Here is a 115,343-nt window from a genome sequence, read left to right as displayed (position 1 = left end):
GCGGCGTCGATGGTGTGTTGCTGCCAGCTCGGGGACCATTCCGCTTGCCCGATGGTGGCTAGAGCGTGAGTCGTGAGTGATTCGTATCCGACGGATTGCGCATTCACCTCCAGCCGGTCGGCGACGTCCCGCATAGCAGTCATGGTGGCCGCATCATGCGTGGTGAAAGATGTCCAGGAAAAACTGAGCCCGTCCAGTTCCGTGCCCGCACTGAGCTGCCCGATGGCATCATAGATCGACCATCCGTTGTCGTATCGGCGGTGCAGGCTCTGAACGTACCCGTTCAATGCGCGGCGCAATTCAGCCAGATGTTCGGCCTGTGCTTGCCAGGCGCCAGTGTCGACCTTCCCGCGCGCCTCCCACGCAGAGTTCAGTTGGGCGAGGACGTCAGTTTTCCTAGCTTTGCTTGAATGCAGTTCGAGGCAGAAGTCACCGAGTTTTACTTCGCGCAGACGGCGATAGACGACATCGAGAGCCGCGATTTTTTCCGAAACGAACAACACGTGCTTTCCCTCGGCAACCGACTGCGCTATGAGATTGGCGATGGTCTGGCTCTTGCCGGTTCCCGGGGGTCCTATCAGGACGAAGTTCTTGCCGTGCGCAGCGGCCATGATGGCCGATAGTTGTGACGAATCAGCAGCCAATGGGCAAAAAACTTGGCTAGGGGGGAAGTCGCTGTCGAGACGGGTGGCTTCCGGGAAGGAGATGCTTGAGTCAAAGCGGTCGCGTGGTGTGTCGAGCAAATGGCGCACGACCGAGTTCTTTCGCAACTGATCCGTGCGTTCTGCCAGATCCTTCCACATCAAATATTTCGCGAAGGAGAACGTGGACAGCACGACTTCGCGGCTCACTTCCCAGCCTTTGATGTCCTTGATGGCGTGCTCGACGTTTTTCCATATCTTGTCGACATCGAGCCCCGCATCGTCCCGAGGCAGTTCCCCTTCTGCGATACCCAGCCCGAGTCGGAAATCCTGGCGAAGCATTTCAATCAGCGTGGGATTGAAGCGCGGTTCGTCGTCGTGGAGTACAAAGGTGAAACCGGAGCGCGCGCTATGCCGCTGTAAGGTCACGGGGAGCAAGATCAGAGGCGCGCGGTAGCGCCGGTCATCGCGGTCCTCGCGGGTCCACGACAGGAAGCCTAGTGCGACATACAACGTGTTGGCACCACCTTCCTGCAGCGAGGTGCGTGCAGTGCGGTATAGGTCAATCAGGCGGGCTTCGAGATCCTGCTGGGGGAGGCCGACGAAGACTTCGCGCCGCCTAAGAGCATCGAGTGCATGCTGGCGGCGTACGTTTTCGCGTTCACGTTCCTCGTATAGCGCCTGATCACGAGGATCGACGCCCGTCATGAGGTCGGGTCGTGGCAGAAGTTTCAACGTTTCGTTGGTTGCGAGAAGGTCTTCCAGTGCAGCAGGGTCCGGCACGTCGAGACGAAGCGCGCGTTTGCCCTCCTTGAAGTTAAGCAGGTTGTTGCGCAGCGAAAGGTCCAGGAGTTTGCGCTGCCAGCGCGCAAGACGATCTTTTGGGTTGAGTTCTGCCGGTTCAACGTCGACAGCCGCCGTGGACTCATCGGGTAGATCGGGAGCCTCTTCGATGCCGAGTTCGGTGTCAGATGTGTCGACAGCCACGCCTGTTGCCTGATGTGGTGCTGCTTCGGCACTTGCCAGTGGCTTGATACGCTGCATACGCGCACGGCGGACGTCCACCGCGAGTTCGAAGCTTTCGTCGTGGTTCTCGGCAATCAGCTGATCTGCGCGTTCGGTGGCGTAGGAGAACGATGGCACCGGGTGATGGGTGATCAGGGTGGTCTCGAATAGCACCAACTCCTTGAGTCGTACTCGTTTGCGCAGCGCGGTCACGTCGTCGACGACAGTTGTCGAGAACTGTTCGTTCTTGAGCCAGACCCCCGCGAACGCATGACCATGCGTGAACACCAGTAGCGGATTGAGTCCAGCCTGTTCCAATGCAGAGCAAAACAGCAGGGTCGAGTCCAGACAGGTGGCGAGCCCGGATTCGCCGATCTGCCAAGCGCCACGCACCTTTTGCCCTGAGTGTTCGAAGCTCGCCGGCGGCAGGGCGTAATCCAGTTTCATCGACGCCACGGCGCTCCAGATGGCGGAGGTCAACTCCCAGGCACGGCGCGCACCACCTGCATAGCCGTCCAATGCAGAGCTCTTGCCGCCCTTGCGCAGTACCTCTGCTGCTTGTTTGAGCAGACGTTCCACCGCTGGTTCGTTGGGCTGGACGAAGGCAGCCACTAGATCTGGAAGGCTTGACAGACCACCCCACTGATTGCGCGGCAACAATTCCAGTTTTACGTCGCATTGCGTCACTATGTTGGCTTCTGCACCGAGGGTGCGGAGCGCGAAGGAAACCGTCGCCGTCTCGGCTTCGGTCAGGCGGCTGAGCAGACTGCCGTCCAATGCGATATCCGGAATCGGGACTTGGTAGCGGCTGCGCGCGACCAGTTCATCGATTCGCCAGGTTTTCGGCTGAAAAAAAGTTGGCTCGGAGGTGACGCCCAATTCAAGATCGCTAATGCGGGCATCGGTGTCGTTGACGACTGCCAGACCAATGATCACTGGAACTGCGTTCTGAAATGCCGCCAGATTGAGCTTGGTGGCAAGAGTCGCTTCGATGCGAAGCGGTTCCTCATGAGGCGCCACACTTTCTTGCTGCTGCTCCTGCGTCATCCTTGCCCCCTCCTGGCTTCGATTCGCGTGCCTTGAATAGATGCATCGTGCGGCCAAGCTGCGGGAGCCTTGGTACTGTGCACAAGTAGCTGCCTGATGCCAAAGCAAACCTCATGCCACATATGGGTCTTAGTGGCTGAGGGATAAAGGCAGAACACGAGCATGCAGGAGTGTCGCATTTTCCCGTACGCAAACCGGTGCCGCTCTCGTTCTTCGTGGGTGTAGGCAGCTTGCCTTCGCTTCATCGACGACTGCGGCCTTGCTGACGGGCGAACCTGCCTAGCCCCCGTCACACGATTGCCCGCCGGTTGCCCCGGTTTTGCCCGCATCGACGCGGGCCGTCTTGTCAGACTCGCAACCTTCCACGTTTCACCCCGATACCAGGAAACCTCATGCAGCGACTCCCCGGACTGGACCTGCTGCGCAGCTGGGCGATCGTCTGGGTGATGCTGTTCCACTCCTACATCGTGGGCGGCGTCGGCGAGCATTTTTCCTGGCTGTCGAACTACGGCTGGATGGGCGTGGACCTGTTCTTCGTGCTCAGCGGCTACCTGATCGGCTACCAGTTGCTGGCGCCGCTGGCGCGCGGCGAGCCGCTGGCGTGGCGCGATTTCTACCGCCGCCGGGCGTTCCGCATCCTGCCGGCGTTCCTGGCGGTGCTGGCGGTCTACCTCGCCTTTCCGCTGCTGCGCGAAGCGCCCGGCCTGCAGCCGGCGTGGCAGTTCCTCAGCTTCACCCTCAACCTGCTGATCGACTACCAGCACAATCGGGCGTTCTCGCACGCGTGGTCGCTGTGCGTGGAGGAACATTTCTACCTGCTGTTCCCGTGGCTGGCCTTCTGGATGACCCGGCGACCCTCGATGGGCCGCGCGCTGGCGCTCGGTCTGGGCGTGGTCGCGTTCGGCATGATCGTGCGCGGCTACGTGTGGCTGCACGACATGGCGCCGCTGCGCGAGGTGGACGGGCCGGCGTTCGGCCTGCGTTTCGTCGAAGGCATCTACTACCCGACCTGGGCGCGGCTGGATGGCTTGCTGGCGGGCGTGGCGCTGGCGGCGCTGCGGGTCGGCCGGCCGCAGGCGTGGGCACGTTGGCAGGCGCATCGCGGCCGCCTGCTGCTGGCCGGCGCGGCACTGTTCGCGCTGGCGTGGTGGCTGTTCGGTGAGCGACTGGACTTCTGGCCCAGCGTGCTCGGCTACCCGCTGCTGTCATTGAGCTTGGCGATCTGGGTGCTGCTGGCCACCAGCTTGCCGGCGCGCTGGAAGCTGCCGGGCGCGGGCTGGCTGGCGCGGATCTCCTACAGCCTCTACCTCAGCCACAAGCTCGCGCTGCATGCGGTGGCGACGTGGCTCGTGCAGCCCTGGCAGATGCACGGAATGGCGGCGTTCGCCGTATATGCCATCGGCGTGCTGGCCGTGGGCGCCGCGCTGCATTACGTGGTGGAGCGACCGTTCCTGCGCTGGCGCGAGCGCATCGATGCCCGGCGGTCGACGCCCCTGCCGTCGGCTGCCGCGGCTCTCTGAATCGCGTCGGCGCAGCCCGCCAGGCCGTCGGATGCCCTGTCACGGCAAGCCGCTTCGGCGTCGGGCGGCCGTCCGTAAGGCGGCATAACGCTTCGTGACGGTTCGTAACGTGACATCGCATCGGGCTGGCCGAACCATCGGTTCATCGGCCACGGCGGCGACGCCCGTCAGGAGGACCTTGCGATGACCTGGATGAAATTCGCCGACGCCCGCCGGCAGGAGTGGTTCCTGCAGCAGGAGGGGCTGTGGCTGCTGTGCCAGCAATATGCGTACGCGCAGCTGCTGGACGAGCGGGCTCGCGTGGTGCCCGAGAAGACGCCCTGGTACTCGATCGGCCCGCATATCAGCAACGTCGAAATCGACTTCGCCAACTTCGATGCGGAGAAGACCCGGTGTGCCGAACAAGCCTACGATGGGCTTACCCGGGCGTCGCTGGAAGACGGGACGAGCGTCTTCAACCAGCTGATCCAGATGAAGGACGAGCTGGATCTGTACACCCGCAGGCTGGCCGCGAAGAAACACCGGGTGGCGCGGGACAACGCCAGCAGCATGGAGAGTCACGTCAATTTCTTCGGCGGCGCCGCCACCGTGGCCAGGTATGTGCGCGATGGGGCGGCGGCGGTCCTGCTGGTCACCGCTTCGGTGGCCACGGCTGGCACTGCCGCAGCGGCCGTGGCTGGTGCGGGCTCGGCCGGTGCCGCTGGCGCCGCGACGGCGGCTGGCGCCGGTGGCTGGCTATCGGCTGCCGGTGGCCTTGGTGTCACCGCGATGGGCTCGGGACTGAAGGGACTGGCCACTTACGAAGACTCGGTGCTGTCCAAGGGCGTTTCCTGGAGCGACGGGGGCAGCATCGGCGCCGGCCTGTTGCAGGCCACCGGAACCTTCATGGTCAACGCCATTCCGATCATGTCCAAACTCGCCCCCGGCGGCGCGGCGATGAGCAAGCCGGCGCTGCTGATGATCACCACGCCGTGGAATGCGTTCACCACCTTCGCCGTGGGCGTGGCCAAGGGCGACAGCCTGGGCAAGTCGTTGACCTCCACCGTCGTCGGTCTCGGCATGTCGGCCATCCCCCTGGGCGACCGGCTGGAAAAGCTGGCCATGCCGATCGCGGCCAGGCTGGTCGCAGCCCCCGCCGCGGAAATCGCCACCAAGGTCGGTGTCGGCATGGTGATGGACAAGATCACCGATGTGGCCAGCGATCGGGTGTACGACAAACTCGTGGCCAAGCCGAAGCCGCACGTCTCGAAACAGGTGCAGCACATGGTCGGGGTCACCACCCAGCTCGACCGTCCCATGTCCAGCGACGACTACATCTGCCGCACCGTGATGTTTCCCGCCTCCTATACACCGGCGCGATGAAGGCCAGGGGAACTCCGGTCGACCCGATGTTCATCGATTCAGACGTCTGGACGTCCATCCATGATTTCCCTGCGCTGTGAATCCTTTGTTCGCGGCCGATGCCGATCGGTCGGAGGGTTCGCCGAAGCCGCCGCCCGCCGTTTTCAAGACGGTGGATGCACCAGCAATTTCGTGGCGCAGGAAGTTTCGTGTCGCCCATGCGCGGACCGCGATACGGCCGAAAGTGTCGATCCGCTCACACAATTGGATGAGGCGAAGACGATCACCGTCCGGCGTGTGAAATGCATGCTGAACGAACGCCGCATGGTCGCTTGTGGGCCCGGATGCACAACGCGCAAGATGCGCGCAGAGACGCTGCCGGCAAGCGGGCCCGCACGTGCAGGGTCGATACCGGTGGCATGGAGGCCCCGCCGCATCGTCTCGCAAGGCATTCCGCCATCGTTGCATCCTTCGGAGCGATCCCATGAAATCCCGTCATTTCAAGTCCACGCTGATCTGCGTAGCGGTACTCGGCGCGCTGTCCGTCGCGCCAGTGATGGCGCAGACCGCCACGCCACCGGATACGTCCGTGTCCACCAGCAGCGCCAGTCACGAATCGACCCGGCTGAGCACGGCGTTCACCGGGTTCGCCGGTTCGGATGCCAATGCGCAGGCGCTGGTCAGCGGGCTGCGCGACGGCAGCGAGATCACGCTGGACGACGTGACCACGAACGCCGACGGCACCACGACCACGACGAGCACCACGTTCACGCCGGCCACCGGCCAGATGGGCTACGGCAACGTGAAGATCGCGCTGTCGCTGGCCGAAGCGACGCTCGCCAAAGACGGCATCACCGATCCGACCGCCACCGAAGTCGAGGCGGCGCTGAATGGAGGCACCCTGGTGCTGGCCGATGGCACCAGCATCGACATGAAGGGCGTGTTGGCCCAGCGTGCCGATGGCGCGGGCTGGGGTCAGATCGCCCAGGCCGAGGGTTTCAAGCTGGGCGAGGTGATGCGCTCGCCGAACGCGGTCGGCAGTGCCGCTGCGGACGGACACGCGCACGCCCATGTGGAAAAAGTCGAACTGGCCAAGGCCCATGGCGCCGATCGCCCGACCAGGCCAGAGCGAGTGGCCAAGGTCGATCGTCCTGATCGTCCGAGCCGGCCCGAGCGCCCTGAGCGCCCCGAGCGTCCCGATCACGCCGGTCGCCCGGGCGGCTGAGTCCGCTTCCCCCACGTGTCGCAAAGCATGCGGGCCCGGCGTGATGCCGGGCCTGCGGCCATTCTTTCTGCAGCCAAGGAAACCTCGTTACATGCACAACCCACACCATTGGATGATCGTCGGCGGACTGCTGTTGATCGGTGCGCCGGCGGCGCACGCCGCCACGGCCAGCGGCGGTCAGTTCAGTCTTGCCGCGGGTGCCGACTACAGCAGCGGCAAATACGGTACCGACACCACCACGGACATCTGGTCGCTACCGGTGACGGCGGCATACCAGACCGACCGCTGGACGTTCAAGCTCACTGTGCCGTACATCAACATCAGCGGCGCCGGCAACGTGATCCCCGGCGTGGGCAAGGTGAACAACGGCAACCCGAATGGGCGCGGCCGTGGCAATGGTGGCGTGATTCCCGCGCCGGGCAGCGCGGCCAGTGGCTCGGCCTCGGGCCTGGGCGACATCACCGCATCGGCCGGCTACGAGCTGTTCGGCAGTGCCGACCGCACATTCGGGCTGGATCTCACCGGCAAGGTGAAGTTTGGCACCGCCGACGAAAACAAGGGCCTGGGCACGGGCAAAAACGACTACGGCCTCTCGCTGGATACCTACAAGGTGAGCGGCAACTGGACCGCGTTCGGCGGCGTGGGCTGGATGAAGTACGGCAGTTCGCAGTACATCCAGCTGAAGAACGGCTTCAATGCAAACATCGGCGCTGCCTACAAGCTGAGTCCCAGCGACGACGTCGGTGCGTACTACTACTACCGCGAGCGGATTGCCGATACCGGCGCCCCGCAGAGCGAGGTCACGGCTTACTGGAACCACAAGTTCAACGAAAGTTTGCGGCTGCAGACCTACGCGCTCGCCGGCTTCGCCAACGGCAGCCCGGATTACGGCGTGGGTGCGTCGCTGAAGTACAGCTTCTGATCGACCGGGTTCCGCGCGACAGCGCGGAACCCGCACGCGGCATGCGTCATTTGCGCCGCGAGCCACGCAAGCTGTCGAGCGAGAACGTGGCCACTTCTCCGCCGGGAACGCGGCGTGGCTGGCCGATCGGCGGGCCCCAGGCGTGGGCGCTGACGACTTCCCAGGTGGCCGGGATGCGGCCTTCCACGCGCATCGTTTCGTAGGCGGCCAGCATGCGCTGGTAGCGCGCCTTGCCGGTGAGGCCGCGCGAGCGCGCGCGGTCGGCGTTGGTGGCGCCCAGGCCTTGCAGTTCTTCCAGCAGCTTGCGCGGTTCGCTGTAGGTGAGGGTGTAGCGGAACACGTCCAGCACGGGATCGCGCAGGCCAGCGGCGAGCATCGCGTCGCCGACGTCGTGCATGTCGAGGAAGCGGGCCACGTGCGGTTGCTGGTCGGCGTCGGCCCAGGCCGCGCGCAGTTCCTTCAGGGTATCCGGGCCGAAGCTGGAGAACGCCATGAAGCCGCCAGGCTTCAGCACGCGCATGCATTCGCCGAACAGCGCGGGCAGGTCGTCGACCCACTGGAAGCACAGGTTGGAATACAGCACGTCGACGCTGTGGTCGGCCAACGGCAGTTGGGTGGCCTCGGCGCAGACGCGGCGGAACGGCTTCAGCCAGCTGTTGTGCTGCCTGGCGGCGTGCAGCATCGGCAGCGCCAGGTCGATCGCGATCACCTCGGCCTTGGGATATTTCTGCTTCAGCAGCGCGGTGCCGCGGCCGGTGCCGGCACCGACGTCGACCACGCGCGCGGGTGTTTCCAGATAGAAGTCCAGACGTTCCAGCAGCGCCGACTGCACCTCGCGCTGCAGCGCGTCGTGCTGTTCGTAGCTGCTGGCGGCGTGGCCGAAGTTGCGGCGCACGCGCTGTTGATCGAGGTGGAAATCGCTCATCGAACCTGCTCAGGGGAAGAAGGGGCCAGCAGTGGCTGCAGCGCCTGCACCACCGCGTCGGAGTGGCCGAAGAACGGCGCGTGGCCGGCCTGCTGGATCTCGGTATACGTGCCGCCGCACTGGCTGGCCGACCATTGCATCGCCTGCGGCGGCACTAGCCGGTCGCGGCGGCCGCTGATCCACGCGCTGCGCACGCCGAGGTCGGGCAGGGCGGCGCGCCGGTCGCTGGTTTCCAGGATGCGGATGCCTTCCTGCAGCACGCGCAGGTCGGGTTCGCCCCGGGCGAACACCAGTTCGCGCAGGTGGCGCAGTTCGGCGCGCGGGTCGGCGCTGCCCATCGCCTCCAGCGCGAGGAAGCGCTCGAGCGTGGCGTGGTAGTCGGTTTCCAGATCGCTGGCCAGCTGATGCACCAGCTTGTCGTCGCTGCCGTGCGGCCAGCTCGCGTCGCGCACGAACTTCGGCGTGGCGCACAGCATCGCCAGGCCGCGCACCTGCCGCGGCAGCTCCAGCGCCGCGGTCAGCGCGATGATGCCGCCCAGCGACCAGCCCAGCCAGATCGCCGGCGGCGTGAGTTTCGCGATCGCCTCGGCGCAGGCACGCGGTTCCAGCGGCAGGCCGCAGTCACGCGAATGACCGTGGCCGGGCAGGTCGACCACATGCATCGTGCACTGTTCTTCCAGCGCCTCGACCAGCGGTTCCAGCACGCCGCCGTGCATCGCCCAGCCGTGCAGCAGCACCAGCGGCACGGGGCCGTGGCCGCGCTGGTCGATGTACAGGCTCATGCCTCGCCCTCATGAAGCATCGCGCTTGTTGCATTCGCCCCTTCTCCCCTTGGGGCGACCCTTGGGGAGTCCCCTTGCGGGTGAGAAGGTCGGGATGAGGGGCGCGTGCTCGCTGGGAAGTCGATCGAAGCCGGCTCTGAATCAGCTTCTTCCTCGGCGTGGCCCCTCACCCCAGCCCTCTCCCCGCGGGGGAGAGGGAGTGGTACGCGCTTCGAATCAGCCTTTTCCTCAGCGTGTTCCCTCTCGTCAATCGCAGGAAGAGGAGGCGAAGGCCGGAGCGCTTTATCCACGGCCACCCGGCCGTCGAACACGAAGCAATCGCCCTGCCAGTGCGTACCGTCAGTCTGTTCCAGGTACTTCAGGATGCCGCCTTCGAGCTGGTAGACGTGCTGCAGGCCCAGGTCCTGCATGTGCAGTGCGGCCTTCTCGCAACGGATGCCGCCGGTGCAGTACGAGACGATGGTCTTGCCGTCGTAGCGCGCGCGGTCGGCGGCGATGGCGGCGGGGAATTCGGTGAAGCTGGCGATGCGGTAGTCGACCGCCTGCGGGAATTTGCCGAGGTCGGTCTCGTAGTCGTTGCGGGTGTCGAGCAGCACCAGTTCGCGGCCGTCGTCGTCGTGGCCCTGGTCGAGCCAGCGCTGCAGCGTGGGCGCATCGACCGCCGGCGCGCGACCGCCTTCGGGGCGGATCGTGGGCAGGCGCATGGTGATGATCTCGCGCTTGATGCGCACGCGCAGGCGGCCGAACGGCACCTCGGCGGACAGCGACTCTTTCGGGGTGATGTCGGCGAAGCGGGAGTCGTCGTGCAGGCTGGCCATGAAGCCGTCGATCTGCGCGCGGCTGCCGGCGAGGAACAGGTTGATGCCTTCGGGCGCCAGCAGGATCGTGCCCTTCAGCGCCAGCGCCTCGCAGCACGCGAACAGCCGCTCGCGCAGCGCGGGCAGGTCGTCCAGGCTGATGAACTTGTAGGCGGAGATGTTGACGATCGACATGCGGGGGAATCGGCGGAGCAGGCGGCGATTATACGGGGTCGCCGCCGGCTGCCCGGGGTGCGGCAGGCAGACGCAGTGTTTCCAGCGCGGCCAGCAGCCGGTCGACGTGGGCCTCCTCGTGCGCCGCGGACAGCGTGATGCGCAGCCGCGCCTGGCCCGCGGACACGGTCGGCGGACGGATCGCGGTGACCAGCAGGCCTTGGCGTTCCAGCGTTTGCGCCGCGGCCAGCGCGGCGTCGGCGCTGCCCAGCAACAGCGGCTGGATCGCGCTGGGGGAGGCCGCCAGCGGCAGGCCGAGTTCGGCGGCGCCACGGCGGAAGCGAGCGATCAGCCGCAGGAGCTTCTCGCGTCGCCACGCTTCCTTCTGCGCCAGTTGCACCGCTTCCAGCGCCGCGGCGGCCAGCGCCGGCGGCATCGCGGTGGTGTAGATGTACGGTCGCGCGAACTGGACCAGCCCCTCGATCAGCGCGGCCGAGCCGGCCACGAAGGCGCCGCTGCAGCCGAGCGCCTTGCCCAGTGTGGCCATCAGCAGCGGCACCTCATGCTGGCCGAGGTTCGCGGCGCCGAGGCTGCCCGCGCCGTCGTCGCCAAGCACGCCGAAGCCGTGCGCATCGTCGACCAGCAAGGTGGCCTGCTCGCGCGCGCACAGCTGGGCCAGCTCGCGCAGCGGCGCGACGTCGCCATCCATGCTGAACACGCCGTCGGTGGCGAGCAGGGCGGCGGTGGTCGGGTGGGCGGCGAGTTGCCGCGCCGCGGCGTCCACGTCGGCGTGCGGATAGCGCTTCAGCTCGGCGCCGCTGAGTTTGGCGCCATCGAGCAGGCAGGCGTGGTTGAGCTTGTCCTGCACGCAGACGTCGCCGCGTGCGAGCAGCGCCTGCAGCACGCCGAGGTTGGCCATGTAGCCGGTGGAGAACAGCAGTGTGCGTTCGCGTCCGCTCCAGGCGGCGAGCGCTTCCTCCAGCTCGGCGTGTTCGCGGCGATGCCCGCAGATCAGATGCGCCGAGGTGCTGCCGACGCCTTCCTCGCGGGCGGCGCGGTTGAGCGCGGTGATCAGCTGCGGATGTTGTGCGAGGCCGAGGTAGTCGTTGCTGCAGAACGACAGCAGGCGCCGGCCGCCGATCTCCAGCCACGGGCCGTCGGCGCGGTCGATGGTGCGCAGGCGGCGGCGCAGCTTGGCGCTTTCGCGTTCGGCCGTCTGGACGGCCAGTCGATGCAGGAGGTCAGGGCGGGGCATGGGTCAGTGTACTGTGCAGGGTGAAGAGCACCCCCTCCCAACCTCCCCCTGCGATGCAGGGGGAGGAGCCAAGCCGGTGCTGCACGCTGTGCTCCCTCCCCTGCATGCCCCAAAGGGACTTCCTTCGGTCGCAGGGGAGGGTTGGGGTGGGGTGTTCTCAAGCCGCCGCACTGCAGCCGCAACCCTGCCCGCAGCTGGCGCCTTCGCCGATGTCCGCATGCACGGTGCCTGCACTCTCGACCACCTCCATCGGATGCAGGTCGAGCCGGCGGAACAGCGCGCGATCGGCTTCCACGTCCGGGTTGCCGGTGGTCAGCAACTTCTCGCCGTAGAAGATCGAGCCGGCGCCGGCGAAGAAGCACAGCGCCTGCACCGCGTCGTCCATCTGCTGGCGACCGGCGGACAGACGCACGATCGAGAGCGGCATCAGGATGCGCGCCACCGCGATCGCCCGCACGAACTCGAACGGATCCAGCGGCTCGGCATCGCCCAGCGGCGTGCCGGGCACCGGCACCAGCTGGTTGATCGGCACCGATTGCGGATGCTCGGGCAGGTTCGCCAGCGCCTGCAGCAGGCCGGCGCGCTGCTCGCGCGTCTCGCCCATGCCGACGATGCCGCCGCAGCAGGTCTTCAGGCCCGCGTCGCGCACCTGCTCCAGGGTGACCAGGCGATCCTGGTATTCGCGGGTGTGGATGATCTCGCCGTAGAACTCCGGCGCGGTGTCGATGTTGTGGTTGTAGTAGTCGAGGCCGGCGTCCTTGAGCTGCTGCGCGTGGCCGTCGCCGAGCAGGCCCAGGGTGGCGCAGGTTTCCAGGCCCAGGTCCTTCACCGCGCGCACGATCGCGGCGACCTTGGGGATGTCGCGATCCTTCGGGCCGCGCCATGCCGCACCCATGCAGAAGCGGCTGGCGCCGGCGGCCTTGGCGGCGCGGGCGCGTTCCAGCACATCGTCGACGTCCATCAGTTTCTGCGCGGTCACGCCGGTGTCGTAGCGCGCCGCCTGCGGGCAGTAGGCGCAGTCCTCGGGGCACCCGCCGGTCTTGATCGACAGCAGGGTGGACACCTGCACCGCGTTCGGGTCGTGGTGTTGGCGATGCACCGTATGCGCGCGATGCAGCAGTTCGTTGAACGGCAGCGCGAACAGCGCGGACACCTCGGCGCGGCTCCAGTCGTGACGGAGAACGGTTTCGGCCATGGAATACCACTCGCTGAGGAACAAGCGCGAGAGTGTGGGAGCCGCCCCGAGGCGTGTCAACCGAACGATATCAAGTGAAGTTGACGAGACTTGGGCGCTCCGCTCCCGCTACCATCGCGCCTTCGCGATACCAACTGGGGGCGGTCGGATGAGTGAAGGGCAAGGCAGTACGGGCAACGTGCTCGCGGCGATCTGCAGTTTTTTCATTCCCGGCCTGGGCCAGCTGGTGCAGGGGCGTCTGCTCAAGGCGATCATCATGTTCGTGCTGGCGGCGGTGTTGTGGATCGTGCTGCTGGGCTGGCTGATCCATCTGTGGTCGATCCTCGACGCAGCACTGTACAAGCCCGCGCGCTGAGCCCCCGGATGAACTTCCTGGCCACGCCGTGGCGAACCCTGCAGCGTTTCGTGCTGCCCCTGCGTTGCCTGCTGTGCAACGCCCGCGGCGAGCACGACATCGATCTGTGCAACGCCTGTGCCGCCGAATTGCCCCGCAACGGCAGTTGCTGCGCGCGCTGCGCACTGCCGCTGGCCACGCCGGCGGCGCTGTGCGGCGAATGCCAGCGCAGCCAGCCACCATGGGACAGCGCGTGGGCGCCCTTCCGCTACGGCTGGCCGCTGGATCGACTGGAATCGCGCTACAAGTTTTCTTCCGATCTCGCCGCCGGCCGCGTGCTGTCGATGCTGTGGCAGCGCGAACCGCAACCGCCCCGGCTGCCCCAGCTGCTGTTGACGGTGCCCCTGCATCGCAGCCGCCTGCGTCGGCGCGGCTACAACCAGGCGCTGGAGCTGGCCCGCCCGCTGGCCAGCAAGCTTGGCGTGCCGCTGTCGCACGATGCCCTGCTGCGCCGTCGCTCCACCACCGCGCAGACCGAACTCGACGCCGTCGCCCGTCGCCGCAACGTGCACGGCGCATTCGCGCTGCGCGAAGGCGTCACCCTGCCTGCGCACGTGGCGATCCTCGACGACGTGATGACCACCGGCGCCACCCTGGCCGAATGCACCCGCGTGCTGCGCCGCGCCGGCGTGCGGCAGGTCGACGTGTGGGCGCTGGCGCGGGCCGGCAACCGGTAAGAGCGGATCACTTCACCGCCAGCGCCAGCACGATGCCGATCCACACCGCCAGGCCGAGCCAGTTGTTGTGGCGGAAGGCGGCGAGGCAGGCGTCGCGGATGCGGTCGCGGATCAGCCAGTGCTGGTAGCCGAACAGGCCGGCCGCGACCAGCAGGCCCAGCCAGTACGGCCAGCCCAGCGCGGCGCGCTGGCCGATGAAGAACATGGCCAGCAGGAAGGTGCCCATCAGCATGCCGAGGATCGGCAGGTCGGCGTCGCCGAACAGGATCGCGGTGGACTTCGCGCCGACCTTGAGATCGTCCTCGCGGTCGACCATCGCGTACTCGGTGTCGTAGATCACCGACCACAGGATGTTGCCGATGAACAGCAGCCAGCCGATCGGCGGCACGTTGCCGGCGACCGCGGCGAACGCCATCGGGATCGACCAGCCGAACGCGGCGCCCAGCACCACCTGGGGCAGGTAGGTCCAGCGCTTGGTGAACGGGTAGATCCCCGCCAGCGCGGCGCCGGCGAACGACAGCTCGATGGTCAGCCGGTTGGTGAACAGCACCAGCACGAAGGCGAAAGCCAGCAGCGCGGCGAACACGATCAGCGCCTCGCGCGGGGTGACCCGCCCCGAGGCGATCGGCCGTCCGGCGGTGCGTTCCACCTGGGGGTCGAGCTTGCGGTCGGCGTAATCGTTGATCGCACAGCCGGCCGCGCGCATCGCGAACACGCCCAGGGTGAAGATGACCAGCGGCTTCCACGGCGGGAAGTCGCCCGCGGCCAGCCACAGCGCCCACCAGGTCGGCCACAGCAGCAGCAGCGCGCCGATCGGCCGATCCATGCGGGTCAGCACCAGGTAATCCAGCGCCTTCTCGCGATACTGCGCCGGCAGTTTCTGCAGCAGCCAGTTCAGCACCCGCGTAGCGCGGGTCGAACTGTCCGCTGGCTGCACCGGCCTGGGCGCGGCCTTCGCCGCGCCGGGTCGTGGCCGCACGGCAGGCGAGGGTGCGTTCTTGCGCCGCTGGCGTTTGCGAGGTGGAGGAGCCATCGACGCAGTTTAGCGTGAGCCGCGGCCGATCGTGGCGTGACGCCCTGCGCGAAACGGCAAGTCGCGCCGGCGATCTACTGACGCAGCAACAATCGGTACGCCGGATGCGCGCTCTCATCCACATGTGGATAGCCCAGCTTGGCGAGGAAACGCCGGAACAGCGGCAATTCGGCAGCGGGCACCTGGATGCCGACCAGGATGCGGCCGTGGTCGGCGCCGTGGTTGCGGTAGTGGAACAGGCTGATGTTCCAGTCCGGGTGCATGTGATCGAGGAAGCGGGTCAGCGCGCCGGGGCGCTCGGGGAATTCGAAGCGATACAACAGTTCGTCGCGGGCCAGCGGCGAGCGGCCGCCGATCATGTGGCGCAGGTGCAGCTTGGCCAGCTCGTCGTCGGTGAGGTCGAGCACGTCGAACTGCTGCGCGCGGAACGCCGCGGCCAGCGCCTCGCGCTCGTCGCGGCTGGCGATGCGCACGCCCACGAAGATGTGGGCGAGGCGGGCGTCGCCGATGCGGTAGTTGAATTCGGTGATGTCGTGCCGGCCCAGCGTGGCGCAGAAGCGGCGGAAGCTGCCGCGTTCCTCGGGGATGGTCACCGCGAACACCGCCTCGCGCTGCTCGCCGACCTCGGCGCGCTCGGCGACGAAGCGCAGGCGGTCGAAGTTCATGTTGGCGCCGGAGACGATCGCCACCAGGGCGCCATCGCCGCCACCGTGCGTGGCCACGTAGTGCTTCAGCCCGGCCAGCGCCAGCGCGCCGGACGGCTCGGCCACGCTGCGGGTGTCCTGGTGGATGTCGCGGATCGCGGCGCAGATCGCGTCGGTGTCGACGCGCAGCATCGCGTCGACATGCTGGCGGCACAGCGCGAAGGTCAGCGCGCCGACCTGCTTCACCGCAGTGCCGTCGGCGAACAGGCCGACCTCGTCCAGGGCGACGCGCGCGCCGGCTTCCAGCGAGCGCGCCATCGCATCCGAATCCGCCGCCTGCACGCCGATCACCTTCACCTCGGGCCGCAGCGCCTTGATGCACGCGGCGACGCCGGCGAGCAGGCCGCCGCCACCGACCGGCACGAACACCGCCTCGATCGGGCCGGGGTGCTGGCGCAGGATCTCCAGGCCGATGGTGCCCTGGCCGGCGATCACCGCGGGGTCGTCGAACGGATGCACGAATACTGCACCACGCTCGGCCTGCAACCGGGCAGCGGCGGCCTGGGCGTCGCTGTACGAATCGCCGGCCAGCACCAGCTCGACCATCGCGCCGCCGAAGCGGCGCACCGCGTCCACCTTCACCTGCGGCGCGGTCACCGGCATCACGATGGTGGCGCGGATGCCCAGCTTCGCCGCGGCCAGCGCCACGCCCTGCGCATGGTTGCCGGCCGAGGCGGCGACCACGCCGCGCCCGCGCTGCGCCGCATCCAGCTGCACCATGCGGTTGTACGCGCCGCGCAGCTTGAACGAGAACACGCTCTGCTGATCCTCGCGCTTGAGCAGCACGGGCCGGTCCAGCCGCTCGCCCAGCAGCGGCGCTACCTCCAGCGCGGATGCCTGCGCCACCTCGTAGACGCGCGCGGCACGGATCTGCGCCAGCAGGTCGGCTGCGTCGTCGGGCAGGGGCGCGACCGCATTCATGCGGCGAGCGCGGTGGCCGGATGTGCCACCTGCAGCACGTCGACCAGCTTGCGGGTCTGCTGCAGCAGTTGCGCGACACCGGCGTCGTCGCACTGCAGGCTCAGCGTGAGCCGCGACACGGCCGGATCGTGCGTGGCCGCCACGGTCAGCGTGTCGATGTTGTAGCCCCGCGCGGCAAACAGCCCGGCCACGCGCACCAGCGCGCCGGCTTCGTTCTGCAACAGGATGGACAGGGTGTGGTTCATGGCGGTGCTCCGGTAGCGAGGTCTTTTTTCCGGATAGAAACTTTCTCGGCCGTCATTCCCGCGAAAGCAGGAATCCATGTGGACGTTCTGCAGGGGCAAAGTGGATTCCCGCTTTCGCGGGAATGACGGTGTTGAAGGTTTCCAGGTTGGAAAAGGGAAAAGTCAAAAGCTCAGAACATGTGCGATGCAGCGGTCTCGCGCTCGGCCGGTGTCGCCCGCGACGCAATGAACTCGCCGGTGATCATCTGCGCGTAGCTGGCGCCGGGGCCGACCATCGGATACACGCCGGCGTCCGGGTCGATCATCACTTCCAGGAAGGCCGGGCCGTCGAAGGCGAGGAAGTCGGCGACCAGCGGCTCCAGTTCGTCCACGCGCTCCAGCCGCCGCGCCCAGCCGAAGCCGTCGGCCTGCGCGGCCAGCACGAAGTCCTTCTTGTGCAGGCTCTTGTCCGATGCGGCGAAGCGGCCCTTGAAGTACAGCTTCTGCCACTGCCGCACCATGCCGTCGCCGACGTTGTTGAGCACCACGATCTTCAGCGGCAGGTTGTACGTGGTGACGGTTTCCAGCTCGCCGATGTTCATGCGGATGCTGGCGTCGCCGTCGATGTCGATGACCAGCTTGTCCGGATGGGCGAACTGCGCGCCGATCGCCGCGGGCAGGCCGAAACCCATCGTGCCCATCGAGCCGGAGGTCAGCCAATGCCGCGGCGCGCGGAAGTCGAAATACTGCGCGGCCCACATCTGGTGCTGGCCGACGCCGGTGCTGACGATGGCACGGCCCTGGGCGTGGCGGTTGATCGCCTCGATCACCGCGTACGGCTGGATCAGCGCGCTGGCACGGTCGTAGTTCATCGCGTGCACGCGTTTCAGTTCGGCCACGTGGGCGTGCCAGGCGTCCAGCTTCGGCCGCAAGCCATGGCCGAGGCCGTACGCGGTGAGCCGCTCCAGCGCGCGTTTCAGCGGTCCGACGTGGTGCCAGTCGACCTGCTTCACCTTGCCGATCTCGGCCGGATCGATGTCGACCTGGGCGATGAACTTCGCCTGCGGCGCGAACTTGTGCGGCACGCCCGCCACGCGATCGTCGAAGCGCGCGCCCAGCGCCAGCACGAAGTCGCAATCCTCCACCGCGTAGTTCGCGTACGCGGTGCCGTGCATGCCGAGCAAGTGCAGCGCCAGCGGGTCGGTGCTGTCGAAGCCACCCAGTCCCATCAGGGTGGTGGTGACCGGCAGGCCGAACGCGTCGACGAAGGCACGCAGTGCAGCGGCGGCCTCCGCCGCGATCACGCCGCCGCCCGCGTAGATCAGCGGCCGCCGCGCCTGCATCAGCGCGGCGAAGAACGCCGCGCAGTCGGCGTCACCCAGCGCCGACTGCTCCACCGCACGCAGCCGCGCACGATAGCCGGCCAGCGCCAGCTCGCCGCTGCCGCGCCAGGCGAGCGCGGCGTTCTGCACATCCTTGGGCACGTCCACCACCACCGGGCCGGGCCGGCCGCTGCGCGCCAGGGTGAATGCAGTACGCATGGTCGCTTCCAGTTGCGCCGCGTCGGTGACCAGGAACACGTGCTTGGCGCAGGCGCCCATGATGTTGCTGATCGGGGCCTCCTGGAATGCGTCGCTGCCGATCGCCGCGGTGCCGACCTGGCCGCAGATCACCACCAGCGGGATCGAGTCGGCCATCGAGTCGCGCACCGGCGTGACCATGTTGGTGGCGCCCGGGCCGGAGGTAACGATGGCCACGCCGACCTTGCCCGATGCGCGCGCATAGCCGGCCGCCATGAACCCCGCACCCTGCTCGTTGGCCGGCACGATCAGCGGCATCGGCTCGCTGCCATCGGCGCGCGGGTGCAGGGCGTTGTAGCGGAATACCGCGTCGTACACCGGTAGGATCGCGCCGCCGGAATAGCCGAACAGCACCTCCACGCCTTCGTCGGCCAGTACCTGCACGATCGACTCGGCGCCGCTGGAAGGCGCGCTCGCGAGTGGCGCGGGATCGACGCTGAAGGCTTTGGCAGCGCTGGCTGTCAGGGTTGCTGTGGTCACGATGCATTTCCTGGATGCGACACGCGCCGGCGGTCGATGGAGCGTTGCGGTGCGCGGCGCGGGCGGCGAGCTAGTTGCGGATCAGTTCGTCTGCGGCGGGCGCGTGCACGGGCACGCCGTACGTCGAGATGATGCGCAGCTCCTGCGCCACGGGAGAGAAGCGCTCCCACGAGATGCCGTTGACGTCGGCATCGCAGTTGAAGCCGTGCGCGTCGTCATCCTCGAAGCCCACATGGCGCAGCTGGCCCGCGCGTTCGGGCTGCTGGTTGATCGAGAAATTCAGCTGGTCGGTGCGCCACATGGCATAGGTGCCAGCGACCACCGCCTGCGGCGGCTGGCCCAGGCGGCTGGTGTAATCGGCGATGGAGGCGCCCAGGTCGGCAACGGCCAGGGCGATATGGAAGCGTTTCATGGCAGACCTCGTGTGTTTGGACAGGTGATGTGACGGACAGCCGGCGACTGGTGCCGGCGGCCCGGGTCGGGCTCAGCCCACCTTCTTCAGCGGCTCGACGGCGGGTTTTGCCGCGCTCGGCTGCAGCCACGGCATCCGCGCACGCAGCTTCGCGCCGACCTGTTCGATCGGGTGATCGAGGTCGGCCTGCTTAAGGCGCTTGTAGTTGGGCAGGCCGGCGGCGTATTCGGCCGTCCAGTTGCGGGCGAAGGTGCCGTCCTGGATGTCGGTGAGCACGTCCTTCATGCGCGCCTTCACGCCGGCGTCGACCACCCGCGGGCCGCTGACGTAGTCGCCGTACTGCGCGGTCTCGGAGACGAACTCGAGCATCTTGCTGAGGCCGCCCTCGTAGAACAGGTCGACGATCAGCTTCAGCTCGTGCATCACCTCGTAATAGGCGATCTCCGGCTGATAGCCCGCTTCGGTCAGCGTTTCGAAACCGGCAATCACCAGCTCGCTGGCGCCGCCGCACAGCACGGCCTGCTCGCCGAACAGGTCGGTCTCGGTCTCTTCCTTGAAGTCGGTCTTGATGATCATCGCGCGGCCGCCGCCGATGCCGTCGGCGTAGGCTTTCGTCTTCGCCTCGGCCTGGCCGCTGGCGTCCTGGTGCACGGCCCAGATGCACGGCACGCCGCGGCCGCGTTCGTACTCGGTGCGGACCAGCGCGCCGGGGCCTTTCGGCGCGACCAGGATCACGTCGATGTCGCTGCGCGGATTGATCTGCCCGAAGTGCACGTTGAAGCCGTGCGCGAACAGCAGCGCCGCGCCGGACTTGATGTTCGGCTCGATCGCCTCGCGGTACAGCGCCGGCTGCACCATGTCCGGGGTGAGCACGGCGACCAGGTCGGCGCCGCGCACGGCCTCGGCCGGTTCCAGTACGGTGAAGCCGTCGGCTTTCGCCTTGTGCGAAGTGGGGCCGTTCGGGCGCAGGCCGATCACCACGTCGAGGCCGGAGTCGCGCAGGTTGAGCGCGTGCGCGCGGCCCTGGCTGCCGTAGCCGAGCACGGCGATGCGGGAAGAGGCGAGGGTGGAATGGCTGCTCATGCGGTAGCTCCCTGGTTGGATGTTTCAGTGCGTGGCGTGCGGTTGGGTACACGGGTGTCGGGGTGGGTGGTGGCGCCGTCGGAGGCCGAGCCGACCAGCAGGGCGTACTTGGCCAGTGCGCCGCGGCTGACCTTCGGCGCCGGTGGCTGCCAGTGCGCGCGGCGTGCGGCGAGGTCGGCGTCGGTGCGCAGTTCGCGCTGGCCGGCATCGATGGCGATGCGATCGCCGTCGCGCAGCAGGGCGATCGGTCCGCCGCGCGCCGCCTCGGGCGCGACGTGGCCGACCATGAAACCGTGGGTGGCACCGCTGAAGCGGCCGTCGGTGATCAGCGCCACGTCATCGCCGAGGCCGCGTCCGACCAGGGCCGCGGTGACGCCGAGCATCTCGCGCATGCCCGGCCCGCCGGCCGGGCCTTCGTTGCGGATCACCAGCACGTCGCCGGCGCGAATGCGATCGCCCTGCACCGCGGCAAACGCTTCCTCCTCGCTCTCGAAGACGCGCGCCGTACCTTCGAAACTGCCGCTCTTGCCGGGAATCTTCAGGATGCAGCCTTCCGGCGCCAGGTTGCCGTACAGGATCGAGTAGCCGCCGCGGGGCTTCAGCGGAGCGCTGACCGGATGCACCACGTCCTGGGTGTCGGCGCGCGGCGCCGCGGCGACTTCGTCGAACAGCGAGCGGCCGGTGACGGTGGGCGCGTCTTCCAGCATGCCCGCGGCGATCAGTTCCTGCGCCACCCGCGCGCTGCCACCGGCGCCGAACAGCTCCACCGCGGTATAGCGACCACCGGGCAGCAGGTCGGCGATCACCGGCGTGTGCACCGAGGCCGGCTCGAAATCCTCCAGCGTCCACTCGACGCCGGCCTCGCGGGCGATCGCCAGCAAGTGCAGCACCGCGTTGGTGGAGCCCGCAGTGGCGGCGACCATGCGTGCGGCGTTGCGCATCGAGGTACGCGTGATTAGCTCGCGCGGCGTGCGGTTTTCGCGCAGGCATTCCATCACCAGTTCGCCGCAACGAAATGCTGCTGCACCCTTGGCCGGATGCGTCGCGGGGATGTCGTTGTAACCCACCGGCGACAGGCCCATCGTGGTCAGCACCATCGCCATGGTGTTGGCGGTGAACTGGCCGCCGCAGGCGCCCGCGCCGGGGCAGGCGTCGCGCTCGACCGCGGTCAGTTCCGCGTCGCTGATCCTGCCCGCGCCGTGCGCGCCGACCGCCTCGAACACCTGCTGCACGGTGATCGGATGGTGGTCGTGGGTGCCGTGCGCGATGGTGCCCCCGTACAGCGCCACCGCCGGGATATCCAGCCGCGCCATCGCCATCGCCGCGGCCGGGATGGTCTTGTCGCAGCCGCACAGCACCACCATCGCGTCGAGGCAGTGGCCGTCCACCGCCAGTTCGATCGAGTCGGTGATCACCTCGCGGCTGATCAGCGACGAACGCATGCCGGGCGTGCCCATCGCAATGCCGTCGGTGACCGCGATGGTGTTGAACTCCACCGGTGTGCCGCCGGCGGCACGGATGCCATTGGCCGCCTCCACCGCCAGCTCGCGCAGGTTGAGGTTGCACGGGCTCACGTTCGACCAGGTGTGCACCACCGCCACCAGCGGCTTGGCGATCGCCGCGTCGTCCAGGCCGGTGGCGCGCAGCATCGCGCGGGCGGGAGCGCGGTCAGGGCCGCTCTTGATCAGGTCACTGCGCATGGAAAAGCTCCGAAGGACAAATTCCCTTCTCCCCACGGGGGAAGGTGCCCCGAAGGGGCGGATGGGGAGCGGAGGGTCGCGTTGAAGCCGCTCGAAGAGAAGTCATCGCAAGGCGCTCTGGTTGCAAAAAAAGCGCCCCCGGCGTGCAGAGGGAGGTTGGCCGGACGGGACAGGGGGCGGCGCCATCACGGCGACCACGAACCGTCCTGGCCGCTGGCACGCCAGGGGCAGCAGAAAGCGCGGACACGTCCCTGTGTCCGCCGGGGAAAGCGTGGGTGCGCATCAGCCGCATGCGCGCGCTCCGCAGAAGAACGCGGCGGCGTTGTCGGCGTGTTCCTCGATCGCGGCCAGCACCGCATCGAGCACTTCGGTGGTGCCGGCATGTCCGCCGATGTCGCGGCTGTGCGGGCCGTGCCGCAGCACTTGCTCCACCGCCGCCTCGACCGCCAGCGCCTCGGCCTCCAGCTGCAGCGAGTGGCGCAGCAGCAGCGCGGCAGAGAGGATCGCGCCGACCGGGTTGGCCACGCCTTGCCCGGCGATATCGGGTGCCGAGCCGTGGATCGGTTCGTACAGGCCCATGAGGGTCGAGGCGGCCGCAGGCCGCACCGAACTCCCTTCTCCCGTTGACGGGAGAAGGTGGCCCGCAGGGCCGGATGAGGGGGCTCGATCGCCCAGCGACGCCGACGGCAGCAGGCCCAGCGAACCGGCCAGCGCGGCGGCCTCGTCGGTGAGGATGTCGCCGAACAGGTTCTCGGTGACCACCACGTCGTAGCGGTTCGGCTGAGTCAGCAGCAGCATCGCCATCGAGTCGACCAGCTGATGCTCGACCCTTACGTCGGGGTAGTCGGCGGCGATGCGCTGCACCGTGCTGCGCCACAGCCGCGAAGTTTCCAGCACGTTCGCCTTGTCGACCGAGGTGACGTGCTGGCGACGATCGCGTGCCAGCTCGAACGCGCGGCGCACCACGCGTTCGATCTCGACCACGGTGTACCTGCATTCGTCGGTGGCGGTGTCCACGGTGCGTGTCTTCGCGCCGAAATAGGCGCCGCCGGTGAGTTCGCGCACGAACAGCACGTCGACGTCCTTCAGTTTTTCGTTCTTCAGCGGCGACAGATCGGCCAGGGCCGGATGCACCTGCAACGGGCGCAGGTTCGCGTACACGCCGAGCGCGGCGCGCAGCGCCAGCAGGCCCTGCTCGGGTCGCACCGGCGCGTTCGGGTCCGACCACTTCGGGCCGCCGACGGCGCCCAGCAGCACGGCGTCGGCGGCCTGGCACGCCGCCAGCGAGGCGGCCGGCAGCGGTTCGCCGGTGGCGTCGATCGCGCTGCCGCCGATCAGTTGTTCCTCGAACGCGAACACGTGCTCGTAGCGCGCGGCCACGGTGTTCAACACGGCCACTGCGGCGGCGGTGACCTCGGGGCCGACGCCGTCGCCGGGCAGGGTAACGATGCGGGCTTTCATGCTGCTTGCTCCTGTTGTTCGTAGCGGGCGATGGCATCACGGTGTTGCAAGAGGTAGCCGAGCTGGTCGACGCCGTTGAGCAGGCAATGCCGCGCGAACGGTTCCAGTCGGAACGGGATGCGGCCGCCGTCGGGCAGGGCGATGTACTGCTCGCGCACGTCGATCGCCAGCTCGATGCCCGGGTGCTTGAGCAGCCAGCGGTGCTCCAGTTCATCGATGACGATGGCGAGCAGGCCGTTCTTCAGCGCGTTGCCGCGGAAGATGTCCGCGATCTCGCTGCACAGCACCGCGCGGATGCCGTAATCGAGCAAGGCCCACGGCGCGTGTTCGCGCGAAGAGCCACAGCCGAAGTTGCGTCCGGCGACGAGGATCGAGCAGCCATGCGCCTCCGGCCGATTCAACGGAAAGGCGGGGTTGTCGCTGCCGTCGGCCTGGTAGCGCCAGTCGTGGAAGCACAGCTGGCCCAGACCCTCGCGGGTAGTCGTGGTGAGGAAGCGCGCCGGGATGATGCGATCGGTGTCGATGTTCTCGTCGGGCAGCACGGCGGTGCGGGAGTGGATATGGGTGACGGGTTTCATGCGGATCTCCTCGAACTGGCAGCCTTGGCTCCTCCCCCTGCTTGCAGGGGGAGGTTGGGAGGGGGCAGCGCTCTTGCCGCAAGAGCAACCCCACCCCAACCCTCCCCTGCAAGCAGGGGAGGGGGAAAAGCGGAGCGGGTCGTACTCATGCTCATGCCGCCACCTCCACCGCGTACTCGCGAGGATCGGCAATGCGCCCGGCCACCGCACTGGCGGCAGCTGTCGCCGGGCTCGCCAGCACGGTGCGCGCACCCTTGCCCTGGCGGCCCTCGAAGTTGCGGTTGGAAGTGGACACGACCAGCTGCCCCGGCTGTGCCAGGTCGCCGTTCATGGCGATGCACATCGAGCATCCCGGCACGCGCCACTCGGCGCCGGCGGCGGTGAACACGTGGTGCAGGCCTTCGCGCTCGGCGTCGCGGCGCACCGCTTCGGAGCCGGGCACCACCAGCATGCGCACGCCGTCGGCGACGCGGCGGCCATGCAGCACGCGGGCCGCTTCGCGCAGGTCGGACAACCGCGAGTTGGTGCAACTGCCGATGAACACCACGTCCACCAGCGTGCCCTGCATCGGCTGGCCGGCCTTGCTCTGCATGTAGTCGAGCGCGCGGCGTTCCTGCGCATTCGTCGCCGCCGGCACCGGCGCGTCCATCGCGATCGCCATGCCGGGATGGGTGCCGTAGGTGACGGTGGGTTTCACCGCGGCGGCGTCGATGCGCACCTCGCGGTCGTAACGCGCGCCGTCGTCGCTGCGCAGCGCGCGCCATTGCGCCACCGCGTGCTCCCACGCTTCGCCTTGCGGCGCACGGGGACGTCCCTTCAGCCACGCGAACGTGGTGTCGTCCGGGGCGATCAGCCCGGCGCGTGCGCCGGCCTCGATCGACATGTTGCACACGGTCATGCGCTCGTCCATCGTGAGCGCGTCGATCGCCGCGCCCCGGTACTCCAGCACGTAACCGGTGCCGCCATCGACGCCGATGCTGCCGATGATGTGCAGGATCAGGTCCTTGGCGCCCACGCCCGGCGGCAGCTGGCCGTCGACGTGGATCGCCATGGTTTTCGGCCGGCGTTGCAGCAGGCATTGCGTGGCCATCACGTGGCCGACCTCGGTGGTGCCGATGCCGAACGCCAAGGCTCCAAATGCGCCATGCGTCGAGGTGTGGCTGTCGCCGCAGACGATGGTCATGCCCGGCTGCGTGGCGCCCAGCTCGGGGCCGATCACGTGCACGATGCCGCGGTCTTCGCTGTCCCAGCCGTGCAGCTCGACGCCGAACTCGCGGCAGTTCGCCTCCAGTTGCGCGACCTGGGCCTGCGCCTCGGCGTTCGCATACGGCCGGCTGCCGTCGGCGTTCGTCGGCAGGGTCGGGGTGGAGTGATCAAGCGTGGCCAGCATGCGGTCGGGCCGGCGCAGTTTCAGCCCGCGCTCGCGCAGTTCGCTGAACGCCTGCGGCGAGGTGACCTCGTGCACCAGGTGCACGTCGACGTAGAGGATCGCCGGCGTGTCCGCGGTTTCGGCGGCGACGACGTGGGCGTTCCAGATTTTTTCGAAGAGCGTCTTGGCCATCACGCAGCCTCCTGCGCGGTGGCTTCGCTGTGGACGGGCGTTAACCAGGACCAGCGATCCTCGGTACGTCCATCGAACAGGCCGAAGAACGCCTGCCGCAGCTGCTGGGTAATCGGTCCGGGCGCACCTTTGCCGATCGGCTTGCGGTCGACCGAACGCACCGGGGTGATCTCGGCGGCGGTGCCGGTCATCAACACTTCGTCGGCGGAATACAGCGCCTCGCGCGGCAGCTCGCGCTCCTCCACCGCGATGCCGAGATCGGCGGCCAGCGTGATCACCGCATCGCGGGTGATGCCGGCCAGGATGCCGGCGCTGGACGGCGGGGTGAGCAGCTTGCCGCGCTTCACCACGAAAAGGTTTTCGCCGGCGCCTTCGCTGAGCAGGCCGTTGTGGCCCAGCGCGATGCCCTCGTCGTAACCGTTGCGGCGGGCCTCCAGCCCGATCAGCTGGCTCGACAGGTAATTGCCGCCCGCCTTGGCCCAGCTCGGGATGGTGTTCGGCGCGGGACGGTTCCACGAGGACACGCAGACATCGGCGCCGCGCTCGGCCGCCTCGCCCAGGTACGCGCCCCAGTTCAGCGCGATCAGCGCCACGTCGACCGGCGCGTCCGCCTTCGCCAGCACGCCCAGCCCGCCGGCGCCGCGGAACACGATCGGCCGCACATAGGCCGACGGCATCGCGTTGGCGCGGATCAGCTCCAGGCAGGCGGCGTTGATCTCGTCCTCGCTGTAGCCCACCTCGATCTCGTAGACGCGGGCCGATTCGAACAGCCGCCGCGTGTGCTCGGCCAGGCGGAAGTAGGCCGGTCCGCGCGGCGTGGCGTAGACGCGCTCGCCCTCGAACACCGACGAGCCGTAGTGCAGCGCGTGGGCGCTGACGTGGACGTTGGCCTCGGCCCACGGCTTGATCCGGCCGTTGTGCCAGACGAAAGGTGTATGGCCATGGTTCATGCGGTGGCTCCCAGGTTGCGGGTGGCGGGGGCAGCGGCGGCGGACGCGGACGCCTGTTGTTCGATGCGATTGACGATCACCAGCGCGGCCAGCGCGGCGGCTTCGACGATGTCGGTGCTGTCGCCGTGGCCGCGCCAGTCGCGACCGGCATGGCGGGCGCTCAATTGCGCATGGCCCGGCGCGTCGGCGCCTTCGCCCATGGCGTCGATCTGGAAGCGGGTCAGTTCCAGCGGCGTGCCGGTGGCGCGTTCGATCGCGCGCAGCACGGCGTCCACCGGACCATCGCCGATCGCTGCTTCGGCGGCATGGTGCCCGTCGTCGTGGCTCAACTTGACCGACGCCGACGCGCTGCCGCCGAAGTGCGAGTTGGCGTGCAACTGCAGCAGGTGCCACGGGCCGCCGGCGTTCGGGTCGCGGCCCAGCGCCAGCGCTTCCAGGTCTTCGTCGTGCAGCTCGCGGCCGTGGTCGGCGAGGATCTTGAAGCGGGTGAAGATGTCGTCCAGCGCGGCGTCGTCGGGCGTGTAGCCCATCGCCTGCAATCGCTGGCGCAGCGCGGCGCGGCCGGAATGCTTGCCCATCACCAGGCTGGTCGCGGCGATGCCCACGTCCTGCGGCCGCATGATTTCGTAGGTGCCGCGATGCTTCAGCATGCCGTGCTGGTGGATGCCCGATTCATGGGCGAACGCGTTGGCGCCCACGATCGCCTTGTTGCGCGGCACCGCCTGACCGGTCAGCTCGGTGAGCAGGCGCGAGGTCGGATACAGCTGGCGCGTGTCGATGCGCGTGTCCACGCCGAAGTGCGGCGCACGCACCTTCAGCGCCATCACCACCTCCTCCAGCGCGGCGTTGCCGGCGCGCTCGCCGATGCCGTTGATGGTGCATTCCACCTGGCGCGCGCCCGCGCTCACCGCGGCCAGGCTGTTGGCCACCGCCATGCCCAGATCGTTGTGGCAATGGCTGGAGAAGATCACCCGCTCTGCGCCCGCGACGTGGCGGCGCAGGTACTCGAACAGCGCCACGATTTCCGACGGCGTGGTGTAGCCCACCGTGTCCGGTGCGTTCAGCGTGGTGGCGCCGGCCGCCACCGCGGCACTGAACACCTCCGCCAGGAACTCGGGCTCGGTGCGCAGCGCATCCTCGGCGGAGAATTCCACTTCGTGGCAATGGTCGCGGGCGCGTTCGATGGCGCGCACCGCGGTGTCCAGCACCTGTGCCCTGCTCATGCCCAGCTTGTGTTCGCGGTGCAGCGGACTGGTCGACAGGAACAGGTGGATGCGCGCGTGCCGGGCCGCCTGCAGCGCGCGGGCGGCGCTGTCGATGTCGCCGTCCTGGCAACGCGCCAGGGCGCATACCGTGGTGCTTTCCAGCGTGCCGGCGATTTCCGCAACCGCAGCAAAATCGTCCGGCGACGCCTGTGGAAAGCCGGCCTCGAGCACGTCCACGCCCAGCGCCTCGAGCTGCTGCGCCATGCGCAGCTTGGCCCGCCGGTCCATCGAGAAACCGGGCGCCTGTTCGCCGTCGCGCAAGCTGGTGTCGAAGATCCGCACGCGTTCGGCGACTACGTCGTCGTCGCTGGCGGGGGCGTTGTGCTGGTCGGGGTTTTTCATCATGGCTCCGCTGTGTGGGCGTCGCCGAAGGCATAAAAAAACCCCGCATCCGTTACCGGGTGCGGGGTTCTTTGGGTGTTTTCAGGTTTTTCTATTTACCTGGACACATGCCCTCAGCCCGCACCTCCGTTGGTAATGAGGAGTACGAGTACGAGGGCAAGAAGGAGCGTGCCGCGAGCCTGCAGCAGGCCGGCAACCGTCAGGAGACGGTTTCCATTGGCGAGGCTGCGGTGGCTGTTGCGCTGCGACATGTGATCGACCGTAAGTGATGCCTGTATCGGCTGTCAACAAAAATCTTATGAAGAAATCTTCTAAGCGGTCGAAATCGCGTTCGGACGGCTATCCGTCCAAATAGATGCAGATGAAACCATCGGCGAAATCCGCGTCCCCGTCGAACCCTGCCGAATCGGCGGGGTTCCGCGCGACCTGCAGGGCGGTCAGGGGCCCCGGGTCAGGCCTCGAACGCGGCCGTCAATCGCACGCGCAGGGCGGCATCGTCGGCGGCGACGGGTTCGGCATGCGACCGGCGCGCGAGCATGTTCGCCAGCGCCGCGGGCACCTCGACCGGATGGCCGATCAATGGCTCCACGATGCTCTCGAACTTGGCCGGGTGGGCGGTGGCCACCACGGCCCAGGGCCGCTGATCGCCGCTGCCGCGCAGCCGGTCGAGACGGTGCATGGCGGTCGCGGTGTGCGGGCAGACCACCTCGCCATGCCCGCGCGCATGATCGTGGATGGTCTGCCGGATCGTGTCGTCGTCCACGCTCTGCGCGCGAAGCAGCTGGCGCAACGGCGCGTCATCGGGAAACGTCCAGCGCAGGCGCTCGAAATTGCTGGGCGCGCCCACGTCCATCGCGTTGGCGATGGTGGCCACCGCTTCGCGCGGCCGGTAGTCCTCGCCGGCGAAGAACTCTGGCAGGGTGGCGTTGGCGTTGCAGGCCAGTTGCACGTCGCCGATCGGCAAGCCGATCTCGCGCGCCCACAGGCAGGCCAGTGCGTTGCCCAGGTTGCCGGTGGGCACGATGAAGTCGAGCGGCGTGCCGTGTTCGCGCCACCAGCCCAGCGCGGCATGGGCGTAGTAGCTCATCTGCGGCAGCAGGCGGCCCAGGCTGATGCTGTTGGCCGAGGACAGCGGCACCTGCGCCTGCAGTTCGGGGTCGTTGAGCGCGGCCTTGACCATGCGCTGGCAGTCGTCGAAACGGCCGGCCACGCGCAACGCGGTCACGTTGTCGCCGAAGCAGCCGAGCTGGTGCGCCTGGCGCGGCGAGACCAGGCCATCGGGATACAGGATCACCACGCGGATGTTCGGTTGGCGATGGAACGCCGCCGCCACTGCCGCGCCGGTGTCGCCCGAGGTGGCGACCAGGATCGTCAGCGGTCGTGCATCGCTGCGCGGCAGCCGACGCAGGCAGGCGGCGAGGAAGCGTGCGCCGAAATCCTTGAACGCCGAGGTGGGGCCGTGGAACAGCTCCAGCAGGAAGGTGTCCGGATGGGCCGGCAGCGCGCGCAGTGGCGCGTCGAAGTTCAGCGATTCGGCGCAGATCGCGGGCAGTTCGTCGGCCAGGGCATCGCCGGCGAAGAACGGCGCCAGCAAGGTGGCGGCGGTGTCGGCCAGCGTGCCGTGCGGGTCGAACGTGGCCGGGTCGAGGCGCGGCAGCCGTTCGGGCACGTACAGTCCGCCATCCGGCGCCAGCCCGGCGGCGATCGCCTGGCTGATCGGTACGGTCGGTGCGGCGTTGCGGGTGCTGTGGTAGCGGATGGACGCGTTCATGCGTCGTCCCCGAGCGAATCGATCAGCGCGGCCGCCGGCCCGTTGACCGGCGACACCCACGCATCGCTGTCCAGCCCGGCGTCGGCGAACGCGGCCTGCATCGCCACGCTGGCCGCCTCGGCGTCACGGCGATTGTCGTACCAGCCGAACACGCTGGGGCCGGCGCCGGAGATGCTGGCGCCCAGGGCGTGGTGATCGAGTGCGGCCTGCTTCACCTGCGCAAAATGGGGAATCAGTGGCGCGCGGCGCGGCTCCACCAGTACGTCCTTCAAGCCCTCGCGCACCAGTGCAGCATCGCCGCGGTAGCAGCCGGCCAGCACCAGGGCGAGGTTCGAACTCTGCGCCACGAATTCACCGAGTTCGTAATGACCGGCCAGCGCCGCGCGAGCCTTGCGCGTTTCCAGCACCACGTGCGGATGCACCAGCGCGCAGTGCCAGGCGTCGGGCACGTCGATGCGCAGCAGCCGCTCGTGGGTGGCCAGCACCAGCCCGCCGAGCAGCATCGAACCCAGGTTGTCACCGTGCCGGCTGCCGCTGGCCACCGCCTCGCCGTCCAGCGCGAAGGCATACAGCGCCTCGCGCGAAAGCGGCTGGTCGAGCAGGGCGTTGGCCGCGACCAGCGCCGCCACGCACGAGGCGGCCGAGCCGCCCATACCCGAGCCCAGCGCGATGCCCTTGTGCAGCACCAGTTCGAAACCGCAGGGCAGGTCGAGCGCGGCGCGCAGCGAGAGCAGGGCGGTGCCGGCGGTGTTTGCGCGCGGGTCGGTGGGCAGCTCCGTGACGCAGCCGCGGATCGCCGCGATGCGCACCACCGGCTCGTCGATGCGGCGCACTTGGGCGCGATCACCGGCGCCGGCCACGCTGTGGCCGAGCAGGTCGAAGCCGACCCCGACGTTGCCGACGCTGGCGGGTGCGAAGGCGCAGGCGACGGGCGGGCGGGCAGCGGGGTGCGATGGAGCCATGACGGGTTCCGACAATGAGGAAGTCATGCGCGCGCCTCCAGCGACTCGGCGATGCGCAGCAGGTCGGTGAACACGCCGGCGGCGGTCACTTCCGGACCGGCGCCGGGGCCTTGCACCGACAGCGGATTATCGCAGTAGCGACGGGTGGTGAACTGCACGATGTTGTCGGTCAGCCGGGTGTGCGCGAAGGCGTGGCTGGCGGGCAGCACCTGCAGCCGCACGCTGGCGCGGCCGTGCCGGTCGAGCCGGGCCACGTGGCGCAGCACGCCACCTTCGGCATGCGCCTCGGCCAGCTCCGCCGCCATCGGCGCGTCCAGTTCGTCGAGCCGCTGCATGAAGTCGTCGCGCGGCAGCGCGGCCAGCGCCGGCGGCACCAGGCCCTGCAGGTCGACATCCTCCAGCGACAGCGGCCAGCCCGCCTCGCGCGCCAGGATCACCAGCTTGCGCGCCACGTCCAGGCCGGACAGGTCATCGCGCGGATCGGGCTCGGTATAGCCCAGCGCGTGCGCCTCGCGGACCAGCGCGGAGAACGGCTGGCGGCCGTCGTGGCGGTTGCACAGCCAGGCCAGCGTGCCGGAGAACATGCCGTCCACCGCCAGCAGTTCGTCGCCGGTGTCGAGCAGGTCGCGCAGCGTCTGCACCACCGGCAGGCCGGCGCAGACGGTGGCCTCGTAGCGGAAGCGCGCGCCGCCGGCGCAGGCCGCGCGGATCGCCTGCCAGCGCGGCAGCGGCCCGCTGCCGGCCAGCTTGTTCGGCGTCACCACATGCAGGCCGCCGGCCAGCCAGCGCGGATAGTGCGCCGCCACCTCGTCGTTCGCGCTGCAGTCGATCAGCAGCGCGTGGCGGCCATCGTTGCCGCGGACGTGTTCGGCGAACGCGTCCAGGTCATTCGGCCGCCAGACCTGCGCGCCGTCGTGGCGGGCGTTGAGCTCGGCGTCGTCGCAGTCCAGCCACATGCGCTTGCTGGCCACCACGCCGCACAGCTTCAGTTCCAGTCCGCTGTCGCGGGCCAGTCGTGCCTGCGCCGTGCGCAACTGTTCCAGCAGCGCGCTGCCGACCCGGCCGGGACCGATCACGCCGATCGCCAGCACGCGGCGACGCGTGCTGCCGGTGCGCGGCGGCGCGGGCGGCGGCAACGGAAAATGCTGGACTTGCTCGGGTGCACAGGTGATCACGACGGCCTCTCCCTTGGAGGCCCGATCTCGCTGGCGTGTCGGTGTGAGCCGGCCCGCCTCGTCGAGGGCGGGCCGTTGCGTGTAGAAAACTTACCTACGCACGACACCCCGCCCGGAACCCGTGGTACCGGTACCGGTAGTAATCGCGGTGGTGGTCATCGCGGCGACAACGCCGGCGCACGACGCCATGCGACCGGTGTGGACCGGTGCGCAGTGCGGGCGTGCTGGCGTGGAAAGCGGCGACATGTGCTCGACCTTACGGGGATTGCTGCGCTGCGGTCAACAGATTCATCTGCAACCTTTTCGTGGCGGGAACCGGGCGGAACGGCGACGCCGCCGGCCTGTGGCAGGTTGTCGCGAGCCCGAAGCGGCCGGTTGCGCAGGCCTACAATTGGCGGATGAACCTGTCCCTTTCCCTGCGCACGAAGCTCCGCGCGGCCGTCGTGCTGCTCGCCTTCGGTGCCGGCGCCACGGCGTCCGCCACCACCCCGCAGAGCGCCGCGGCGCCGGTGCCCGACACTACCGAGCAGCGCGTCGCCGCGTGTACCAGCTGCCATGGCGCGCATGGCGCGGGCACGCCGGACAACGTGCTGATCCCGCGCCTGGCCGGCAAGCCGGCGGGTTATCTACTGCAGCAACTGGAATATTTCCAGACCGGCCAGCGCCAGCACGCGCCGATGGAATACGTGGTCCGCCAGCTCGGTCCGGCCTATCTGCGGCAGATCGCCGAATACTTCGCGCAGCAGGACGTGCCGTATCGCAAGCTGCCGGTGCCGCCGGTTTCCACCGAAACCCTGCGTCGCGGCGAACAGCTCGTGCTGCGCGGCGACTCCACCCGCGGCGTGCCGTCGTGCGTCAGTTGCCACGGCGCGAAACTGACTGGCGTGCAGCCGATGATGCCCGGGCTGATGGGCCTGTCCTACGACTACCTCAGCGCGCAGCTGGTGTCGTGGCGCACCCGCACCCGCGCGGCCGAAGGCCCCTTTTGCATGGGCGTGGTGGCCAACCGCATGCGCGAATCCGACATCACCGCGGTATCGGCGTGGCTGGCCAGCCAGGAGCCGCCGGCCGACCTGCACCCGGCACCGGCCAGTGCGCAGACCGAGCCGTTGCCCGGCTGGTGCGTGATGGGCCACAGCGGGGTGGCGCCATGAGCCGGTTGCGACGTGGCTGGTGGTGGCTGGCCTTGCTGTTGCTGGTCGGCGTGCTGGCGTGGGTGTTCGTCGGCGGCGGCCACGTCGCGCCGTCGTCGCCGGCGCAGCGCGATGCCGACACCGCGGCATTGCACGATCCGGCCATCATCGCGCGGGGCGAATATCTGGCCACCGCCGGCGATTGCGCGGCCTGCCACACCGCCCGCGACGGCCAACGCTACGCCGGCGGCCGCGCGCTGGCCACGCCGTTCGGCGACGTGCCCGCGCCCAACATCACGCCCGATCCGGAAACCGGCATCGGCCAGTGGAGCTTCGACGATTTCTGGCGCGCGCTGCACGACGGCAGGGGCCGCCACGGCCAGCTGCTGTATCCGGTGTTCTCCTACACCTCGTTCACCAAGGTCACCCGCGACGACGCGCTGGCGATCTTCGCCTACCTGAAATCGCTGCCGGCGGTGCATCGCCCCAACAGCGAGCCTGGGCTCGACTTTCCGTACAACGTGCGCAAGAGCCTGCTGGCGTGGCGCGCGCTGTACTTCAAGCCGGGCGTGTTCCAGCCCGACCCGGCGAAGTCGCCCGAATGGAACCGCGGTGCCTATCTGGTGCAGGGCCTGGGCCATTGCAACGAATGCCACACCACGCGCGATTCGCTGGGCGGCATCGAACCGGATCGCCACCTCACCGGCGGCCAGATCCCGGCGATGAACTGGTACGCGCCCGACCTCAGCACCCAGGCCGGCGGCGGCCTCGCCGGCTGGAGCGCGCCGGACATCGTCGACCTGCTGAAGACCGGCCAGTCCGCCAAGGGCAGCGCCTTCGGACCGATGGCCGACGTGGTGCGCCTGAGCACCCAGCACATGACCGACGCCGACCTGCAGTCGATAGCCGTCTATCTGCAATCGCTGCCGCCACGCGCACCGGTCGTGGCCGCCGCGCCGTTCAAGCGCGCGGCCAGCCACGAGCAGGGCGGCAAGCTGTACGCCCAGCGCTGCGCCGACTGCCACGGCGACAACGGCCAGGGCGTGGCCGGCATCTACCCGCCACTGGACGGCAACACCTCGGTCACCGAACCCACCGGCATCAACGCCACCCGCAGCGTGCTTCTCGGGGGCTTCGCCCCGGTCACCGCGGGCAACCCGCAACCCTATTCGATGCCGCCGTTCGCACAGCAACTGAGCGACGAGGACGTCGCGGCGGTGGTCAGCTACATCCGGCAGTCGTGGTCGAACCAGGCGGGGGCGGTGCAAGCTGCGGACGTGAGCACGTATCGGCATACGCCGATCGATTGAGTTGGCGGCGCCATGCTGTTCTCCCTCCCCTGCTCGCAGGGGAGGGCCGGGGTGGGGTCTCCGCTCTTGATCTTCCTTCAGGAAGTGGGGCTTCCTGCCCACGTGCCACCATTCAAAGCAAAAGCTTTCGTCCTCCTTCGGAGGGCGAGTCACTTTCTCTTTGAGTGGCCAAAGAGAAAGTAACCCAAGAGAAAGGCCACCCCGCTTCCGCGCCTTGCGGACATCCTGTCCGCAAGGTCCGCGTGCGGGTTACGGGGTTTGTCGACAGTCCATCCATGGACTGACGCCAAACTGGTCGGCATCCATGCCGACCACCCTGCGGGCTGATCCTCCACCCGCCCGCCGCTACAGAGGGGCCCCGGGCAGAGCTGCGGGCCATCGTGGCCCGCACTCGGTGCGCAACCGCTGCGCGGTTGCGAGAGCTGAAAAGCGAAGAGCGAAGAGCGAAGGCGGAAAGTGTGCCGTCGGCAGGGCTGTCGACGGGCACGAACGAGTGACGGTGCGCGTCGTTCGTCTGAGGGGTGCGGCAGCGCCTCGCTATCTCCCTCCCCTGCTCGCCCCAAAGGGACTTCCTTCGGTCGCAGAAAGGGTTGGGGTGGGGTTCGCTCTTGATCCTTGGAGCCCTGTGAGTGGCTTGATCTCGGCCTCAAGGAGGCGTTCAAAAAGCGATTCCGCGCCTCAGGCTCGTTGCACTACTTCGCCCGGCAAACGCCCGCCGAACCTTGGAAGGTGTCTGCTTGACGCGCAACAGGCCAGCGCTGAACATCCGTGGCATATGCCCCCAATGCGGGGTCCAGCAAGCGTCGGACGGGCGGGTCGATGAGCTTCGATTTGGGTGTGTGGTATCCGCATGATCGCCTCACGGACAAGGAGGCCGGCTTGCTCTATGCACGCTTGTGCGAGGACGAGGCATGCCAGATCGAGCCGCATGCCTCCGTCGACGCTTTCTACGCCGAACTGACTGCGAAGCATCCCGAAATCGACACGATCCCGGACGACCTCGTCGACGACCACGATCTTTGTCCCTGGAGCTGTGCGCTCGATCGCTCTCCCGGGCACGTCATCATGCCGTCTGTCTGGTCAAAAGCAGAATACGTATCCGTTTTCGTTCATGCGCTCGCACGGAAGCATGGACTGGCTGTATATGACCCGCAAGCCGACCGCATTACGTATCCGGACGGCAACACTTCACCAACAGAAACAAGGCGGCCTTGGTGGCGGTTCTGGTGAGTCGTCCAGCATCTTGATCAAGGCGAACGACTTCGCCGACGCTCAACCTCAGCGTCAGGCTTCCAATTCTGCGCGAACCACTTCAACGGATGTCATGGACCCTCTGGTGCTGGAACAACGTATCCGCAACCGCCTCATCGAGTACGTCGAGTGGGTGGTGGAATATCAAGCCGAGAGCGAGCCACGACTGGGTATGGGCGAGTTGCTCAATCAATGGGAGGACTTCATTACCCGTCCGATCTGCGAGGCCAACTTTCCTTCGCCCGTTTTTTCGGCAGATGAGATCCAGTCACTCAAGCGCCTGGACGATGGCTGGGAACGACTGTGCTCCGCCACGCCCAAACATGTCATTCACGACTCCGAGGTGTTCAAGATGAGCGAGTGGGAGGCGTTCGTCGCATGTGCAGCGGAAGCGGCCCTGACCTTCCACGGGCGGGGCAAGCTTCCGGAAGGCATGTCAACTCAGGTTTCGGCCTGACCACTCCGTAAGAGACTTCCCGTCAATCCCAGCCGCGTGAGGCTTTTGTCCTGAGATATCGCGCGAATCGAGTAGTGGTGCTGATCCATGGAAGATTACGAAGACCCCGAAGTGGAGGCGCGCTGGTTCGCGGAGCAGCGTGGCGAAGTGCTCGCATACCTGCATCGTGAGGGCGTTCAACACGGCGTCGTCGAGGAGGTTCCCGCCTGGTCGGCGTCCCCGTACGTGTCGGTGTGGCGTATCGGCAGCGCGTCCACACAGGGTGCTGTCAGTTGGTGGGCCATTTGTGGCGACTGTCCTTGTGACTACGTTTCGGCAGCAGGTATCCGCAATCCACGTGAAGCCGTGAAAGCGATTGCGTCGCTTTGGCAAGAAAAGGCAGCTTGCATGGGGCGCGGCGAAACGCATCCGACGTTCGTTATCGGCACCGGCGAAAATGATGAGGAACTTGCGCCGCTGCTGGCGTCCAGAGCCGAGTTGCTTCTGGAGTGGGTCGAGGACGATGAGGCGTGGGGTTAGCGCTGACGGCGCGGTTTCGGCTCTTTTGAAGAGTGCGGGCCAGGATGGCCCGCTGCTCTACCGGGGGGCCCTCTGTAGCGGCGGGCGGGTGGAGGATCAGCCCGCAGGGTGCCTGACATGGATGTCAGGCAGTTTGGCGTCAGGGCAGGATGCCCTGTCGGCAAACCCCGTAACCCGCACGCGGACCTCGCAGGCAGGATGCCTGCGAGGCGCGGAAGCGGGGTGTCGTTTTCTCTTGGGTACTTCTCTTTTGGACAAGCAAAAGAGAAGTACCTCGCCCTCCGAAGGAGGACGAAAGCTCTTGCTCTTGATGCGTTCCAGAACTCAGCAGAAAGTCAGGGCGACGGGTAGTGCCCGCCCCACGAAACCGCGGCGCTCAATGCGCCAGATCAAGCGCGTAAATCGCCGTGCCATCCCCGTTGTCCTTCAGCTGCCGGATGTTGTCCAGGCCGGCGGCCTTCGCCACGTCGAGCTTGTTGGCGGCGCCGGTGAACACGACCGGGCCGCGCACTTTCAGCGGCGCGAAATTCCAGGATGCGGGTTCGAGGTTGGCGGCGCTGATCTGCTGCTTGTGCTCGATCCACTTCGCCAGGATCTCGCGGGTGCCGTCGGGTGCGGTGAGCACGATGTTGCTGCCGTCGAGGCCGGGGAAGTGGCCGCCGCCGCTGGCGCGGTAGTTGTTGGTGACGATGATGAACGGGTCGCTCGGCGCCACCGGCTTGCCCTGGTAGCTCAGCGTGGTGATGCGCTGGCCGACCGGTTTCGACACGTCGATCACGTAATGGATGCCGCCCTGGATCTGGTCGAAGTTGTAGCCGACGAAGCGGCTGCTGATCAGCTGCTGCTCGCCGGTTTTGGCCGGGTCGATGCGGTTGAAGCGGCCGGCGGATTTTTCCAGCCAGGCCTTGAGGCCGGCGCCGTCGGTTTTCACCGCGGCCAGGGTGTTCGGATAGAAGTACAGGTCGGCGGCGCTGCGCAGGGTGAGCGGGCCGGCGGCGACGTCGGTGTAATCGTCGGGGCCGCCGAAGCCGGTGCGGAAGGCGGCGGCGGCGGACAGCACCGGCACGTCGGCCAGCTCGGGGTGCGAGCGGGGAAGTTCAGTGCGCACGTAGTCGGCCTGGGCGGCGTTGACCGGCGCCAGCGCGCTCATGTTGCCTTCGTCGGCGAAGTAGCTGCTCATTTGCACGCTGCTGTTGCCGATCGGCGTGTTGACGTAGGCGATGGCCGCTTCATGGGCCTGCTGCACCAGCGGCGCGATGGCCGGATCGGCCGGCACGCACTCGACAGCTTGCGAGCCCGACTTGTTCGGGCTGCCTGACTTGCTGCAGATCGGGCGTACTTCGCTGTGGCTCTCGTCGCGGTCGACCACCCAGCGGCCGCCCTGGCGATCCAGCACCAGCCGGATCACGCCCAGGTCCTTGCCGAAGAAGCCGCCCATCACCGTGGGCACGCCGCGGACCAGGCCGCGCTTCGCATCGACGTCCTTCATGCCGGCGTAGTGCGGGCCGGGGAATTCGGTGTGCGAGTGGCCGAGCAGCAGGGCGTCGATGCCGGGCACGCCGGCCAGGTACCAGCCCGCGTTTTCCATCTGCGGGGTGTACGGCGCGGTGTTGAGGCCGCCGTGCAGGATCGCCACGATCAGGTCGGGATGCTGCGCCTTGAGTTCGGGCAGGTATTTCTGCGCTGCCTCGACGACACCGCTGACGGTGACCTTGCCGGCCAGGTTCTGCTTGTCCCAGTCCATGATCGGCGGCGGGGTGAAGCCGATGATGCCCACCTTCAGCGGCACTTCGATGCGGCTGCCGTCCGGGGTGTAGGCACTGATGGTTTTCGTCACCACGGTCCACGGCCTGAAGATCGGCTTGCCGTCGCGCGCGCTGTAGACGTTGGCCAGCACCAGCGGGAAGTGCGGGCCGGCGCAGCGGTTGTCGTGGCCGCCGTCCACGTTCATCGGCGTGCCGGTGACCTGCGACAGGAAGCCCAGGCCGTAGTTGAACTCGTGGTTGCCGGCGGTGCCGCCGTCGTAGCCCATCGCGTCCATCGCCTGGTAGACGGCCAGTTCCTGCGCGCAGCCGACCGGCTTCACCAGCGCCTGGTAGTCGGCCAGCACGCTGCCCTGGATGGTGTCGCCGCTGTCGAACAGGAAGGTGTTGGGAAACTCGGCGCGGGCGCGGCGGATCAGCGTAGCGGTGCGTTCGTAGCCCAGCGACTCGTCCGGCTTCAGCTTGTAGTAGTCGTAGCTGAGCACGTTCGAATGGATGTCGGTGGTTTCCAGGATGGCCACGTTGGCGCGCGAACCGTCGGCCAGCGCGCTGCCCTGCCAGGGCAGGCCGGCGCAGCCGGCGAGCAGGGCGCCGGCGAGGGCGAGGGCGAGCAGGGGAGTGGTGGAGCGCAACAGGCGTGACGACATGGGGATTCCGGGGACGGGAGCTTGGGTCAGGCCGCAGAAACTAGCAGATCGGCATGGCCGGATGCGCGCCGGGGCCGATGAATGGCTCCGTTCCGGTGCGAGTGCGCCGCCGCGCAGCGCGGTGGCCAAGACCGTAAGATGACAACCCAGTGACAAGGGTCCTACAGGGGGACTGACCAGGCATGCGTCGACTATCTTTGCGCCCATCGCGAGCCGGTGTGGTGGTGTTGTGCGCGCTGGCGTTTCTGGGCGGCTGCATCGCGCTGACGGCGTGGCAGGAACCGCTGCCGCTGCAGCGGGCCTTCATCATGGCCCTGATGCTGTGCAGCTGCGGCGTGCTGTTGCTGGCGTTCGGGCGTTTTGCCAGCGGCCTGGTGGTGGGCGGCGGGCTGTTCCTGCTGCTGAAGTCGGTGGCGGTGCTGAAGCTGCGCTACCTTGATTCGCAGCTGATGCCGTCGGACTTCATCTACTACGTGCGCACCAGCCTGCTCGACACCTTGCGCCACTACCCGCATCTGTACACCGTGGGCATCGTGCTGTGCCTGCTGCTGCCGCCGCTGCTGTACTTGGTGTGGCGCTGGGACTGGCGCCTGCTGGCCAGCCTGCGTGCTTCGCGGGCGATGCCGATCCGGCTGGGCGGGATCGCGGCGTGCGCGCTGGGTTTCTGGCTGTGCATGCTGCCGGCCGGGCCGTTCGCCCGGGCGCATTCGCGCAATGCGTGGCAGAAGATGTCCGACGACGCACAGCTGACCAACTTCTTCGTGAACCTGCGCGACGCCGACGTGCAGCTGCCGCCGATGGCCAGCGACGAGGTGGCCGAGCGCGACTGGGGCGCCACCGCGTCGGGCACGCCGGCCAGCCGGCCGCCGCCGTATCCGGACATCGTGCAGGTGCTGGAGGAAAGCACCTTCGACCCGTCGAACTACTCCAACTGCAACGTGCCGGCATGCCGGGCGGCGATGTTCCAGCCCGATGCGCGCACGCGGGGGCACGGCGTTCTGCGCGTGCATACCTTCGGCGGCGGCACCTGGGTCAGCGAGTTCGCCGCGCTGACCGGCATGCCGCAGGACATCTTCGGCTCCGGCGGCATGTATGCGCCCTACGTGCTGGCGCCCAACGTGCACGATGCGCTGGCGCTGCAGCTGCGCCGGCTCGGCTACCTCACCATCGGCGTGTATCCCACCGCCGCCAGCTTCATCAACGGCGACAATGCGTACCGCGCCTACGGCTTCGATCATCTGTACGGCGCCGACGAACTGGGCCTGGAGGAATGGGAGGAAAGCGACGCGCAGATGTTCGCCGCGGCCAAACGCATCTACGACAAGCTCAGGAAGCCGGGGCAACCGGTGTTCATCATGATCCTGACCTTGAACCAGCACGGCCCGCACGACCACCAGCCGATGGACAAGCTGCCCGCGCCCTACCGCAACCTGCTGCGCGGGCTTGCGCCGGGCATGGCGCTGAACTTCGATACCTACCTGTCGCGGCTGCACGATTCGGACGTGGCGATGCGCGGGCTCGAGCGCGTCTTCCTCGACCGCCCGCAGCCGACCGTGCTGGTGCACTTCGGCGATCATCAGCCCTCGTTCAACGGCGGCATCCGCAAGCTGGAGCGGAGCACGCCGCCGGCGCTGGCGCCGTATCGCGACTACCTCACCTACTACATGGTGAAGAGCAATTTCGCCGGGACGCCGTTGCCGGCGTATCCGATGCTCGACATCGCCTTCCTGCCCGGCATGGTGCTGCAGGCGGCCGGCGTGCCCACCGATGCGTACTTCACCGCGTCGCGCGAATTGCGCACGCGCTGCAGCGGCCTGTACGACGACTGCGCGATCCCCGGCGTGCTGGACTCGTACCACGCCTGGACGATCAACCGGCTGCACGTCTATCAGTGACACCCGGGGGCAGTTTGCGTCGCCCATCCGTCGCGGCGCCGGCCTGCGCCGGTGCTGTCTGACGCAGCGGAGCGGCGTCGCGGCGGAAAGCTGAATGGCAAGTGTCTTGCTTTGTTTCCGGCATGAAAGATCGCCTGCCGCCGTCCCCGACTCCCACGCCCGCTGACCCGCCCGTCGACCCCACGCTGGAACAGCAGATGGCCGAGTGCGGGCTGTCCGGCGACGAGCGCCACTTCCTGCGTCATCTGCATGTGGCCGAGAAACAATTGAACGAGGCCTTCAGCCAGGCGCGCCAGGGCGGCACGCTGGAGGCCCGGATCAGCGAGGTCTACCGCGAGATGTACGGCAGCCCGCGCCGACGCGCACCTGCGCCGCGCTGAGCGGGGTTCGATCCTGTCGCTCAAGCCTGGCCGACAGGTGGCGGCGTCCGGCTATGATCGACGGCAGTCGTCAACGGGGATGCGCATGTCCGTTCTTGCCTTCGATACCGCCACGCCACGCTACCCGCGAGGACTGGCGGTGGCCATCCTGCTGGCGGCATCCGCCGCCATCGCCGGCGCGCTGCTCGCGGCCAGCCATCCGTCGCCGGCGTGGCACTGGCTGCACTGGCTGGGCAAGCCGCTGGCCACCGTGCTGATCTTCGTGCTGGCCTGGCAGTCGCGGCCGGCGCAATCGCCGCGCTACCGGCGGCTGGTGCTTGCCGGCATCGCCTGCTCGCTGCTGGGCGACGTCCTGCTGATGCTGCCGGGCGACCTGTTCGTGCCGGGGCTGCTGGCCTTCCTGTGCGGCCACCTGTGTTTCATCGCCGCGTTCACCGGCGACTGCCGCTTCGCCGCGCGGCCGTGGCTGCTGCTGGCCACGCTGGGTTTCGGTGCGGTGAACATGGTCCTGCTGTGGGATGCGATCGGGCCGGCGCTGCGCATTCCGGTGATCGTCTACGTGGTGGTGCTGGCCAGCATGGGCGGCCAGGCGCTGGTGCGCGCACGGGTGCTGGCCCAACGCGGCGACCCGCAGGCGCCGGCGGCGCGGCTGGCGGCGATCGGCGGCCTGACTTTCATGCTCAGCGACTGCCTGCTGGCCTGGAACCGCTTCGACGGTCCGCTGCCGTGGTCCAGCCTGTGGGTGCTGGCGGCGTATTATCTGGCGTTGTGGTGGATCGCGCGCTCGGTGCAGCGTATCGGGTCCCCGATCGTGACAGAGGCGGCGAAGTGAATACGCAGGAACTCATCATCACCTGGGCCACACCGGTCTTCTTCCTGCTGATCGGCATCGAATTGCTGGTGGCGAAACTGCGCGGCCGGCAGGCGTACGCCGCCAACGATGCGATCAACAGCATCGGGCTGGGCGTGATCTCGCAGCTGGTCGGCGTGTTCACCAAGCTGGTGACGATCGGCATCTATGCCTGGTGCGTCGAACACCTGGCGCTGTTCGCGCTGCCGGAGAACAGCCTGTGGGTTTGGGCCGGCGCGCTGCTGTTCTACGACTTCTGCTACTACTGGCTGCACCGCATGGGCCACGAGGTGAACATCCTGTGGGCCGCCCACGTGGTGCACCACCAGAGCGAGCACTACAACCTGTCCACCGCGCTGCGCCAGACCGGCAGCGGCGCGCTGCTGGGCTGGGTGTTCTACCTGCCGATGGCGATCGTCGGCGTGCCGCTGAAGGTGTTCGTGGTGGTGGCGCTGATCGACCTGCTGTACCAGTTCTGGGTGCACACCGAACAGATCGGCCGGCTCGGTTGGTTCGACCGGGTGTTCTGTTCACCATCCAACCATCGCGCCCATCACGCGGTGAACGATCGCTACCTGGACCGCAACTACGGCGGCATCCTGATCGTGTGGGATCGCCTGTTCGGCAGCTTTGTCGAGGAGGACGACAGCGACCGGCCGGTCTACGGCACGCGCTCGCCGCTGCGCAGCTGGAACCCGCTGTGGGCGAACGCCGAGGTGTACTGGAAGACCGCGCAGGACGCGTGGCATGCGAAGCGCTGGCGCGACAAGCTGCTGGTGTGGATCAAGCCGCCGGGCTGGCGTCCGGCCGACGTGGCGGCGCGCTTCCCGAAGCCCGACTTCACCATGCCCACCGAGCGTTTCGATCCGCCGCTGTCGTGGCCGCTGAAACTTTACGTGCTGGTGCAGTTCGCTCTGCTGCTGGGCATGGCCACGCAGTTCCTCGGCATGGCCGGCAGCGCCGGCTTTTCCGCGCTGCTGCTGTACGCGCTTTACCTGGTCGCCAGCCTGTGCGTGGTCGGTGCGTTGATGGAAGGCCGCCGCTGGGCGGTGTGGGCCGAAGGCGTCCGCGTGCTGGCCACCGCCGCCGTGCCGCTGCTCAGCGGGCGCTGGTTCGGGATTGGCCATCTGGACGGCCATATCGCCCTGGCCATCGCCGTGGTGTTCGGGCTCAGCGCGCTGGCGCTGCCCTGGCTGGGCGGGCTGCGCCCGTCGTCTTCGCTGCATCACGACGTCGCGACGGGGTGACGTCTCTCAAGAGCACCCCTCAGCCCTCCGGGCAGCTCCCCTGCGGGCAGGGGAGCGACGGCGGGTCGGTCAGAATTTCACGCGCGCTTCCACGCCCCACATCCGTGGTGGCGTGACGTAGGCGTACGGCGTGCCCAGCACCGACTGCGAGATCGTGCCCAGGCCGCTGACGTACTGCTTGTCGAACAGGTTCTGCACGTAGGCGCCGAGACCCCAGCGGCCGTTCGCCGCGTTCCAGTCGAGCCGCAGGTCGGTGCGCTGCTGCGGCTCGCCCAGGTCGAAGTTGGTCGGCAAGGCGCACTTGCCCTGGTAGACCGAGGCGTCGTTGCAGCGCATGCGGCCGCGATAGCCGTAGTTGGCGTGGAAGCTCAGCTCGCCCTGGGCCACGCCGTGCCAGGTGTAGTCGCCGCTGAAGCTGTAGGAGAACTTCGGCTCGTCCACCGGCTGGCCGGAGACATCCAGGTAGAGCGCGTCGCCGTTGGTGTCGACGCCGGCCGGCACGCGCGCGGTGGAGTATTTCGAGTCGATGTAGCTGCCGTTGAAGCCCAGCCGCAGATCGTCCAGCGGCACCCACTGCACCTGCAGGTCCACGCCGGTGGCGTCCTGGCTGGTGTTGCTGACCTGGTAGGTCGGCACGCCGAGGCCGTCGGTGGACGGCACCACCACCAGGGTCTGCTTGTCGGTGTAGCGGTAGTGGTAGATCGAGGCATTCAGCAGCAGGTGCTGGTCGGGGAAGGTGCTCTTGATGCCGAGCTCGGCGTTCCACACTTTCTCCGGCTGGAATTGCGAACCGGGCTCGGTGCCGTTGTAGCCGCCAGCCTTGTAGCCCCGGGCCAGCGACAAATAACCCATCGTGTCCGGGGTGAACTTGTAGTCGGCGACCAGGCGCGGGCTGAGGTCGTTCCAGCTGTTGTCCTTGCTGACCAGCTGGCCCACCGCGTTGGGGAAGATCTGGTTCTGGGTGAGGATGGCGCGCAGGGCGTCGGCACTCAGCGCGCCGCCGGTGAGCAGCGGTGCCAGCGCCAGGATGCCGGCCGCGTCGAGCTGGTCGACCGTCGCGTCGAGCTGGGGCGCGTAGCGCACCGGCGTGTACCAGTCGAAATACTTGCGGTCGTGGGTGTAGCGCAGGCCGGTGGTGATGTTGAGCTTGTCGGTGACGTGCCAGATCGCATCGCCGTACACCGCGTACGAATTGAAGTGGCCGTTATTGCTGATCGTCTCGGTCCACGGATCGCCGAGCAGGCGGTAGGGCAGGTTGAACGCCTGCAGCAGCGAGTCGAAGTAGTGGAACAGCGTGCCGTCCGGGGTGAAGTTGGCGCCGAGGCCGCTGTTGATCGCCAGCGTGTCGTAGGTGTCGGTGTTCACCGTGGCCAGGCTGGTCTGTTTCGCGCGTTCCATGTAATAGCTGGCGCCGGCGACCCAGTCGACCCGCTCGTTGCTGCCGTTGAGCTTGAACTCCTGGTACAGCGTGCGCCCCTCGCTGATTACGCCGGTGTCGAGGTGGGTGGTGACGTGGTTGGTGCCGTCGCCGTCCTCGACGTGCGAGATGTTGTAGGCCGCGTAGTTGGTGGTCGAGCTGAAGCCGCCCCAGTCGAAGCCGTGGTCGAAGGCCAGGGTCCAGCCGTTGTACTGGCGGCGTTCGCGGCCGCCGTCGCTGTCGTTGAAGAACGGCGCGTGGCGCGGGTCGTACCAGGTCGACGGATCGGCCGGGAACGGCGCGCGCTGGTACAGGTCGGTGGAGGACAGCGGGATCAGGCCCACGTCCATGCGCGAAGGCTGCTTCAGGCGATCGTGGTCCCACGACAGGTGCACCGTGCTGTCGGGCGTGACCTGCCAGCGCGCCACCATCCGCGCGCCCCACTCGTCGTCCTTGCCGTAGTGCTGGCCGGTGACGGCATCCCTGAGATAGCCGTTGCTCTGGTTGTCCAGGAAGCTCATGCGCACGGCCAGGTCCTGGTTCACCGGCACGTTGAGCAGGGCGTCGCCGTAGCGCCTGCCGTATTCGCCGTAGCGGACGCGGGCCTTGCCCTCGAGCTTGTCGGTGGGTTCGTTGGTGACGATCGAGATCGCGCCGGCGGCGGTATTGCGGCCGAACAGGGTGCCCTGGGGGCCTTTCAGCACCTCGACCCGGGCCACGTCGTTGAGCGCCATCAGCGCGCCGCCGGAGCGCGTCTGGTAGACGCCGTTGACGTAGACACCCACGGCCGAGTCGGTGCCGATGCCGAAGTCGTTGGTCTCGATGCCGCGCATCCGGTAGGTCGGCTGGGTCGGGTCGCTGCCGTCGACCACCACGCCGGGCACGAACAGGTTGGTCTGGCTGAGGTCGGTGGCGGCGATGATGTCGAGCTGCTTCGCGGTGACGATGTCCATCGCGATCGGCACGTCCTGCACTTCCTGCGTGCGGCTCTGCGCGGTCACCGTGATCTTGCCCAGCTCGGTGGCATTCGTGGTGGTCGCTGCCGGCGGCGGACTGGTGTCCTGCGCCGAGGCGGTGGGCGACACGCCGAGCGTGCCGGCAAGCAGGGCGCAGGCGATGCCGGCAGCCAGACGATGGGTGCGGATGAGCATGGATGTATTCCCCGGGTCGTGGTCGCCTCCCTCGCCGCCCGCTCGCGGGCCGGTCGTGGATGCGTGGAAGCATGTTCGCCCGCGTCGAGCGCAGGTGTACAGGTGCAGCGCAACATGTCGCGCACGGGCCAACACGATGGGCGGTATTCGCTATGATCGCCGCTGGTTTCCGGCGGTCATGCGATCAGGGGTGTGCAATGGGTTTCCTCGGCAAGCTGGTGCGGCACAAGACGATCGAACAGTTGCAGGCCGAAGCCGGCACCCGCAGCGACTTCCGCCGGGTGCTGGGCTTGTGGCAGCTCACCGCAATCGGCATCGGCGGCATCATCGGCGTGGGCATCTTCGTGCTGGCCGGCCAGCAGGCGGCGATGAACGCGGGCCCCGCGGTGGCGATCAGCTTCCTGATCGCCGGCTTCGGCAGCGCCTGCGCCGCGCTGTGCTACGCCGAGTTCGCCGGGCTGATCCCGGTCACCGGCAGCGCCTATACCTACGGCTACGCGGTGCTCGGCGAGTTCGCCGCGTGGATCATCGGCTGGGACCTGCTGCTGGAATACGCGCTGGTGGTCGCGGTGGTGGCGATCGGCTGGTCCGGCTACGTGCAGGTGCTGCTGAACTCCGCCGGCGTGCACCTGCCGGAGTGGGCGCAGCAGAGCATGAGCGCGCAGACCATGCAGTATTACCTGCAGCAGCTGTTCGGCCTGCACGGTTCGGCGGCGATCGCCGGGCCCAGCGACGGCCACCGCTTCAACGTGATCGCGGCGGCGGTGTCGATCGGCGTGGCGATCCTGCTGACCGTGCGCACCGAGTGGGGCGCGCGCTTCAATACCCTGGTGGTGGCGATCAAGGTGATCGGCGTGTTGCTGGTGGTGCTGGTCGGCGTGTTCTACATCGACCCGGCGAACTGGCATCCGTTCGTGCCCGCCCGCGTGGTCGACGCTGCCACCGGGGTCGGCCACTTCGGCTGGTCGGGCGTGCTGACCGGCGCCAGCGTGGTGTTCTTCGCGGTGTTCGGCTACGACACGCTGACCACCGCGGCGGAGGAATCGAAGCACCCGCAGCGCGACCTGCCGCGCGCGGTGCTGCTGTCGCTGGCGATCGCGATGGTGCTGTACATCGCGGTGTCGCTGGTGCTCACCGGCATCACCCACTACAGCAACCTCGGCGGCGAGGCGTCGGTGTCCGACGCGTTCGAACAGATCGGCCTGCACTGGCTCAGCGTGACCATCGCGGCGGCGGCGGTGATCGGCGTCACCAGCGTGCTGTTCGCCTTCATGCTGGGCGCGGCGCGGATCTGGTTCGCGCTGGCCCGCGACGGCCTGCTGCCGGCCTGGTTCGCCAAGGTCAGCCCGCGCTTCGGCACGCCGGCACGACCGACCCTGATCATCGGCGTGTTCACCGCCCTGGTCGCCGGCCTGCTGCCGATCGGCGAGGTGGCCGAGCTGGTCAACATCGGCACGCTCAGCGCCTTCATCATCATCTGCGCCTCGATCATGCTGCTGCGTGTGCGCCGGCCGGACCTGCAGCGCAACTTCCGCACGCCGGCGGTGTGGTTCACCGCGCCGCTGGGCATCCTGTTTTCCGCGGCGCTTATTTATGGCCTGCCGTGGATCACCTACGAGCGCTTCATCATCTGGATGGCGCTGGGTTGCGTGGTCTATTTCGCCTACGGCATCCGCCGCAGCAAGATGGCCGGCTGATCACGGCAGGCCGAGCGGGCGCCAGCGCCGTCGCTCAGTCGACCGCGCTGGCCACGCGGTCGCGGCCGGCGCGCTTGGCCTGGCGCATCGCGCGGTCGGCGCGGATCAGCAGGGTCTCGATCGCCTCGTCGTCCGGCCGGCATTCGACCACGCCGATACTGACGCTCATGCGGCCGTCGGGGCGCTGGATGGCGTGGATCGCCAGCCGCAACTGCTCGGCCCGCTGGGTCGCCTGGGCCAGGTCGAGGCCGGGCATCAGCATCGCGAATTCCTCGCCGCCGATGCGCCCGATCAGGTCGTCCGGACGCATCTGCCGACGCATCGTGCCGGCCATCGCGATCAGCGCGGCGTCGCCGGCGGCGTGGCCGAAGTCGTCGTTGAGCGGCTTGAAGTGGTCGGCGTCGAGGTAGAGCACGCACGCGGGCAGCTTGCGATGCCGGATGTCGGCCAGCGCCAGCCGCGACAGCTGCAGGAAGCGGTTGCGCAGCAGCAGCCCGGTCAGCCCGTCGGTATTGGCCTGCTCGCGCAGGCGGCGCTCCAGCCGGAACTGCTCGAACAGCGTGCGCGCCATGAACGCGCGCAGCACCGCGGCCAGCACGATCGCCACCGCCATGTAGATCAGGTACTGCAACACCTGCACGTCGTCGCTGTTGCCCAGCAGCAGCATCGGCAGCGGGCCCAGCGCGCAGACGATCATGCCGGCGACGAAATCCCAGCGACCGAGCCAGATCACCGACGAGACCACGGGCAGCAGCAGGCCCGGCAACACCATCGTCTGCCGATGCGGGTTGCCGAACGTGTTGAGGTTGATGCTCACCTCCAGCAACACCACGAACAGCAGGGTCAGCGCGCTGAGCAGGTGTGGCCGGCGCGCCTGCCGGGTGGACAGCGTCACCAGCGCCAGCGGCAACAGCGGCAACGCGCGCAGCCAGACGGACAGGAGCGGCCTTTGCAGCACGCTGCTGGCCAGCACGGCGACCAGGTAGACCAGGGTCGCCACCAGCATCAGGGCATGGATCATTGGCCCCATCCGCTGCGCGAGGTACCTGCGGTAGTCGCGCTGCTGCAGGCTGTCGTCGTGGCGCGGAAGTTGGTCGAGCAGGTCGTGCATGGGGTTCCTGAGCGGTGAAGCCGGAAGAGTTCAGCGTGGTTCGCAGCAAGATGGGTGCCAGATTCGGCACGAGCGCGGGGAGGTGGCATGGCCGGCCGCGCAGGTCGTGACCTTCGGCAGGGGTGAAGGCGGTCGCGGCCGGTCTAGCATCGGGGTCTGGACTCCTGCCATGACAACTTCCCGTTGCAGGGATTCCCGGGCCCCGTCTGGCCCGAGCCGCGTCATGTCGTGATTTTTCGGCAGGCGCGGCAGCGTTCGCCAGGCTCCCCCTTTTCCATCCGGAGAACGCATTGAAAGTCACCCGCCTCGCTTCCGCCCTCGTCGCCGCCAGCTTCGGCCTGGCCAGTTTTGCCGCGTTTGCCGATGTCCCGGCGCCGCAGGATGTGCCGTTTCAGGGCACCTTGAAGGTCAATGTGGACGCCACCGACCTGGCGCGCCGGATCTTCCGCGTGCACGAGGTGATCCCGGCCCAGCCCGGCCCGCTGACCCTGCTGTACCCGCAGTGGCTGCCCGGCCACCATTCGCCCAGCGGCCCGATCGACAAGCTGGCCGGCCTGGTGGTGACCGCCAACGGCAAGACCCTGCCGTGGAAGCGCGACCCGCTGAACGTCTACGCCTTCCACGTCGACGTGCCCGCCGGCGCCAGCAACGTGGAGGTGTCGTTCGAGTTCCTCTCGCCGCAGAGCAAGAGCGAGGGGCGCGTGGTGATGACGCCGGAAATGCTGAACCTGCAGTGGAACGCCAACACCATCTACCCGGCCGGCTACTACGCCAAGCGCATCATGGCCGAGACCAGCGTGAAGTTCCCCGCCGGCTGGCAGTTCGGCACCGCGCTGGAAGTGGCCTCGCGCGATGGCGACACCGTGCACTTCAAGCCGATCGCGTACAACGACCTGGTCGACTCGCCGATCTTCGCCGGCAAGTATTTCAAGCGCATCGACCTCGATCCGGGCGCCAAGGCGCCGGTGCATCTGAACGTCGTGGCCGACGCGGCGAAGTACCTGGAAGTGACGCCCGAGCAGATCAAGCTGCATCGCAACCTGGTGCAGCAGATGTACAAGATGTACGGCGCCCACCACTACAACCACTACGACTTCCTGCTTTCGCTCAGCGACAAGATGAGCGGGCAGGGCCTGGAGCACCATCGTTCCAGCGAGAACGGCGTGGGCACCGGCTACTTCACCGAGTGGGAAAAGGGCGCGCTGGGCCGCGACCTGCTGGCCCACGAATACAACCACTCGTGGGACGGCAAGTACCGCCGTGGCGCCGACCTCACCACGGTGAACTTCAACGTGCCGATGCAGGATTCGCTGCTGTGGGTGTACGAAGGCCAGACCCAGTTCTGGGGTCACGTGATGGCCACCCGCTCGGGCCTGTGGAACGAGGAGCAGGCGCGCGACATGCTGGCCTTCGTGGCCGCCACCTACGACCGCGGCCGCCCCGGCCTGGCCAGCTGGCGCAACGTGCAGGACACCACCAACGACCCGATCATCGCCCAGCGCGCGCCGCTGCCCTACCGCAACTACCAGGGCAGCGAGGACTATTACTCGGCCGGCCAGATGATCTGGCTCGACGTCGACGCCAAGCTGCGTGACCTCAGCAAGGGCAAGCATTCCATCGACGACTTCGGCAAGGCGTTCTTCGGCATGGACAACGGCGAGTGGGCCGTGAACCCCTACACCTTCGAAGACGTGGTGAAGACGCTCAACGACATCCAGCCGTTCGACTGGGCCAGCTACCTGCGCACCCGCCTGGACGGCCACGGCCCGCTGATCGGCGGCGTCGAAGCCCACGGCTGGAAGCTGACCTACACCGACAAGCCGTCCGCCGCGGTGAAGGCCATCGAGGCCCGTCGTCATTCCGCCGACCTCACCTACTCGCTGGGCCTGTCGGTGGGCAAGGACGGCAGCATCGGCGACGTGCTGTGGGACGGCCCCGCGTTCAAGGCCGGCATTTCGCCGGCCATGACCGTGATCGCGGTGAACGGCCACGACTACGACGCCGATGCGCTGAAGGACGCGGTCACCGCCTCGGCCAAGGACAAGAGCCTGCCGGTCGAGCTGCTGGTGAAGAACTTCGACCAGTACCAGACCATCCGCATCGACTACCACGATGGCCTGAAGTACCCGCACCTGGTGCGCGACACCAGCAAGCCGGACACCCTGAGCACCCTGCTCAAGGCCCGCTGAGGCCGTTCCGGCCTCATCAGGCACCGCGCTTCCCGCGTTCGCCTCCTCTCCCACTGGTGGGAGAGGAGCGAGGTGAGGGAAGCGCAGGTGGCAGCGCATGCCCGCCCGCGGCAACTCGGCTATACTGCGCTCCCCGCGGGCCACTGCCCCGCGCGGCCACACATGCGCCTGTAGCTCAGCTGGATAGAGTACTGCCCTCCGAAGGCAGGGGTCGTGGGTTCGAATCCCGCCAGGCGCACCACTTCCAACGAACAACGGCACCTCCCCGCGGCGGGGGCGACAGCGTGGCTGTCAGTCATGGCGGATCTTCCAGCGCATCATGGCCCGCGCCAGCGAAGTCACTCCCGTCCGCATCAACGAGTTCGTGCGCGAACGGCGCGGCATCAGCGCCGATATGGCGCTGATGCCGCGGGCGTTATTCGGCAATGACGCGCAGAGCTGGCTCAACCTGCGGCAGCGCTACGACATCGAGTGCGCACAAAAGACAGCATTGGCGGGGTGCTGAAAAAATCATGCGATATAGGGCAGTCGTTTAGTTAACGGTAACGGCTTATCGTTAACTAGCGGTCGGTTCAAGGAAAGCTTGGCGATATCCAACCTGATGAGGCAGGCCGGATCGAGCACGTCTTGCTGGGCTGGCTGGCGAACGGATACTGTTGAACGGCGCTGAATTGCTTCAGGTCTGCGGGCGGCATCACCTGCTTTGTGCGCGTCGCAGCCCGTGAGACTGGTGTCGATATGATGGATTCCGGCCGTCGATTGCTGATCAAATCGAAGGGGGGAGCAGGGACGCCATGAACTTCTATGCACACTCGACCCAGCGCAGTGACAAGTCAGACTGGCAGCCACTGCATGAGCATTTGAGCTCGGTAGGGTCTTTGGCAGCGGAATTTGCGAAGGCCTTTGGTGGACAGCCATTGGCCCGTCCGGCCGGGCTGCTGCACGATCTGGGCAAGTACACCGGGGAATTTCAGCGGCGGCTGGAAGGCCGTTCCGCCAAGGTGGATCACGCGACCTGGGGTGCGCGCATTGCTTCGGATCGATACGGTTCGCTCGGTCACCTGCTGGCTTACAGCATCGCCGGACACCATGCCGGGCTGGCCAACGGAAAGGGTGGCAACTCACGAACCTCGTTGCACGACCGGTTGAACAGCGGCCTGCCGGAGTTACTGCCATGCTGGCAGCAGGAGCTGTCTTTGCCAGAACCGTCCGAATTGCAGCTGCCAGTCGGCTTCCGGCAACGCAGGGATCGCGGCGCCTTCCAGCTAACCTTGCTGGCGCGCATGCTGTTTTCCTGCTTGGTGGACGCGGACTTCATCGACACCGACGAGTTCTATCGCCGGATCGAAGGGCGCGCTCCCAGGCGGAACAATGAAACGCCGAGCCTGCAACAGTTGCGTCAGCGCCTCGATGATCGACTGGCGACGTTTCAGCCAGACACCGAGGTCAATCAGCTACGCGCCGGCATTCTGTCTCATGTGCGCGGGCAATCAGCATGCGACCCGGGACTGTTCTCGTTGACCGTGCCCACCGGTGGCGGCAAGACGCTGGTGTCGCTTGCCTTCGCACTGGATCATGCCATCGCCCATGACCTGCGCCGGGTGATCTTCGTCATTCCCTTCACCAGCATCGTCGAGCAGAACGCACAGGTGTTCCGCGATGCCTTCGGTGATCTTGGTGAAGCTGCGGTACTGGAACATCACAGCGCCTATTTCGACGACCCGAAATCAGCCCTAGAGTCGAAAGACAAGCGCAAGCTGGCGATGGAAAACTGGGATGCGTCTGTCATTGTCACCACCGCGGTGCAATTTTTCGAGAGCCTGTTTGCCGACCGCCCCTCGTGTTGCCGCAAGCTGCACAACATTGCCGGCAGTGTGGTGATCCTCGATGAAGCACAGACCCTGCCGCTGAAATTGCTGCGCCCCTGCGTGACACTGCTGGATGAGCTGGCACTCAACTACCGCACCAGTGTGGTGCTGTGTACCGCGACCCAGCCTGCGCTGAACGCTGAAGAAGGCTTCCTGGACGGGCTGAAAAATGTCCGCGAACTGGCGCCCGATCCACCCAGCCTCTATCAGCAATTGCGGCGCGTGAATGTGCGCCACGTGGGTGCGCTGGATGACGAAACGCTCACCGAACACATCCGCCAGCGCGAGCAGGTGTTGTGCATCGTCAACAATCGCCGCCATGCGCGGGCGCTGTTCGATTCCATTGCCGACCAGCCCGGCGCGTATCACCTGACCACCTTGATGTGCGCCAAGCATCGTAGTGCGGTGCTGGCGGAAGTCCGGCAGCGATTGAAGAATGGGTTGCCGTGCCGACTGGTCAGCACCAGCCTGATCGAAGCTGGGGTAGACATCGACCTACCCACCGTTTTACGAGCCGAAGCCGGGCTGGATTCCATTGCTCAGGCCGCGGGCCGTTGCAACCGTGAAGGGCGTCGGCGCCACGAGGACAGCGAGGTGATGGTGTTTGCCACGACCAATCCGGATTGGGCACCACCCAAAGAGTTGAAACAATTCGCCCAGGCCTTTCGCACGGTCGAGCCACGCCATCGTGAAGACCTGCTGGCGCCCGAGGCAATCCGCGCGTATTTCCGTGAACTGTATTGGCAGAAGGGCACTAGGGAACTGGATGCCTACGAATTGATCGCTCTGATCAAGGACTGTCGCGTGGACAGCCTGCCTTTCGAGACCCTGGCCGAAAAGTTTCGGTTGATTGAGACCACGATGCGGCCTGTGATCGTGCCGTGGGATGACTCGGCGCAGAAGGCGTTGGCGAAACTGGAGTTCGCCGAAAGCTGCGGAGCCATCGCTCGCGATCTCCAGCCCTACATCGTGCAACTGCCCCGCCAGGCCTACGACGCGCTATGGAAGGCACACGCCATCGAATCAGTAGCTCCGGATCGATACGGCGAGCAGTTCGTGCAGTTGGTCAATTCGAGGCTGTACAACGGGAAATTTGGACTTCATTGGGACAATCCGCAGTTCCTTCAAACTGAGGCGCTGGTGATCTGAAAAACTAACTGTCCAAATACGTCACGTAAAGAATATACAAAGTAGAGTGCTTCTCCCGACGCTAAGCGAATGTCCTAGTTGTGAATAGTTCCTCAAGAAAGGGATCAAAAATCTACTTTTCAGTGAGGTTGCTCTTGGAGGTAGAGGGGCAGAAGCACTCGCATTTCTTGGCGTGGGGTGTCGCTTTCGCCGCATTTACCACTTTGTCACTTTTGTGGCGGTTCATCGAAAAGCTGATCGAAGGCGTGGGTTGAAACACGTGACGTATTGAGACGTAGCAAAGCCCCCTTTTCATCGAGGGGGTGTCTCAACCATCGGGGGGAAGTTGCATGGCATACGGAATCAAGCTCCACATCCACGGGGAACGCGCGCTGTTCACGCGACCGGAGATGAAAGTCGAGCGCGTGTCCTACGACGTCATCACGCCATCGGCTGCACGCGGCATTCTGGAGGCCATCCACTGGAAGCCGGCGATACGCTGGGTGGTGGACAGCATCCAGGTGCTCAGGCCGATCCGCTTCGAATCCATTCGGCGCAATGAAGTTGGCGGCAAGTTGTCCGCCGCCAGCGTCAGCAAGGCGATCAAGGCCGACCGCACCGATACGCTTGTGAGCTATGTCGAGGAAGATCGCCAGCAACGCGCCACCACCTTGTTGCGTGACGTGGCCTATGTGATCGGTGCGCATTTCGAATTGACCGACAAGGCAGGCGCCGAGGACAACATCGGCAAGCACCTGGACATCTTCAATCGCCGCGCCCGCAAGGGCCAATGTTTCCAGGCGCCTTGTCTTGGCGCCCGCGAGTTTCCGGCCAGTTTCGAGTTGCTGGAGGACCGCAATGACACTCCCATGCCCCATGACTCGCTGCGCGGCGACCGCGATCTTGGCTGGATGCTGCACGATATCGATTTCGCCAACGACATGACTCCGTACTTCTTTCGGGCGCGCATGGTCGACGGACTGATTGTCGTGCCGCCCATGGATGACGGGGAGGTCAGGTCATGATCCTGAGTGCGCTCAACGACTATTACCAGCGCTTGCTGGATGACGGCAGCGCGAGCATCTCGCCACCTGGTTACAGTCAAGGAAAGATCAGCTACGTCATCATGTTGAAAGAGAACGGCGAGGTCATCGACGTACTCGACATCCAGGACACCAGCGGCAAGAAGCCGGTGCCCCGCAATCTGAGTGTGCCGCAGGCACCTAAGCGTTCCGTCAATATCGCCTCCTGCTTCCTCTGGGACAAGACCAGTTACGTGCTGGGCGTGAGCGCCAGCAGCAAGCGCAGCGAGCAGGAACATGCCGCGTTCAAGGCACTCCATCAGGATGCCTTGGCCCATGAGCAAGATGCCGGACTGAAAGCGCTGCTGCTCTTTCTGGAGCATTGGCATCCCGAGCGATTCCAGCAAGAGGCGGCGTTCACCCGTCATGGGAAAGCAATGCTGGACACCAACGTGGTATTCCGGCTGGGCGACGAGCCGCGCTACCTGCATGAGCGGCCGGCGGCGCGAGCTGTCTGGTCGCGCTTGTCCGGAAGCGCCACCCAGGGTCACGAGGGCATCTGTCTGGTGACCGGTGAACGTGCTCCGCTCGCACGTTTGCACCCCGCCATCAAGGGCGTCATGGGTGCGCAGAGTTCAGGTGCTTCCATCGTTTCGTTCAACCTTGAATCGTTCGCGTCCTATGGCAAGCAGCAGGGCGAGAACGCGCCGGTCTCCGAGCAGGCCGCTTTCGCCTACACCACCGTCCTGAACCATCTGCTGCGGCGGGACAGTCGGCAGCAGTTGCGCATCGGCGACGCCACCGTGGTTTTCTGGGCCGAAGCGGCCGATACGCAGGCAGCAGATGAAGCCGAAAGTCTTCTGGCTGCTTTTTTTGACCCCAGAGACGACGACGAGCGTGCCATCAAGCAAGTGCACGATGTACTTGAACAAGTGCGCCAGGGTTTGCCATTGCGCGATCTGGAAGGTCATCTGGACGACGGCACGCGCATCTTTGTGCTGGGCCTCGCGCCCAACGCCTCGCGTCTGTCGATCCGCTTCTGGGAAACCCAGACATTGGCGACTTTTGCCCAGCGGCTGCGCTGGCATTTCGATGACCTGAGACTGGAACCACCGGCATGGCGCACACCACCGGCTGTCTGGAGGCTGCTTCTCGCCACCGTGCCGCACCGTGAGGGTGCCAAATCCAAGAGCGAAGATGTTCCACCACAGCTGGCCGGCGAACTGACGCGGGCCATCCTGACTGGCCGTCGTTATCCACACAGCCTGCTCAGCAACATCATCATGCGGTTTCGCGCCGATGGCGACATCGACGGAACGCGCGTGGCTTTGTGCAAGGGAGTCCTGGCACGCGAACAGCGGCTGGGCAACAAGGACACCACCAAGGGGGAACCACCCGTGAGCCTCGATCCAACCAATACCGACCCCGGTTACCTGCTGGGACGATTGTTCTCCACGCTGGAGAACGTCCAGCGCGCCGCGCTGGGCAAGCAGATCAACGCCACCATCCGTGATCGCTACTACGGCGCGGCATCGGCGACGCCGGCCAGCGTGTTCCCGGTATTGCTGCGCAACGCCCAGCACCACCTCAGTCGCCTGCGCAAGGACAAGCCCGGGTTTGCCGTGAACCTGGAGAAGGAAGTCGGCGGAATCATCGACCAACTCGGACCGACTTTTCCCAAGAGTCTGCGCATCGAGGCGCAGGGACATTTCGCCATCGGCTACTACCACCAGACCCAGGCACGCTTCGCCCGTGCCGACACGACCGACACTGATTCCGAAGGAGAGGAAGCATGAGCGCCATTGCCAACCGCTATGAATTTGTCTACCTGTTCGACGTCACCAACGGTAACCCCAATGGCGACCCCGATGCCGGCAACCTGCCGCGGCTGGATCCGGAAACCAATCAGGGGTTGGTCACCGATGTTGCCCTCAAGCGGAAGATTCGCAACTACACCGCGCTGGAAAAGGAAGGCGAGCCGGGCTACACGATTTACATGCAGGAAAAATCGGTGCTGAACAACCAGCACAAGCAAGCCTATACCGCATTGGGTATCGAGCCGGAAGCGAAGAAACTGCCAAAGGATGAAGCCAAGGCGCGTGAGCTCACCGCCTGGATGTGCAAGAACTTTTTTGACGTGCGCACCTTTGGCGCGGTGATGACCACCGAAGTCAATGCAGGGCAGGTTCGCGGCCCGGTACAGATTGCCTTTGCCAGCTCCATTGATCCGGTGGTGCCCCAGGAAATTTCAATCACCCGCGTGGCAGTCACCAACGAAAGGGATCTGGAGAAGGAACGCACCATGGGGCGCAAGCACATCCTTCCCTACGGTTTGTACCGCGTACACGGCTTCATTTCGGCCAAGCTGGCCGAGCGTACCGGTTTCTCCGAAGACGATCTTGCACTGCTGTGGCGCGCACTGACCAACCTGTTTGAGCACGACCGCTCCGCGGCGCGTGGCGAAATGGCCGCACGCAAGCTGATCGTGTTCAAGCACGACCACCCGATGGGCAACGCACCGGCGCACCACTTGTTCGAGAAGATCAAAGTCGAACGCGTGGATGACCAGACCGACACGCCCGCGCGCAGCTTTGCCGACTACCGCATCAGCATCGATCGGGAATCGATGCCTGCAGGGGTAACCCTGACCGAGATGTTCTGACAACGCGGGAGGGCGGAACGATGGACGACGAAGACCTGATCCCCATTTCCGCCCTCCAGCACTATCTGTACTGCCCGCGCCAGTGTGCGCTGATCCACATCGAGCGCCAGTGGGCCGATAACCGGCAGACCGCCGAAGGTCACTTGCTGCACAAGCGCGCAGACCAACCGCAGTCGGAACGACGCAAAGGTGTTCGCACCGTTACCGCCATGCCACTGCTCGACCTGCAACTGGGTATCACCGGAGTGGCGGATGTGGTGGAGTTCCATCGGGATGCCGATGTCGAGCAAGCATTCCCCGTGGAGTACAAACGGGGGCGGCCCAAATCCCACCACGCGGATGAGGTCCAGCTCTGTGCCCAGGCGCTTTGCCTGGAATCCATGCTGGGGCAATCCGTCATGACTGGCGCACTCTTCTACGGGCAGACACGTCGGCGCAAGGATGTCGCTTTCGACAATGACCTGCGTGAGCTTACATGCCAGACGATCGCCGCCACTCGCCAGATGATCAATTCGGGGAGAACGCCGTTGGCGCATTACGAGTCAAAGCGCTGTGACGCTTGCTCGCTTATCGACCTGTGCCAGCCACGCCTGTTGAATCGCCCCTGCGATGTCGAACACTGGCTGCGAAGCCAGCTGGAGGATTGAATGCGTCGCCAGCTCAATACTCTCTACATCACCACCGAAGGTGCCTGGCTGCGCAAAGACGGGGCCAACATCGTCATGGAGGTAGAGAAGGAGGCTCGCGCCCGCGTGCCGGTGCACATGCTGGAGAGCCTGGTCTGCATCGGTCGCGTGGCGGTGTCGCCCCAGTTGTTGGGATTCTGCGCCGAACAAGGCATCAGCATCTGCTACCTCACACCCAACGGAAAATTTCTCGCCCGCGTGGAAGGTCCTGTTTCAGGCAACGTCCTGTTGCGTCGCGAGCAGTACAGGCGCAGCGATGATCCAGCCCGCTGCGCCAGCGTGGTCCGGCACCTGCTGGTTGGAAAGATCCACAACCAGCGCGCCATACTTGCGCGCGGCTGGCGAGATCACGGCGACAAGTTGACTGATGTGCCCGCATTTCAGCACGCCCTGAAACGGCTCAAACGTATTCCGCAGCGCTTGCTGATTGAAAGCGATGTTGACGTACTACGCGGACTGGAAGGCGAAGCTGCCCAAGCCTACTTCGGTGTATTTGACCAACTGATCAGGGCGGAGTCGCCCCTGCTGCGGTTTGGTGGCCGCAGCCGTCGACCACCGCGTGACGCGTTCAATGCATTGCTTTCATTCCTCTACACCTTGTTGACGCACGATTGCCGCTCGGCGCTCGAAACGGTCGGCCTGGACCCCGCTGTCGGCTTCCTGCATCGTGACCGCCCCGGTCGTCCCAGCCTGGCGCTGGATGTAGCCGAGGAATTTCGCCCCCTGCTTGGCGAGCGTCTTGCCCTGTCGCTGATCAATCGCAAGCAGCTCAATGAGAGCGACTTCCGACAGATGGAGAACGGCGCCGTGCTGCTCAAGGACGACGCCAGGAAAACCGTGCTGGTCGCCTACCAAGAGCGCAAACGTGAAGAACTGCAGCACGTGTTCATTGGCGAGAAAGTAGCCATTGGCCTGTTTCCTTACTTGCAGGCACAGTTGCTGGCCCGGCATCTACGCGGCGACCTGGATTCCTATCCACCGTTTCTGTGGAAATAAGGCGACCCCATGCTTGTTCTGGTCACCTATGATGTCATGATCACGAGCCCGGGCGGCGCAAAGCGCCTGCGGCGCATCGCCAAGGCGTGTAGAGACTACGGTCAGCGTGTCCAGTTCTCGGTATTCGAACTGGAAGTGGATACGGCTCGCTGGATCGAAATCAGGCAACGACTCATCGACCTCATTGAGCCTGAACTCGACAGCCTTCGCTTCTATTACCTTGGTCTGAAGTGGCAGGGCAAGGTAGAGCACATTGGCGCAAAGCCCGTGCTCGATCTCAATGCGCCGTTGGTTCTGTAGCCACTGCGAACCCCAAGCGGAAGGCAAATCGCCGGAAGGTTCGCGGGCAGCGTAACGGCTTGATCGCGCAACAAAGACATGCACGTACGGGGCCTTTCGACCTCGCGTCTTCCCTTCAGTCAGTGGTCTTTCGCAGAATCGCTCTTTTTGGAAGCGGCCAAACAAGCAGTTAGACTCGGAGCGTCGCGCCCCACGTGGGCGCGTGGATTGAAACTCCTGCACGCGCAGCAGGAAAGCCAGTGCGACCCAGTCGCGCCCCACGTGGGCGCGTGGATTGAAACTCGAACGCCTCGCGCTCGCTCGTCATCGTGCTCATGTCGCGCCCCACGTGGGCGCGTGGATTGAAACGGCCACATGTAGATGGCGTGCCGGCTGGTGTAGCGTCGCGCCCCACGTGGGCGCGTGGATTGAAACACCAACCAGGTGGATGCGCTGGGCATCAAGAACATGTCGCGCCCCACGTGGGCGCGTGGATTGAAACATCACGTTGATTTCGGGGTGCTCGGCGTCCGGGGTGTCGCGCCCCACGTGGGCGCGTGGATTGAAACTGTCCCATCGGTCGAAGGATGAAAGTCATCGCGGGTCGCGCCCCACGTGGGCGCGTGGATTGAAACAGCCCCTCCGTCAAAAATGCAGCGGGTAGCGGGGCGTCGCGCCCCACGTGGGCGCGTGGATTGAAACTCTTCGATGTGTGAATAGACCGCGCTGATGATCTGGTCGCGCCCCACGTGGGCGCGTGGATTGAAACAGCCATGACCTGCTGGAGCTGCTGCCCAACTACATCGTCGCGCCCCACGTGGGCGCGTGGATTGAAACCTCACCAGGTAGCAAAGCGCGTCGACCAGGAGCAGTCGCGCCCCACGTGGGCGCGTGGATTGAAACATCGGCGCGTGATCCAGCGCCGGCAATAGCCGACCGTCGCGCCCCACGTGGGCGCGTGGATTGAAACCCAGGTGGACTGAAACGGTTCGGACGGCTTGTTGGTCGCGCCCCACGTGGGCGCGTGGATTGAAACACGTCAGTCAGAACCCAGCACCAAGGACCACTGACGTCGCGCCCCACGTGGGCGCGTGGATTGAAACGCCGACGTGCTGGCGCGGCGCGATGCCGCGTGGATGTCGCGCCCCACGTGGGCGCGTGGATTGAAACTACGTCGACGTGGATCTGCGCCAGAAGATCCTCGGTCGCGCCCCACGTGGGCGCGTGGATTGAAACATCGTCAAACCCTTTTTGCTCGCCTGCGTCGGAGGTCGCGCCCCACGTGGGCGCGTGGATTGAAACGCTTCGATCAGGTACTTGACGTTCGGCATGGTGGTGGTCGCGCCCCACGTGGGCGCGTGGATTGAAACCAATCGCGGGCTGTTGGTGTGACCCACAGTGCCCTGTCGCGCCCCACGTGGGCGCGTGGATTGAAACATCTGCGAATCCATTTGATCGGCACGCCGCGCGGGTCGCGCCCCACGTGGGCGCGTGGATTGAAACCAAGCCACCCGCCGCGTTTGCGACGATCTTGCCGCAGTCGCGCCCCACGTGGGCGCGTGGATTGAAACGTCACTTTGTCCGCGTCGAGCAGGCAAAGCCTGTCGTCGCGCCCCACGTGGGCGCGTGGATTGAAACCCCTGCTCATCGCCAAGCACGAACGTCCCGGCCAGTCGCGCCCCACGTGGGCGCGTGGATTGAAACCATGCGTTCGGCGTCGATCCTGCGCACCCAGGCGTCGTCGCGCCCCACGTGGGCGCGTGGATTGAAACACCGTCCTGACTGGCACGCCAAGGTCGGCGCAGATGTCGCGCCCCACGTGGGCGCGTGGATTGAAACATCGATGAGGTGACTGACGAGGACCGCGCCGGCCGCGTCGCGCCCCACGTGGGCGCGTGGATTGAAACTTTGCTCATCGCTGCCAGGCCTTCCTTGCCCTGGTGTCGCGCCCCACGTGGGCGCGTGGATTGAAACCTGAGCAGCATGGGCTATGCGGCCAAGAGCTCCGGCGTCGCGCCCCACGTGGGCGCGTGGATTGAAACAGCGCGAGCTTCTGCGCCAGCTCCAGATCCATGAGGTCGCGCCCCACGTGGGCGCGTGGATTGAAACTTCGTCGGCTTCGGCACCGGCACGGCGGGCCTCGTCGCGCCCCACGTGGGCGCGTGGATTGAAACAAGCCCGTGTACTCCTGCGCTACCTGCTTGGCGGGTCGCGCCCCACGTGGGCGCGTGGATTGAAACCGCGATACCTGCACGCTGGCCGGCATCGACGCGGAGTCGCGCCCCACGTGGGCGCGTGGATTGAAACATCACCGCGCCCTCAACCCCTTGACCTGCTGCAAGTCGCGCCCCACGTGGGCGCGTGGATTGAAACGAGTCCTCTCACCGGTACCAACGGTTTCAAGCGTGTCGCGCCCCACGTGGGCGCGTGGATTGAAACAAAATCGCCGCTCTTGAGTTTTCCCATGTGCTCCGTCGCGCCCCACGTGGGCGCGTGGATTGAAACATCGCGGATGCGTCGCGACGTTGCCGCTTTGTCCGTCGCGCCCCACGTGGGCGCGTGGATTGAAACGCCAGTACGTCCACGCGTTGCCGGTTTGCGTGGCGTCGCGCCCCACGTGGGCGCGTGGATTGAAACAGCGGCAATCACCATCTGCCCGCGTTCCCGCAAGGCGTCGCGCCCCACGTGGGCGCGTGGATTGAAACACGGCCATGAAGTCGGCACTGGTGAGCGTGGTGTCGTCGCGCCCCACGTGGGCGCGTGGATTGAAACATCTTCTCGGCCGGTATGCGCCACAGCGTGCCACCCGTCGCGCCCCACGTGGGCGCGTGGATTGAAACATCTTCTCGGCCGGTATGCGCCACAGCGTGCCACGTCGCGCCCCACGTGGGCGCGTGGATTGAAACCGCATCGGTGGCCAGCTCCACCACGCCGGCGACCGTCGCGCCCCACGTGGGCGCGTGGATTGAAACACCCGCTGCCGCCACACCAGCTCGCGATACGCCGGTCGCGCCCCACGTGGGCGCGTGGATTGAAACCGAGCCCGAGCAGTTGGCTTTGCCGATCCCGCCTTGTCGCGCCCCACGTGGGCGCGTGGATTGAAACTCGATAACCCCAAGCCTCTTGGGATAGGCGGCGACAAGGTCGCGCCCCACGTGGGCGCGTGGATTGAAACGACAACGCCGATCGCGCCGGCGCCATCCAGTTCGAGTCGCGCCCCACGTGGGCGCGTGGATTGAAACTCCAGCGCCCGCAGGCGGATCGTCGGCCAGGGCTGTCGCGCCCCACGTGGGCGCGTGGATTGAAACTTTCTATCGTGCATCCGTCCGGGCGCTCACCCATGTCGCGCCCCACGTGGGCGCGTGGATTGAAACGATGCGAACGCGAGGCTTGTTCGGGCGGTTGTGGTGTCGCGCCCCACGTGGGCGCGTGGATTGAAACGTGATCGGCCTGTCCCTGGGCGCCTGCGTGGGCGTGTCGCGCCCCACGTGGGCGCGTGGATTGAAACGTCTGCATCGCCGAGTGCCCGGAGATCCTCGGCACGTCGCGCCCCACGTGGGCGCGTGGATTGAAACGTCTCGTCGGCGTCCGGCTCGGCGCAGAAGTTGGCGTCGCGCCCCACGTGGGCGCGTGGATTGAAACTCGCTGCTGGTCGAGTCCAACAGCGACGACATCAAGTCGCGCCCCACGTGGGCGCGTGGATTGAAACACCACGCTTGGCTCGGCCGTGGCGCCTGGCGCTGGTCGCGCCCCACGTGGGCGCGTGGATTGAAACCCTGGCACGGGTGGGTTATGGCAAAAATGGCCGGTCGCGCCCCACGTGGGCGCGTGGATTGAAACCGAGTGCGCACCGTCCGTCTTGATCTGCCAGCCGGTCGCGCCCCACGTGGGCGCGTGGATTGAAACGCGTCCAGGCATCGCCGGCCCGTCGCCCGCCTCGGGGTCGCGCCCCACGTGGGCGCGTGGATTGAAACCACATCACCGCCAGGTGGTAGCTGCCGATGCGCCAGTCGCGCCCCACGTGGGCGCGTGGATTGAAACTACCTCGGGCATGGCGAAGTCAGCGATGACCCAGGTCGCGCCCCACGTGGGCGCGTGGATTGAAACCGCAGTGACGGGATAGTCGCCCCAGAAATCCTCATGTCGCGCCCCACGTGGGCGCGTGGATTGAAACCATCCGCGTCAATGCGGTCAAGCTTGAAATGCCCAAGTCGCGCCCCACGTGGGCGCGTGGATTGAAACTCCACTTTCTCGACGGCCGTGAAAACGTCAAGTGGTCGCGCCCCACGTGGGCGCGTGGATTGAAACTTGTGCCAGAAGGGCTTCATCCTGCCCTCCGTACGTCGCGCCCCACGTGGGCGCGTGGATTGAAACCACGGCGAGCGCGAGGGCGCGCTGTGGCGCGGGCAGTCGCGCCCCACGTGGGCGCGTGGATTGAAACCTGGTTATAGGCGTCCCATGCGGCCAACGCCTCGGGTCGCGCCCCACGTGGGCGCGTGGATTGAAACCTTGGCCTGCTCGTCGGTGGACACGCGCACGTAGCGTCGCGCCCCACGTGGGCGCGTGGATTGAAACGCCAAGTACGCCGTGACGCCCTACAGCGCCGCCAGGTCGCGCCCCACGTGGGCGCGTGGATTGAAACCAGACCCTTGCGCGTCTGGTCCCCGTTGAGCGTCAGGTCGCGCCCCACGTGGGCGCGTGGATTGAAACAGCAGCTCCAGCCATGGCAGGGTGTAGCTGGTGCTGGTCGCGCCCCACGTGGGCGCGTGGATTGAAACGCCAAGCTGTCCGAGATCGCTGGCGTGGCCGTGCCGGTCGCGCCCCACGTGGGCGCGTGGATTGAAACTACATGATCGGCACGCCGCCACGCGACGGCGGCACGTCGCGCCCCACGTGGGCGCGTGGATTGAAACCTGCGCATGAAGCTGGCCGAACGCGCGTGATGGAGTCGCGCCCCACGTGGGCGCGTGGATTGAAACTTTAGCGTGTCGATGCTGCACACGCTCACCAGCGCGTCGCGCCCCACGTGGGCGCGTGGATTGAAACGGCCGCATCTGCAATCAATACGACATCCCGTTGCTGTCGCGCCCCACGTGGGCGCGTGGATTGAAACGCCACGTGGTGGTGCCTTCCGACCTGGAAGAGACGTCGCGCCCCACGTGGGCGCGTGGATTGAAACCAGTCAGCAACGTGGCCCGCCTGAGTGCCGCCAGTCGCGCCCCACGTGGGCGCGTGGATTGAAACGGTTCTCCGGGGATGGTGAAGGGGCCGCCGCAACCGTCGCGCCCCACGTGGGCGCGTGGATTGAAACACCTTCAGGCCGAGACCGAGATGGGCAACCAGCTGTCGCGCCCCACGTGGGCGCGTGGATTGAAACTGGCTTCCGTACAGCGCCACGAACCAGGCGCACGTCGTCGCGCCCCACGTGGGCGCGTGGATTGAAACACCGCGGCATGGGCGGTATGGCGCCGCTTTGGCGCGTCGCGCCCCACGTGGGCGCGTGGATTGAAACTCCAGCGATGCACCGCTGCCGGCCGGTCCGGCCGCGTCGCGCCCCACGTGGGCGCGTGGATTGAAACGTCCTGGTCAGGTGGCGATGCTGTTGCAGCAGTTGTCGCGCCCCACGTGGGCGCGTGAATTGAAACGACTTGCGCAAGCGGCTGCGGCGTTTGCGCTGATTGCCAATCCGTATAGGCGCATGGATTGGAACAGCCGGGCCTGCGGTTAATAGATGACGAGCCGGCTGGATGTACGGAACGCGCTGGCCAATTCGCCTGTCCCATTGCAATACCGATCGGTGCTGGTGAAGATCAGTGGGATGGATCGGGCCGATCCAGTGAACTCCAGGAGTTGGTGCAGTGACGGCAGCGGGCGCAGGTGGCGAAATTCGCGAGGTGGAGGGGGAGCGGCAAACCACCGGGCTGCTGATCTATCGGGCGAGTCGGCTGGAGAAGCTGCTCGATCCGCTGGTGCAGTTGCTGGCGGTCACCCAGCCGGACAACGTGCTGGCGCCGCAGACCATCATCGCGGCGCATCCGGGCATGCGGCACTGGTTGAACGGGGCGCTGGCGCGCAAGTACGGCGCGGGCGGGATTGCCGCGAACCTCGACATCCTGCTGCCCAGTCCGTGGATCGATCGGCTGGCGCGGCAGCAGCTGGGCCAGCGCGCGGTGTCGCTGCCGCGCTACCAGCGCCAGCACCTGCGCTGGAGCATCCATGAAGTGCTGGGTGGCGACGTGGCGGCGCTGGGCATCAGCGATTCGCGGGTCACCAGCTACCTGCGCGCCGACGGCACGCATCCGTCGGGCGGGGTGGCGGATCAGGCGCGCCGTCGCTTCCAGCTGGCCGACCGGCTGGCGCGGATCTACTCGCAATACCTGGTGTATCGCCCGGACTGGTTGCGCGGCTGGGAGCGCGGCCACTTCAGTCTGGTGACCGGAAACGCCGCCGAGCCGGTGCTGGCGTCCACCGAACAGCGGCTGCTGGCGCCGCTGTGGAAGCACCTGCATGACCGGCTGGGCGCGCACCGCGGCGACGTGGTCGGCGACCTGATCGAGCAGCTCGGTCGCGTCGAGGCCGGCGGCGAGGCGCTGCACGTGTTCGGCGTCAGCCACCTGGCGCCGTCCGAGCTGGCGGTGTTGCGCGCGGTGGCGCGGCATCGGCTGGTCGCGTTGTATGTGCCCGATCCCTGCCGCGAATACTGGGGCGGGCTCGGCCGCACGCTGCCCGCGCTGCGGCTGCAGAGTGCGGAAGAGCAAGCACGACTGGACGCGGCCGCGGGCAATGACTACTGGGCAGATCAGGCGCATCCGCTGCTGGCCAGCTGGGGGCGCATGGGCCAGCACTTCATCATGGAACTGGCCGCGGGCGAGGGCGACGTGTTGTCCGACGTGCGCCATCGCGAGGACGAGCAGGCGCTGCACGGGATGAATCGCCTGCAGCGCGTGCAGCAGGGCATCCGCGCGCTCGATCCGTCGCTGATGAACGTGCGGCTCGACACGCCGATCGATCGCGCCGCGCGCGCCGACGCTTCGCTGCGCGTGCACAGCTGCCACACCCGCCTGCGCGAGCTGGAAGTGCTGCGCGACCAGCTGCTGGATGCGATTGCCGGTAGCGATGCCGACGGCCAGCCGATCCGTCCCGCCGACATCGTGGTGATGGCGCCGGACATCCAGGCGTACGTGCCGCTGATTCCCGCGGTGTTCGGCGTGGCCGGCCATGCCGGCGGGCTGTTGCCGTACCAGCTGGCCGACGTGGCGGTGTCGCGCAGTCATTCGCTGTTCGGCGCGTTCCGCAAACTGCTGGACCTGCCCGGCACGCGGGTCACCGCGCCCGAGGTGGTCGACCTGCTGGCGGTGCCGGAAATCTGCCGTCGACTGGGCCTGGATGCGGCCGGCGTGGACGAGCTGGCCGAATGGCTGAAGGCCAGCCGGGTGGCGTGGGCGCTCGATCCCGCGTTTCGCGCCCGCTTCGGCGTGCCGCCGATCGCCGAGCACACCTTCGGCTGGGCGATGGATCGCATGCTGGCCGGCTACCTGATGGCCGACGCTGCCGAGGCCGAGCGGCAGCCGTCGGTGCGTCTGCCCGACGGCACCGAGCTGGCGCCGCTCACCGGCATCCACGGCCCGGCCGCGGGTTACCTGGGCGCGCTCGATCATCTGCTGCAGGAAGTACAGACGCTGTGCGACCTGTCCGCCGAAACGCGCCGTGCCAGCAGTTGGGCGAGCGAACTGGAGCGCCGCTTCGAGGCGCTGTTCCGCATCGATCCAATGGATCGGGCGGCCCGCGATGCGCAGGCGATGGTGCTCGGTTTCATCCGCACCATCACCAGCGAGCCGGCGGCTGCCGGCGAGGACCCGCTGCTGCACTTCAGCGTGGTGCGCGACCTGCTGGTCGAGCGGCTGTCCGCCGTGCCCGAGCAGCAGCGTTTCCTGATGGGCGGCGTCACCTTCTGCGGCATGGTTCCGCAGCGCGCGATCCCGTTCAAGGTCGTCGCGGTACTCGGCCTCAACGACGGCGACTTCCCCCGTTCGGGCAGCGACGCGGGGCTGGATCTGATGGCGCGCTATCGCCGCCTGGGCGATCGTGACGTGCGCAGCGACGATCGCTACCTGTTCCTGGAAACCCTGATGTCGGCGCGCGAACGCCTGCACCTGAGCTACATCGGCGAAGGGGTGAAGGACGGCAAGCCGCGCAATCCGGCGCCGCCGTTGGCCGAACTGCTGGCCGTGCTGGATGCGGCCGCGGGGCTGCGTCCCGACGACGACGAGGCTGACCGGCCGTGGCTGCTGCGGCATCCGCTGCAGCCGTTCGACAGCCGCTACTTCGACGCCGGCGATGGACGGCTGTTCTCCTACAACACGCTGTTCGCCGGCATGCATGGCCGCGGCGACCAGGCCGATGTCGCGCCGTTCCTCGACCACGGCGGTACCGCGGGAATCGACCCCGGCGCGACGATCGCCCTGCGCGAATTGCATGCTTACTACCGCGACCCCGCCAGGCAACTGCTGGAACACCGCATGCAGGTCAGCCTGGACGCGCTCGCCGACGATCGCCTGCCGCAGGACGAGCCGATCGAGGCAAGGTTCGCCGCGCTCGACACGGTGGCCAGGAAGCTGTTCTTCAACGACGCGCTGCCGGGGTGGCCGCACGCCGCGTGGCCACCGGCCACCGCGCCGGACTGGCTGCGCCTGGGTGGCGTGATGCCGCCGGGCCGGGCCGGCCATCAGGCCTGGCAACAGGAAAGCGCCGTGGTCGGCCTGTTGCTGCAGGAAGCCGCGAAGCTGCCCGGCTTCGAACACGCGGCGCCGGTCGGTGGCAGTTGCGGCATCGATGTGCTGATCGGCAGCTACCGCGTGACCGGCCAGGTCACCCACGTCCATCGCAGCAGCATCGACGACGGCGAATGCTGGCAACTGCTGCGCGTGTTCGGCGGCAACGGCGACCGGCTGAAGAAGGAAGCGGAGCTGGGTTTCCGCGAGCGCGTGCCGATGTTCCTCGACTGGGCGCTGCTGCGCCTGCACAGCGCCCGCGCGGGCGGAACGCTGCCCGCGCTGCGGCTGCGTCCGCTGCTGGACGGTGACGAGCGCCCCTGGCAGGACGGCATCAACGACTGGGACGCACGCTTCATGGCGGCCGATGGCGCCGGGCGCGCGGCGCGGCTCGGCGAACTCGAACGGCGCCTGCAACAGTTGCTGGGCTGGTGGATCGAGGCGCAGTCGGCGCCGCGCTGGTACTTCCCGAAATCGGCGTGGGCGGCGATCAGCGAACGCATCTATCCGAAGAAGCGCACCAGCCGTTCGGGTGACGTCGAGGCCGCCGACGAGCCGGCGCGGATCGACATCGGTTCGAGCTGGATCGCCGGTCATGGCGGCTTGGGCGAACGCGATTACGCACCCGGCTACAGCCATCTGCTGGCCGGTGAGGTGGACTTCGCCGAGGGCAGCGCGGAGCTGGCCGCGCTGGCGGAATTTGCGCTGACGCTTTATCGCTGCATCAGCTTCGACGCCAGCGCCGAGGTGTCGGCATGAGCACGGCAGCGGTCATCGACTGGCGCAGCCTCGACCTCGCCGACGGCGGGCGCAGCCTGATCGAGGCCAGCGCCGGCACGGGCAAGACCTGGACCATCGCGGTGCTGTATCTGCGATTGCTGCTGGAGCGGCAGCTGTCGCCGCGGCAGATCGTGGTGACCACGTTCACCGACGCGGCCGCGCAGGAGCTGCGCGAACGCCTGCGCGGCAAGTTGCAGTGGGCGGTGCTGCGTGCCAGCGAGGACCTCGCCGAAACCGACGACGCCGGCAGCGACGAGCAATGGCTGCGCGCGCGCTGGCAGGGCGATGCCGAGCTGCGCGTGCGCGATCTGCAGCGCCTGCGCCTGGCCCTGGCGGAGATGGACGTGGCGCCGGTCAGCACGCTGCACAGCCTGTGCCGGCGCATCCTGGCCGATCATCCGTTCGCCTGCGGCGTGGCCTTCGTGATGGGCGACATGGTTCCTGGCGAAGCGCTGCTCGACGAAGTGGCCGCCGACCTGTGGCGGCGTCTGCAGCAGGCCGATGGCGACGACCCGCTGGTGATGCTGGCCGCGCAGGCGGGCGACGAGCTGAGCCTGGCAAGACTCACCCGGCGGCTGAAGGTCTGCCTGGCGCCCGGCGTCAGCGTGAAGATGGCATCGGCGGCCGAAGTCGACGCCGCGCTGGACCCGGCGTGGGCAGCGCGGCTGCGCGCCGTCGTCGCCGACGGCACGCATTTCCGCAAGGGCTCGCTGTTGCCGGGATACTGGAGCGAGCTGGCCGACTTCCTCGACGACCGCGCGCGCATGCCTGGCGCCAAGGCGTGCGCGGGGCTGAAGGAAGCCACCGCCCTGACCGGCGTGCTCAAGGGCAGCAAGGACAACGGCAAGCTGATCGCGCTGGCGCGGTTCGCCGAGCGCTGCGCCGAAATCATCGAAAGCCTGCGCGCCGGCTTCTGGCACGAGCTGGCCGCGCTGGCCCGCGCGGAAATGCGCTCGCGCCTCGCCGCGCGCCACCAGCTGACGTTCGACAGCCTGATCCAGTCGGTCGGCGACGCGCTGGCCGGCGAAGCGGAGCGCGCCGGCGATCGTCCGCTGGCCGATGCCCTGTTCAAGGCGTGGCCGGTGGCCCTGGTCGACGAATTCCAGGACACCGACGGCCAGCAGTACGGCATCCTCGATGCGATCTACCGCGGGCGCGACGGCGGCACCCGCGGCCGGCTGGTGATGATCGGCGATCCGAAACAGGCGATCTACCGCTTCCGTGGCGGCGACATCCACGCCTACCAGCGCGCTGCCTCGGCGGTCGACGCGACGGGCCGGCTGACGCTGGACACCAACCATCGTTCCAGCGCGGCCCTGGTCAGGGCCTTCAACCAGTTCTACGCGGTGGGCGGCACGGCGCTGGATGCCGCGGGCGAGAGTCGCATCGCCTACGAAAGGGTGAAGGGGACCGAACGGCGCGCCGGCCAGCCGTACACGATCGATGGCGAACCCTGCACCGCGCCGCTGGTGATCCACTACCGCAGCGATCCGCCGTCGTCGCAGCCGGCGCGTCGGACCGAGGCACTCGAGGTCTGCGCGAACCAGATCGCCGCCATGCTGCAGTCGGGCGCGCATCGCATCGGCGGCGAACCGGTGCAGCCGTCGGACCTGGCCGTGCTGCTGCCCACCGGCAACGACATCATCAGCCTGCGCGATGCGCTGCGCGAACGCGGCGTGCCCTGCGTGACTTCCTCGCGCAGCAGCGTGTTCGACACCGAGGTGGCCCGCGAGCTGCAGATCGTGCTGTACGCGATCGCGCATCCCGCCGAACTGGGCGCGTTGCGGGCGGCGGTGGCCACGCGGCTGTGGGGCGCCAGCTTCAGCGAGCTGCAGCGCTGGGGCGACGACGTGGCGCAATGGCAACCGGTGGCGGACACCTTCCGCAACTGGAGCCAGCAGCGGGCCGAACGGGGCATCCTGCACGTGGTCGGCCAGCTGATCGACCGCCTGGCCGCGCGTTACCTGCAGACCATGGCCGGCGAGCGGGTGCTGACCGACCTGCGCCACCTCGGCGAGTTGCTGCAGGCGCAGAGCGAGCAGCTCACCGGCATCGAGGAACTGCTGGCGTGGCTGAAGCAGTGCCGCGAGGATGGCGCGGCCAGCGACAACGACGCCGCCGACGCGGCGCAGCTGCGCATCGAATCGGACAGCGCCCGGGTGCGCCTGATGACGCTGCACGCGAGCAAGGGCCTGGAGTTTCCCATCGTGTTCCTGCCGCTGATGTGGAATCACGGCGAACGTCCGGGCGACGGCATGTACGTGGTCAACGATCCGCGCAGCGGGCAACGCCTGGCCGAGTTCTCCGCCGCGGCCAGGGCGCGCGAGGCGCAGGACCTGCAGGACGAACGTTTCCGCGTGCTGTACGTGGCGCTGACCCGCGCCATCCACGCCTGCCACCTGTTCGCCTTGCCGCCGCAGCGGCCGGCCAGCGCCAGCAGCAAGACGCCGGCCAGCGGCACGAAACGCAGCGCGCTGGACGTGATGCTGGAACGCATCGATCCCGCGCTGGGTTCGCCCGAACTGCGCGACGCCACGCCGGACATCCGCTGGATCGACGGCTGGCATCCGCTGGCGCGACACGACTTCAGCGGCGCCGCCGCGCCCGCCATCGAGCGCCACGCGCGCCCGCTGCCGCCGCCGCGCTCCGGCCCGCTGGAGGCGAAGCACAGCTTCACCACGCTGACCCAGGGCGAACATCGCGACGCGGTGAATCCCGGCGCCGCCGCCGGCGACGAGGATGCAGCGGGCAACGTCGAGCTGGCCGATGCCGACGCCGTGGCGGCGGTCGAGCAGCCTTCCCCGATGGCGGCGGCGGAAGCCCATCCCGGCCTGCTCGCCCTGGCCGCGGTGCGCGGCACCGATTTCGGCAACGCGGTGCATGCGGTGTTCGAGCATCGCGAGGTGGGTGCGCCGATGGCGGCGCAACGCGAGCTGATCGCCCAGTGCCTGCGCGACGCCGGCGTGCGGCGCAAGGACATCGAGCAGTCCGCCCTGGTCGACCTGCTGGTCAGCCGCATCCAGGATGCGCTGGACGCACCGCTGGGCATCGCGGCGTATCCCGCGTTGTGCCTGGCCGATCTTGCCGCGGCCGACCTGCGCGCCGAGATGGGCTTCCACTTCGCGCTGGATCGCGTGTCGATGCCACGCCTGCGCGCCGCCTGCGCCGCCCATGGCGAAGCCGAGCTGGTGCCGGCCAGCCAGCGCGTGCTGAGCGGCCTGATGAACGGCAAGATCGACCTGATCTTCCATCACCACGGGCGTTATCACGTGCTCGACTACAAGGGCAACTACCTGGGCGACACCCTGGCCGACTACGCGGGCGAGGCCTTGCGCGCCCAGATGGACGCCAGCCACTACCGCTTCCAGGCGCTGCTCTACACCGTCGCGGTGGATCGCTACCTGCGCCAGCGACTCGGCGCGGACTACCGTCGTGAGGAGCAGCTGGGCGAATGCGTCTACCTGTTCATCCGCGCGGCGGGGCTGGCGCCCGACGCGGGCATCTGGCGGCATGGCTTTTCTTCCGAGCTGCTCGACGCGGTCGGCGAGGTGCTTGCCTCCGGCTCGGCCACCGCGGAGGTCGGATGAACACGCCCGCACGCAGTTACCACTTCCGTCGCCTCGCCGGCGACGTCGCGCCGCCCGACGCGTGGCGCATGCTCGACGCCACGGTGGCGCGCTGGGTGCTGGCGCACGGCGGCTCGCCGTTGCTGGCGCGGATCGCCGGCTGGGCCAGTCACGCGGAAGGGCATGGCGACAGTGCGCTGCTGCTGAACGGCGAGGCGGCGGCGCGCCACGGCATGCGGGCCTGCTCGGACGAGGACATCGCCGCGTTGCGCGCCGAGCCGATGGTGGCGCTGGCCGGCGACGGCGACGCTGGCGGCACGCCCTTCGTGCTCGATCCGCCGCACTTCTATCTGCGCCGCAACTACCTGCATGAAACCGCCGTCGCCAGGCATGTGCGCCAGCGCCGCGCGTCGTCGCTACCAGCCAGCGAGGTCGACCTCGCGGCGATCGACGCGCTGTTCCATGGCGACTCCGACGAGCGGGTGCAGCCGCAGCGCCAGGCCGTCGCCCAGGTGCCGGGCAAGCGCCTGTTCGTGCTGACCGGCGGCCCCGGCACCGGCAAGACCACCACCGTGCTGCGCATGCTGATGATGCTGATCAGGGAACGCACCGCGCGGATGCAGGCGGCGCCCACGATCCGCATCGGCGCGCCCACCGGCAAGGCCGCGCAACGCCTGTCCGAGTCCCTGCGCGACGGCGTCGCACGGATGCGCGCCCAGGCGAATGCCGCACACGATTTCGACTGGCAGGCACAACTCGACGGCGCGCTGGGCGCCGAGGCCAGCACCCTGCATCGGTTGCTGGGCAGTCGTGGCCGGCATGGCGGTTTCGTCCACCACGCCGACAACCCGGTGCCCGCCGACATCGTGATCGTGGACGAGGCCTCGATGGTCGACCTGGCCATGCTGCGCAACCTGCTCGACGCGTTGCGCGAGGACGCCGCGCTGATCCTGGTCGGTGACGCCGACCAGCTCACCTCGGTCGGCACCGGTTCGGTGCTGCTCGACCTGGTCGGCGCGATGGAAGCCGAACATGCGCCGGACCTGGTGCGCCTGAGTCACAGCTTCCGCGCCGACCAGTCACTGGTGCCGATCAACGAGGCGATCCGCCGCGGCGACGCGGACGCGTTCGCTGCCGCGTGGCGCGCCGCCGGCGACAAGGCGCTCCGTCGCCCGCTGGCCGACGCGCAGGATCTGGCCCGGGCGCTGGCGCGCTGGAGCACGGCGCTGGCCGCGACGCTGCAGGAGGCGGGCGCGCTCGACGTGGTGGCAAAAGCCGACCAGCGCGGCGTGCTGGCGGCGCTGGATGCGTTGCGCCAGCGCCAGTTGCTGTGCGCATTGCGCGAGGGCGAGTTCGGCGCCGCGACGGCGAACGCGATCATCGAGCGCAGGCTGAAAGGTCGCCTGGGCGTGGCGCCGGATGACGAGTGGTATCCCGGCCGCGCGGTGATGATCACCCGCAACGACTACGCCGCCGGCCTGTTCAACGGTGACGTGGGCCTGTGCCTGCGCGACGAAAACGGCAACCTGGCGATCTGGTTCGAAGTGACCGTGCAGGGCGCCGCCGCGATCGATGGCGAGACGCCGGCTGCGGGCGCGGCCCATCACGTCGATCGCCGCGCCGTCAGTTTTGCGCCTGCGGGCCTGCCCGAACACCAGGGCGCGTTCGCGGTGACCATCCACAAGAGCCAGGGTTCCGAATACGACCACGTCGCCGTGCTGCTGCCGCCGGACCCGCAGCACCGCATCCTGTCGCGGCAGCTGTTGTACACCGGCATGTCGCGGGCCCGGCAGGGCGTCGAGTTGTGGGCTGCCGACGCGTCCTGCGACACCGCGCTGGCCACGCCGGTGCGTCGTGCCAGCGGACTGGCCGCGCGCATCGCCTGACGCGCGCGGCCGAGTCCGCGGTCAGAACACCCCGAGCAACCAGAGCACCAGCACGATCACCACGAGCAGGCCCAGCCCGCCCACCGGACGGTAACCCCAGGAACGGCTGTAGCCCCAGGTCGGCAGCGCGCCGATCAGCAGCAACACGAGGACGATGACAATCAGCAGTGACAGGGACATGTGATGCTCCTTGGTGTGCGCCCCCCCGATGGGGGCCGCGGCCACCGCGGTGATGCGGTGCAGGCAGACCATCGCAGGCGCGTGGTGGATGTACCGTCAAGCGGCGCGGCCCGGGTGATCACGGGGCAGTCACGGCAGCGTGCGCGGGCACGACGACGCCCCTCCAGCATCGCCATTGCGAACGACACGCGGCTGCCGCAACGCAGCAAGCCTGTCGCGCCTCGTCCGTAGTAGCTTGCGTGGCAACGGGGCTGCAATCATCGACCCCGGGGGGACGGACGTGGCGACAGGTGGGGCGGGCCCGGTCAGCGGGACATGTGCCTGTCATGCACGGACGACAATAATGAAACGCCGCCTTCGCTGGCGGCTCGCGCATTTCCTGGGGAAATCATGTCGAATCCGAATCCGCGTGCTGACGCCCTGGCGTCACCTCGCAACTGGTTGTCCTGGTCGATCCGCTGCCTGCTGCTGGGGCTGGCGCCCATGGCCGTGCAGGCGCAACAGGCGGGCGACGCGCCCGCGTCGGCGGACAGTGCGCCGTCGGTGGCCAACGCGATCAATCTCAACCGGGTCACCGTGACCGCGCAGAAGCGCGAGCAGCAGGTGGTCGACGTGCCGATCTCGATCTCGGCGTACTCCGACGACTTCATGCGGCGCTTCGGCATCAGCGACGTGGAGACGCTCAGCCGCTACGTGCCCGGCGTGCAGGTGCAGGTGCAGAGCCCGAACAACCCCGGCATCGCGGTGCGCGGCATCACCACCGACGATGGCGCGGCGACGGCGGCCAGCCGCGTGTCGATCTTCCAGGATGGCGTGGACATCAGCCGTTCGCGCGGCTCGATGGTGTCGCTGTTCGACATGGACCGCGTCGAGGTGCTGCGCGGGCCGCAGGGCACGCTGTTCGGCCGCGGCGCCGAGAGCGGGGCGATCTCGCTGATCCAGAACAAGGCGCAGGCCGGCAACTCGGGCGGCTTCCAGAGCGAGTTCGGCAACTTCTCCAGCCGCAAGCTCACCGGCTGGATCAACACGCCGATCTCCGACAACGTCTTCGCCCGGGTGGCGGTGCACAACGCCTACCACGACGGCTACGTCGAGAACCTCAGCGGCGGCCGGCTCAGCGGCGAGGACACCAAGGCGATCCGCGCCAGCCTGCATTTCAATGTGGGCAGCGGCAGCGGCATCGACCTGATCGCGAACTACCAGCGCGACACCCCGCCGGGCACCGACTTCCACAGTGGCATCGTGCCGAACCGCTACGGCTCGACCGACGTCTACGGCGCGGCCGATCTCGATCACGGCGACCAGCTGGGGCTGCGCCGCAAGGTCTACGGGCTCACCGCGATCGGCGACTTCGCGCTGAGCGACAGCTGGCGGCTGTCCAGCACCACCGGCCTGCGCAAGTTCAATTCGCTGGAGAAGTTCGACGCCGACGGTTCGCAGGTCAACATGCTGAACTTCGCCGAGCATTCGAAGAGCCACCAGCTGAGCCAGGAGCTGCGCCTGAACTACGACGCCGGCGGCAGCTTCACCGGCTTCTTCGGCGCCAACTATTTCTACGAGAACGGCAGCGAGGCGGTGCCGTTCAGCACCGACGAACGCAGCCTGCTGCTGCAGCTGCTGGCGCTGGCGCCGACGCTCGACGGGCTGTCCGACTCCACCCGCCAGCTGATCGCCCTGCTGGGCCCGGCGCCGCCGCTGCTCGACGCCAACTACCAGCCGAACCAGCCCTATAGCGCGATCCCGCTGCTCGGCGTGCCGCTGAACACCAACGAGCAGGAGGCGTATACCAACTACGGCCGCACGCGCTCGTACGAGGCGTTCGCCGACGGCACCTGGCGCATCAATGACCGCTTCGACATCACCGGCGGCCTGCGGGTGAGCCGCGAGGAGCAGGCCGGCGCCTACCAGGTCACCAACGCCTCGCCCGCGTCTGGCATCGGCACCACGCTGGCGCTGTTCGGCGCGGGCTTCAACGGCGTCACCGGACCGAACAACCTGTTTGTGCCGACCAACGGCCGGCTGCACAACGAACACGACAGCACCTCGGTGGTCGGCCGCCTGATCGGCAGCTTCCACATCAATGAGGACACCAACAGCTACCTCAGCGTGTCGCGCGGGCGGCGGCCCAACGTGCTGGCCTTCAACGTCAACGAGGCGGGCACCGGCTACGACAAGGTGGTGCTGCCGGCCGAGACCATCCTGAGCTACGAAGTGGGCCTGAAGGGCGAAGGCGACGGTGGCCGTTTTGCCTACGACCTTTCCGCGTTCTATTACGACTACAACAACTTCCAGAGCACCGCGTTCCAGGGCGGCCGGCTGCTGACGCTCAACGCCGGCCGCGCCAGCGTGCCGGGCTTCGAGGCCTCGTTGCAGCAGGCATTCAGCGATCGCTTCAGCGGCTTCTTCAACTACAGCTACCTGCACGCGCGTTTCGCCGACAAGGACAACCAGGGTCGCCAGCAGGGCTACGCCGGCAACCACCTGCGGCTGGCGCCGGACCACACCGTGGCGATCGGCCTGCAGTGGAACCAGCCGCTGGCGGAAGGTCGCAACCTGTACGTGCGGCCCAGCTACACGTGGCGCTCGAAGATCTATTTCGAGGACAACAACAATCCCGCCTATGTGCAGCCCGCGTATGGGCTGCTGAACCTGCGCGCGGGCGTCACCTTCGACAAGGGACGCTGGGATCTTTCGGTGTGGGGCGCCAACCTGCTCGGCAAGAAGTACCTGATGGACGCCGGCAACGTGGGTGAGAACTTCAACCTGGCCACCTACATCCCCGGCGCGCCGCGGACCTTCGGCATCGGCATCAGCGGCAAGTTCTAGCCGATGCGCAAGCGTCGCATCGTGCTGGCGGTGGTGCTCGCGCTGGGCGCCGTCGCGGCGTTCGGGCCTCGCGCAAGGAAGCGCGAGCTGACGGTGACGCTGCCGCCGGTACCCGATGCACCGCAGCGGCTGCAGGCCTGGGTGGACGCCCACGAGGCCGCCCAGCCCGGCATCCGCCCGGACAACCAGGCGCGCATCGTCTGGGCCGATCCGCAGCATCCGGCGCGCACCGCCTGCGCCATCGTCTACCTGCACGGCTTCGGCGCCAGCCAGGGCGAGGGTGCGCCGGTGCATCGCGAACTGGCCCGCGATTTCGGCTGCAACCTCTACCTCAGCCGGCTGCCCGGCCACGGCCTGGCCGCGGCGGACGCGATGCGCGGGCTGGATGCGCAGCAACTGGTCGACGGCGCGGCGCGGGCGCTGGCGATCGGTCACGCACTGGGTGACCGGGTCATCGTGATCGGCACCTCGATGGGCGGTGCGCTGGCGATGCAGCTGGCCGCGCAACAGCCGCAGGCGGTGGACGCGCTGGTGCTGTGGTCGCCACTGGTGCGCGAACGCGACGACCGGCTGGCGCCGATGTTCTGGCCATGGGGCGGCACCTTTCTGCGTTATGCCTACAACCACGGCGACGAGGTGGTGCCGCAGACGGGTGATTCGGCGTATTGGTCGAAGGCGATCCACATGGACGGCTATCGCAGCGTGGCGGTGCTCAGCCGCAGCGTGCTGAACCCGCGCATGTTCGCGAAGATCCATGCGCCGGCATTCGTGGGCTACTACTACCGCGACGAGAAGAACCAGGACCCCACGGTGTCGGTGCCGGCGATCCTGGGCATGTTCGACCAGCTGGGCACCGCGGCGAAGTATCGACGCAAGCAGGACTTCCCCGATGCCGACGCGCACGTGATCGCCTCGTCGGTGTATTCGAAATCGGTCGAGTCGGTGCACCGGCGCAGCCGCGAGTTCCTGCACGACGTGGTCGGGCTGCCCTATGCGGGCGGCGGGCACTGAGCGGAGCCGCCATGCATCGCCTATGCTTCGCCATCGCCGTTTTCTGTGGAGTGTTCATGCCCGTCGTCGCCACCGCCACCGAGAAGCCGCTGGCCGCAAAAGTGCTGGTGATCGGCCACCGCGGCGCCAGCGCCCTGCGTCCCGAACACACGCTGGCCTCGTATGAAAAGGCCATCGCCGACGGCGCCGACTACGTCGAACCGGACCTGGTGATGACCAAGGACGGCGTGATGGTGGCGCGCCACGAGAACGAGATCGGCAGCACCACCGACGTGGCCAGCCATCCGGAATTCGCCGCCCGCAAGACCCGCAAGACCATCGACGGCGTGGCGGTCGACGGCTGGTTCAGCGAGGACTTCACCCTGGCCGAGCTGAAGACGCTGCGGGCGCGCGAGCGACTGCCCAGGCTGCGCAGCACGCAGTACGACGGCCAGTTCCCGATCGCCACGCTGGACGAGATCATCGCGTTCGTGGCGGCCGAATCGGCGGCACGCGGGCGCGTGATCGGAATCATCCCGGAGATCAAGCACGGCACTTACTTCCGCGGCATCGGCCTGCCGATGGAAGACAAGTTGCTGGCCACGCTGGCCGCACACGCCTATACGCGCACGGCGCCGGTGGAGATCCAGTCATTCGAGATCGGCAATCTGCAGTACCTACACGGCAAGCTGGCCGACGGCACGCACGGCAACATCCGGCTGCTGCAATTGCTGGGCGATGCCGACGAGCAGCCGTACGACGTGACCGCCGCGGGCGGCAAACTCGACTACGGGCAGATGATGACGCCGGCCGGGCTGCGCGCCATCGCCACCTATGCGAACGCGATCGGCCCCGGCATCCGCGCGATCATCCCGCTGAAGTTCGACCACCTGCTGGGCGAGCCCACCGCGCTGGTGCACGACGCGCACGTCGCCGGCCTCGAGGTGCATCCGTACACGTTCCGCCCCGAGAACTATTTCCTGCCGCTCGACCGGTGGCAGGGCATCGACCCGCGCAACTTCAACGAGGCTGGTTCGATCGCCGAGATCCGCACCTATCTCGCCACCGGCATCGATGCGTTCTTCACCGACGACCCGGCGATCGGGCGCAAGGCGCTGGACGGGATGGACAGCCGCAAGTGAGAGGACTGAGGGGCGAGAGAACAGCTCTCGCCCCTCGTTCCCGCCCGGATCTTCAGCGGGCGGCGATCTGGAACTGCTGCTTCGTCACCGGCTTGCCGTCGAGCGAGATCTCGACCTGGTACTTGCCGGCCGGCCACAGGTCGGGGTTCTGCACCTTGAACGTGGTGATCGCCGGGCCATCGGTGGCGATCGACTGGCTGATGTTGCTGACCAGCTGGCCCTGGCCTTCCAGGTAGCTCCACTTCGCGTTGAGCGTGGCCCCGCCCGTACTGCCTTCGGTGGCGACGCTGGCGTAGATCGCCTTGTCGTTGCTGGCAAAACTGTCGCCGGGGCGGGTGACCTGGTGGTCGGCGTTCACCGCGCTGCCCAGGGTGAGCTTGGCCACGCTGAACGGCGTGGGCGGCGGCAAGGTGGAGGCGGCGACCGCGATGCTGGCGGCGGTGGCTGGCGCCAGTGCGCTGGATGCCGCCGGTGAAACGGGCGCTTGCGCCACCGGTGCCGTGGAAGCCGGCGCCGGCGTGGGGGCGGGCGCAGGGGGCTCGTTCTTGCCGCAGGCGCTCAGCAGCAGGGCGCCGGCGAAGGCGACGCTGCAAAGCGCGCCGGAACGCGGGAAGGATGTCATGCAGGTTTTCATGGGAACTCCGCTGTCGATCACGTGGCGGCAACCCGTCGCGGGTGTGGCCAGTGCAGCGAGGCTAGCTCGACGGATCTGAAGCGCCGATTACCGGGAGTCGCCGCGGCCGCTGAACTTTCACGCGGCGGCCACGCCCGCGCGGGCCGCTACTGGCGCACCGTGCGCGGATTGCCCGGCGTGGCCGGCGTGCTGCTGCGGAACGGGTTGATGTCCAGCCCGCCGCGGCGGGTGTAGCGCGCGTACACGCTGAGCTGCCGGGGCGCGCAGCGCTGCGTGAGGTCGACGAAGATGCGCTCCACGCACTGTTCGTGAAACTCGTTGTGGGTGCGGAACGAGACCAGGTAGCGCAGCAGGCCCGCATGGTCGATCGGCGCGCCGCGATAGGCGATCTGCACGCTGCCCCAGTCGGGCTGGCCGGTGACTGGGCAGTTCGAGCGCAGCAGGTGGGAGACCAGGGTTTCGGCCACCGGCGTGGCCGTGGCGTCGGCCTGCAGGAAGTCCGCGTCCGGCGGTCCGTAGCTGTCGATGGCGATGTCCTGGTCATCGAGCGATTGGCCGTCCAGAACGCTCACCGGCAGGCTGGCGCCGCCGGCGGCATGCAGCTGCACGTTCACCACGGCTCCCGCCGCGGCGGACAAGTCGTGCAGCAAGGTGTCGGTGAGGCTGGCCGCATCGGCGATGCGTTCCTGGGCGAAGCCGTTGAGATACAGCTTGAACGACTTCGACTCGATGATGTTGGGCGAGGCCGCCGGCACGTGGAACTCGGCCAGCGCCACCTGCGGCTTGCCGCGCAGGTCGAGCCACGACAACTCATAGGCGTTCCAGATGTCCACGCCGTGGAACGGCAGCACTTCGCCCAAGCCGATTTCGGCGCGCTTGTCGGCGCGGGGGATCGGAAACAGCAAGCCGGGATCGTAACGGTCGGCGTAGACGGTGTCCTTGCCGAGCGGGGAATGTTCGGGAGTGCTCATGCGGTGGAGTTTAACTGCTCGCGCTCCGCCTTCTGCGTTCAGGCACTTCGACGTCAAAAACACCCCACCCCGGCCCTCCCCTGCGGAGCAGGGGAGGGAGTTCACGAGTACGCGGCAGGCTCTACACGTTGACCATGTGCATCATCGAGTCGACGTAGCGGTTGCCGGCGACGGCATCGGGCGGGAAGATCGCGTCGATGGCGGCGAGTTCGGCGGCGGTGAGCCGCACGTCGAGCGCGCCCAGGTTTTCGTCCAGCCGCGAGCGCTTGCGGGTGCCGGGAATCGCCAGCACCTCGTCACCCTGCGCCAGCACCCAGGCCAGCGCCAGCTGCGCCGGCGAGCAACCCTTGTCGGCGGCGAGCGACTTCACCTGCTCGACCAGTTGCAGGTTGCGGGCGAAGTTGTCGCCGACGAAGCGCGGGCTGCCGCGGCGGTAGTCGTCGGCGTCGAAATCGTCGGGCGAGCGGATCGCGCCGGTGAGGAAGCCGCGGCCCAGCGGCGAGTAGGCGACCAGGCTGACACCGAGCCGGCGGCAGGCGTCGAGCATGCCGTTGTCCTGCGGATCGCGCGTCCACAGCGAGAATTCGCTTTGCAGCGCCGCGATCGGATGCACCTTGCAGGCGCGTTCCAGCGTGGCGCCGGACGCTTCGCTGAGGCCCAGGTAACGCACCTTGCCGGCGGCGACCAGTTCGGCCATCGCGCCCACGGTTTCCTCGATCGGCACGTTCGGGTCGACGCGGTGCTGGTAATACAGGTCGATGGTGTCGATGCCCAGGCGCTTGAGGCTGGCGTCGCAGGCGGCGTGCACGTAATCGGGTCGGCCGTTGACGCCGCGTGCCTGCGGGTTGTCCGGACCGCGCACGATGCCGAACTTGGTGGCGATGAAGGCCTGCTCGCGGCGGCCCTTGATCGCCTTGCCGACCAGTTCCTCGTTGGTGTGCGGGCCATACATGTCGGCGGTGTCGAGCAGGTTCAGGCCGCGATCCAGCGCGTGGTGGATGGTGGCGATCGATTCGGCGTCGTCGTGGGCGCCGTAGAACGCGCTCATGCCCATGCAGCCGAGGCCGAGGGTGGAGACTTGCGGGCCGTGGCGGCCGAGCGTGCGGGTCTGCATGGTGTCGCTCCGTGGGGTGAAGGTGGATGCATGGTGCGCCCGGACGCCCATCGGATAAATGCTCAATAATGATCATCACCATTCAATCAACGGCAACAATGGCCATGGACCGACTCGAAGCGATGCGGTTGTATACGCGGATCGTCGAACTGGGCAGTTTCACCGCCGCGGCGGACGACCTGAACCTACCGCGAGCCACCGTCACCCATGCGATCAAGCGGCTGGAGGCCCGGCTCGGCGCGCAACTGCTGTTGCGCACCACCCGGCGCGTGCGCAGTACCCGCGATGGCGAGACCTATTACGGGCATTGCGTGCGGCTGCTGGCCGACATGGACGAGGTCGAGACGGACTTCCGCGAGGCCCGGGTGCAACCGAAGGGCCGCCTGCGCGTCGACCTGCCGGCGACGCTGGCGCGGCTGCTGGTGATTCCCAGGCTGCGCGATTTCTTCGCGCGCTACCCGCTGATCCAGCTCGACATCGGCACTGGCGACCGCTTCGTCGACCTGGTCCGCGAGGGCGTCGATTGCGTGCTGCGCATCGGCGAGCTGGGCGATTCGGGCATGGTCGGCCGCCGCGTGGGTGTATTGCAGCAGGTCACCGTGGCCAGCGCCGCCTACGTGCGCCGGCATGGTCAGCCCGAGTCGCTGGCCGCGCTGCACGATGGTCACCTGGCGGTGAACTGGGTGTCGCCGACCACCCATCGCGCCGAGCCACTGGAATTCATGGTGGGCCGCAAGCGGCGCGAAATGACCTTGCCCGGTTGCGTCAGCGTCAGCGGCGTGGATGCCTACCTCGGGTGTTGCGAGGCCGGCCTGGGCATCGCGCAGATGCCGCGTTATCGCATCGGCGATGAATTGAAGAGCGGCCGACTACGCGAAATCCTGCCGGCACATCCGCCGCCGCCGTTGCCGATGACCATCCTGTATCCGCAGCAGCGGCAGATGCCCGCGCGCCTGCGCGTGTTCGTCGACTGGCTGGTGGAGTTGACGGCGGAGCAGCGCTGAAGCCTGATGCTCCTCCCCCTGCGCGCAGGGGGAGGTTGGGAGGGGGTTGCCCGGGCTGGCGAGGGGCTGAAGATCAAGAGCGAACCCCACAGCTGAAGCACTCCCTGCGGTAGCCCGAACCTCTCCTGCGTTGCCCCAAAGGAATTTCCTGCGGTCGCAGGGAAGCCGGCCATCAGGAAGCGCGGGGCGGGCCGGGACGTGGCGCGCTGGTGCCCAGCGTGTCGCTGGTCAGCGGGGCGCCGGCGGTGATCAGGGCGCCGCGCTGCTCGGCCAGCGGCAGGCGCAGCATGCAGTCCTCGAAGCGGGCCAGTTTCTGGAACGCGGGCTGGGCCTGCACCTGCGCCACCAGGGCGGCCATCAGCGGCCAGCGTTCGGCATCGATCGCGTAGCGCACGAACGAGGCGGTGCGGAAAAAGCTGGCGAGGCTGATGTCGGCGATCGACAGTGCGCCGAACACGAAGCCGTCGTCGGGCAGTTGCTGCTCCAGATAATCGAGCGCGGCGGGAATCTCCACTTCGAGCGCGTGCTGCACCACGACCTCGTTCGGGGCTTCGCCGAAGATGTGGCGCTTGATCGCCAGCTGGTGGAACAGCCGCCAGATCAGGCCGTCGGCCAGCCGCGTGTCGGCGTACTCCTCCAGCCAGCGGGCGCGCGCGCGATCGGCGATATCGCGGGGATACAGCGAGGGCGTGGGGTGCTGGTCCTCCAGGTACTGGCAGATCACGCTGGAGTCGCTGAGCACCAGGTCGCCATCCACCAGTACCGGGATGCGGCGCAGCGGGCTTAGCCGGCTGAATTCGTCGTTGCCGACGAACGGTGCGATCGGATCGACTTCGTATTCCAGCCCCTTCAGTTCGAGGCAGGCCAGCACCTTGCGCACGTAAGGGGAAATGTAGTTGCCGATGATTCTGAGGCGCTGCGTCACGGGGCATCTCCTCCGGAACGGATGCCGCAGCGTGCGATGGCCGCCGCCCGCGCGTCAAGCTGGCCGGCCCGCGGCGCCGTGGTCGGTCGTCACAAGCGACCGATGTCCGTGCGGCAGCGTATTTTTGCGGCATGGGCCCACAGTCGGGACCAATGGCAGGGGTGCCATTGGTCATGCGCAGGCTAGCATCAGGTGTTCGAGTACATCTGGGCCAGGGTCGGCAGTCGCAGCAATCCGCTTTCGCAAGGGGAACGCAACATGAGTTTGATGATCGGCAGTTCGCGCGTGCTGGGTGCGCTGGTATTGGGAGCGTTGTCCACCGGTGTCGCCGCGCAGGGGCGAACCCTGAGCGCGAACGACTATGCACAGGCAGAGCGTTTCATGGGTTACAACACCGCACCGCTGGTCGACCACGCGGTGCAGAAGGTCGACTGGCTCGATGCCGGTCATTTCTGGTACGTCGACCACGATGCCACCGGCGACCACTTCGTCCGGATGGACGTGGCCAGCGGCAAGACCGCGCCGCTGTTCGACCAGGCCAAGCTGGCGGCGGCGCTGGGCAAGGTCGGCGGCAAGAGCGTCGACGCCGGCAAGCTGCCGGTGCGCAGCTACAAGCTGATGGCCGACGGCCGCATCGATGTCGGCGTGCGGGGCAAGCATTACGCGTGTGACCTCGCCGCCGTCGAGGCCAGCTGCGCCGATCTTTCGAAGCTGGTGAAGACCGGCGACGAACCGGGTGCGCTGTCACCCGATGGCAAGAGCGAGGCGTTCATCCGCGACTGGAACCTGTGGCTGCGCGACGTCGCCAGCGGCAAGGAAACCCAGCTCACCACCGACGGCGTCGAAGACTTCGGCTATGCCACCGACAACGCCGGCTGGAAGCACACCGACAACGCGATCGTCGAGTGGTCGCCCGATTCGAAGCAGATCGCCACCTTCCAGCAGGACCAGCGCAAGACCGGCGAGATGTACCTGGTCAGCACCCGGGTTGGCCATCCGAAGCTGGAGAAGTGGAAGTACCCGCTGGTCGGCGACAAGGACGTGACGATGATCGAGCGCGTCATCATCGATGTCGCCGCGAAGAAGGTCACCCGCCTGCAGATGCCGCCGGACCAGCACCGCTCCAGCCTGTGCGACGACGTCAGCTGCGGCCCCGAAGGTGGCTGGGACGACGTGAAGTGGGCGGCCGACGGCAAGACCCTGGCCTTCGTCTCCACCTCGCGCGACCACAAGCACGAATGGTTCCGCATCGCCGACACCGCCACCGGCAAGGTGCGCACCGTGTTCGAGGAGAAGGTGCCGACGTATTACGAGAGCGGCAACGGCGCGGTGAACTGGCGCTACCTGCCCGAGACCCACGAGGCGATCTGGTTCAGCGAGCGCAACAACTGGGGCAACCTGTATCTCTACGACCTCAACACCGGCAAGCTCAAGCACGCGATCACCAAGGGCGACGGCAACGTCACCGAGGTGCTGAAGCTCGATGCGAAGACGCGCACCGTGTGGTTCCGCGGCGTCGGCCGCACGGCGGGCGTGAATCCCTACTACCAGCAGTTCTTCAAGGTCAGCCTGGACGGCGGCAAGCCGGTGCTGCTGACGCCGGAGGCAGCCGACCACACGGTCACGCTGTCGCCGGACGGCAAGGCCTTCGTCGACGCGTACTCCACCCCCACCACGCCGCCGGTCACCGTGCTGCGCAGCGCCGACGACGGCCGCAAGCTGGCCGACGTGGCCACCGCCGACATCACCCGGCTGAAGGCCACCGGCTGGGTGCCGCCGATTCCGTTCACGGTGAAGGGCCGCGACGGCAAGACCGACCTGTACGGCATGATGTTCAAGCCGACCCACTTCGATGCCTCGAAGAAATATCCGATCATCGACTACATCTACCCGGGTCCGCAGACCGGTTCGGTGCGCGGGCGCAGCTTCTCCTCCGCCCGCGCCGACCACCAGTCGATGGCCGAGCTGGGCTTCATCGTGGTGGCGATCGACGGCATGGGCACGCCGTGGCGTTCGAAGGCATTCCACGACGCCTACTTCGAGCGTGTCGAGGACAACACCTTGCCCGACCAGGTGGCCGGGCTGAAGGAGCTGGGCAAGAAATATCCGTGGATCGATCTCGACCGCGTCGGCGTGTGGGGCCACTCTGGCGGCGGCAACGCCACCGCAGGCGCGATGTTCCACCACCCGGACGTCTTCAAGGTCGGCTGGGCCGAGAGCGGCAACCACGACAACCGCAACTACGAGGACGACTGGGCCGAGAAGTGGCAGGGCCTGCTGGTCACCGACAAGGACGGCAAGACCAACTATGACGCCCAGGCCAACCAGAGTTTCGCCAAGGAGCTCAAGGGCCACCTGATGCTGGTGCACGGCACGATGGACGACAACGTGCCGCCGTCGAACACCTTGCTGGTGGTCGATGCACTGATCAAGGCGAACCGCAACTTTGATTTGCTGATGATCCCCAACGCCCACCACGGTTACGGCGAAGCCACTCCGTATGCCACCCGTCGCCGCTGGGATTACTTCGTGCAGTACCTGGCCGGCAATACGCCGCCGGTGGAGTATCAGCTGAAGGCGTGGCCCTGGCGTTGAATCCGCCGGATTGATCGGAACAACGCAGAAGGCCGGGTGCAGACCCGGCCTTTTTCATGTCGCAGAATCTGAGACTTCTTGACGTTAGATACGACAAAGGCCGGTTGCCCGGCCTTGTCTGATTTGGTGCATCTTTCAGCTTTAGGCTGATCAGCTTGTTAGCGGAAAGAGCGCATTTCCTGATCTGCTAGTGTGGCCGAGAGTACGAGTGCCACAGGGAAGCGTCAAGGGGGACGACATGGCAAAGATCGACTATCGGCTGGCGCTGGATTTGGGCGCCAATTCATTGGGCTGGTGCGTCTATCGGCTCACTGGGCATGGCGAACCAGACAAGATCGTTCGCATGGGCTCGCGCATCTTCTCGGACGGGCGCGATCCCAAGACACTTGCTTCGCGTGCAGCCGACCGCCGATCGGCCAGGCAGGCGCGCCGGCGCCGTGATCGCGTACTCAAGCGGCGACACAAGCTGATGCAGGCTTTGGAGAAATACGGCCTGATGCCTGCCGATGCGGCAGCACGCAAGTCATTGCAGGCGCTCGATCCGTTCGAACTACGCGCCCGCGGGCTGGATCAGCCGCTGAAACTGCACGAGCTGGGTCGCGCCCTGTATCACCTGGCGCGCAAGCGCGGCTTTCGCAGCAGCAAGAAGGATGCGCGCGACGATGAATCGGCCAAGGAATCGGGCAAGGTCAAGCAGGCCATCGCTGCCTTGCGTGAGCGTGTTGTGGCAGCGGGCTGCCGCACCGTGGGTGAGTACCTCGCCAGACAGCACGCCGAACGCGAACCCGTGCGCGCCAGACGCAGCAGCGATGGCGGTTACGTGCTCTACCTGCAACGCGCGATGGTGGAGGATGAGTTCGCTGCCTTGTGGCAAGCGCAGCAGCCTCACCATCCGGACACGCTGACTGACGAGGCTCGCGAGGAGCTGCGCGACATTCTCTTGTTCCAGCGGCGGTTGAAGCCGGTCGAAGCAGGTCACTGCCCATTTGAACCCACCCAGTACCGCGCCCGTCTGTGCGCGCCCATGCAGCAGCGCTTCCGCATGTTGCAGGAACTCAACCATCTGCGCGTGCGCGATGGTATCGACGAGCGCGTGCTCACGCTGGACGAGCGCAACGCCATGCTCGCCGAGCTGGAGGTCGACGCTGGACCCAAGCCGGTGAGTTGGTCACGCCTCGCCAAGGCCGCCGGTCTGCGCAAAGCGGATTTCAACCTGGGGCGCGACGAGAAGCGGAGCGGTTTGAAAGCAGACGCGGTCGGCACGCGCTTTGCCGCCGATACGGCGCTGGGTGAAACCTGGGCGCGGCTTGCGCCCGACCAGCAATACGCCCTGGCCGTGCTGGTGGCGCTGGCTGACCAGGTCGCTACGCTGGAAGCGGCGCTGCTGGCCCTGCCTGCCCTTTCGCCTGGCAGCGAGGAGATCCTGAAAGGCATCTTTGCCAGGGAGGAACGTGAAGCCGTAGCAGCTTCGCTGCAATCGTTGCCGCTGCATTTGAGTGAGTCGCAGGCACGCTACATCGCTGGCTTCAACCTGCCGGACGACTACGGCAGCCTCAGCTTGAGAGCGCTTGCGCGCATCGTGCCCGAACTGGAGCGGGAGGTGGTGACCTACGACGCGGCCGTGCGCCGCGCCGGTTACCTGAGTCATTCACAATTCCACACCGGCGAAATATTCGATCGCTTGCCGTACTACGGGCAGGTGCTGGCGGGTTACACGGCGCCGACACCCAGCGCAAAGAACCCGGATGAACGCCATTACGGCAAGATTCCCAATCCCACCGTGCACATCGGCCTGAACCAGGTGCGCTTGCTGGTGAATGCACTCGTCAAGCGCTACGGATCGCCGCGTCAGATCGTCATTGAGCTGACCCGCGAGTTTGGTGCATCCGGCGAGAAGCGTCGCGAGATCATGGCCAAGCAGAAGGAGAACCAGGATCGCAACGACGGCTACGCGGAGGCTTTGTCGAAGCTTGGCGTGCGCAACAGCCGCGAGAACCGGCTGAAGCTGCAACTGTGGGACGAGCTGGGCAAGGACGACGCCATGGATCGCTACTGCGTCTATAGCGGCAAGCGCCTGAGCAAGGCCGTGCTGTTCAGCGACGAGGTCGAGATCGATCACATCCTGCCATTCTCGCAAACCCTGCACGATGGCGTCGGCAACAAGATCCTGTGCACACGGCAAAGCAATCGCGACAAGGGCAACCGCACGCCGTTCGACGCCTGGGGCCACACGGAGCGCTGGGCCGAGATCGAGGCGCGCGCCGAGCGCTTGCCGGCACACAAGCGCAAGCTGTTTCGCGAAGGGGCGATGGAGGTATTCCTCGGCGATCAGGATTTCCTCGCCCGCCACCTCACCGATACCGCCTACCTCGGTCGGGCAGCCAAGCAATACCTCACCCATGTCTGCCACAAGGACGATGTGTGGGTTTCCAGCGGCAAGCTCACCGGCATGATTCGGGGCAAGTATGGATTGAGCAAATTGCTTTCCGAAGATGGCAGCAAGAACCGCGATGACCATCGTCATCATGCATTGGATGCCGCAGTGATCGGATTGTGCAGCCGCAGCCTCATCCAGCGCATGGCCACGGCAGCGGCGAGCGCCGAAGAACATGGCGAGAACCGCCTGCTGGAACGGCTTGACTTGCCCTGGCCCGGCTATCGTGAAGAGCTGGGCGCCTGTCTCGCGACTATCGTGGTGTCGCACAAGCCCGATCACGGCAAACAGGCAGCCCTGCACAACGACACGAATTACGGTTTGCGGGGTGCACCGGACAAGCGCGGCAACCCGCTGGTAGGGCGACGCCGTCCGCTGGACAGCATCAAGAGCGCAGGCGATGCCGAATCCATCGCCAGTGAAGCCCTGCGTGAGGACATTCGCCAGTTGCTGGCACCGTTGGGTGCGGGGAAGGAGATCAAGGCTGCGCTCGACGCCTATGCCGCACGCACCGGTGTGCGCAGGGTCATTTGCGAGGAGCGCCTGTCGGTCATCCCCATCAGGGATCGCCGCAACGGTCAGCCCTATCGCTACGTCAAGGGTGACGGCAACTACTGCTACGAAATCTTCCGCAAACCCGATGGGCGTTGGGATGGCGAGGTCATCAGCTCGTTCGAGGCCAACCAGCGGGCGTTCACGGAGTCACCTTCACATGCACAGAACGGCATGCCACTGGTGATGCGGTTGCACAAGGATGATGTGCTGGCCATTGAGCGTAACGGCGAGTATGAGCTCATGCGCATCGCGAAGTTTTCGGAGGGCATGATCGCCATGGCCGCGTTGCGAGAGGCGAATGTGGACGCGCGTACCCGCGACAAGAGCTGCGACCTGAAATATTTCTTCAAGTCACCGTCGGCCTTGCGGCCCTTGCGCGCCCGTGCCGTCGGCGTCGATGTTCTCGGTTACGTCAACGATCCCGGCTTCAAGGACTGACATGATTGGCCGCATCGTCGAGATTGCCGGCGACGGGCGCTACCTGTCGCTGGATCGCGGCTTCCTCGTGGTCAGCCACAAGGGCGAGGAAGTGGGGCGCACGGCCATCGACGATGTGGCCGCATTGATCGGCAACGCGCACGGTCTGGTCTACAGCAACAATCTGCTGGTTGCACTGGCCGAGCGCGGCGCGCCTTTCGTGCTGTGCGGCGCCAATCACCGCCCCGCCGGCCTGTTGTGGCCGGTGGAAGGTCATCACCGCCAAGCCGCACGCATGGATGCGCAATTGCGCGCCGGCTTGCCCTTGCGCAAGCGCCTGTGGAAAGAGGTGGTACAGGCCAAGATCGGCATGCAGGCGGCAGTGATCGGTCTGTTCGGCGGCCCGGAGCCGCCGTTACGCCGGCTGGCGGGCAAGGTGCGCAGTGGCGATCCATCCAACATCGAAGGACAGGCGGCGCGGCTGTATTGGGGCCTCTTGATGGGCAAGGCGTTTCGTCGCGACCGAGACGCGCCCGGTACAAACTCAATGCTCAACTATGGCTACACCGTGCTGCGTGCGTTGGTGGCCCGGCAGGTGATGGCAGCCGGCCTGCACCCCGGTATCCCGCTGCACCATGCCAACGAAGGCAATGCGATGCGCCTGGTCGATGATTTGATGGAGCCTTTCCGGCCGTTGGTGGACGCCTGCGTGCGGCGCTTGGTGGAAGCAGGCCATGCGGAGCTTGGTTCTTTCGAGCGTCGTGAGTTGGCCGTACTTGGCACGCGCAGCTTGCACACCAGGCATGGCATTAGCCCGGTGGGCCTGGTCGCGCAGCGCTTCGTCGCCAGCGTCGCTCAAGCTTACGAGTCGCAAGCTGCTTCGCTCGAATGGCCGCCGGGCGACAAGGCCGTCTTGGCCTCATTGTGGGATGAGTCGCATGACACGCGCGAAAACGAGGACGCCCCCTGAGCGACGGCTCGCGCCGCCACTCTGCGCGTACCGACTGATGTGGATGCTGGTGATGTTCGACCTGCCCGTGGATACCGACGAGAACCGCAAGGCGGCCAACGACTTTCGCCACGACTTGCTCGATTTTGGTTTCGAGCGCTGTCAGTATTCGGTCTACCTGCGCTTTTGCGAGGGCCGTGAGCAAGCCGACACCTGGACGCGTCGTGTGCAGGCCGTACTGCCACCCGGAGGCAAGGTCTACTGTCTGTACTTCACCGACAAGCAGTACGAGGGCATCGTCCGCTTCGAACGCCGCCAGCGTCGCAAGAAGGTGAAAAATCCGGACCAATACCAGTTGTTTTGAACCGCCATGGCGCGAATTACGCTAGCTCAACATCCCGCAAGCCGTTTCGAATCATTGGCTTGCAAGGATGCGGAGCGTAACAGATCAGGAAATGCGCTCTGGCCGGAACACCGGCGGCACCTGGCTCACCGATGCCGACGAGCGTAACAGATCAGGAAATGCGCTCTGGCCGGAACCTTGGGCCTGACCTGGTCGAATGTGTCTGCGAGCGTAACAGATCAGGAAATGCGCTCTGGCCGGAACACGTCCGGACGCATCGGCGCACTGTTTTCGAGCGTAACAGATCAGGAAATGCGCTCTGGCCGGAACTGGAGCCCCGCGCTGGTCGCGCAGTGCTCCGAGCGTAACAGATCAGGAAATGCGCTCTGGCCGGAACGGAGATCTCCTCATGGCCATGACCATCCCCGAGCGTAACAGATCAGGAAATGCGCTCTGGCCGGAACCTCCGGTGCGTCAGCTACCGCGGGCGGTGGGAGCGTAACAGATCAGGAAATGCGCTCTGGCCGGAACACAAAGGCGCTGCAATGAGCATCGACACTGGAGCGTAACAGATCAGGAAATGCGCTCTGGCCGGAACGGCCGACGTGCCCAGCCAGCGGGTGGTGCAGAGCGTAACAGATCAGGAAATGCGCTCTGGCCGGAACTGTTGCTTGGCGCTACTCGCATTCTGCTGCGAGCGTAACAGATCAGGAAATGCGCTCTGGCCGGAACGAAGGAAGCGCATCAAGCGTTGGACGTGTTGAGCGTAACAGATCAGGAAATGCGCTCTGGCCGGAACACCAGATGATCGCTCGCGAAGCGGCGAAGAGAGCGTAACAGATCAGGAAATGCGCTCTGGCCGGAACAGCATGGTCACCACATGGTTCTGCACGATGGAGCGTAACAGATCAGGAAATGCGCTCTGGCCGGAACTTCAGCCGGTGACGTTCAAGCGCACGGAACGAGCGTAACAGATCAGGAAATGCGCTCTGGCCGGAACTGCTCAGCCCCATCGAAGTCACCCTGACCGGAGCGTAACAGATCAGGAAATGCGCTCTGGCCGGAACAGGCCGCGCAGATAGAACTGGCGGGCCAGCGAGCGTAACAGATCAGGAAATGCGCTCTGGCCGGAACTAGTTGATGTAGCTAGCGCCAAGTTCGTCGGAGCGTAACAGATCAGGAAATGCGCTCTGGCCGGAACAGATGCAAACCCGCATCGGCCCGTGCTGCAGAGCGTAACAGATCAGGAAATGCGCTCTGGCCGGAACTCATAGACCAGTGTGGTGGTGCCGTCGCTCGAGCGTAACAGATCAGGAAATGCGCTCTGGCCGGAACCGACGCGGCAGACGGTCGGCGCAACTGTGGGAGCGTAACAGATCAGGAAATGCGCTCTGGCCGGAACAGACAACGCAACATGGAGCGCAGCTTGTAGGAGCGTAACAGATCAGGAAATGCGCTCTGGCCGGAACTGCCCGCCATTGAAGGGCGACTTGTTGCAGGAGCGTAACAGATCAGGAAATGCGCTCTGGCCGGAACCGGCTACACCAGCGGTGGCGGCTGCGGCGTGAGCGTAACAGATCAGGAAATGCGCTCTGGCCGGAACATTCGGGGCCGACTGGGGCTTCGCGATCGAGAGCGTAACAGATCAGGAAATGCGCTCTGGCCGGAACCGTCTGATCGAACTGCCTCGCCTGCTCTGCGAGCGTAACAGATCAGGAAATGCGCTCTGGCCGGAACTTTCATGGCGGCGATGCGGCGATCAGCCCGGAGCGTAACAGATCAGGAAATGCGCTCTGGCCGGAACCGGGCCCGCCGAGTGCATCGAGTGCGGCGGAGCGTAACAGATCAGGAAATGCGCTCTGGCCGGAACTATGGCTTCTTGTTGTCCGAGGTGCGGGCCGAGCGTAACAGATCAGGAAATGCGCTCTGGCCGGAACTAGTCGCGTGCGAACACGTGGGGCTCCAGCGAGCGTAACAGATCAGGAAATGCGCTCTGGCCGGAACGATCGGTGGGTGTGCCGCCGTCGATGATGCGAGCGTAACAGATCAGGAAATGCGCTCTGGCCGGAACTCGATGCGGTTGGCCCAGCGCGGCGTGTCCGAGCGTAACAGATCAGGAAATGCGCTCTGGCCGGAACCGGCTTCAGGACGCCCACGGTGTCCCAGAAGAGCGTAACAGATCAGGAAATGCGCTCTGGCCGGAACTTGCAATCCTGCGGCGTCAATTCCTTCATTGAGCGTAACAGATCAGGAAATGCGCTCTGGCCGGAACAGCGCAGCCAGTTGCGTATTGGACTGCAATGAGCGTAACAGATCAGGAAATGCGCTCTGGCCGGAACCGCAGGCCATCATCTGCGCGTGGTTCTTGCGAGCGTAACAGATCAGGAAATGCGCTCTGGCCGGAACTACATGGCGTGGAAGGGCTTGCTGCCCGTGGAGCGTAACAGATCAGGAAATGCGCTCTGACCGGAACGCACCGAGGATGAGCTGGTGCAGGCCGTGCGAGCGTAACAGATCAGGAAATGCGCTCTGGCGGAACCGGGCTGACGGAAAGCCGGGGGAGCGGTTCTCACTGCGGGCTCCGGGTTGGCTCGACGCCGTGACGACACGGCGTCGAGCCAACCCGGAGGATTGCCCTGATCCTCAGCGCAGGCTGGTTTTCTGCGCCAGCCCCTTGGCCAGGGCTTCGTCCAGCAACTGGCTCATCGACTGATCGGCCGCCTGCTGCGCCTGCTGTTGCTGGCGGTCGATTGCCTCTTGTTGCTTCTCGAAGCCGGCCTGTTGGGCTTCGAGCGCCTGTTGCTGGGCGGCCAGGCGTGCTTCCAGTTCGGCGTGGCGTTGGTCGAGCCGCGCCTGCGCCGCGTCCATTTCGTCCTGCCGTGCATCGAGTTTGCGCTGCTGCGCCTGTGAATCCGCTCCGTTCGCAGCGACCGAGGCGATCTGCGCCGCCATCTTCGCCTGTTGCCGCGCCAGCCCGGCCTGTTCCCGTGCGAAGGCGGCATCCTGCGCAGCAAGCCCGGCCTGCCGGCCGGCGATCGCGCCCTGCTGGCCGGCGAGCTCGCCCTGTTGCCGGGCCAGCGCGGTCACCGGTGCGTAGATGCGGCTGGCACGTTCCAGCATGGCCTTGTCGCGGATCACGTAGGCCTCGCTGCCGCGGCGAAACCACAGTATCGACTTGTTGGTGGCGCGGAGCTTCTTCACTGTATCGAGATCGGCGTTCGAGCCATTGATGGTGATCATCGAGTCGCCATTGAACAGGGCGAAGCCATTGTTCGCGTGATCCGTGGTGTCGATGCTGACGTGCCGCGCGGAGAAGCCGCTGTCGCTAGGCGGTGCCGGCGGCGCGGGCGGCGGCGGTGGCGGCGGCGGTGGGCTCATCGCCGGCAGTGCCGGCGGGGCCGGTGGCGGTGGTGGCGGCGTGACGGACGGGGCGGACGAATGCATCGGCGCCATGGGGGCGAGCGGCGCCAACGGTGCCGACGGTGCCACTGCGGCTGTGCTGGTCACCGCCGCCTTGGCGTTGTCGTGCTGGTTGCTGGCGGCGGTGACGCGGTAGGGCAGCACGCCGATCAGGGCGATCGCGGCGACGAGCAGCCAGCCGCGTGTGCGGGACGTTGGCTGGTTTGCGGTTTGCTGAAGCATGGTCAGTCGCCTCTTCAGGTTGTGGAAGGTGGGGGATGCGCCGGCCAGGCCGGCATGGACGGGTTGCGCCACGCCGAGGCGCAACAGCAGGCGGCCGTAGTCCTGTGGCGTGGCCTGGTCGTGCTGCACGACCTGCGCGTCGCAGGCCGACTCGCGGTTCAGTGCGTATTCGCGCATCGCCCAGCGCACCAGCGGGTGGAAGCAGAACAGCCACTGCGCGAGCGCCGGAATCCAGCCCAGCCAGAGGTCGCCGCGGCGCAGGTGGACAAGTTCGTGGGCCAGCGCCATCGAGGACTCGTCGGCATTCAACGCGTCGCGCGCCGGCAGCAGCACGGTGGGCTGCCACAAACCGATGACCTGGGGCGAAACGATCGCGTCGGATACGCGAAGCTGCGGGCAGCGGCGCAGGCCGAACTGACGGGCCTTGCGCAGGCACAGCGCCTGCATCGCCCGGTCGCCGATCGCTTGCGAGTCGTGCAGAACCTGTCGCGTGGCGCGCCATTCGCGCAGGCTGCGCGAGGCCAGCCACAGCAGTGCAGCCAGCCACAGCGCGATCACGGCGGCACGCCAGGAAAGCACGGGTGTGGTGGCCACGGTGGTGGGCGAGGTATGCAGCACGGTCTCATGTCCGGCCAGCACCGTGGCGTTGTAGGAGACCGGATGAGCAAGCTGCACCGTCGCTTCCACCGCCGGCGCCGGCAACCACGGAAGTTCCACCGGTGCATGCCACAGCAGGCCCAGCAGCAGCTGGGCGCCAACCAGCCACCACAAGGTGCAGCGCATCGCCGACGACAAGCGCGGCAGCAATCGTCCAAGCAGGTAGACCAGGCCGATCAGGCCGACCGCCTGGATGGACGTCCAGAGCATGCGGGTGAGCAGGGTCTCGGCCAGCGCGTTCAGTGCGTCCATCTCACGACTCCTTGCGGCGTGATTGCAGCTGGGACACCAGCGCTTCCAGCTCGGCCAGTTCGTCGTCGCTGACCTCGGCGCGCTCGGACATCCACGCCACGAACGGCGAGACCGAACCGCTCAGGGTCTTTTCGACGAAGCTGCCCACCGCGCTGCGCATCGCCTCGCCGGCGCCGGTGACCGTGCTGTAGCGGAACATGCCGCGCAGTTGCCTGCGCTTGAGAAAACCCTTGCCGCGCAGCCGCTCCATCATCGTCAGCACGGTGGAGCGGGCCAGCCCGCGCGGCTCGCCGAAGCTGGCGGCGACTTCGCCGACCGAGGCCGCGCCGCTTTCATCGATGTGCTGCAGCAGCGCCAGTTCCTGGTCGCCGATGGAGGGTTTGCGCATGACGGGTTCCGCTTGACTACAGTTGTAGGCAAGCTACGCCATGACTACAGACGTAGTCAAGTGCCGTTCGATCGGGGTCCGGTTGACGCTTCGATTCCACCCCCTGCGCGGGCTGCGCCCAGCGTGGCGGGAAGGCGGCGCTGGCAAGCGCCGTCATTTCCGTATCCCCGATCCCGTCTCCCAATCTCCGCTCAGAACGCCATGTCGAACGCCACCTCGCCCTGCACGCCGACCTGATACGCCGACACCCGGCGCTCGAAGAAGTTGGCCAGTTCCTGCACGTCCTGCAGGTCCATGAAGTCGAACGGGTTCTTCGCGCTGTACTTCTTCGGCAGGTCGAGCTGGGCGAAGCGCTGGTCGGCGCAGTATTCGAGGTATTGCCGCATGTGCTGCACCGACATGCCGGCCACGCCGCCGGACAACACGTCTTCGGCGAAGCGGGTTTCGCAGGCGATGGCTTCCTCCATCATCTCTTCGACCTGGGTACGCATGTCTGCGTCGAACAGTTCAGGCTCCTGCTCGCGCACGGTGCGCACCACCTCGAAGGCGAACGCCATGTGGCAGCTCTCGTCGCGGAACACCCAGTTGGTGCCGGCCGCCAGGCCGTGCAGCAGGCCGCGCGAGCGCAGGTAATAGACGTAGGCGAACGCAGCGTAGAAGAACAGCCCTTCGATACAGGCGGCGAAGCAGATCAGGTTGAGCAGGAACTGGCGCCGGTGCGCGCGCGTCTCCAGCCTCTGCAGGCCCTGGATCGAGTCGATCCACTTGAAGCAGAACGCGCCCTTCTGCCGGATCGACGGAATCGTCTCGATCGCCGCGAATGCGGCGTTGCGCTCGGCCGGGTCAGGGATGTAGGTGTCGAGCAGGGTGAGGTAGAACTGCACGTGCAGCGCTTCCTCGTACAACTGGCGCGAGAGGTACATGCGCGCTTCCGGCGCGTTGATGTGCTGGTACAGGTTCAGCACCAGATTGTTCGACACGATGGTGTCGCCGGTGGCGAAGAAGGCCACCAGGCGCTGGATCAGATGACGGTCGGCGGGCGACATCTTCGTGTCGAGGTCGCGCGTGTCCATCGAGAAATCCACTTCCTCGACGGTCCAGGTGTTTCTGATCGCGTTGCGGTACATCTCGTAGAAGCCGGGATAGCGCATCGGGCGCAGGGTGAGCTCGAAGCCTGGGGCGAGGATGTGAGCGTTGCGGGCGGGTTGGGCAGACATCTTGGTTCCTTGGATTCATAGCTTGCGCGCATAGTCGTCGTGCACGAAGCGGCTGACATAGGTGGAAAGCCCCAGGCCGGCTTGCGCCAGCTTTTGCATGTTCGCGATGTGTTCGCGACCGGTGGCTTTGTCGGTGTATTCGTAGGTGTCGCCGTTGACGAAGCGGATGCAGATGAAGCCGTCACCGCACTCGTAGGCGGTGACGCCGGAGTTGCCGTCGAGGTTCCGGTAGCGTTTCATCGCGACACCTCTCGCGTCATTGGCAGGCTTCGCAATACTCCGGGTTCTCCAGTGAACAAAACACCGCGGCCGTGGCCTGGGCCTGGTCGGGAAGCGCAGAGACGGTGGTCTTGGCGATCTTCGTCGCCGGTCGCGAGCGCAGGTAGTAGGTGGTCTTGATGCCGGCCTTCCACGCGTACATGTACATCGAGCTCAACTGGCCGATGTTCGGGTTTTCCATGAACAGGTTCAGCGACTGGCTCTGGTCGATGTACGCGCCGCGCGAAGCGGCCAGTTCGATCAGCGCCCTCTGCGGCAGTTCCCATACGGTGCGGTAGATCTGGCGCAGGCGCTCGGGGATCGCGGCGATGCCCTGGATCGAGCCTTCCGCCAGCTTGATCGCGTCGCGGATGTCGGATGTCCACAACCCCAGCGCCTTCAGCTCGTCGGCCAGATAACGGTTCACCTGCAGGAAATCGCCGGACAGCGTCTCGCGCTTGAACAGGTTGCTCACCTGCGGTTCGATGCATTCGTAGCAGCCGGCGATGGACGCGATCGTCGCGGTGGGGGCGATCGCGATCAGCAGCGAGTTGCGCAGGCCATGTTGTTTGATCTGTTCGCGCAGCGCATCCCAGCGCGCGTCGTCGTGTGGTGTGGCCTGCGGCCAGTGGTCGAACTGCAGCTCGCCGCTGGCCGCACGGCTTTCGGCGAAACCGGGATGAGCGCCTTCGGCTTCGGCCAGTTCGCACGATTGCGACAGCGCGTTGAAGTAGATCTCCTCAGCGATGCGGGTGGACAACGCCAGCGCCTCGGCGGAGTCGAATGGCAGCCGCAGCTTGAAGAACACGTCCTGCAAACCCATGACGCCGAGGCCCACCGGCCGCCACTTCATGTTCGCGGTGCGCGCGGTGGCGATCGGGTAGTAGTTGAGGTCGATCACCCGATTCAACTGGCGCACCGCGGTGCGCACGGTGGCGGCGAGCTGGTCGTAATCAAACACGCCCCCGGTGACGTGCCGCGCCAGGTTCACCGAGCCGAGATTGCACACGGCCGTCTCGTTGACCGAGCTGACTTCGAGGATCTCGGTGCACAGATTGGACAGATGGATCACGTTCCCGGATTTGGCCGTCTGATTGGACGTGGCGTTGCAGCGGTCCTTGAACGTCATCCAGCCGTTGCCGGTCTGCGCCAGCGTACGCATCATGCGGGCATAGAGCTCGCGTGCCTTCACCGCTTTCACCGCGAGGCCGTCGGCTTCGGCCTTGCGGTACGCGGCGTCGAACACCTCGCCCCAGCTGTCGACGAAGTGCGGCACCACTTTCGGATCGAACAGCGACCAGTCGCCGTCGCTCTCGACCCGGCGCATGAATTCGTCGGGGATCCAGTTGGCGATGTTGAGGTTGTGCGCGCGGCGTGCATCGTCGCCGGTGTTGTCGCGCAGTTCCAGGAAGTCCTCGATGTCGGCGTGCCACGACTCCAGGTAGACGCAGGCCGCGCCCTTGCGCTTGCCGCCCTGGTTCACCGCGGCGACCGATGCGTCCAGCGTCTTCAGCCATGGCAGCAGGCCATTCGAGTGGCCGTTGGTGCCGCGGATCAGCGAGCCGCGCGAGCGCACCCGCGAATAGGCCAGGCCAATGCCGCCGGCGAACTTGCTGAGCTTGGCCACGTCGGCGTATTTGTCGTAGATCGACTCCAGCGAATCGACCGGCGAGTCGAGCAGGTAGCACGAGCTGAGCTGCTCGTGCGCGGTGCCGGCGTTGAACAGGGTGGGCGAGCTGGCGATGTATTCCAGTGACGACAGCAGGCGGTACAGCTCCAGCGTCTCGCCGATCTCGTTGCCGCCCAGCGCGCAGGCGATGCGCATGAAGAAATGCTGCGGTGTCTCGATCACCAGGCGCTGCCGCGGGTGGCGCAGCAGGTAGCGGTCGTACACCGTGCGCAGGCCGAAGTATTCGAAACGGCGGGTGGCCAACGGGTCGATCGCGTCGTTCAACTTGCGCGCGTTGGCGGCCACGAAGTCGCGCAAACGATCGTTGAGGATGCCCAGCTCGGCGCCACGCGCGATCGACTGCGAGTAGCTCTGGATTTCCTGGCCGCTGACCTCCTTGTCGATGTACGCGCCGAGCAGGCGCGCGGCGAGCTGGCCGTACTCGGGCTCCTCCGCGGTCAAGGCGGCTGCGGTGCGGATCGACAGCTGATCGAGCTCCTGCGTGGTGGCGCCGTCGTACAGGCCGCCGATGGTCTTCAGCGCGACCCGTAGCGGATCGACGCCGTGCAAACCTTCGGCGCTGCGCGTCACCGCGCGCACGATCTTGTTGACGTCGACGGCTTCCTGGCCGCCGTTGCGCTTGGTCACGTGCATGGAGGCCGCGCTATGCGGCGGGGTCAGCGCGAAGGCGGCTTCATCGGCGGACGGGCTGGGGGATTCGGCGCGCGCGACGGCGCGCTCGCGTTCGGCGGTATCGAGGGCTTGCATGGCGGTTGGCTCCGGCGAAGGACATCAAACGCCTGCTCCCGCGCGCAGGGCCTGATAGCGACGGATTCCGGAGGCGACGCGCAAGCGGACGCCATGCGGCGACCGCCTCACGACGCACTTCCCCGCGGAAGCCGTCACTACGCAACGGGACACGTTCGTCCCGCTGTGTCGGCAGGTCTTCGGACTTGCGGACGAGGATCAGAGCGATCCGCCTAGTTGCTCCCGCTTCCCAGCCGCTGAGGGCCAGTGCATGTGGGGGCGTTCGTTTCCGCTTTACCGCTGCGGGGCAGTTCCGGAGTTACACCGGATTCCCTTTTAAGCCCGACCGATGTCGCATCTGGTCGGGCACCGACGGACACAACATATCGGGTGGCCCGGACAGGGTCAACCCAACAAGTTGTGCATAAGTCGGGGCGAAAGCCGCTTGCGGCGAGCGCTGGCGCGGGCTGCCAAAAAATTACAGCGCGTCGTGATCCAGCTCGCCGGTGCGGATGCGGATCACCTGTTCCAGCGTGCTGACGAAGATCTTGCCGTCACCGATCTTGCCGGTGCGGGCGGAGTTCTGGATCGCCTCCAGCACCCGGTCCAGCTGATCATCGGCCACCGCCACTTCCAGCTTGATCTTGGGCAGGAAGTCCACCACGTATTCGGCACCGCGATAGAGCTCGGTGTGCCCCTTCTGGCGGCCGAAACCCTTCACCTCGGTCACCGTGATGCCCTGCAGACCCACCTCCGCCAACGCCTCGCGGACATCGTCCAGCTTGAACGGCTTGATGATCGCCACGACCAGCTTCATGGATTTGGTTCCTTGCCAGGGCATCGATTGCGTCGGAGGGCCATTTTGCCTGCCTGCCGGAACATTGTCGCCTGATCGCGACGGGTGTAGGACAATCCTTACAATTATTGATGGAGCGTACCGATGGCGACGCCGATTTGCATTCACCTAATATTCAATCCGACGAGTGCGAGGCGCTATCCATGATGGATAGGCAGGATATCGACCAGATTGCCCTGCGACTTGTGTCGTTGGTACCGCCAGGGTTGGCACAGGCGCATCAGGATTTGCGAACCAACTTCCAAGATGTTCTGGCGCAGGGATTGCGCCGCCTCGACCTGGTCACCCGCGAAGAATTCGAAGTCCAGTCCCAGGTACTGGCGCGTACGCGCGCCAAGGTCGACGAATTGGAGCGACACGTGGCCCAGTTGGAGGCCGCAGTGGCTGCCCGCGCGGGTTCGTAAAACCGCCTCCCGGGAGCCGCCTCCGATCCGTCACCCTCACCCCGAGAACGATCGGAGGCGGTTATTTATTCAGCGTTGCTGATGGAGCCGTTCCATGTCCATGCCCCTCAGCGCCACGCCCTCCATGTTTCCCCTCCCGTTGCTCCATCGACCCGCGGCCGCATGAGTCTTGCCGTTACCCTCAGCCGTGCGCAGGAAGGGATCGCCGCGCCGCAAGTGATGGTCGAGGTGCATCTTTCCGGTGGTCTGCCGTGTACCAACATCGTCGGCCTGCCCGAGGCTGCGGTGCGCGAGGCCCGCGATCGCGTGCGCGTGGCGATCCAGAACACCGCGTTCGAATACCCCGGTCGCCGCGTCACCGTGAATCTGGCGCCGGCGGAACTGCCCAAGGACGGCGGCCGGTTCGACCTGCCGATCGCGCTGGGCATTCTTGCCGCCAGCGGCCAGGTGCCGCGCGAGAAACTCGACGACTGTGAATTCCTCGGCGAACTGGCTCTGAGCGGCACGCTGCGCAGCGTATCCGGCGTACTGCCGGCCCTGCTGCGCGCGCGGGCGCGCGGGCGCCGGGTGGTGGTGCCGCGGGAGAACGCCGCCGAAGCGGCGCTGGTGGCCGATGTCGACGTGCGCGTGGCCGATACGCTGGCCGAGGTCTGCGGCTGGTTGCGCGGCGCCCACGAGCTGTCGATGCCGGTCGGCATTCCCAGCAACGGCGGCGCGGAAGACGGCCCCGACCTTGCCGACGTGCGTGGACAATTGCAGGCGCGTCGCGCGCTGGAAATCACCGCCGTGGGTGGCCACCACCTGCTGCTGATCGGCCCGCCCGGCACCGGCAAGACCATGCTGGCCGAACGCCTGCCCGGCATCCTGCCGCCGCTGAGCGAGTCCGAAGCGCTGGAGACCTGCGCCGTGCTGTCGGTGGCCGGCCAGACGACCGACCTGGCGCACTGGCGACGGCGCCCGTTCCGTTCCCCCCATCACACGGCGTCCGCGGTGGCCCTGGTCGGCGGCGGTTCGTATCCGCGACCGGGCGAGGTGTCGCTGGCGCACAACGGCGTGCTGTTCCTCGACGAACTGCCGGAATTCAGCCGGCACGTGCTGGAAGTGCTGCGCGAGCCGATGGAATCTGGCCACATCATGATCTCGCGGGCGGCGCGGCAGTCGACTTTTCCGGCCCAGTTCCAGTTGGTGGCGGCGATGAATCCGTGCCCCTGCGGTTACGCCGGCGACCCCCGCTGCCAGTGCACGCCCGATCAGATCCAGCGCTATCGCGGACGCATTTCCGGCCCGTTGCTGGATCGCATCGACCTGTGCGTGGAAGTGCCGCCCGTGCCCCTGGCCGACCTGGGTGCGCCGCGCAGCGACCGCGACGAGGACTCCGCCACGGTGCGCGCGCGCGTGCTCAACGCGCGACGGCAATCGCTGATGCGGGCGGGTCGGCCCAATGCGGAAATCAGCACCCGTGAGCTGGAGCGCGATTGCGCGTTGGGCGCACCCGAGCGGCGCTGGTTCGAGGCCGCGCTGGAGCGGCTGGGCCTGTCCGCGCGCGCCTATCACCGCGTGCTGCGGGTGGCCCGCACGATCGCCGACCTGGACGGCGGCGCCGCCCTGCTCGAACGCGAGCACCTGGCCGAGGCGCTGCAGTACCGCCGCTTCTGAGCGATGGCGAAAACCTGCGTGACTGGACGTCCAGGAGCGCGCATGTTTCGATAGCGCCCGGATCTTCCCAGGGAATGCGATGACTATCGAGCTCAGCCTGATGCTCGCCGGCATGCTGGTGATCGGCTTCCTGGCGCAGTGGCTGGCATGGCGGGTGAAACTGCCGGCAATCGTGTTCCTGCTGCTGGCCGGAATCATCCTGGGGCCGGTCAGCGGCGTGCTGCAGCCGGACAAGCTGCTGGGCGAACTGCTGTTCCCGATGGTCTCGCTGTCGGTCGCGCTGATCCTGTTCGAAGGCAGCCTGACCTTGCGCTTCCACGAATTGCCGGGCATCGGCAAGGCGGTGCGCGGGCTGGTCAGTTACGGCGCGGTGGCGTCGCTGCTGCTGCTGGCGCTGGCCGCCCATCTCGTCGCCGGACTGGCCTGGCCGATCGCCCTGCTGTTCGGCGCGCTGGCCTGCGTGACCGGGCCGACGGTGATCGCGCCGATGCTGCGCACCCTGCGCCCGAATGCCCGCATCGCCAACACGCTGCGCTGGGAAGGCATCGTGATCGACCCGCTGGGCGCACTGTTCGCGGTGCTGATCTACGAGGCCATCGTGTCGCGCCAGGAAGGGCACACCATCGGCATCTTCGTTGCCACGATCGGCTGTGGCGTGGGTATCGGTGCGCTGTCGGCGTGGACGATGGCGTTCTTCCTGCGTCGCCAGATGATTCCCGAATACCTGCAGAACTACGCGGTGCTGGCCGCCGTGCTGCTGGCCTTCAGCGTCTCCAACACGCTGACCCACGAGTCGGGCCTGCTGGCGGTGACGATCATGGGCATCGCGCTGGGCAACCTGCGCGGCGTGCACATCGACGACATCCTGGATTTCAAGGAAAGCCTGACCACGGTGCTGGTGTCGCTGCTGTTCGTCCTGCTCGCCGCCCGGCTGCAATGGCCGTTGCCCGACGGCATGCTGGGCGCCGGCATCACCCTGTTCGTGATCGCGCAACTGCTGGTGCGGCCGGTGACCGTGGCGATCGCCAGCTTCGGCAGCAGCCTGAGCTGGCGCGAGCGCGCGCTGATCGGCTGGGTGGCGCCGCGCGGCATCGTGGCCGCATCGGTGTCGGCGCTGTTCGCGCTGCGCCTCGACGCCCTGGGCGTGGCCGGTGCCGAGGCGCTGGTGCCGCTGGTGTTCACCCTGATCATCGGCACCGTGATCCTGCAGAGCGCCACCGCCCGTCCGCTGGCGATCTGGCTGAAGGTCGCCGAGCCGGAGCCGCGCGGTCTGTTGATCTTCGGTTCCGACGTCGTGGCGCGCGCGATCGGCAAGGCGCTGGACGAGGCAGGCTTCCGCGTGGTGCTGGCCGACGACGACTGGGATGGCATCCGCCTCGCGCGGATGGAGGGACGCAGCACCTTCTTCGGCAACCCCGCCTCGCCGCATGCCGAGCGTCATCTGGACCTCACCGGCATCGGCCGGTTGCTGGCGGTATCGACCCATCGCGAGCGCAACTCGCTGGCCTGCGTGCACTACCGGCAGGAATTCGGGCGCGAAAAAGTCTACCGCCTGCGCAACCTCACGCCCCAGGAAAACACCGATCGCGCCGCGCTTGCCGGCAGCCTGCTGGCGCCGCCGCTCTTCGACGAGACGATGACCCACGGGCGCTTCGCCGAAATGCTGGAACAGGGCTGGCGGATCAAGTCGACCCGGCTCAGCGCCACCTTCGACTGGCCGCACTTCATCGAGCAATACGGCTCGAACACGGTGCTGATGTTCGGCGTCGAGGAAAAGGGCGCCCTGCGGGTGGCCTCGGCCAAGCGCGAACTGGAGCCGAAGCCCGGCTGGACCGTGATCGCGCTGGTGCCGCCGGCGACGCTGTAAGCACGATGTGTGAAGTGCCGTCTGGCAGGTGCGCGGCTTGCTTGCCAGCTGCAGCCTGACCATCCGCTATGCTTTCCAGGTATCTCACGACCGGCAATACCCATGCATTCCCGTTTACCCGAGCCCGGTGCCGATGAACGCGCCCACTCCGATCATTTGTTGCAACTGCTGCGCGAGCAGATCGCCTCGCACGGGCCGATGCCGTTCGCGCAATACATGGAGCGCTGCCTGTACGCGCCGGGGCTGGGCTATTACAGCGCCGGTCGCACCAAGTTCGGCGAGGCCGGCGATTTCGTCACCGCGCCGGAACTGGGCGAGCTGTTCGCCGGCTGCGTGGTGAACGCGGTGCAGCCGGTGCTGGCGATGCTGGGCGAGCAGGCGGATTTCCTCGAACTCGGTGGCGGCAGCGGCGCGTTTGCCGAGTCCGCGCTGAAGGCACTCGCCGCCGCCGGCAGCTTGCCGCGGAATTACCTGATCCTGGAGCCGAGCGCCGATCTGCGCGAGCGCCAGCGCGAACGCCTGCTGGCGAATCTTCCGGCCGAACTCAATGCGCGCGTGCAATGGCTGGATCGGCCGCCGGAGCAGGACTGGCGCGGCGTGCTGTTCGCCAACGAGGTGATCGATGCCCTGCCGGCCACGCGTTTCAGCATGCGCGATGGCGAAGTGTTCGAAGAACATGTGGTGCTGGACGGCGAAGGTCGCCTGAAGCGCACCGATCGACCGGCCGATGCGCTGGTGTCCGGCGCCGTGCGCCACGTCGAGCGCGACCTGGGCGCCGAATTCGCCGACGGCTATCGCTCGGAAATCCTGCCGCAGCTGCCGTACTGGGTGCAGGCGGTGGCCGGGTCGCTGGTGGCCGGACTGATGCTCTTCGTCGACTATGGCTATGTGCGCCGCGAGTTCTACCTGCCCGAGCGCGACGACGGCACCCTGATGGCGCACTACCGCCACCATGCGCACAACGACCCGCTGTACCTGCCGGGCCTCAACGACCTCACCGCCTCGGTCGATTTCACCGCGCTGGCCGAGGCCGGCAACAGCGCCGGTTTCGGGGTGGCGGCGTATCTGCCCCAGGCGCAGTTCCTGATCGGCGCGGGCCTGCAGCAGGTGTTCGAGGACGCCCACGAAAAGGCGCCCGACGAACACGCCCGCTACCGGCTGTCCCAGCAGGTGAAGCGCCTGATGTTGCCCGACCAGATGGGCGAGCGCTTCCAGGCGATGCTGCTGGCGCGGGGGCTGGAAGCGTTGCCGCTGCCGGCCGAGTTGCTGGCCGCCGACCAGGGTGGCCGGCTTTGATCGAAGCGGTCCGCGTTCAGACGTCTGGACGGCTGCGCTGGCACAAAGCCTGGGTCGTGCTCGGCGGGTTGATCATGGCCTGGACGCTGTGGATGGCGCTGACGCCCGATCCGGGCATCACGCTGGTCTTCCCGTACGGCGACAAGCTGCTGCACGCGATCACCTTCATCTGCCTGATGGGCTGGTGGGGCAATGTCTATCGCGACCGGCGTCCGCGCGCGTGGGCGGCGCTGGGTTGCCTGGCCTTCGGCATCCTCATCGAGTTCGCCCAGTGGCTGGACCCGCCCCGCGATGCCGATGCCTTCGACGTGCTGGCCGACGGCATCGGCGTGGTCATCGCGCTGGGCTTGCTGCGCACGCCGCTCGCCAGGGTGCTGGCGAGCGTGGAAGCGTTCTCAGCGCATCGTCGCCGGCGCTGACCCTGCCGAACTGGCGGTTGCCGGAGCCGAACTGGCGGGTGCGGGCGCCGAGCCGGGGGACGCGGGAAGCGCGCTGGCGGGCACGGGCAGCGGCTCCACCGGCGTCGAATCCGCCGGGCGCCGCCCCAGCTGGCCGCGCTTGAACAGGTCGCTGGCCACCTGGTAATAGGCCACTGCGTCGGCGATCTGCTGCGGGTCCTGCGGCTCGATCGGCGTGGCGTCGCCGGTGGCGTAGTCCGGCTTCATCTGCTCCAGCTTGCGCTGCGGCTCCAGCACGGTGAGCACGTCGTCGTGCAGGTAGCCGAGCTTTTCGTAGGTGGCCGGGAAGGCCCGCTCGCGACCGGCTTCCAGCTGGAACAGGTCGTAGCCGAAGAAGCGCGTGCGATAGCTGAAGTTGAGCAGGCCCAGCACGGTCGGCGCGATGTCGACCTGGCCCATCAGCCGGTCCACCCGCTGCGGCGGAATGTGTTTCGGCGAGTAGATCCACAGCGGGATGTGGTAGCGGTTGATCGGCACGCTGGTCTTGCCCGCGCTGGAGGCGCAGTGGTCGGCGGTGATCACGAAGATGGTGTCGTCGAAGTAGGACTTCTCGCGGGCGCGGCGGATGAAGTCGCCGATCGACCAGTCGGTATACGCCACGGCGCCTTCGCGCGTGCCGTTGGCCTGTTTCACCCGGCCTGCCGGGAAGGTGAACGGGCGATGGTTCGAGGTGGTCATGATGTGCAGGAAGAACGGCTTGCCCGCGGCGTGGATCTGGTCCATCTGGCCCAGCGCCAGCGTGTACAGGTCCTCGTCGGCCACGCCCCACACGTTCTCGCCGTGGATCGTGGCGCCCTTCGGAATGTCGCGCCGGTCCACCGTGCGGTAGCCGTTGCTGCCGAAGAACTGGTTCATGTTGTCGAACTCGCCGTAACCACCGTAGACGAAGTCGGACTGGTAGCCGCGGTCGTTGAAGATGTCCGCCAGCGAGAACAGATTCTCGTTGTCATGCGCCTTCAGCAACGAGTCGCCGGGCGTCGGCGGCACCGACAGCGACAGCGCTTCCAGCCCGCGCACGGTGCGCGTGCCATTGGCGTACAGCTTGTCGAAGAACAGGCTGTGGTCGACCAGCGAGTCGAGGTAGGGGGTGATCTTCTGCGGGTTGCCGAAGGTGCCCAGGTAATCGCCGGACAGGCTCTCCACGCTGATCAGCACCACGTTGAGGCGCTTCTCCGGGCCGTTGCGGCGGATCGCCCGGGTGAGGTCGTGCAGGTCGCTGCTGACATAGCTGGAGTCCGGCGTCTTCAGCATCTCGCGCACGCGGCGGAAGGCGTCGTCGTCGGGCAGGGTGCGGTAGAACTTCGCGTAGTCGAGGTGGCTGCTGCGGAAGGCGTTGAAGAACTGGTAGATGCCGTTGCCGGCCAGCTCGTTGACGTAGTTGTTGCCGGTGCGGTCCTTCATGCCGCCGTTCACCGCAGCCACCGAGATCACCGTCAGCACCAGCCACAGCAGCACGACCTTGCCTCGTTGCCAGAAGCGGCTGCCATCGTCGCGCACGCGCAGGGCGCGGTGGCCGACCGCCAGCACCAGCAGCGCCAGTACCGCCAGCAGGCTCACCCACAGGCCGATCGGGTACGACTCGCGGATATTGCCGATCACCTCGGTGGTGTAGACCAGATAGTCCACCGCGATGAAATTGAAGCGCACGCTGAACTCGTTCCAGAACACCAGCTCCGAAGCGGCCACGAACAGCAGGCCGTAGATCAGCAGCAGCGCGAACACGTACAACACCCACTGGCCGGCGCGCGACGTGTAAGTGAACGCCGCCAGTGGCAGCACGAACAGGAATGGCAGCAGCGCCGGCCAGGTTTCCTTCAGCCCGGCGTGATAGTGCAGGTGCAGCGCGACCAGGCAGAGCGTGCACGCCAGGGCCATTGCCATGGCATAGGCCAGCCAGCGCAACAGCGGCGCCACCCGCCCCGACCGGGTCGGCACGATCCACAGGAACAGCACCAGCGGCCACGCCACGTAGATGAAGGTGACCACGTCGTAGAACAGTCCCACGCCAAACGCATAGGCGAGATTGAACGCGGTGTGCGGTACCTCGGCACCCGACATCACCAGCAGCACCACGCGGGTGGCGAAGGTGATCACCAGGTAGCTGATCGCCAGCCACCATAGCGGGCGGAAGCGCTGGGGAACGGGAGAGGGGCGGGTAAAGGCACGCGGCACGGGCAACTCCGAAACAGGCAAGGGGACGCCACCGCCCGTTGCGGGCGGCAAAATCATCGCGCCTTTATACCGCGGATCGGTTCCCCGAAGGGCTCGCCTTCAGCTCGGCGATCGCCTGGACGCGCGCGTTTTCCATCGCCTGTCCGATCGCCGGGCCGGCCATGCCTTGCGCCACGAACGAGGCGGATTCGACCGCGGCGGCGACCGCCCGCGCCTCGCGCAGGTAATCGGCCTGCGGGTAGGCGTCGTCGCCGTGGCCCAGGCGGCCGCGCTTGTCGGCGGTGCAGGCGGCGAGAAAAAGGTCCAGGCGCGCTGGTCGGCGCAAGGCATCCGTCGCGGTCAGCAGCTTCAGCACGGTGGCCGGCTTCAGCTCGAACGCACGATGCACGTTCAGGTGCTCGCGGCAGACCAGCTCGGCCAGCGCGGCGTGTTCGGTGGGCACCTTCAGTCGCGCGGCCAGCGCGCGCAACGGCGCCACGCCGCGATGCTCGTGGCCGACGTGGCGTGGCAGCTCGGCGGCCGGGCTCAGCGCCTTGCCCAGGTCGTGGGTCAGCGCGCAGAAACCCACCACGTCGTTGCCGGGCGCCAGCGTCGCCGCGGCATCCAGCACCATCTCCACATGCACGCCGGTGTCGATCTCCGGATGGAACTCGGCGCGCTGCGGCACGCCATACAGCGAGTCCACTTCGGGGAACAGCACCGCCAGCGCACCGCATTCACGCAGCACCCGCAGGAACGCCGACGGCCGCGCCTCGCCCAGCGCCTTGCGCGTCTCCGCCCACACGCGCTCGGGCACCAGGTGATCGACCTCGCCGTCGCGCACCATCTGCTGCATCAGGGCCATCGTTTCCGCGGCCACGCTGAAGCCCAGCGGCGCGAAACGCGCGGCAAATCGCGCCACCCGCAACACCCGCACCGGGTCCTCGACGAAGGCTTCGGACACGTGGCGCAGCACGCCCGCCTCGATGTCGGCCACGCCGCCGAACGGATCAGTCAATGTGCCGTGTTCGTCCTCGGCGATCGCATTGATGGTCAGGTCGCGCCGCGCCAGGTCCTGCTCCAGCGTGATCGTGGCATCGGCCTGGAACACGAAGCCGTGATAGCCGCGCCCGCTCTTGCGCTCGGTCCGCGCCAGCGCATATTCCTCGCCCGTCTGCGGATGCAGGAACACCGGGAAATCCTTGCCTACCGGCTTGTAACCCAGCGCCAGCAAGGCCTCCGGCGTCGCACCCACCACCACGCGGTCATGGTCGACCACGGGGCGCTTCAGCAGTTTGTCGCGGACCGCGCCGCCGACCAGGTAGATGTGCATGGGGGGATGATGCCACGGGCTCTTGTGGCGTCGGTGAACCGCCGGGGTCGTGAAACCACCCGCGGAGGACAGAATCGAAGGCATGCAGCGGTAACCTGGCCGGATCATTGCTTCCAGATGCGGCCCCCCTCGCTTAAGCTGGCTGCATGGGGTAATCCGGGAAACGCAAGATGGTGGCAATGCAGGTTCATCCGCTGCTGCTCGGCCGCACCGCCGGCCTGCCGGCGGCGGCGCGCCAGCGCTACGACGAGGCCACGGTGGCGATGGCGCGTCGCGAGCTGGACGCCGCTGGCGCGGCGCTGGCCGACGTGCGGGCGATGGCGCCGGATTTTGTCGAGGCGCAGCGCCTGCAGGGGCTGGTGGCGCATATCCGTGGCGACCATGCCGGGGCGGTGGCGATCCTGCGGCGGGCGCTGGTCACGGAGCCGGACAACGCGCTGCTGCACATGAACCTGGGCATGTCGCTGTACAGCGGGGGCGAATTCGCCACCGCGTTTTCATCCTTGCGCCGTGCCTGCGAACTGGCTCCCGATTTTCCGCCGGCATGGTTCAGCCTGGGCCGTGCATTCCAGCAGCAGGGACGTACGGCCGGTGCGATCACGGCGCTGCATCGGGCGGTGGACCTCGCCCCCGACGATCCGGTGATGCGCAGCCTGCTGGCCGAGGCCCAGGCCAGCCTGGGTGCGGTGGCCGCCGCGTGCACGAATTATCGCGAGGCCTTGCGGCATGAACCGGATCACGCCGAGGCGTGGCTCGGCCTGGCCAGGTTGCAGGTCGAGCCGTTTTCGAAGGATGACCTGACCCGCCTGAAACAGGCGATGCAACGTCCCGGCACGTCGCCACAAGCGCGCGTGATGCTGGGCTTCGCGCTGGCCCGTTGCCTGGAGGACCAGGGCGACTACCATGCCGCATTTCGCACGCTGCGCAAGGCCAATGGACAGAAGCGCAAGCTGGTGAGCTGGAACGCGGCGTCGGTGTCCGCCCGGATCGCGCGCATCCGCGCGGCCTTCGCCCAGCCGCCGGGCGAGGTCGAGGATTCGCGGCTGGGCGAGCAGGTCGTCTTCATCGCAGGGTTGCCGCGCTCGGGCGGCGGCCTGCTGCGGCGCGTGCTTGCCGGTCATGCCCAGGTGGACGCCAGCGAGCGGCCGCAGCATCTACGCGCCGTGATCGAGGAAGAATCGAGGCGCCGGCAGCGGGAATTCCCCCAGTGGACCATCGAGGCCACGCCGGCGGACTGGGCGCGGCTTGGCCGCGACTATCTGGCGCGGGCCGTGCGCGCGCAGGACGACAAGCGCTGCTTCATCGACCAGAGCGACCAGGACTGGCACCTGATGGGCGCGGCGATGGCCATGTTGCCCGGCGCGCGACTGGTGGATTGCCGTCGCGATCCGCTGGAGAACTGCCTGAGCTGTTATCGCCAGTTGTTTACCTCCTACAACGAGTTCAGCTACGACCTCGACGAACTGGCGAGTTTCTGGCGCGACTACGACGGTCTCTGCGCGCACTGGCAGCAGCTGCATCGCGGGCGCGTGTTCGTGCATGAGCACGAATCGCTGCTGGCCGATCCGCCGCTGCAACTGCATCGCCTGCTGAACTTCCTCGGGCTCGATGAGGACCCGGCCTGCCTGGACGTCCATGCCAACCGGCGCCAGGGCGCGGCCGGCAACACCGCGCGGCTGCGCGAGCCGTTGCGCTGGCAGGAGCCGCGGGCGCCACGCTACCGCGGCAAGCTGGATCGGTTGCGGGTGTTGCTGGGCCTGCTGTGAATCGGTGAGCAGCGAATTCCTTCGAGCCTGTGAAGAAAACCACTTCCTGCGACTTGCTTCCATCGCGCGTCCGGTACATGCCCGAACGCGCTCACGCGAATCAGCCACTTGGGTGACCGATTCGCGGTCGACCATGCCTGGCCGACCTGAGAGGTTGAAAACCTCTCAGCGCCGCAGCGATCGCGCCGCGGCCAGCCGGCGTTGCCGCGCCGGTTCGCCCAGCAGCACCGGCAGCCACGGCGCCAGCGGCTGGGGCGTGATGCCGAGGGCGGCGTAGCCATCTACCTTGCCCACCGAATCGGTGCGCAGCGAACGGAAGTTGTCCAGTGAAAACGGCTTGCCCGGCAACAGCTCGGCGAACTGTGCCTGCAACTGGCCCAGGCTGTCGGGCAGGGCGACGATCGGCGTGCGCAGGCCCGCGGCATCGCGGATGCGGCGCACGATCTCGCCCAGGCTGAGCACATCGGGGCCGTACAACTCGAAGCTGCGCTGCCGGCCCAGGCGCTCGTGGTTCACGCAGCGGGCGATCGCCTCCGCCACGTCACCGACCCAGGTCGGCGCCAGGCGCGACTGCGCGCGCGCCAGCGGCAGCGCCGGCATGTTCCGCAGCAGCGCGGCGAAGCGGCTGACCAGGCCGTCGCCGCGGCCGAAGATCACGCTGGGCTGGTAGATCGTCCAGTCCAGCGCCGAAGCCCTGACCAGGGCTTCGGCTTCGCCACGCGTCTTCAGGTATTGCGACAGGCCCTGGCCGGCCTTCAGCGAACTCATCTGGTGCAGGCGTCCGACGCCGCTGTCGTGGCAGGCGGCGATCAGCCGCCGGGTCAGTTCGACGTGGGTGCGCTGAAAGCTGTGTCGACCACCCTGGTTGAGAATGCCGACCAGGTTGATGGCCGCATCGGCGCCTGCCAGTTGGCGGCGCAGCACGGCGTCATCGTAGATGTCGGCGTTGCGCACGCTCACGCCCGGCAGCACGGCGAGTGCGCGATGCCGCTCGCGATCGCGGCTGAGCAGCACGATGCGATGGCCGTCGGCGGCCAGTCGCGGGACCAGCCGCTGGCCGAGGAAGCCGGTGCCGCCGAGGATGACGAGTTGCTGTGCGGCCATGGGCGGCGTTCCTTGCTGAAACAGGTGCGGAGATCGGTCAGCGAGAAACGCTGGCGGCGTTGGCCGGCGCCGTCGTCGGCGCGGTGGTCGGCGCCGGGCAGCTTACTTCGCGGCGTGGCGTGCCATTGCCGGGCAGGCTGTAGGGCTGGCCGATCGCCTCCATGCGGGTGGCCAGCGGCACCACCGTATGGCCGTCCAGACGCCAGTCGTAGATCACGCTGAAGGCCATCACGCGGGCCACGTATTCGCGGGTTTCCTTGTAGGGAATGCTGGCCACGAACAGGTCGGTGGGCAGGGTGCCGCGGGCGGCCAGCCACTGGTCGACCTTGTTCGGGCCGGCGTTGTAGGCGGCGCTGGCCAGCCATGGCGAGCCGTTGAAGCGCGCCGCCATCTGCGCCAGGTAGCGGGTGCCCAGCGCGATGTTGGTGGCCGGGTCGTACAGGCTGTCGCCGCCGGCCCAGTCCAGTCCGTTGCGCCTGGCCACCAGCGCCGCGGTCTCCGGCAGCAACTGCATCAGGCCGCGCGCATCGGCGCCGGAATGCGCGTCGCTCATCCACGCGCTTTCCGCGCGCAGGATGCCGTAGGCCCAGGCCGGTTCGATGCCGGCCTGCTCGGCCTGCGGCACCAGGCCGTCCTGGCTGGCCAGCGGGAAGCGCAGGTCATACAGGCGCAGGGCATCGCCGCTGCTCAGGGTGAACACGGCGCGGTCGTACCAGCCGCGGCGGTTGGCCATGTCGGCGGCGATCCTTTGCGTGGCGACGTCGCTGCCCTGCAGGGCGCGTGTCCATTCGCGCCGGGCCAGCTTCGGCAGGTCCACCGCGTACAGCTCGAACGCGCGCACCAGCCCCGGCATCGCCAGCAGCTGCTGTTCGCGCTGCGGGTCGCCGGCCAGGGTCAGCGGGCAGATCGCGTACGGCTGGTCGAGCCGGTCCGCCGACATGAAGCCGAAGAAGGTCGGCTGGTCGGCCTGGTCGGCGAACTGCCGCCGGGCTTCGTCGGCACGGCCCAGCGCGGCCAGCGCGCGGCCGCGGAAGTATTGCCATTCGCCGTCCTGCTGCTGGCTGGCGGGCATCGCCTCGATGCCCGCCAGCGCCGCGCTCCAGTCCTGCCGGGCCAGTGCCACGCGCACGCGCCACTCGCGGGTGCTGTCGGTCTGCGCGGCGGCGGGCAGCGCGATCAGCCGGGCCAGGGCGTCATCGTCGAAGTCGGTGGCGCGGAACAGCGCCAGTGTCTGCAGGATGCGGTTGCGCTGGGCCTCGCTCAGCGTGAAGCGCGATTGCAGCTGCTGCCACGCGGCGTCGGCGCTGTCGCTCTGGCGTCGGGCCAGCCGGGTCAGCGCCAGCGTGACGGCGTGGCGCTGGCGCGTACCGTCGGGCCAGTTCGTCGCATCGGCGACCGCGGCAGCCGGATCACGCAGCGCGGTGGCCAGTTGCTGCGCGGCGGGCTGTTCGCCGGCAGGCAGCCAGCTGGCCAGGCTGGTGATGGTGCCGGCCTGGCCGGCGTCGGCCGCGCGATCGATCCGTGTCCACAGCCGTGCGTCGGTGAGCAGGCCCTGGTCGTGCGCGGCGTCAAGCACCGGATCGCAGGCGCCGGGCAGGTTGGCACGGGTCCACAGCTCGGCCAGGTCGCGCTGGAAGTCCAGCTTGCCGCCGCTAGCGAGTTTCGCCTGCAGCGCGTCGCAGCTCAGCGTGTCGCCGAGGCCGGGCTGGTACAGCGCAAGAAAGCCGCTCCAGTCCTGCCGGCGTGCCAGTTCCAGCAGGAACGCGCGGCGCAGGTCGGC

The 115,343-nt window shown here is 67.1% G+C and carries 82 protein-coding genes, 1 tRNA gene, 2 CRISPR repeat arrays and 1 riboswitch (2 of these 86 cut by a window edge); of the genes, 44 read left to right on the top strand and 39 right to left on the bottom strand.

The window, feature by feature from the left end; genetic code table 11:
* Positions 1–2,693: the 5' end (the start) of a DUF3320 domain-containing protein gene (locus tag AC3A56_RS07800; protein WP_487769917.1), read on the bottom strand. Its footprint begins 3,952 nt before the window's first position; the window shows 2,693 of its 6,645 coding nt (coding positions 1–2,693); the start codon lies at positions 2,691–2,693; the stop codon falls past the left edge of the window.
* Positions 2,694–3,085: 392 nt separating this feature from the next.
* On the opposite strand from AC3A56_RS07800, the gene AC3A56_RS07795 reads away from it, so the two are divergent.
* From AC3A56_RS07795 to AC3A56_RS07780, 4 genes are all read left to right on the top strand, one after another.
* The gene (locus AC3A56_RS07795; protein WP_487769916.1) at positions 3,086–4,213 is read left to right on the top strand and encodes an acyltransferase family protein; all 1,128 of its coding nucleotides are present in this window, start codon (positions 3,086–3,088) and stop codon (positions 4,211–4,213) included.
* Positions 4,214–4,396: 183 nt separating this feature from the next.
* A complete protein-coding gene (locus AC3A56_RS07790; protein WP_487769915.1) occupies positions 4,397–5,575 on the top strand; it encodes a hypothetical protein in 1,179 nt (392 codons plus the stop codon).
* A 463-nt stretch (positions 5,576–6,038) separates the two neighbouring features.
* Positions 6,039–6,779 carry a hypothetical protein gene (locus tag AC3A56_RS07785; protein WP_056763269.1) on the top strand — a complete coding sequence of 247 codons (741 nt, stop codon included), beginning with the start codon at positions 6,039–6,041 and terminating at the stop codon, positions 6,777–6,779.
* A 91-nt stretch (positions 6,780–6,870) separates the two neighbouring features.
* A complete protein-coding gene (locus AC3A56_RS07780; RefSeq protein ID WP_056716620.1) occupies positions 6,871–7,701 on the top strand; it encodes a hypothetical protein in 831 nt (276 codons plus the stop codon).
* A 46-nt stretch (positions 7,702–7,747) separates the two neighbouring features.
* Here the strand turns inward: AC3A56_RS07780 and bioC are convergent, their stop codons facing one another.
* From bioC to bioB, 5 genes are all read right to left on the bottom strand, one after another.
* Positions 7,748–8,626 carry a malonyl-ACP O-methyltransferase BioC gene (gene bioC, locus AC3A56_RS07775; protein WP_487769914.1) on the bottom strand — a complete coding sequence of 293 codons (879 nt, stop codon included), beginning with the start codon at positions 8,624–8,626 and terminating at the stop codon, positions 7,748–7,750.
* Positions 8,623–9,408 carry a pimeloyl-ACP methyl ester esterase BioH gene (bioH, locus tag AC3A56_RS07770; protein WP_487769913.1) on the bottom strand — a complete coding sequence of 262 codons (786 nt, stop codon included), beginning with the start codon at positions 9,406–9,408 and terminating at the stop codon, positions 8,623–8,625. The genes bioC and bioH overlap by 4 nt, the downstream gene beginning before the upstream one ends.
* Positions 9,405–10,400: a sulfurtransferase gene (locus AC3A56_RS07765; RefSeq protein WP_487769912.1), complete on the bottom strand. Its 996-nt coding sequence runs from the start codon at positions 10,398–10,400 to the stop codon at positions 9,405–9,407. The genes bioH and AC3A56_RS07765 overlap by 4 nt, the downstream gene beginning before the upstream one ends.
* Before the next feature lie 28 nt (positions 10,401–10,428).
* Positions 10,429–11,634 carry an 8-amino-7-oxononanoate synthase gene (gene bioF / locus AC3A56_RS07760; RefSeq protein WP_487769911.1) on the bottom strand — a complete coding sequence of 402 codons (1,206 nt, stop codon included), beginning with the start codon at positions 11,632–11,634 and terminating at the stop codon, positions 10,429–10,431.
* Positions 11,635–11,791: 157 nt separating this feature from the next.
* Positions 11,792–12,829 (bottom strand): biotin synthase BioB, encoded by a 1,038-nt coding sequence (bioB, locus tag AC3A56_RS07755; protein WP_487769910.1) that lies wholly within the window; start codon positions 12,827–12,829, stop codon positions 11,792–11,794.
* 148 nt (positions 12,830–12,977) lie between these two features.
* Here bioB and AC3A56_RS07750 point away from each other — a divergent pair, with 148 nt between their 5' ends.
* Positions 12,978–13,184, top strand: a complete 207-nt coding sequence (locus AC3A56_RS07750) for a hypothetical protein (protein WP_007808713.1) — start codon at positions 12,978–12,980, stop codon at positions 13,182–13,184.
* Between the two features lie 8 nt (positions 13,185–13,192).
* Positions 13,193–13,900, top strand: coding sequence for a ComF family protein (locus AC3A56_RS07745; protein ID WP_487769909.1), 708 nt, complete (start codon positions 13,193–13,195; stop codon positions 13,898–13,900).
* A gap of 7 nt (positions 13,901–13,907) precedes the next feature.
* On the opposite strand, the gene ubiA is transcribed toward AC3A56_RS07745, so the two are convergent.
* From ubiA to AC3A56_RS07685, 12 genes are all read right to left on the bottom strand, one after another.
* Positions 13,908–14,837, bottom strand: coding sequence for a 4-hydroxybenzoate octaprenyltransferase (gene ubiA / locus AC3A56_RS07740; RefSeq protein ID WP_487770034.1), 930 nt, complete (start codon positions 14,835–14,837; stop codon positions 13,908–13,910).
* Positions 14,838–15,007: 170 nt separating this feature from the next.
* A complete protein-coding gene (ilvA, locus tag AC3A56_RS07735) occupies positions 15,008–16,558 on the bottom strand; it encodes a threonine ammonia-lyase, biosynthetic (protein ID WP_487769908.1) in 1,551 nt (516 codons plus the stop codon).
* Positions 16,555–16,803 (bottom strand): acetolactate synthase small subunit, encoded by a 249-nt coding sequence (gene ilvN, locus AC3A56_RS07730; protein WP_007808724.1) that lies wholly within the window; start codon positions 16,801–16,803, stop codon positions 16,555–16,557. Before ilvN ends, ilvA begins: the two co-directional genes overlap by 4 nt.
* Positions 16,804–16,973: 170 nt before the next feature.
* On the bottom strand, positions 16,974–18,842 hold the full coding sequence (gene ilvB / locus AC3A56_RS07725) for a biosynthetic-type acetolactate synthase large subunit (RefSeq protein WP_487769907.1): 1,869 nt from the start codon (positions 18,840–18,842) through the stop codon (positions 16,974–16,976).
* Between the two features lie 70 nt (positions 18,843–18,912).
* Positions 18,913–19,254: a VOC family protein gene (locus tag AC3A56_RS07720; RefSeq protein WP_487769906.1), complete on the bottom strand. Its 342-nt coding sequence runs from the start codon at positions 19,252–19,254 to the stop codon at positions 18,913–18,915.
* Positions 19,255–19,326: 72 nt separating this feature from the next.
* Positions 19,327–20,337 (bottom strand): ketol-acid reductoisomerase, encoded by a 1,011-nt coding sequence (ilvC, locus tag AC3A56_RS07715; protein ID WP_056763294.1) that lies wholly within the window; start codon positions 20,335–20,337, stop codon positions 19,327–19,329.
* A complete protein-coding gene (gene ilvD, locus AC3A56_RS07710; protein WP_487769905.1) occupies positions 20,334–22,037 on the bottom strand; it encodes a dihydroxy-acid dehydratase in 1,704 nt (567 codons plus the stop codon). Before ilvD ends, ilvC begins: the two co-directional genes overlap by 4 nt.
* 282 nt (positions 22,038–22,319) lie before the next feature.
* The gene (gene leuB, locus AC3A56_RS07705; protein ID WP_487769904.1) at positions 22,320–23,498 is read right to left on the bottom strand and encodes a 3-isopropylmalate dehydrogenase; all 1,179 of its coding nucleotides are present in this window, start codon (positions 23,496–23,498) and stop codon (positions 22,320–22,322) included.
* Positions 23,495–24,076, bottom strand: a complete 582-nt coding sequence (gene leuD, locus AC3A56_RS07700; RefSeq protein WP_487769903.1) for a 3-isopropylmalate dehydratase small subunit — start codon at positions 24,074–24,076, stop codon at positions 23,495–23,497. The genes leuB and leuD overlap by 4 nt, the downstream gene beginning before the upstream one ends.
* 151 nt (positions 24,077–24,227) lie before the next feature.
* Positions 24,228–25,637: a 3-isopropylmalate dehydratase large subunit gene (leuC, locus tag AC3A56_RS07695; RefSeq protein WP_487769902.1), complete on the bottom strand. Its 1,410-nt coding sequence runs from the start codon at positions 25,635–25,637 to the stop codon at positions 24,228–24,230.
* A complete protein-coding gene (locus AC3A56_RS07690) occupies positions 25,637–26,587 on the bottom strand; it encodes a branched-chain amino acid transaminase (RefSeq protein WP_487769901.1) in 951 nt (316 codons plus the stop codon). Before AC3A56_RS07690 ends, leuC begins: the two co-directional genes overlap by 1 nt.
* On the bottom strand, positions 26,584–28,194 hold the full coding sequence (locus AC3A56_RS07685; RefSeq protein ID WP_487769900.1) for a 2-isopropylmalate synthase: 1,611 nt from the start codon (positions 28,192–28,194) through the stop codon (positions 26,584–26,586). Before AC3A56_RS07685 ends, AC3A56_RS07690 begins: the two co-directional genes overlap by 4 nt.
* A 14-nt stretch (positions 28,195–28,208) precedes the next feature.
* Here AC3A56_RS07685 and AC3A56_RS07680 point away from each other — a divergent pair, with 14 nt between their 5' ends.
* On the top strand, positions 28,209–28,463 hold the full coding sequence (locus AC3A56_RS07680) for a hypothetical protein (RefSeq protein WP_487769899.1): 255 nt from the start codon (positions 28,209–28,211) through the stop codon (positions 28,461–28,463).
* Positions 28,464–28,645: 182 nt separating this feature from the next.
* Here the strand turns inward: AC3A56_RS07680 and thrC are convergent, their stop codons facing one another.
* From thrC to AC3A56_RS07665, 3 genes are read right to left on the bottom strand one after another with little or no spacing between them, the layout of a single operon-like run.
* Complete coding sequence (gene thrC, locus AC3A56_RS07675) at positions 28,646–29,965, bottom strand: threonine synthase (protein WP_487769898.1); 1,320 nt, start codon at positions 29,963–29,965, stop codon at positions 28,646–28,648.
* Entirely contained in the window at positions 29,962–30,927 is a 966-nt protein-coding gene (locus tag AC3A56_RS07670) for a homoserine kinase (RefSeq protein ID WP_487769897.1), read from the bottom strand. Before AC3A56_RS07670 ends, thrC begins: the two co-directional genes overlap by 4 nt.
* Positions 30,928–30,950: 23 nt before the next feature.
* On the bottom strand, positions 30,951–32,102 hold the full coding sequence (locus AC3A56_RS07665; RefSeq protein ID WP_487769896.1) for a homoserine dehydrogenase family protein: 1,152 nt from the start codon (positions 32,100–32,102) through the stop codon (positions 30,951–30,953).
* 398 nt (positions 32,103–32,500) lie between these two features.
* Between AC3A56_RS07665 and AC3A56_RS07660 the strand changes: the two genes are divergently transcribed.
* The 5 genes from AC3A56_RS07660 to AC3A56_RS07640 all read left to right on the top strand — a co-directional run bounded on the left by AC3A56_RS07660 (position 32,501) and on the right by AC3A56_RS07640 (position 36,772).
* Positions 32,501–33,256: a c-type cytochrome gene (locus AC3A56_RS07660; RefSeq protein WP_487769895.1), complete on the top strand. Its 756-nt coding sequence runs from the start codon at positions 32,501–32,503 to the stop codon at positions 33,254–33,256.
* Positions 33,253–34,545, top strand: a complete 1,293-nt coding sequence (locus tag AC3A56_RS07655) for a cytochrome c (RefSeq protein ID WP_487769894.1) — start codon at positions 33,253–33,255, stop codon at positions 34,543–34,545. The genes AC3A56_RS07660 and AC3A56_RS07655 overlap by 4 nt, the downstream gene beginning before the upstream one ends.
* 819 nt (positions 34,546–35,364) lie before the next feature.
* Positions 35,365–35,775 carry a hypothetical protein gene (locus AC3A56_RS07650; RefSeq protein ID WP_487769893.1) on the top strand — a complete coding sequence of 137 codons (411 nt, stop codon included), beginning with the start codon at positions 35,365–35,367 and terminating at the stop codon, positions 35,773–35,775.
* Positions 35,690–36,253 (top strand): hypothetical protein, encoded by a 564-nt coding sequence (locus AC3A56_RS07645; protein WP_487769892.1) that lies wholly within the window; start codon positions 35,690–35,692, stop codon positions 36,251–36,253. Before AC3A56_RS07650 ends, AC3A56_RS07645 begins: the two co-directional genes overlap by 86 nt.
* Positions 36,254–36,340: 87 nt before the next feature.
* Positions 36,341–36,772 carry a DUF4826 family protein gene (locus AC3A56_RS07640; protein WP_487769891.1) on the top strand — a complete coding sequence of 144 codons (432 nt, stop codon included), beginning with the start codon at positions 36,341–36,343 and terminating at the stop codon, positions 36,770–36,772.
* Positions 36,773–37,148: 376 nt separating this feature from the next.
* Here the strand turns inward: AC3A56_RS07640 and AC3A56_RS07635 are convergent, their stop codons facing one another.
* Positions 37,149–39,182 carry a bifunctional 2',3'-cyclic-nucleotide 2'-phosphodiesterase/3'-nucleotidase gene (locus AC3A56_RS07635; protein ID WP_487769890.1) on the bottom strand — a complete coding sequence of 678 codons (2,034 nt, stop codon included), beginning with the start codon at positions 39,180–39,182 and terminating at the stop codon, positions 37,149–37,151.
* 182 nt (positions 39,183–39,364) lie between these two features.
* Here AC3A56_RS07635 and AC3A56_RS07630 point away from each other — a divergent pair, with 182 nt between their 5' ends.
* The 4 genes from AC3A56_RS07630 to AC3A56_RS07615 all read left to right on the top strand — a co-directional run bounded on the left by AC3A56_RS07630 (position 39,365) and on the right by AC3A56_RS07615 (position 43,554).
* The gene (locus AC3A56_RS07630; RefSeq protein WP_487769889.1) at positions 39,365–41,077 is read left to right on the top strand and encodes a sulfatase-like hydrolase/transferase; all 1,713 of its coding nucleotides are present in this window, start codon (positions 39,365–39,367) and stop codon (positions 41,075–41,077) included.
* A gap of 122 nt (positions 41,078–41,199) precedes the next feature.
* Positions 41,200–41,457 carry a hypothetical protein gene (locus tag AC3A56_RS07625; protein WP_487769888.1) on the top strand — a complete coding sequence of 86 codons (258 nt, stop codon included), beginning with the start codon at positions 41,200–41,202 and terminating at the stop codon, positions 41,455–41,457.
* Between the two features lie 85 nt (positions 41,458–41,542).
* Entirely contained in the window at positions 41,543–42,289 is a 747-nt protein-coding gene (locus tag AC3A56_RS07620) for a lysoplasmalogenase (protein WP_487769887.1), read from the top strand.
* On the top strand, positions 42,286–43,554 hold the full coding sequence (locus tag AC3A56_RS07615) for a sterol desaturase family protein (protein WP_487769886.1): 1,269 nt from the start codon (positions 42,286–42,288) through the stop codon (positions 43,552–43,554). The genes AC3A56_RS07620 and AC3A56_RS07615 overlap by 4 nt, the downstream gene beginning before the upstream one ends.
* 69 nt (positions 43,555–43,623) lie before the next feature.
* Here AC3A56_RS07615 and AC3A56_RS07610 read toward each other — a convergent pair whose 3' ends face one another.
* Positions 43,624–46,122, bottom strand: a complete 2,499-nt coding sequence (locus tag AC3A56_RS07610) for a TonB-dependent receptor (RefSeq protein ID WP_487769885.1) — start codon at positions 46,120–46,122, stop codon at positions 43,624–43,626.
* A 197-nt stretch (positions 46,123–46,319) separates the two neighbouring features.
* On the opposite strand from AC3A56_RS07610, the gene AC3A56_RS07605 reads away from it, so the two are divergent.
* A complete protein-coding gene (locus AC3A56_RS07605) occupies positions 46,320–47,819 on the top strand; it encodes an amino acid permease (protein ID WP_056763334.1) in 1,500 nt (499 codons plus the stop codon).
* 34 nt (positions 47,820–47,853) lie between these two features.
* Here AC3A56_RS07605 and AC3A56_RS07600 read toward each other — a convergent pair whose 3' ends face one another.
* On the bottom strand, positions 47,854–48,930 hold the full coding sequence (locus tag AC3A56_RS07600) for a GGDEF domain-containing protein (protein WP_487769884.1): 1,077 nt from the start codon (positions 48,928–48,930) through the stop codon (positions 47,854–47,856).
* 290 nt (positions 48,931–49,220) lie between these two features.
* Here AC3A56_RS07600 and AC3A56_RS07595 point away from each other — a divergent pair, with 290 nt between their 5' ends.
* From AC3A56_RS07595 to recD, 13 genes are all read left to right on the top strand, one after another.
* Positions 49,221–51,119 (top strand): M61 family metallopeptidase, encoded by a 1,899-nt coding sequence (locus AC3A56_RS07595; protein WP_487769883.1) that lies wholly within the window; start codon positions 49,221–49,223, stop codon positions 51,117–51,119.
* 164 nt (positions 51,120–51,283) lie between these two features.
* Positions 51,284–51,360, top strand: a tRNA-Arg gene (locus AC3A56_RS07590).
* A 78-nt stretch (positions 51,361–51,438) separates the two neighbouring features.
* Complete coding sequence (locus AC3A56_RS07585) at positions 51,439–51,624, top strand: HigA family addiction module antitoxin (protein WP_487769882.1); 186 nt, start codon at positions 51,439–51,441, stop codon at positions 51,622–51,624.
* A gap of 289 nt (positions 51,625–51,913) precedes the next feature.
* A complete protein-coding gene (locus tag AC3A56_RS07580) occupies positions 51,914–54,136 on the top strand; it encodes a CRISPR-associated endonuclease Cas3'' (protein ID WP_487769881.1) in 2,223 nt (740 codons plus the stop codon).
* 329 nt (positions 54,137–54,465) lie between these two features.
* Complete coding sequence (cas5c, locus tag AC3A56_RS07575) at positions 54,466–55,140, top strand: type I-C CRISPR-associated protein Cas5c (protein ID WP_487770033.1); 675 nt, start codon at positions 54,466–54,468, stop codon at positions 55,138–55,140.
* A complete protein-coding gene (cas8c, locus tag AC3A56_RS07570) occupies positions 55,137–56,933 on the top strand; it encodes a type I-C CRISPR-associated protein Cas8c/Csd1 (protein WP_487769880.1) in 1,797 nt (598 codons plus the stop codon). Before cas5c ends, cas8c begins: the two co-directional genes overlap by 4 nt.
* On the top strand, positions 56,930–57,799 hold the full coding sequence (cas7c, locus tag AC3A56_RS07565; protein WP_487769879.1) for a type I-C CRISPR-associated protein Cas7/Csd2: 870 nt from the start codon (positions 56,930–56,932) through the stop codon (positions 57,797–57,799). The genes cas8c and cas7c overlap by 4 nt, the downstream gene beginning before the upstream one ends.
* A gap of 20 nt (positions 57,800–57,819) precedes the next feature.
* A complete protein-coding gene (cas4, locus tag AC3A56_RS07560) occupies positions 57,820–58,446 on the top strand; it encodes a CRISPR-associated protein Cas4 (protein ID WP_487769878.1) in 627 nt (208 codons plus the stop codon).
* Positions 58,447–59,481 (top strand): type I-C CRISPR-associated endonuclease Cas1c, encoded by a 1,035-nt coding sequence (gene cas1c, locus AC3A56_RS07555; protein WP_487769877.1) that lies wholly within the window; start codon positions 58,447–58,449, stop codon positions 59,479–59,481.
* Positions 59,482–59,490: 9 nt separating this feature from the next.
* The gene (gene cas2 / locus AC3A56_RS07550; RefSeq protein WP_487769876.1) at positions 59,491–59,781 is read left to right on the top strand and encodes a CRISPR-associated endonuclease Cas2; all 291 of its coding nucleotides are present in this window, start codon (positions 59,491–59,493) and stop codon (positions 59,779–59,781) included.
* Between the two features lie 182 nt (positions 59,782–59,963).
* Positions 59,964–65,405: direct repeats of the CRISPR family, unit length 32 nt; unit sequence GTCGCGCCCCACGTGGGCGCGTGGATTGAAAC.
* Positions 65,406–65,618: 213 nt separating this feature from the next.
* Positions 65,619–69,290: an exodeoxyribonuclease V subunit gamma gene (gene recC, locus AC3A56_RS07545; RefSeq protein WP_487769875.1), complete on the top strand. Its 3,672-nt coding sequence runs from the start codon at positions 65,619–65,621 to the stop codon at positions 69,288–69,290.
* Positions 69,287–72,898 carry a UvrD-helicase domain-containing protein gene (locus AC3A56_RS07540; RefSeq protein ID WP_487769874.1) on the top strand — a complete coding sequence of 1,204 codons (3,612 nt, stop codon included), beginning with the start codon at positions 69,287–69,289 and terminating at the stop codon, positions 72,896–72,898. Before recC ends, AC3A56_RS07540 begins: the two co-directional genes overlap by 4 nt.
* The gene (gene recD, locus AC3A56_RS07535; protein ID WP_487769873.1) at positions 72,895–74,763 is read left to right on the top strand and encodes an exodeoxyribonuclease V subunit alpha; all 1,869 of its coding nucleotides are present in this window, start codon (positions 72,895–72,897) and stop codon (positions 74,761–74,763) included. The genes AC3A56_RS07540 and recD overlap by 4 nt, the downstream gene beginning before the upstream one ends.
* Before the next feature lie 21 nt (positions 74,764–74,784).
* Here the strand turns inward: recD and AC3A56_RS07530 are convergent, their stop codons facing one another.
* Positions 74,785–74,943: a DUF3309 family protein gene (locus AC3A56_RS07530; protein WP_082542661.1), complete on the bottom strand. Its 159-nt coding sequence runs from the start codon at positions 74,941–74,943 to the stop codon at positions 74,785–74,787.
* A gap of 390 nt (positions 74,944–75,333) precedes the next feature.
* Between AC3A56_RS07530 and AC3A56_RS07525 the strand changes: the two genes are divergently transcribed.
* The 3 genes from AC3A56_RS07525 to AC3A56_RS07515 are packed head-to-tail and all read left to right on the top strand — an operon-like array spanning position 75,334 to position 79,901.
* On the top strand, positions 75,334–77,769 hold the full coding sequence (locus AC3A56_RS07525) for a TonB-dependent receptor (RefSeq protein WP_487769872.1): 2,436 nt from the start codon (positions 75,334–75,336) through the stop codon (positions 77,767–77,769).
* 3 nt (positions 77,770–77,772) lie between these two features.
* Positions 77,773–78,780 (top strand): alpha/beta hydrolase, encoded by a 1,008-nt coding sequence (locus AC3A56_RS07520; protein ID WP_487769871.1) that lies wholly within the window; start codon positions 77,773–77,775, stop codon positions 78,778–78,780.
* Between the two features lie 56 nt (positions 78,781–78,836).
* A complete protein-coding gene (locus tag AC3A56_RS07515; protein ID WP_487769870.1) occupies positions 78,837–79,901 on the top strand; it encodes a glycerophosphodiester phosphodiesterase in 1,065 nt (354 codons plus the stop codon).
* Positions 79,902–79,953: 52 nt separating this feature from the next.
* Here AC3A56_RS07515 and AC3A56_RS07510 read toward each other — a convergent pair whose 3' ends face one another.
* From AC3A56_RS07510 to AC3A56_RS07500, 3 genes are all read right to left on the bottom strand, one after another.
* Entirely contained in the window at positions 79,954–80,523 is a 570-nt protein-coding gene (locus tag AC3A56_RS07510; RefSeq protein ID WP_204110314.1) for a hypothetical protein, read from the bottom strand.
* A gap of 158 nt (positions 80,524–80,681) precedes the next feature.
* Complete coding sequence (queF, locus tag AC3A56_RS07505) at positions 80,682–81,506, bottom strand: NADPH-dependent 7-cyano-7-deazaguanine reductase QueF (RefSeq protein ID WP_487769869.1); 825 nt, start codon at positions 81,504–81,506, stop codon at positions 80,682–80,684.
* A 121-nt stretch (positions 81,507–81,627) separates the two neighbouring features.
* Complete coding sequence (locus tag AC3A56_RS07500; RefSeq protein ID WP_487769868.1) at positions 81,628–82,620, bottom strand: aldo/keto reductase; 993 nt, start codon at positions 82,618–82,620, stop codon at positions 81,628–81,630.
* Positions 82,621–82,724: 104 nt separating this feature from the next.
* On the opposite strand from AC3A56_RS07500, the gene AC3A56_RS07495 reads away from it, so the two are divergent.
* Positions 82,725–83,624 (top strand): LysR family transcriptional regulator, encoded by a 900-nt coding sequence (locus AC3A56_RS07495; protein ID WP_487769867.1) that lies wholly within the window; start codon positions 82,725–82,727, stop codon positions 83,622–83,624.
* 172 nt (positions 83,625–83,796) lie between these two features.
* On the opposite strand, the gene AC3A56_RS07490 is transcribed toward AC3A56_RS07495, so the two are convergent.
* Positions 83,797–84,549 (bottom strand): glutathione S-transferase family protein, encoded by a 753-nt coding sequence (locus tag AC3A56_RS07490; RefSeq protein ID WP_056717426.1) that lies wholly within the window; start codon positions 84,547–84,549, stop codon positions 83,797–83,799.
* Positions 84,550–84,807: 258 nt separating this feature from the next.
* Between AC3A56_RS07490 and AC3A56_RS07485 the strand changes: the two genes are divergently transcribed.
* From AC3A56_RS07485 to cas2 (AC3A56_RS07470), 4 genes are all read left to right on the top strand, one after another.
* A complete protein-coding gene (locus AC3A56_RS07485) occupies positions 84,808–87,144 on the top strand; it encodes a S9 family peptidase (protein ID WP_487769866.1) in 2,337 nt (778 codons plus the stop codon).
* Between the two features lie 238 nt (positions 87,145–87,382).
* Positions 87,383–90,571, top strand: coding sequence for a type II CRISPR RNA-guided endonuclease Cas9 (gene cas9, locus AC3A56_RS07480; RefSeq protein ID WP_487769865.1), 3,189 nt, complete (start codon positions 87,383–87,385; stop codon positions 90,569–90,571).
* Position 90,572: 1 nt separating this feature from the next.
* Positions 90,573–91,520, top strand: coding sequence for a type II CRISPR-associated endonuclease Cas1 (gene cas1, locus AC3A56_RS07475; RefSeq protein WP_487769864.1), 948 nt, complete (start codon positions 90,573–90,575; stop codon positions 91,518–91,520).
* A complete protein-coding gene (gene cas2, locus AC3A56_RS07470; RefSeq protein ID WP_487769863.1) occupies positions 91,480–91,863 on the top strand; it encodes a CRISPR-associated endonuclease Cas2 in 384 nt (127 codons plus the stop codon). The genes cas1 and cas2 (AC3A56_RS07470) overlap by 41 nt, the downstream gene beginning before the upstream one ends.
* Positions 91,864–91,935: 72 nt before the next feature.
* A CRISPR array of direct repeats spans positions 91,936–94,382; the repeat unit is 37 nt; unit sequence GAGCGTAACAGATCAGGAAATGCGCTCTGGCCGGAAC.
* A gap of 103 nt (positions 94,383–94,485) precedes the next feature.
* Here cas2 (AC3A56_RS07470) and AC3A56_RS07465 read toward each other — a convergent pair.
* The 6 genes from AC3A56_RS07465 to glnK form a co-directional block, all read right to left on the bottom strand.
* On the bottom strand, positions 94,486–96,393 hold the full coding sequence (locus AC3A56_RS07465) for a M56 family metallopeptidase (RefSeq protein ID WP_487769862.1): 1,908 nt from the start codon (positions 96,391–96,393) through the stop codon (positions 94,486–94,488).
* Position 96,394: 1 nt separating this feature from the next.
* The gene (locus AC3A56_RS07460; protein ID WP_056763386.1) at positions 96,395–96,781 is read right to left on the bottom strand and encodes a BlaI/MecI/CopY family transcriptional regulator; all 387 of its coding nucleotides are present in this window, start codon (positions 96,779–96,781) and stop codon (positions 96,395–96,397) included.
* Positions 96,782–96,972: 191 nt separating this feature from the next.
* Positions 96,973–97,998, bottom strand: coding sequence for a ribonucleotide-diphosphate reductase subunit beta (locus tag AC3A56_RS07455; protein WP_487769861.1), 1,026 nt, complete (start codon positions 97,996–97,998; stop codon positions 96,973–96,975).
* A gap of 15 nt (positions 97,999–98,013) precedes the next feature.
* Positions 98,014–98,238, bottom strand: a complete 225-nt coding sequence (locus tag AC3A56_RS07450) for a hypothetical protein (RefSeq protein ID WP_056717430.1) — start codon at positions 98,236–98,238, stop codon at positions 98,014–98,016.
* 16 nt (positions 98,239–98,254) lie between these two features.
* On the bottom strand, positions 98,255–100,693 hold the full coding sequence (locus AC3A56_RS07445) for a ribonucleoside-diphosphate reductase subunit alpha (RefSeq protein ID WP_487769860.1): 2,439 nt from the start codon (positions 100,691–100,693) through the stop codon (positions 98,255–98,257).
* A 153-nt stretch (positions 100,694–100,846) separates the two neighbouring features.
* Positions 100,847–101,061, bottom strand: a riboswitch (cobalamin riboswitch).
* A gap of 89 nt (positions 101,062–101,150) precedes the next feature.
* Entirely contained in the window at positions 101,151–101,489 is a 339-nt protein-coding gene (glnK, locus tag AC3A56_RS07440; RefSeq protein ID WP_056717431.1) for a P-II family nitrogen regulator, read from the bottom strand.
* A 182-nt stretch (positions 101,490–101,671) separates the two neighbouring features.
* On the opposite strand from glnK, the gene AC3A56_RS07435 reads away from it, so the two are divergent.
* The 5 genes from AC3A56_RS07435 to AC3A56_RS07415 all read left to right on the top strand — a co-directional run bounded on the left by AC3A56_RS07435 (position 101,672) and on the right by AC3A56_RS07415 (position 107,170).
* Complete coding sequence (locus AC3A56_RS07435; protein ID WP_040672624.1) at positions 101,672–101,932, top strand: accessory factor UbiK family protein; 261 nt, start codon at positions 101,672–101,674, stop codon at positions 101,930–101,932.
* Positions 101,933–102,094: 162 nt separating this feature from the next.
* A complete protein-coding gene (locus AC3A56_RS07430) occupies positions 102,095–103,588 on the top strand; it encodes a YifB family Mg chelatase-like AAA ATPase (RefSeq protein ID WP_082542621.1) in 1,494 nt (497 codons plus the stop codon).
* Positions 103,589–103,667: 79 nt separating this feature from the next.
* Complete coding sequence (locus tag AC3A56_RS07425) at positions 103,668–105,455, top strand: cation:proton antiporter (RefSeq protein ID WP_487769859.1); 1,788 nt, start codon at positions 103,668–103,670, stop codon at positions 105,453–105,455.
* 102 nt (positions 105,456–105,557) lie between these two features.
* Positions 105,558–106,751, top strand: coding sequence for a class I SAM-dependent methyltransferase (locus tag AC3A56_RS07420; RefSeq protein ID WP_487769858.1), 1,194 nt, complete (start codon positions 105,558–105,560; stop codon positions 106,749–106,751).
* A 74-nt stretch (positions 106,752–106,825) separates the two neighbouring features.
* Entirely contained in the window at positions 106,826–107,170 is a 345-nt protein-coding gene (locus AC3A56_RS07415) for a VanZ family protein (protein ID WP_487769857.1), read from the top strand.
* Here the strand turns inward: AC3A56_RS07415 and AC3A56_RS07410 are convergent.
* Together AC3A56_RS07410 and AC3A56_RS07405 are read right to left on the bottom strand one after the other, a co-directional pair.
* Positions 107,147–109,381 carry an LTA synthase family protein gene (locus AC3A56_RS07410; RefSeq protein ID WP_487769856.1) on the bottom strand — a complete coding sequence of 745 codons (2,235 nt, stop codon included), beginning with the start codon at positions 109,379–109,381 and terminating at the stop codon, positions 107,147–107,149. The genes AC3A56_RS07415 and AC3A56_RS07410 overlap by 24 nt on opposite strands.
* Positions 109,382–109,445: 64 nt before the next feature.
* Positions 109,446–110,693 carry a multifunctional CCA addition/repair protein gene (locus AC3A56_RS07405; RefSeq protein ID WP_487769855.1) on the bottom strand — a complete coding sequence of 416 codons (1,248 nt, stop codon included), beginning with the start codon at positions 110,691–110,693 and terminating at the stop codon, positions 109,446–109,448.
* A 170-nt stretch (positions 110,694–110,863) separates the two neighbouring features.
* Between AC3A56_RS07405 and AC3A56_RS07400 the strand changes: the two genes are divergently transcribed.
* Positions 110,864–112,459, top strand: a complete 1,596-nt coding sequence (locus AC3A56_RS07400; protein WP_487769854.1) for a tetratricopeptide repeat-containing sulfotransferase family protein — start codon at positions 110,864–110,866, stop codon at positions 112,457–112,459.
* A gap of 165 nt (positions 112,460–112,624) precedes the next feature.
* On the opposite strand, the gene AC3A56_RS07395 is transcribed toward AC3A56_RS07400, so the two are convergent.
* Both AC3A56_RS07395 and AC3A56_RS07390 read right to left on the bottom strand, forming a co-directional pair.
* Entirely contained in the window at positions 112,625–113,563 is a 939-nt protein-coding gene (locus AC3A56_RS07395) for a complex I NDUFA9 subunit family protein (RefSeq protein WP_487769853.1), read from the bottom strand.
* A 37-nt stretch (positions 113,564–113,600) separates the two neighbouring features.
* Positions 113,601–115,343: the 3' portion of a transglycosylase SLT domain-containing protein gene (locus AC3A56_RS07390; RefSeq protein ID WP_487769852.1), read on the bottom strand. 303 nt of this gene lie beyond the right edge of the window; 1,743 of the gene's 2,046 nt are visible here — the last part of the coding sequence; the start codon falls outside the window, past its right edge; it ends in the stop codon at positions 113,601–113,603.

The organism is Rhodanobacter sp. Soil_C_14 (genome assembly GCF_057657335.1).
The sequence above is the reverse complement of the archived record's forward strand: the minus strand, read 5'-3'. Positions and strand labels throughout refer to the sequence as shown.

Coding starts and splice junctions, on each gene's coding strand:
- AC3A56_RS07795 (WP_487769916.1), top strand. CDS start 3,086: ATGCAGCGACTCCCCGGACTGGACCTGCTGCGCAGCTGGGCGATCGTC.
- AC3A56_RS07790 (WP_487769915.1), top strand. CDS start 4,397: ATGACCTGGATGAAATTCGCCGACGCCCGCCGGCAGGAGTGGTTCCTG.
- AC3A56_RS07785 (WP_056763269.1), top strand. CDS start 6,039: ATGAAATCCCGTCATTTCAAGTCCACGCTGATCTGCGTAGCGGTACTC.
- AC3A56_RS07780 (WP_056716620.1), top strand. CDS start 6,871: ATGCACAACCCACACCATTGGATGATCGTCGGCGGACTGCTGTTGATC.
- bioC (WP_487769914.1), bottom strand. CDS start 8,626: ATGAGCGATTTCCACCTCGATCAACAGCGCGTGCGCCGCAACTTCGGC.
- bioH (WP_487769913.1), bottom strand. CDS start 9,408: ATGAGCCTGTACATCGACCAGCGCGGCCACGGCCCCGTGCCGCTGGTG.
- AC3A56_RS07765 (WP_487769912.1), bottom strand. CDS start 10,400: ATGTCGATCGTCAACATCTCCGCCTACAAGTTCATCAGCCTGGACGAC.
- bioF (WP_487769911.1), bottom strand. CDS start 11,634: ATGCCCCGCCCTGACCTCCTGCATCGACTGGCCGTCCAGACGGCCGAA.
- bioB (WP_487769910.1), bottom strand. CDS start 12,829: ATGGCCGAAACCGTTCTCCGTCACGACTGGAGCCGCGCCGAGGTGTCC.
- AC3A56_RS07750 (WP_007808713.1), top strand. CDS start 12,978: ATGAGTGAAGGGCAAGGCAGTACGGGCAACGTGCTCGCGGCGATCTGC.
- AC3A56_RS07745 (WP_487769909.1), top strand. CDS start 13,193: ATGAACTTCCTGGCCACGCCGTGGCGAACCCTGCAGCGTTTCGTGCTG.
- ilvA (WP_487769908.1), bottom strand. CDS start 16,558: ATGAATGCGGTCGCGCCCCTGCCCGACGACGCAGCCGACCTGCTGGCG.
- ilvN (WP_007808724.1), bottom strand. CDS start 16,803: ATGAACCACACCCTGTCCATCCTGTTGCAGAACGAAGCCGGCGCGCTG.
- AC3A56_RS07720 (WP_487769906.1), bottom strand. CDS start 19,254: ATGAAACGCTTCCATATCGCCCTGGCCGTTGCCGACCTGGGCGCCTCC.
- ilvC (WP_056763294.1), bottom strand. CDS start 20,337: ATGAGCAGCCATTCCACCCTCGCCTCTTCCCGCATCGCCGTGCTCGGC.
- ilvD (WP_487769905.1), bottom strand. CDS start 22,037: ATGCGCAGTGACCTGATCAAGAGCGGCCCTGACCGCGCTCCCGCCCGC.
- leuB (WP_487769904.1), bottom strand. CDS start 23,498: ATGAAAGCCCGCATCGTTACCCTGCCCGGCGACGGCGTCGGCCCCGAG.
- leuD (WP_487769903.1), bottom strand. CDS start 24,076: ATGAAACCCGTCACCCATATCCACTCCCGCACCGCCGTGCTGCCCGAC.
- leuC (WP_487769902.1), bottom strand. CDS start 25,637: ATGGCCAAGACGCTCTTCGAAAAAATCTGGAACGCCCACGTCGTCGCC.
- AC3A56_RS07690 (WP_487769901.1), bottom strand. CDS start 26,587: ATGAACCATGGCCATACACCTTTCGTCTGGCACAACGGCCGGATCAAG.
- AC3A56_RS07685 (WP_487769900.1), bottom strand. CDS start 28,194: ATGAAAAACCCCGACCAGCACAACGCCCCCGCCAGCGACGACGACGTA.
- thrC (WP_487769898.1), bottom strand. CDS start 29,965: ATGAACGCGTCCATCCGCTACCACAGCACCCGCAACGCCGCACCGACC.
- AC3A56_RS07670 (WP_487769897.1), bottom strand. CDS start 30,927: ATGGCTCCATCGCACCCCGCTGCCCGCCCGCCCGTCGCCTGCGCCTTC.
- AC3A56_RS07660 (WP_487769895.1), top strand. CDS start 32,501: ATGAACCTGTCCCTTTCCCTGCGCACGAAGCTCCGCGCGGCCGTCGTG.
- AC3A56_RS07655 (WP_487769894.1), top strand. CDS start 33,253: ATGAGCCGGTTGCGACGTGGCTGGTGGTGGCTGGCCTTGCTGTTGCTG.
- AC3A56_RS07650 (WP_487769893.1), top strand. CDS start 35,365: ATGAGCTTCGATTTGGGTGTGTGGTATCCGCATGATCGCCTCACGGAC.
- AC3A56_RS07645 (WP_487769892.1), top strand. CDS start 35,690: ATGACCCGCAAGCCGACCGCATTACGTATCCGGACGGCAACACTTCAC.
- AC3A56_RS07640 (WP_487769891.1), top strand. CDS start 36,341: ATGGAAGATTACGAAGACCCCGAAGTGGAGGCGCGCTGGTTCGCGGAG.
- AC3A56_RS07635 (WP_487769890.1), bottom strand. CDS start 39,182: ATGTCGTCACGCCTGTTGCGCTCCACCACTCCCCTGCTCGCCCTCGCC.
- AC3A56_RS07630 (WP_487769889.1), top strand. CDS start 39,365: ATGCGTCGACTATCTTTGCGCCCATCGCGAGCCGGTGTGGTGGTGTTG.
- AC3A56_RS07625 (WP_487769888.1), top strand. CDS start 41,200: ATGAAAGATCGCCTGCCGCCGTCCCCGACTCCCACGCCCGCTGACCCG.
- AC3A56_RS07620 (WP_487769887.1), top strand. CDS start 41,543: ATGTCCGTTCTTGCCTTCGATACCGCCACGCCACGCTACCCGCGAGGA.
- AC3A56_RS07610 (WP_487769885.1), bottom strand. CDS start 46,122: ATGCTCATCCGCACCCATCGTCTGGCTGCCGGCATCGCCTGCGCCCTG.
- AC3A56_RS07605 (WP_056763334.1), top strand. CDS start 46,320: ATGGGTTTCCTCGGCAAGCTGGTGCGGCACAAGACGATCGAACAGTTG.
- AC3A56_RS07600 (WP_487769884.1), bottom strand. CDS start 48,930: ATGCACGACCTGCTCGACCAACTTCCGCGCCACGACGACAGCCTGCAG.
- AC3A56_RS07585 (WP_487769882.1), top strand. CDS start 51,439: ATGGCCCGCGCCAGCGAAGTCACTCCCGTCCGCATCAACGAGTTCGTG.
- AC3A56_RS07580 (WP_487769881.1), top strand. CDS start 51,914: ATGAACTTCTATGCACACTCGACCCAGCGCAGTGACAAGTCAGACTGG.
- cas5c (WP_487770033.1), top strand. CDS start 54,466: ATGGCATACGGAATCAAGCTCCACATCCACGGGGAACGCGCGCTGTTC.
- cas8c (WP_487769880.1), top strand. CDS start 55,137: ATGATCCTGAGTGCGCTCAACGACTATTACCAGCGCTTGCTGGATGAC.
- cas7c (WP_487769879.1), top strand. CDS start 56,930: ATGAGCGCCATTGCCAACCGCTATGAATTTGTCTACCTGTTCGACGTC.
- cas4 (WP_487769878.1), top strand. CDS start 57,820: ATGGACGACGAAGACCTGATCCCCATTTCCGCCCTCCAGCACTATCTG.
- cas1c (WP_487769877.1), top strand. CDS start 58,447: ATGCGTCGCCAGCTCAATACTCTCTACATCACCACCGAAGGTGCCTGG.
- cas2 (WP_487769876.1), top strand. CDS start 59,491: ATGCTTGTTCTGGTCACCTATGATGTCATGATCACGAGCCCGGGCGGC.
- AC3A56_RS07540 (WP_487769874.1), top strand. CDS start 69,287: ATGAGCACGGCAGCGGTCATCGACTGGCGCAGCCTCGACCTCGCCGAC.
- recD (WP_487769873.1), top strand. CDS start 72,895: ATGAACACGCCCGCACGCAGTTACCACTTCCGTCGCCTCGCCGGCGAC.
- AC3A56_RS07530 (WP_082542661.1), bottom strand. CDS start 74,943: ATGTCCCTGTCACTGCTGATTGTCATCGTCCTCGTGTTGCTGCTGATC.
- AC3A56_RS07525 (WP_487769872.1), top strand. CDS start 75,334: ATGTCGAATCCGAATCCGCGTGCTGACGCCCTGGCGTCACCTCGCAAC.
- AC3A56_RS07520 (WP_487769871.1), top strand. CDS start 77,773: ATGCGCAAGCGTCGCATCGTGCTGGCGGTGGTGCTCGCGCTGGGCGCC.
- AC3A56_RS07515 (WP_487769870.1), top strand. CDS start 78,837: ATGCCCGTCGTCGCCACCGCCACCGAGAAGCCGCTGGCCGCAAAAGTG.
- AC3A56_RS07510 (WP_204110314.1), bottom strand. CDS start 80,523: ATGACATCCTTCCCGCGTTCCGGCGCGCTTTGCAGCGTCGCCTTCGCC.
- queF (WP_487769869.1), bottom strand. CDS start 81,506: ATGAGCACTCCCGAACATTCCCCGCTCGGCAAGGACACCGTCTACGCC.
- AC3A56_RS07500 (WP_487769868.1), bottom strand. CDS start 82,620: ATGCAGACCCGCACGCTCGGCCGCCACGGCCCGCAAGTCTCCACCCTC.
- AC3A56_RS07495 (WP_487769867.1), top strand. CDS start 82,725: ATGGACCGACTCGAAGCGATGCGGTTGTATACGCGGATCGTCGAACTG.
- AC3A56_RS07485 (WP_487769866.1), top strand. CDS start 84,808: ATGAGTTTGATGATCGGCAGTTCGCGCGTGCTGGGTGCGCTGGTATTG.
- cas9 (WP_487769865.1), top strand. CDS start 87,383: ATGGCAAAGATCGACTATCGGCTGGCGCTGGATTTGGGCGCCAATTCA.
- cas1 (WP_487769864.1), top strand. CDS start 90,573: ATGATTGGCCGCATCGTCGAGATTGCCGGCGACGGGCGCTACCTGTCG.
- cas2 (WP_487769863.1), top strand. CDS start 91,480: ATGAGTCGCATGACACGCGCGAAAACGAGGACGCCCCCTGAGCGACGG.
- AC3A56_RS07465 (WP_487769862.1), bottom strand. CDS start 96,393: ATGGACGCACTGAACGCGCTGGCCGAGACCCTGCTCACCCGCATGCTC.
- AC3A56_RS07460 (WP_056763386.1), bottom strand. CDS start 96,781: ATGCGCAAACCCTCCATCGGCGACCAGGAACTGGCGCTGCTGCAGCAC.
- AC3A56_RS07455 (WP_487769861.1), bottom strand. CDS start 97,998: ATGTCTGCCCAACCCGCCCGCAACGCTCACATCCTCGCCCCAGGCTTC.
- AC3A56_RS07450 (WP_056717430.1), bottom strand. CDS start 98,238: ATGAAACGCTACCGGAACCTCGACGGCAACTCCGGCGTCACCGCCTAC.
- AC3A56_RS07445 (WP_487769860.1), bottom strand. CDS start 100,693: ATGCAAGCCCTCGATACCGCCGAACGCGAGCGCGCCGTCGCGCGCGCC.
- glnK (WP_056717431.1), bottom strand. CDS start 101,489: ATGAAGCTGGTCGTGGCGATCATCAAGCCGTTCAAGCTGGACGATGTC.
- AC3A56_RS07435 (WP_040672624.1), top strand. CDS start 101,672: ATGATGGATAGGCAGGATATCGACCAGATTGCCCTGCGACTTGTGTCG.
- AC3A56_RS07430 (WP_082542621.1), top strand. CDS start 102,095: ATGAGTCTTGCCGTTACCCTCAGCCGTGCGCAGGAAGGGATCGCCGCG.
- AC3A56_RS07425 (WP_487769859.1), top strand. CDS start 103,668: ATGACTATCGAGCTCAGCCTGATGCTCGCCGGCATGCTGGTGATCGGC.
- AC3A56_RS07420 (WP_487769858.1), top strand. CDS start 105,558: ATGCATTCCCGTTTACCCGAGCCCGGTGCCGATGAACGCGCCCACTCC.
- AC3A56_RS07415 (WP_487769857.1), top strand. CDS start 106,826: ATGGCCTGGACGCTGTGGATGGCGCTGACGCCCGATCCGGGCATCACG.
- AC3A56_RS07405 (WP_487769855.1), bottom strand. CDS start 110,693: ATGCACATCTACCTGGTCGGCGGCGCGGTCCGCGACAAACTGCTGAAG.
- AC3A56_RS07400 (WP_487769854.1), top strand. CDS start 110,864: ATGGTGGCAATGCAGGTTCATCCGCTGCTGCTCGGCCGCACCGCCGGC.
- AC3A56_RS07395 (WP_487769853.1), bottom strand. CDS start 113,563: ATGGCCGCACAGCAACTCGTCATCCTCGGCGGCACCGGCTTCCTCGGC.